This is a genomic window from Phyllobacterium trifolii, from assembly GCF_014192095.1.
Classification (GTDB): domain Bacteria; phylum Pseudomonadota; class Alphaproteobacteria; order Rhizobiales; family Rhizobiaceae; genus Phyllobacterium; species Phyllobacterium trifolii.
In genome coordinates this window covers 115344-228099 of sequence record NZ_JACHXN010000011.1, presented here as the reverse complement: position 1 = coordinate 228099, position 112756 = coordinate 115344, and the positions used below count along the sequence as shown (strand labels likewise).

Below are 112756 nucleotides of genomic sequence, written 5' to 3'. Positions count from 1 at the left end.
CGACCAGATGATGCTTAGCCAGGTCGCAGGATCTGACGGTGAGGTCATCGACTATCTCGACGAGTTCTGGCGCTGAAAAATATGGCAAAGAATGGCGACAGCCTGCACTACTACTTGAGGACGAAGCAGGAGGCGTCTAGGGCGTTCTCTGAGACAAATTCGCCGCGCGAGGAAAAGATTGTTGTTCCCGGGACGGCGACACCGTGACGCCGCGCACCGAGCATAAACCATAAGAAGTTCGATGGGGTGGAATCCTAAAAGCCATTGTGCTGCAATGACCGCATGGAAGACTACAGAGCATTCGCCCCGCCCCAGGTGCGATCGCTCTCATTGGCGAAATTGACACCGGCGAGGTCAACCTCCCAACCACCTCCAGGTGATGTAGTCATATTCCGCCTTCGTAGTAGAGCGGTCAAATCGACCCGCGAATGCGCCCGTTCTTGGAACACAATTGCTGAAATCGATGTTGTAGCTACGTCGTTCCGCGAGGAACGGCAGAGGCACTGACACCGGTCATTCCGAGCCCAAGGAAGGCGTTGGTGCCTCACCTAATTCAAAAGAGTTTATACCGGAACGATCCGTCTACGGAGCTGGTTTGATCTTGGTCGGAGCTCACGAACCTCCGGCACGGGGCCGGGCATGTCACCACCCATTGAACCCCGCGTCGGGGCTCACCGACCAATGGAACGTTCATCTGGTTGGTTGGTTACTGATATGCTGGTTAGTCCTTCTGACCAGCGGAGACTCGGCGTCAACGATCTCTTCAGTTCTATGGTGCCGGGTCTCACATTTCCAGAATTCGATGCGGGTGCGGTTTCATAAACGCAGCGCATGATTAGCGCCGACTGGAGGCATCTCCTGCTTGATCATCCTTCTCGCACTTGGCGTGATAGCGCCACCTGGTTGTCAATCGGCTGCGAAACAATAAAAGAGTCCGTCGCCTCCGGTGCCTTTGAAAGCCTCCCGTGTGCAGCCGCCTCGGGTAAGGTGTGAAGTATTCCAGGACTTCGCCTCGGCTGAGTCATCCAAACCCGTGCGGTCGCTATGGCCGACCATCGCTGCACCCTCCGAACCGCCCATCGTCCAGTTGCCGCACGTTTCCGGGGCAGCGGTGCCATCGGCATTCGACCCGGTCAGGATGTCGTGGCGGTTCGGCTTGTCACCGCGACCATTGACGACTTCGCCATTTTCCGTGAGAGCCGTCTGCTTTGTCAGGTTGTTCTTGTCGCTGTGCAGAGAGGCGACATCGTCGGCGATTTTTTCGCCTTTGGCGTTGTGCCATGGACCCGCGCCGATGCGATCTTTCGCATGCTCCGTATCCGTGGAAAGATAAGCCTTCCACGTCTTACCCGTCGATCCACTGGATGCCGCGAGCGTAGTACAATAGGCATCTGCACCAGCGAGGCCACCGAGATCGCCGCCCTTCCCAGGATTCACGCTGGTGACAAAGAAGCTCATGACGGGGTCTTGCGCGTGCAACTCTACGACCGAAAACGCTAAAGTCGCCACAACGAATGCAAACTTGAGTTTCATAGCGCTCCTCCCTGGTACGCGTTTTGAATCCGGATCCAAACTATCGCGCAGGTGGGTGGGTGTAAAATCGAAATCCCGTGATGAAATTCAGCGAGCCGTCAGTTTCAGGTTCGAAGTATGCTGTTCTTTCAAATCGCAGACGCTCGAAAGTCCCCATCCTGCTCCATCAGCGTGGAGTAGCCAACGACATCGACCGCAAATGCTATTGGCGGCCGACAAAGATCAGCCAAGCTTCAGCTTTTAAGTAGTTAAATCCACTAAAGGCCGTCCACATCACTAAGTGCGGGGCCCGCTTACCATGAAATGGAATGGCGTTATCGCGGCCCGTGTCCCGTTGGCGTTTCCTGTGCGGCACAGTTATTTTGCGGATTTACCGAGCGTGTCCGCGACCACCGCCCCGCGCTTTCCCATCTCCACTGGGTCACCCGTGGTCGTGTCAGTAGCGGTCTGATGCTCGAGCTCAGCGTTCAGTTCCGCGCCGAGAATGAGGATAATGACCGATATCCATATCCAGATCATCAACCCAGCGACGGCCCCGAGCGCGCCATAGGTGGCATTGTAGTCGGCGAAGTTGGAAAGGTAGAACGTAAAGCCTGCTGAGGTGACCATCCAGACGAAAGTTGACAATATTGCCCCCCAAGAAAGCCAACGCCACTGAGCGTGTTCGCGATCAGGTCCGAAACGGTATATGACTGAAATAGCTGTTCCCACGATGACAGCAATGAGCGGCCAGCGCACCAAGCGAAATAGCAAGGCAGCCCATCCGTCAACTCCCAACACATTCAGTAAAGTTGGCACGACACCCAAGGAAACAATGAAAATCATTCCAAAAAAAATCGATGCAAATGTGAAAACAAATGAGATGACGTTTAACCTGACAAAGCTCCGGCTTTCGTCTTCGCTGTAAGCGACATTCAATGCCTCGAAAATCGCTTTAAAACCATTATTCGCACTCCAGAGTGCGACCGATAGACCAACAAGAAATCCGAGGCTCAACACCTTGTTTTCCTGCGCAGCAAGCGCTTCCAATTGTCCGCGGATAAGATTGATAGAATCGATCGGCAAGAGGCCCACAAGGAGTGAAACATTCTCCGCCACCGCATTGCGATCAGCCAGAAAGCCATAGACGGACACGAATGCGGTTAGGGCCGGGAACAGCGCCAAAAGCAGATAGAAGGTCGATCCGGCCGCGATCAGCAAAATTCGGTCTTTTTGCAGGGAATGGTAAATTCGGAACAGTATATCCTTCCAGCCGCGCACAGGTATCTCTGACGGTGTGCGAGCATGACGGCCGCGCCCGCGCTGCTGCATCCGGTTTTTGTTTTTGGCGGCTCTTGTGAGCTTGCTCATCCCTGTCTCGTCTTTGGAAGAATATGGGTTCGAATATCCTCTACCCGCGTCCGTTTATACTCTTCGCAGAACCACTCCAGTCCGCAACACTTGTCAAAGCTGAACGAGGATAGATGAGCTTCTCGGGTGTCTTAGACATCCTCCACGGCTTGACGTCCCGCATTCAAATGCACCTCGATCAACCGCATGATGGCTTTGCGCGCTTCTGCATCGGGCCAACCCATCGACTTGGCATCGTCCAACAGCTGCAATAATGCCACTCCCGCATGCGCCTGGAATTCCACTTCCAATGCTTCCTGGCAATCCAAGTCGTCCCGGTCATCCTGTGGCGGCATTATGGGCATGGCGGTTTTCCGATGCTGTTCGCGGTGGTGATTAAGGGTATCCGGCTCAATCCACCGCCGTCACTCCCAGCGGTCTCAAGGTAACGCTGATAGGCCCGTGCGACTTGCTGAGTGGCGTGATGCCTTGAGCGTTGCACACCACTGACATCGCTCATGCGAAATTGCGAATGACCGAGGAGAAAAGTCCAGAACCAAAGGCCAAGGTCTGGACCGTTCTCAATGCGATAAACGCGGCCGATATCGATGCCGCTGCGGTTTGTTGCAGTAAAGTCCTGCAATTGCACGTCCGGTCGAAAAGATGTTTTGTGCCATTTGATTTCCATAGCTTCCAAACTCTGCAGTCGCCGTTTTGTTGCAGACTATCAATGGCCCCAAACGTCTTTTCGTTTTGTTTGCTTGCCGAGGCACGACAAGAAAGGCGGGACCATGATCCCGCCTTGTTGGGTTCAGGGAAGTTTTCCTGCGCATGGGTTCAGATTGACTCGGCCAGTGCCACGGCGTCCAGCCCGCAGGTATCGGTCATGCATCGCCAGTATGAACTTTAAAAGCGAAAACCTGGACGATCAGACTTGGTCCCTTTCGAAGTCACGACAGCCCTACGCTGATGGGTCGAAACGCGTCCCTGATCATCGTGGCCATACCATCAATAGCGGCGCTTTTTATGCGAGGATTGCGTCTGAGAACCACATTCGAGCAATCAATCTGGGGGAAGCCGTCTGCTTCCGTCAGGGCGCGGCAACCTGCCGGGATATTGCTGCTGGCAAGTGGTGCGATCGCCAGACCCGATACGGCTGCAATCTTGAGTCCGCCGCTCGTGTCGCAACTATAGGCCACGCGATAGTTGATTTTAGCTTTGTCCAAGGATCCGACAGCAAATTTCTTGCACCAGTTGGAGCGCTCATAGATCGCAACCGGGACGACGTCATTTTCATGAACGCAGTGGACTTCCGACGTCACCCAAACCGTCGGATCAATAAAAAGCACCTCCCCGGTCGTCGGCTGCTCCTGATCGAAAATCACTGCAAGGTCGAGTTCGTCTGCGTCGATGGCCGCCAACTGTGCGGCCGAATATCCACATTTCACAGTCACTTCGACATGCGGATGCTGGCTCGCGAAGGCTGCCAACGCGCGCGGCAGTACAGTGTAGCCATACTCTTCCGGAATACCGATCCGGACAGGACCGCCGAGCGGTTTCGCCCGTATCGCGGTGGCCGCCTCGTCCAGCAACCCGATGATCCTGTTCGCGCTGACGAGCAGGAGCTTTCCTTGTGGAGTCAATGCCACGCCGCGTGAACCTCGCTCGAAAAGGCTCTCACCCAAGGTCTCTTCTAGCTTCTTGATCTGAATGCTGACCGCGGATTGTGTTCTGCCGACTTGTTCTGCAGCGCGGGTGACATTCCCGGCCGCAGCCACGGCCACAAACGTACGCAGCAGTTCACTGTCCAATGGCGGATTCACAATGATGCTTTCGATAAAAATTTCAGATGGCTGCCATGATTTCTATTCGTTTGTTAAATGTCAAGCTGTGGCGAATCCTGTGTCTTGATCCAGGAGCGCCAAATGCACAACGTCCGACATCGCGTGATACAATTCTTCAGAGTGTGGCGGGCCGCCAGACATGAACGGCGGTTGTTGCTGGAAATCTTGAGCAAGCCAAGCGATCGACTGCTCATCGATGCCGGCATCACCAGGGAGGATGCACTTCGGCTCGTCCGCAGCGATTTGAGGATGCCGCTCTGGTGGCATTCGTCAGTCCCGCAGTGTATCTCCCAATACGCGCACCGCAGTTGGTTTGATTTTCGATACCATTGAGCGGCATAACACACTGATAAGTCCCGGAGGCCGATCATGGCAGCACAACACGTTCACGAAATCGATGCGGCGATAAAGGAACTCATTTCGTCCCGCCGGCAGGAAATTCTGCAGATTGCCCAAAACGGGGCAAACCCCGGTCCCTTGAAGAACGTGGTGGAGATACAAACGGCGATTGAAGCCTTGTATCGCGCACGCGAGCAGGAGAGCACGTCATCATAATCACTGCTATGCGGCTCTCGGCTTAATTCGACCGAACATTTAAAGGTAACGCGCGAGCGAGGGTGGTTAGGGAGGTAAAGGGTATGGCTGAGCTAAATGGTGCAGCGGCAGCAGGTTCCGAGCGGCTGGCGCGGCTGGCTCTGGACGTGCTTATGGCGATGGCAGTACCAGAACGGTTCCTGAATGATTGGCCCCTTCTGAAGGCAACGCGTCGCGTTACCGCTCAGCAGTTGCCAGTACTCGCCTGGCTCGATGAACTCACCGACGGGTCTTCGCCTATTCTGGCACCCTTGCTGAATCAGATCAGCCGTGCGGCCCCAAAATTGGAATGGCGGCAAACCTACAAAGCTGAGGATTTGGGTCCCGAATTTCTCACCCGTTACGGTTGGACGGAGTTGATTGGGCAACGAGGACCCATCGCAAGTACCACGATTGCGTGTGGTATTCTTCTACTCGGCCCGGAGCTGCTTTATCCGGCCCATGCCCATGAGGCAGAAGAAGTATACGTGTGCCTTGGTGGCACTGCAGCTTGGATGCGCGGCAATGAACCGTTTACAAGCAAGCCCGCCGGGACCGTCATCTACCATCCCTCATGGATGCCTCATGCCATGCGCACCAGTTCCACACCTTTGATGGCGTTGTATGTGTGGCGCGGAGGCGATTTGACCGCCAAGGCGACGATCATCGCGCCGTCTTAGCAGGATACGGCGTCGGTAATCCTGCCGCGAGCCAAGACGCAGGTGCGTTTGGCGATTTCCCGTTGACCGAAACTGGCCAGATGATCCTAAAAAACCTCAGTTTTATCGAAATAGGGCCAATCCCAACCCGGTCCGAACGTGCGCTTTGGGCCAGAAGCGGACATCGCTGCGGTTGCGAAAGTCTCTATTATGCGGCTGCAAAATCAGGATAAGAGGTTTCGCAATAATCGGGAAATTGCGTGAAGAAGGGATAGCTAACTGATCTTCTCAGGAATAAAGCCGCCTGTCTGGCGTTTCCAAAGGCGGTAAAACAAACCGCCCTTTTCGAGCAGTTCGTTCGGGCCGCCCTCCTCCACGATGCGGCCCTGATCGAGCACGACTATCCGGTCCATCATGGCAATAGTTGAAAGGCGGTGTGCGATGGCAATCACCGTCTTTCCCTCCATCACGAGGTTTAGCTTTTCTTGGATTGCAGCCTCAGATTCGCTGTCGAGGGCGGAGGTCGCCTCGTCCAGCACCAGGATTGGCGCGTCCTTTAACAGGACGCGCGCAATGGCAATACGCTGGCGCTGGCCGCCGGAGAGCTTTATCCCGCGATCTCCAACGAAGGCATTAAAGCCCTTGCGGCCTTCAACGTCCGTAAGATCATTGATAAACGCATCTGCCCTTGCCGTCTTCGCCGCCCATTCGATTTCGTCCTGTGTCGCATCCGGCCGGCCGTAGCGGATATTGTCACCGACCGAGCGGTGCAGCAGTGCAACGTCCTGTGCGATTACCCCGATGTTGCGGCGAAGACTTGCCTGCGTGACCGTGCGGATGTCCTGCCCGTCGATCAGGATAGCGCCGTCCCGTATATCGTAGAAGCGCAGCAGCAGGCTTACCAGTGTTGTTTTGCCAGCCCCAGAGAGGCCGACCAGACCCACCTTCTCGCCTGCTCGGACCGCCAGCGACAGCTCATCGATCACCGGCTTGCCGGACTTGTATGCGAACCGGACAGATTCAAACCGGATCTCTCCACGGCTGACTGTCAATTCGGCCGCGTCCGGCCGGTCGGTGATGGTAGGCGGCGTCGTCATCACTGGCATGGCGTCCTTGATTGTCCCTATCGCCTGGAAGATCTGCTGGCCCATCTGCAGGAAGGTGAAGGTGTGCCCGGACAGCCGGGTGAGGATGTAGACGGCTCCAACGAACTCGCCGACCGTCAGAAAGCTGTTGACGAGGCCCGAAAAACCAATCGAAAGCATAGCCAGCCAGAGCGCCATGTTGAGCACCACGACAGTCAGTTCCGATGTGCGGTAGATACGTTGTTCCCGGTGCTGTGTCTGAACGGACTTCTGAATAATGCGCCGTATGGCACCTGCCTCGCTGTCTTCGGCGGCGAACTGCTTGATCATCTGCATGTTGGTGTAAAGGTCGGTGATAGCGCCGGCCACCAGGCTACGCTGCTTGGCAGTGTTGCGTGAGCGTTCGACGAAGATCGGAGCCATCCGGATGGCGAGCGCCACGTTGAGCCCGATCCAGATGACGACCGGTAGGGCGAGTTGCCAAGAAAGGCTGGTGAGCAGGATCACGGAGCCGACCATTTGCAGCACGAAACGCGGAATAGATTGGAAGGCAGCAATAATCTGCTGCTGCACGGCGGAAGCTACCTGCGAGAGGCGCGAGGCGACCTGACCGGCAAAGAGGTCATGGAAAAAGGCGAGATCCTGCCGCTCGACTGCCTTGTGACCCTGCCACTGGATGGCGGCCGGCATCCCCACGCCGAGCGTATGCGAGTTGAGAGTGTTTAGAAGGAACGAGGCGACCGGCATGGCCGGAAAGATCAGGAGCCCGAGAAAAGTCAGGAGCGGCCATTCGTTCCGGAGAAAGGCGGAAGCGCCCTGTTGTGTCACACCATCGACGATGACCGAAAGCCCCCAGACAATCGTCAGATTGATGGCCTCGATCGCCATGGAGGAAAGCGCCAAGGCGATCAAAACGCCGCGGAACATTGAAATGAAGTGCAGGAGGACAGCCACGGGTCCCTTACAAGGTAGCGGCCGGTACGGGATGTCGAGCGGCTGAATCAGCGTTTCGAACGGGCGGTAGATCGCATCTAAAATCGACATGATTCGCTCGGGCTCTAAATGAGAAAGGAGGTCGAGGACTCAGCTAGCCGGAATAGGATCACCTTCCGGTTGCATCTCAATTAGAACATCACGCTTTATGTTCGCGCTATTTGCGGCACTGTCCTTTTAACGTGGGATGACCCCTCAGGGCCAACCCGGAAGAACTAAACCACTGGATCAATCCGGCATTGAAGGCAATTAGACGATGTCATTGGCCAGCGCGATCCACCGGGCCGTACGCTTCACACCATAGTCACAACAAACTGAATTGCACACAGTGCTTTGCGTGCCCATTTGCGGTAAGGCGCACGATCGTGCCCGATCTTTGGTGCAGAGTGATTTCCCGATGAGGTTATGAGCCTTCACGCTGGGTCGAGGTCTGGATGAAATGCGCTGCCACTACCGGAATACTTCGCCAAGCGCTGCACAAGAACTTTGTCCAGGAGATGCGAGATGTCTATCAAACCATTGGTTTTTATCACTGTGATAGGGCTGTCAAGCCTGCCGTTGACCGCATACGCGGAGGGATACTTTTACGAGTATGATCCATCTGGCGGCATTCCGTTTACCGATCGCGCGCCAGACCACCTCGATATTCATGACAACGGCGGCTATGGTGACCACAATTTCCTTAGCTTCGGTCAACAGGGGAAAACACCCAGCGCAACCGCAGTTATCAAAACGTCAGCGCGGCATCGCGTCAGCACATCCCCGAAACAGAAATAGCGCCCGAAAAATTGCGCCACGGCCTGTCGACCAGACGAGCGGCAACCGGTGTCCGCACGTTCACTTCGCCAAGTTCCGGACATTCCAGATCTCGTTTTGATGCTCACTCGTCGTTAGGTTCGGCGACGTGAACGATCCCCTGTCCTCGTGCTATGGTGGCGGCTTCCAGGACAGCGTGGCCAAAGGCAGCGACCGCTCCAGGATAATCGCCAATCTGGGAGGGTTCGAGTGGGTGCAACCAATAATGATGATGGCAACGCATTCTACTAAGGGGGTCTCAAGACGATGAAACCAACACGTCGATCAGTCCTCGCTGCATTTCTGGCGGTACCGTCGACCAAAGCGGCAGGTATTTTCGAAGCGAATGCCGTCAGCACACAATCTGCTCTCGAGTTGACGCCGGCATGCCAGGATGTGGATGAGCTGACTATCGCGCAGACTGAAGGACCGTATTACAAGCCTAGCTCGCCACTCAAACAGGATTTTGCCGCCGACGCACCTCACGGGATCAGGATCACCATAGCCGGTTTCGTACTCGCGACGGACTGCAAATCCATCAACAGGGCACTTGTCGAGCTTTGGCACGCCGATGAACATGGCTCGTATGACCGCGTCGGCTACAGGTTGCGTGGTCATCAGTTCACCGATGAGAGTGGCCGCTGGTGGTTTTCGACCATCATTCCATCGCTCTATCCGGGACGCACGCGCCACTACCATGTGAAAGTCCAAAAGCCAGGTGGGAGCGTCTTGACGACCCAGCTGTATTTTCCGGGCGAGCCCCTGAACGAACGCGACCAGATCTTTGATGAGCGGCTCTTGCTCCATATCCGCGACACGGGTGACGGAAAATTCGGTCGCTTCGACTTCATTGTGTAAGGCGTGTCGTTCCCAGCCGGAATCAGCATCTACTTGATGAATAAGGGAATCCCTTCGCGTAAGGCCAACAACAGTATTTACAATTGCCGCTGTGCGCCTACCGAAAGTTATCCTTGGAGTTCTGCTGCAGACCACAGAAAGGGCCACGCAGCAATTGGGAAATAAACCTAGCGTCAGCTATTGACGCTTGTGTCACCCTATGCTGCACTGCAAAATTCGATCAATTACGCCTTCGCACTGCAGCAAGGATAGCCATGTCGACCTCAGCATCCTTGAATGCCAAACATTTACCATACCTTGATGCGGTCCGGGGCTTGGCTGCGTTTTGGGTTCTTGCCTCGCACGCGGCGGTGTTAAACGCGGTTCATTGGCCCATCATCTCCGAAGGCGGTTTGGCGGTCGATCTCTTTATGATGATGTCTGGTTTCCTGATGACCCACCATTATATCCAGCGCTCTGTTGTTGAGCCTTGGGGAGCGCCGATGACGTGGCGAATGTTTTGGTTGAGACGCTTTTTCAGGATCGCTCCTCTGTTCTACCTTCTTCTGCTCGTTTCGTTCATCGTCGGCAACTCAGTCGGCGGCTGGCGTGAACAGATTGCTACAGTTTGGCCTTCAACGGCAACCACGATGCTTCGGTACACTGACCAGTCACCGGTGAACGCACTTGTTCACGGATCATTTTTGTTTGGTCTGCTTCCCGAATACAGTTTTCGCACCCCTTTGCCCGACTGGAGTATTGGTCTGGAAATGCAGTTCTATGTGGCCTTTCCGATCATAATGCTTCTTTGGGGGAGGGTTGGGGCAACCACGGCTGCACTGGCGAGCCTTGCCGGTGCTTTTGCCCTTCAGACTATCGCACCGGCCTATTTTGACGCCTATCCAATGCCAGCAAATTTGGCTTTGAAAATCGATGTCTTCGTGACAGGCATGCTCTTTGCTGCAGCGGCGTCTTATGCAGATAGGCGATCCGCTCTCCTTGGCTCGTTGGCGATGTTGGTGCTTGTGCCGGGTATAATCTTCGGGTCGAAGTCGGCGACGTATGCCGCCACACAGGGCGCTATGGCGCTTGGATTTGGCTTCCTTGTGCTTCACAAGTGGATTGCCATACGTTTCGGCCAACCGTGGATCGAAGACGTCGTTGGTAGGCTTGACTGGCGACCATTTCGTTTCCTTGGTGATACATCGTACAGCGTCTACCTCGTTCACCTGCTTTTGATGATTCCGATTATAGGCATTCTTTCTGAGCTTCCCGCTTATGTCGGGATGACGGAAAAATATCGCGTGCTGATAGCGGTCGTACTCACAGCTCCACCCGTCTATATCATCAGCTGGGGGCTGCACAGAACAATCGAGACCTACGGTATCAGATTGGGAAAGACACTCCTCAAGCGCTTTCGCCCTTCGTTCAAGCCAAGCCCTCGGTCCGCGTAGGTTCCTATCTTATTAGACACGCATGTCGGATCGACGTGAGCTCTTGAACGGTCGATGGCCTGCCAGGCTCGCGTTCGGCGGATCGTCGAGGAAGCTACGACAGCGGGCAGAATTATCGCATTGATCGAGCTGTTCGGACGCATGACTCCGGTTGAGTTCGAGGCGCGACGGCTGACCCCTGCGGTATAATATCGAGGCAATGTCCGCTGCGCACCATCAAAGGCACATAGTCTGCTTAGGCTGCGTGTCAGCATAGCATCTCCAGCATCCACGTGATACCATCTCAGGTTGGGAGATGCTGCATGGAGCGACGCCTCGTTACCATCATGGCGGCCGATGTGGTCGGTTATTCTGCCCGGATGGAGCTGTCAGAAAGCGAGACGATCCGGCAACTATCCGCGCTTACGCGAATGTTGGGCGAACAGGTCGGACGGTACAGTGACCGTGTGTTCTCCAGGGCCGGCGATGGCTTCCTGTCCGAGTTTTCAAGTCCAGTGATGGCGGTTCAATCTGGATTTCAAATCCAGCGTATTCTTGGCTCTTCGGGCAAGGAGGGAGGCATTCAGCTTCGCATTGGCATCCACTTGGCGGACGCGGTAGTCGATGGGAAAGATCTTCTTGGTGACGGAGTCAATATTGCCGCCCGGGTGGAAGGTCTTGCCGAGCCGGGTTCAGTCCTCATTACCCAGACGGTATTCGATCATGTCAAACGAATGGCGACGCTTCAATTTGAAGATTTGGGCGAACGACCTCTCAAGAATATTTCCGAGCCCATCCGGCTTTATCGAGTTGTTGGAGAACTCGAAGATCATGGCACTCGGGACGTTCAGGCATTTACAGATGGCATCTCCAATGTGAATTCCGGACCGCCGATCATCGCTGTTTTGCCGTTCGAGAATCTGGGGAGCGACAAACGCTGGGTACGCTTGGCGAACGGTCTTTCGGCTGACATCATCGTTGATCTCGCACGCTATCCGGATCTTGCAGTGGTCGCCAGACAAACGATGCTGGCGTTCAAGGGACAACGCGATGACCTGCGGTCCATCGGGCGAGAATTGAACGCTGACTACCTGCTCGAAGGAAGTCTGCAGGCGACCCGAAACCAAGTGCGCATCTCAGTACAACTCGTTGATGCGCGAAGCGGTGCTGACCTCTGGGCAGCACGCTATGAAAAACCAATAGGCGACCTGTTTGCCATACAGGATTCGGTAACCGAAAACGTTGTCAATGTCCTCGCCAGCTGTTGCGGCAAGCTCGCGCACCTCCGGTGGGACGCAGCTCGGCGCAAGCCCCCCGCCAGTCTGGGGGCCTATGACTATTATCTGCTGGGTGTCGAGCAACTTAATATGTACTCCCCCGGCTCCAATGCCGAAGCGATCCGTTTGCTGTCCAACGCTGTCGCGCTGGACCCGGCGCTTGCAACTGCCTGGTCAGCGTTGGGGTTCGCATATGCGGTACAGGGCGGCAATGCATATGATGATGACCCGACTGTGTCGTTGGAACGCTATCGTTTCTGTGCGGAGAAAGCCCTAACCCTCGATCCTGCAGACAATATCACACGTCAATGTGTAGGTGACCTTCGCGCCTGCAAAGGTGATTTTGACGGCGCGATCAATGAAAATACGCGCGCCCTTGCGGCTGCTCCAAACGACGGCGACCTACTGGCGCTCGTTGCGGGTAGCCGTGCGCTCGCAGCGGGGAATCCCGACGAAGGCTATCTGCTGATACATCGAGCACTCAACATCAATGCACTCGCGCCATCCTGGTATTTCAGCATGCTTGGCCGGGTGACTTTTGTAACTGGGCGTTATCAGGAATGTATTGCGGCGGCTCGTCGTGCGCCGGAAATGCCGTCGACATTGATGTTTCTTGCCATGTCTCATGCCATGCTCGACGAAATGGATGAAGCAGCAACGCTCGGTGATAAGCTCGCGCGGGAGTATCCTGGCTTTACTACCGAGAAGTTTGTCGCTGGCTACCCTGTGACCAATCCGCCCGCCATAGCAGCAATCCGGCAAGGCGCACAGCGTGCAGGACTGGCTTAGGAGGAAGTCGCTCAGCGATCGAAATGCACTGCCATGACAATGCAATTCAATCTCCGGAACGAACGAGAACGTGAAGCGATTGTTGGCGACATCAACTAGATTAAATACGGTGGAGGGTCGTGCTGGGAGGCGGATATGAACGAAGCTCAGGAACAACTGCCGGTCAGCGACGCCACAGCTCGATGGTCAGTCCCGCCGTTTCCAGCCACATCAGCCGAGTACATCACGATATTGGCGCATTATCACCGCGCCGAGATGGGCCGCATGGCGGGGTGGCGCGACAGGATCGACCGCACAACCAACTGGGCCATTACCGGCGTTGCAGCAATGCTGTCTCTGTCGTTGTCATCGCCGACGTCGCATCACGGAGTGCTCTTGTTCGCCATGGTGCTGGTGCAACTTCTTCTGATCATCGAGGCGCGACGCTATCGATTCTTCGACGTCTACCGTGGACGAGTACGCCGACTGGAGAAACACTATTTTGCTCAGGTCTTTGAACCCCTGCCGGAGTTGGATAGCGACTGGGCGCGCCTGCTCGGCCAAGATTTGCGCAAGCCGCAATTCCTGATCTCCATCCGAGCGGCGATGTCGCGGCGGCTGCGTCGTAATTATTTATGGATGTTCCTCGTCCTGCTTCTGGCTTGGGTATTGAAAATCTCGACGCCTAAATTGCAGGATGACGGGGTGGCGCTGGATGTTGCGCGATCACTCCATGAGATCGTCGTAAACGCCGCATTCGGGCCGTTACCGGGCTGGGCCATATTGCTCGGGGTAATTGCATTCTACTGCTGGCTCGCCTACGCCGCCCTGCTCGCCGGCGACTCTGACAAGAAGGAGCACGGCGAGGTTCATGTCTGATGGGAGAAAGCAGGGCGGCGACCGATCAAGACCTCCGCCGATCATATTGAGACGATCTATTCGGCATATAGACATGGCTATTAATACCAGAGCCGCTCGGAAGCGACCTTGGCGGTTGCCGGATTGCCGCTGGGCAGACAGCCGAAGCCTCGCGATCGCCACCGGCGTAGCGAACTCTATGGGTGGCGGTGGATTCAAGAGGCTTGCTGCGAGATATGGCTGGCGACCTGAGCAGGTTTTATCAGGCTACGTCGGGAATAATGCTCGTCGAAAGAGGCGCCGGGATGCCATCAATGTCGCATTTCCTCGTTGAAGGGAACGATCCAGCCGACCCAAATTTCTTCAAGGTTCACGAGTCCATTTTCCACTTTTGGTGCGGTTGTGGATCAGGTTACGAAGACCGGTCGCGTTGTGACCCTTATTGACCTACTGGGCGAATGACGCCTGGTGAATTCGAACCCAGACAGCTCACACCCGCAGCATGAAACCAACGCAATGTCCGCTTTGCGCCAAGACTGGACCCTCAATGATTGCCCGCCGTACGCCAACGCCGGGGTTTCGTTCCACGGAAAATGGCGCTTCTTTCAGAAGAGAACGTTGAAATAGATAGGCGATTTCATGTGGGTGCTATAAAATCGACCTGATGGCCCGGTCCGGAAGAAGGCACAACTTTTTATCATTATGTTGGCAAATCAATGGAACAGAGACTAGCCGCAATCCTAGCAGCCGATATGGCAGGCTATAGCCGGCTAATGGAGGCCGACGAGGTAGGCACGATCGCCCGCCTCAAAACGCACCGGATAGAATTGATCGATCCCTCCATCGCAAAGAACAAGGGCCGGATCATCAAGACCACGGGCGACGGCATGCTCGTGGAGTTCCAGAGCGTAACTGATGCAGTAAAGTGCGCCGTGGAAATCCAGCAGCGCATGCAGCGGCGAAATTCGGACGTGCCGCAGGATCGGCGGATCGAATTCAGGATCGGCATCAATCTTGGCGATATCATTTTCGAAGACGGCGACATTTTCGGCGACGGTGTGAATATTGCTTCTCGGATTGAACAACTTGCCGATGTGGGCGGTATCTGCGTCACCGGCGCGGTGGCAACACAAATCGCCGATCGTCTCGAAGTCTCCATCGAGGATCTGGGTGAGAAGACGCTTAAAAATATAAGTCGCCCCGTTCGTCTTTTTCGTATTGGACTTGAGAATTCTGCCTTGCCCGCTCAGCCGGGGGACTTCGATGCGAAGCGATCTATCTCCAAACCCTCGATAGTGGTTCTGCCCTTCAACAATATGAGCGGCGACCCCGATCAAGAGTTTTTCGCGGACGGTCTTACCGAAGACATCCTCACGGAATTGTCTCGCCGCCACGAGCTGTTCGTCATCTCACGCAACTCCAGTTTCGTTTACAAGAACCGAGCCGTAAATGTGCGCGAAGTCGCGGAGAAACTCGGAGCTCAATACTTGGTGGAGGGAAGCGTCCGGAAGATCGGCGATAGGGTGCGCGTAACGGTCCAGCTCATTGACGCAGCCAATGCTGCTCATATCTGGGCAGATAAATACGACCGTAGGCTGGACGACATATTTGCGATCCAGGATGAAATAACGGCGGCGATAGCAGCAACCTTACCCGGGCGCGTTGAAGCCGCCCAGCGCGACCAGCTAGGGCGGACGAAACCTGCAAACATGGCCGCATACGAGTGCGCGCTCGCCGCCAAGGTCCTGCATCACAGAGGCACAGTTGCCGACAATACGCAGGCGCAGTCCCTGATAGACCGGGCAGTTGCTCTCGACCCAGGTTATGCGCATGCCCATGCTTGGCGGGCGTGTATTCTCGGCCAGGCCTGGGTCCACAGCTGGTGCGAAGACAGGGATGCCGTCTGGAGCGAAATCGTTGCTGCGCTGGATCGGGCTTTGGCATTGGACGACAACGATGCCGACGTGCATCGCATTCTGGCCGCCGTGAGTGTGAACAATAACGCGCTGACCACAGCCCGTTATCACCAGGAGCGTGCCCTTTCCCTCAATCCCAACTACGACCTTGTGGTGGTTCAGCAAGGGGAACTGTTGACGTGGTTGGGACGACCTGAAGAGGGAATCGAATGGATCCGCAAGGCAATGCGGCTGAATCCACATCACCCCGAAAGATTTTGGAGTCATCTTGGAAAAGCACACTTCGCTGCGCATCAGTATGGCGAAGCGATCGAAGCATTCATGCACCTGTCTGTCCTGGATGAGGTCCAGCACGCATTCGTCGCGGCATGTTACGGCTGGCTTGGCGATAAGATCGCTGCTACGGCTCACATGAAGGAGGTCAGAACGCTCCTCCCCGAATTCGCCGTCGAATCCTTCCTCGCCACATTGCATTACGCTCAGCAATCCGACGTGGATCACCTCCGCGAGGGACTTGTCAAAGCGAGAGGGGACGACGGTTTTCCTGCAGCGAACGATTTTTGAAAGGGTACCATTTGAGCCTCCAGTTTTTGACGGGAAGCATTTTCTCTCTGCGTTGCCGATCAATCGCCCCACCGCTGTGTTGCCCGTGTCGGAAAAGGCATGACTTGGTGTGGTTGGCCCAAGTCCTTTCGGAAATGGAGCTCTGTTCCTTGCCTCGTACATGAGTTCTCCACGACGAACAGCGGATGCTGCTCAACCGTCCCATTGTTCGTCCGTGTGGTTCTGACAAACGATGAACCGCTCCGGTGAAAGCGAGCGTCCGCAAAATCGCAGACCGAAATTCTAACCGCGCTGATAACGGATGATGCGGTACGAGACCTCATGACTGAAATGAATGATGAAAGCCGTAACTGGAGGCCCGGTTTCAAAGAGGAGAAGATGAGGGAGTTCGCTACAGACGAGATGCCGGCACTGGCAGCCAAGTACAACATACCGCCAGACAGTCTTCGAATTGTCGCGAGGACATTTGAAGCCGGAGGCGCCAATGCTCGATCCGTTACATTGGCACCAGGTATCGACGTCGGCGCGAATGATAAAGCCGCTATTTGCGTCTCAATCGGAGCAGGCGTTGGTGTTACGGGTTGCATTTCTATAGGGACTTAAATGGAAAGCAATTTCAATACTGAAGTGAAGCTTGGGCTGCAGGAAATCGCGGACTTCGCGACGTTCGAACCTTTTCATACACTCTTAAATGAGTTGTATGAGTTGCCTGAGCACCTGAGACACGAATTTGTTGAGTTAGCGTTATTGGACCCATCGGGATATATCACAAAGAACCGTCGTGTGAATTAGGGAACCATCGACCAAACCGGGAACAAGGGGCACAAAATCCGCTACCAATATGCTATCAAGGGGAAAATCAGCAACTAGAGCAAAACGCCCTAAGTTGCTGATTTTAAATGGTGGGCACAGTAGGGATCGAACCTACGACCCGCTGATTAAGAGTCAGCTGCTCTACCAACTGAGCTATGTGCCCGTCAGCCGTTTGGCGGCGACAAGTGAGGGCTCTATAACGGGGCAAATCTTGCCTGTCCAGCCCTTCTTGAAAACTTTATGACGGCTTTGCACCGGAACAACGTCCGGTTGAGGACTATACAAACAGCCGGCCTTCCGCGACCCTGATTGCCGAACCTCCAATGCGCCCCCCGGTCAGCTTCTGGTCGACGATATCCAGCTCGAGCTGCAGGCGCGATGGCCTTCCCATTTCATATCCCTGTTCGATCGACAGGCGCAGGACGCCGTCCAGCGGTTCGTCGAAGGCATGAATTGCACCGGCAAACGCCGCCGTTGCAGAACCCGTCGCCGGATCTTCATAGGTGCCCTCATCGCTCACGAACATGCGTGAGTGAAAATGGCTGTCGTGCAGCATCGTTTCGCGGCAATAGGCATAGACCGGCAGTTGGCGATGGCCGATCGTCGGCGCCACGTCCTTCATCGCGATCTGGTTGATAACGATGCGCCCTGCCGCCTCGAGTCCGTGCACCGGTACCAGCATGAAAGGTACACCCGCATCCCAGATGCTCGGAACATGATTCTCGAAGCCGATTTCCTTTGGCTCGAGCCGCAACGCATTGGCGATGGCGATCTTGTCGTATTTATAAGGAACCTCCTGCGGCAGCTTCGGCAGATCAAACTCGGCAAACGCGCCGTTTTCACTTAGTTTGACGCCGCAGCGGACAGGTCCGACCTGTTCCTCCAGGATGATAAGTGCATCTTGGGTACCCCTGACTTCGCCAAATCGATTCTGAGCCAGGGCGACTGCGGTCCCGACGGTCGGGTGTCCTGCAAACGGCATTTCATAATCGGGCGTAAAAATACGCGCCCACGCCGTATGCGCCGGGTTCTTTGCAGGCAGGACGAAAACAGTTTCGGAAAGATTGAACTCGCGCGCGATCCGCTGCATGGCAATATCGTCGAGGCCGTCGGCATCGTGCACGATCGCCAGCGGATTCCCGGCCAGCACCTCGTCGGTGAAGACATCATAGACCTCGTAGTGGCGACCGGCCATTTGCTCTCTCCCTATTAGCGTCCGGAAAAAATAGAGTAAGGTAGCCTCCGTACAAGTCAAACCTTGTGACGGTGACATTCAGTACGGACTTCAGCCCTGGCGAAAGTGCCAGTCGGCAAATGTGCGAAACGTCCAAGGCGTCGCCTCGCCCATTTCCCCCGCAGCGGAAATCGCGGTGATGTCGTCGAGCTCGGAATCCTCTTCAGCAGCAACGTGGCCGCGAATATGCTTCAGCAGCTCCTCTCCACTGGCATCGAAATAGTGACGCCGGAACAAAGCGATGCTGCGACTGGCAGTGACAAGGTATAGCTGATCGTCACGCCTTCCGGCCCCTGAAAGCTTGACGCCGGTTTCCTCTTCGACTTCCCGGTGCATGTTGCCGTCAATATCGATGAAGTCGCCCGCCACATCCTCTTCGTCGAACGAACCCGCCGGAAAATAGATGCGGCCGGCTGCCGATGTCGAAGCGGCCATACGCCCGGCGATCAGCTTGTTATCCCCTGAAACGATCACACCGACGGCGAAAATATGCCAAGGCTTCGCGTTTCTTGCATCGGCCTTCCAGTGCATCATCGTCGCAAATCGCGTGCGATGATAACGCGCCTGAAACGCATCGTCCGCCACTCCCGCCTCTTCAGCCATGAAGAACGGTCCATTGAAGATGGCAGGATTGGCTGCCACGGATCTCGTCCAGTTGGCAGCAATTGCCGTCTCATTTGAAATTCCATATTCGAGTGGCGCACTGTCGATGCGGATCACCGCGTTATTAAGCGAGATGACGGTCTTCTCTGGAATTTCGTGCATTACTCAAACCATACTCAAAGTTACGGAAACCGGGCAATGATCGCTGGCCTTCGGGCGGTCCCAGCCAATGCGCGGAAAAAGCTCCACCTTCTGATCGGGCGGAAAGATCGTCCGGTAAGGCTGACCACGGCGAATAATGTCGGGTACCACGGCGGCATTGCTGCGCACGAGTGCCGGTGAGGCGAGAATATAGTCGAGCTGGCACAGATGCCGCTCTTCTGGTCCGCGCGTGTGATAAAGCGTCCAGCGATCCATCACCGGCCGCCGTTCCACCAAATTCTCGCAAAATCCATCGTTCAGCAAAATGTCGAGACTGCTGAGTGGCTCGCTTGTTGGCGCGAAAGTATACCCAACGAGCGAATCCCCGCCGATAACCACTCTCTCGCGATAATCGTTGAAGTCGCCGCAGATCACCCAGCGCTTGCTCGCCGCGCCGCCACTTGTCGCAAACTTGTCCTCGATGATCCGGCGGACCGCTGTCGCTTCCGCCACCCGTACAGGCATGGTGGATGCGCGCCCGTCCATGCCATTGCGCGGTGAGCCCATCGACTTGAAATGACTAACGAAAAGCGTCAGCGGCTTGCCGCCGATGCGCACATCGATTTCCAGGCAATCACGCTTGAAGATACGCTCATGCGGCTCGATGCCAAGTAAGGCAAGTTCAGGATTGTGAATACCGAGATCGTTGTAGGTGAGATGCGCGTGACTGGTCATGCCGATAAATTCGATGGGCTCGCCGTAACGGGTCTGATCGCGCATCAGCACAGCCACGTCGATGCCACGGCTGTCATTGCCTTCGACCATATATTTGTGGCGGTAGCCCTCGCCGACCATCTTGAACAGATAGCCAAACTCGAAGGCGTTCAACGCGCCGATATTATCTACCTCCTGCAGGCAGAGAATATCCGCATGGGTTTCGGCGATCGCCAGCGCGGTCAATTGCCGCGTGTCGTCGGCGTAGGCAATCGCCCGCCCCTGTTCAAGCTGCCGGTATTGTTCCTCATCCTCTATCTGGAACAGCTGCAACGTGCGGTCCTTGTTGAGATTGTTCTTGAATCCCGAAAAATCGAAACGATTCATGAGGTTTTCGACATTGAAAGTGGCGATGCGAACGGACATGCGGAAACTCAAGCGTTTGAACCATGTGACGGGAACGACAACCTAGCCGCATTGACCGGCTCCCACCAGTGGCGATCCACGCGACAGTCCTTATATGTATGTATTCGGGATCAGGACAGAACGATGATGAAAGCCTTGACGATTATACTCGCAGCCCTCGGCTTTATGCTGACAACCCAACTTGTCAGCGTATCCGCGCAGGAAATTCAGGGCTATCGCCCGGCACCGCGCGGGCTCGATACAATCCCGAGAAAACCCTATATTCCGGGCAGCGGTACCCCATCCAATCCTGCTTTGCGCAACTGCACCGGATCGGCGGCCTGCTATGATTTTCGCGTGCATCGCCCCATCGGCCCATCCGGTCGAACACAGGTTCAACGTTGCCGCGATCAATACCAATCCTATCGGGCTTTCGACAACACGTACCAGCCTTTCACTGGCCCGCGCCGCCGCTGCGATTTGTAGCGGACGGGCAGGCTAGCCAAAACTAAAGGCCGGTGTGCGGGAGTTTCGCGACAGTCGCTTTAGCCCATACTTCGTTCCGCCTCATCTCGGAGAGAGGCCATCAAGCAGGGAGTCTAGGCCTTTTCGGAAGGCGCCATCCCAATCATTATCCAACAGCAGACGAGTGCGTTCGATCGTCGGGTAACGTTCGCTGAGGCGTGTAAGTCGCTGCTGCGCGGCGGCCATGTCGTCGTCCGAGAGGTTGAAGTTCGCCCGGGTGATGGTAGCGCCCATGACATAGTTCCAAAGCGACCATATCGCGACATTTAGATCTGCGTCCGCTACACCGCCTCTGGTCAAGGTATTGCTCAGCAGTTCAAGGCGACTGAGGATATTCGGGCCGAGCCTCCGGCGCGGCAACAGCGATGCCGACCAGGGATGGCGCAGCATGCTGGCACGCCAGTCTTCGAGCATATGAACGACTTCCCCGCGCCAGTCTTGAGACTCAACTGTTTGCGGCGGTCCGCGATATTCGAGCACCGAGTCGAGCGCCAGATCAAAGACCGCCTCTTTGTTGTCGACGTGCCAATATAGGCTCATCGCGCCCGAGCCGAGGCGATCAGCCAGCTGACGCATCTTCAATCCGTCTACTCCTTGGCCGTCTAGCAGTTCTACCGCGGTTGCCACGATACGTTCTAGAGAGAGTGGCTGTTCACTGTGCGGCTCCTGCGCGGACTGGAGTGACCCGCCTATCCGTTGAGACCGTTTGCTCTGCGCGCCGCTGCGTTTGGCTGCCATTCATCTTCCTTGTCCATCAGAACGTCAATTTAGGCCGACAATGCTTCAAATGTCGATCCTGATCAGTTGACTCGTACGCTGTACGATGCCTTAAATCGTACAGCGTACGAGTCGGTCATATGGGCGATGAGTAAATGTTCAATCCTGTCGGTCGCGGGGCTAATTTGCAGCAGTCCGCAGAGCCAAGAGAAAATCATGTCACACGCAAACCAGCATCTGCTGATCGGAGGGCTAATCATTATGACCATGACCATGGGAATTCCCAAAGCGACAGCAAATGAGCGGGATCTCAAGCTCACTATCGTCAATCCACAAAACCTTTACGACCCGACGCCGAATGGCTACAGCACGGCGGTGATTGCCCCCCGCGAAGCCCGAGTGGCCTACATTTCCGGACAGGGCGGGCAGGACAGCACGGGAGCTTTGTCGCCCGAATTCGCTGTCCAGGTTAAGCAGGCTTACGCTAATCTGCGCACCGCCCTCGATGCGCTCGGAGCACGGCCCGATCAAGTCGCCAAGCTCACGGTCTTCGTGGTCGATCACGATATTTCCAAGCTTGATGTGTTGACCAAAAACGTCAAGGCAATGTTCGGCGAGGCGCTGCCGGCGCAGACTCTGATTCCCGTTCCCAAGCTTGCAATTGACCCCATGCTCTTCGAGGTGGAGGCCATCGTCTTTCTCGAATAGCGGGCGCTTTCGCGTCAAGGCCGCTCCTCTGCTTGCCGTCGTCGCTGCGACTTGTGAGCAACGAGCAGGCTCGCCAAAACAAAAGGCCGGTGAATCGCTCCACCGGCCTTTACTATTCAACCAAAGTCAAATCTCAGTTCTTTGCCTTGTCGACCAGTTTGTTGCTGCCGATCCATGGCATCATGCCGCGCAGCTTCTCGCCTACTTCTTCGATCTGGTGCTTGTCGTTATTGCGACGGATTGCCTTGAAGCGCGATGCACCTGCCTTGTATTCCTGCATCCAGTCGGAAGTGAACTTTCCGGTCTGGATGTCGGTCAGGATGCGCTTCATCTCGGCCTTGGTTTCTGATGTGATGATGCGTGGACCGGAAACATATTCGCCCCACTCCGCAGTGTTGGAGATCGAGTAGTTCATGTTGGCGATGCCGCCTTCATAAATCAGATCGACGATCAGCTTCACTTCATGCAGGCATTCGAAATAGGCCATTTCCGGCGCGTAGCCAGCTTCAACGAGCGTCTCGAAACCAGCGCGGATCAGCTCGACCAGACCGCCGCAGAGAACAACCTGTTCGCCGAAAAGATCGGTTTCGCATTCTTCGCGGAAATTGGTTTCGATCACGCCCGAACGGCCGCCACCAACGCCGCATGCGTAGGACAGAGCGAGGTCATGTGCATTGCCTGACGCATCCTGATGGATAGCGATCAGGCAAGGAACGCCGCCGCCCTTCTGGTATTCGCCGCGAACCGTATGACCCGGGCCCTTCGGCGCGATCATGACCACGTCGACTGACTTCTTCGGCTCGATAAGACCGAAATGCACATTGAGACCGTGGGCGAAAGCGATCGCTGCGCCATCGCGGATATTGTCGGCAATGTGATCCTTGTAGATGTCTGCCTGCAATTCGTCCGGGGTCGCCATCATCATGAGGTCTGCCCATTTGGCCGCCTCGGCAACGTTGACGACCTGAAAGCCGTCGGCTTCTGCTTTCTTGGCAGTCGCCGAACCTTGGCGAAGCGCGATGCGCACGTCCTTGGCGCCGCTGTCCTTCAGGTTGAGTGCGTGGGCACGGCCCTGCGAGCCATAGCCGATGATTGCAACCTTCTTCGATTTGATCAGGTTGATGTCCGCATCGCGGTCATAATATACGCGCATCGATTTATTCCTTCCAATGTGAGGACCTAGTGGCCACCTTCGGCCGCTTCCGTTTGAGCTCCGTAAAGAGCCAGAAACTGTTGTGTCGCTCGAAGCGAATCCCGTTCGATCGACGCATCAGTCAATTCCAGCCGGTCGCCAAGCAGCAACCGGATTTGCACGTCCCGGACAACCAGTCCGAAAAAGGTGCGAAACGCTTCATCTGTTTCGTTAAAATGCAGGAGACCAGTATCGCGACCAAGTTGCAGCAATGGCTTGAGCCGGCGAGCCATGGCGAAGGGTCCGTTCTCTAGAACGATCACGCCGAGGTCGTGCTTGTCGCTGCCGGCATGACCAACTGCCACACGGTTAAGCGCCACGGAGATAGTTCCGGAAAGGACATGCAGCCAATCTGAAGCAAAACGCTGAAGACCAGCGGTCAGCGAAGCAAGGTTGAATGCCTCAGGGTTAACAGGGACAGCCCTTACCTTCGAAGCCTGCCATTGGACAGTCGCCGTGAGCAATCCATCCCGGTCGCCGAACCACTTGTAGAGGCTTTCCTTGGAACAGCTGGCGCGGCGCGCGACACTGGTCATTGTCAGCGCGTCGCCCGCTTCGACCAGAAGGGCAAGCGCAGCATCAAGAACGTCCTTCTGACGCTCAGTCAATGCGTTCTCGCCAACGTCGACCGCTAACTGCACCTTCAACTCCCTTGCCGTACCGTACCGTACGTTACGGCAGTGGTTCTAATACGGCACAGGATATTTGACAAGGCCAAACGGGACAATTTCTCGCCCTGCCCGATCAATTCTTGCACAGGAAAGTTCGAAACCCACGCAAGAATACCTGAAAATGGGACAAGAAAGTGCGAATCCGGAACAAGAATCTCAACCATCAATTGATATTTTGGTGTGCCGGGTAGAATTGCACCCTGCTAGATATTTACCTGCGTTCCGATCTCGACAACGCGGCCGGTCGGAATCTGGAAGTATTCGGTCGCATCGCTGGCTGTCCTGGCGAGCGCGATGAACAGCCGATCCTGCCAGCGCGGCATTTCCGACCGCGCCGAAGCTTTCAAGGATCGACGCGACAGGAAGAAAGAAGTCGTCATGATATCGAACTTCCAACCCTGCTTCCGGCAGATCGCAAGTGTACGCGGAATATTCGGGCGTTCCATGTAACCAAAGGTGAGAGTAACGCGCATAAAGAGGTCATTTATGGGCTCGATACGCACCCGTTCGCTCTTTTTTACCAAAGGGGTCGGTGCGGTAATCACCGTTAGAATAACGTTATTCTGATGCAACACTTTGTAATGTTTGAGACTGTGCATCAGCGCGGTTGGCGTACTCTTTGGGTCACCGGTCAGAAAAACAGCAGTACCTGGTACAAGCGTTGGCGGGTTCTCGGCCATTTTCCTCGAAATGAGATCAAGCGGCACTTCGCCCTTGCGGGTTTTCTCGAAGAGCTGACGGCTGCCCCGCACCCATGTGAACATGATCAGGACGACGAGCAATGCGACCACCAGCGACGCCCAACCGCCATCTACGACCTTGATAAGATTGGCGCTGACAAAGGTTAGATCGATGATGAGGAAGCAAAGGGTCACCGATATTGCCACCCACAGGCGCCACTTCCAAATTCTGCTCATGACGATGAAAAGCAATATCGTCGTGACAAGCATGTTTCCGGTTACGGCTATACCATATGCGGACGCGAGATTGGACGACCGTTCAAATCCAAGCACCAAAAGGACCACGACCAGACCAAGCAGAACATTGATGCGCGGCAGATAGACTTGGCCGGATAATTTCTCTGACGTGTGCTCGATGTTGAGACGCGGCAAAAGATTGAGTTGCACAGCCTGCCGCGACAGCGAGTAGGCACCGGAAATAACCGCCTGACTGGCAATGACAGTTGCCATCGTAGCGAGCAGCACCATTGGCAAAAGCGCCCAGTGCGGAAACATTTCGAAGAATGGATTCTTCGCTGAGTCACCGTTTGCCAGAATAAATGCGCCTTGCCCAAAATAGTTCAGCAGAAGACAAGGGAAGACAATCCACATCCAGGCCGTCGCGATCGGTTTGCGTCCGAAATGGCCAAGATCGGCATAGAGGGCCTCTGCCCCCGTAACAGCAAGAAACACCGTGCCGATAGTGGGGAATGCCGTAACTGGATTATCTATAATGTATTCAACGGCATAGACGGGATTGACGGCAGCAAAAACACTCCAGTCGTCGGCAAGGTGCCATAACCCAAAGAACCCGATAGCGACAAACCATAGCAGCGTGATCGGGCCAAAAATGGTCGCGACACGCGCAGTACCAAAGCGCTGAACGGAAAAAAGGGTTAGAAGGATCACCAGAGTGATCGGCACGATGAACGGCGTCAGCCTCGGTGTGACGATCTCAAGGCCTTCAACGGCCGAAAGCACCGAAATTGCTGGCGTAATCACCGCATCGCCATAAAACAGCGATGCGCCAACGATTCCAAGGGCTAGAATAAGCTGCGGGCGAGTCTTGAAGCTCGCCCGTGCCAAAGCCATCAGAGACAGGATACCGCCCTCGCCGTCATTGTCGGCGCGCAGAACAAATAGAATATACTTGACGGTTACTATGAGGGCCAGCGCCCAGAAGATCATCGAAACAACGCCAAGAACGTCAGTGCGGCTCAAGGTTCCATCGAGCGAAGCAGCATGGAGCGCTTCGCGAAAGGCGTAGATCGGACTTGTGCCGATATCGCCATAGACGACGCCGAGGGCACCAAGAACAAGAACCGGAAAGGCCTCTTTGTGATGCGGTTCCGATTCATGAACGACGGGACCGTTATCACAGTTCTCGTCATCCAATTGTTGTTCACTCATACAGGTTTTCCCTCGCTCTGACAGCGTGGGCGGACGAGTTAGTCGTGTTGCAGCGCAATATCAATCGCCATTTTTTCATAGCTTCTCGCCCGCGATATGCAAAAATGCATAGCAAAGCAAATCCTGCACCCGAATCAAAGGGCTAGGCTTGCAGCGCATTGAGAAATCTTTCCACAGCACCAGACATCCCGTGCACCAAAGCGTCCGCTGTAAGCCCATGACCGATAGAAACCTCAACAAGATTTGGCATTTTTTTGACCAAAGCCGGTAGATTGACGACCGTCAGATCATGCCCTGCATTCACTGCAATTCCTGCTTTTGCCGCCGCCACAGCGGTCGATTCCAGCTTTGAGAGTTCGCTGGCCTCAAGGCGCGGATCATTGTGCGCACCCCCATAGGGGCCAGTATAAAGCTCAACCCGGTCAGCGCCAAGCGCCTTGGCCACGGCAGGCATATCGGGGTCGGGATCGATGAACAGTGAAACGCGAATACCTTGTGCTTTGAGGCCAGAGATGATCGACCGGAGGAATTCTGCATCGCGTTGCAAATTCCAGCCATGATCGGATGTCGCCTGTGCCGGATCATCAGGCACCAGCGTCACCTGCTCTGGTTCATTTGCAGCGACGAGGCCCAGGAACTCCGGCGTCGGATACCCTTCGATATTGAATTCGGCCTGCGGGAATTCATCGTCGATAAGCGCTCGTATTGCGGGCAAATCGGAAAAACGGATATGTCGCTCGTCGGGGCGCGGGTGCACCGTTAAACCGGATGCGCCCGCCGCCAAGGCGATGCGTCCAAGACTAATGACGTTGGGCCAGGGCAGATCGCGTCTGTTGCGCAGCATCGCGATCGCATTGAGGTTGACGGAGAGTGATGCGGTCATGATTTAACCCGTACGCGGAAGCACTGGCATCTTCTTTACAGCAGAAACGCGACATAAAATAATGCTATTTCATCTAAACTCAAAGATTGAGTCCTTTGGGTCATCGCACGACGGTCAAGCGTTCTGCAGCCCGGGTAATTGCGGTATAGAGCCAGCGTTCACGTGTATCACGAAAAGCATAGCTTTCGTCGAAGAGCACGACCTCATCCCATTGCGATCCTTGCGCTTTGTGGGTCGTCAGAGCATAACCGTAGTCGAAATCGTCAAACCGCTTCTTGGTCTGCCATGGTATTTCGGCGTCCGGATCATCGAATTGAGATTTCAGCAGTTTTATCTTGGCGACGCCCCTCCCCGGCTCCTCATCTTCTGGAGCAACCAAAAGATTGATCCCGGGTTTCACCGTTTCACGCGACGAGGTCATGACCTTCCAAAGCGAACCGTTGAGGAGGCCCTTTGCGGGGTCGTTGCGTAGACACACCAGTTTGTCACCAGCCTGTGGAAAAGACGCGGAAAAACCCTTCAACTCTCGCAGGCGCTGATTGTAGCGCCGGCGCGTGCGGTTGGTACCGACGAGCACCTGGTCGGCACCGAGAACCAGTTCCTGTGTGACATCCGTCTTCGAAATCACCTTTGCGGCACCAAAATCGCCGAACGTGAACTCACGGCCCTCGCGTACATCGAGCGCCAGACGAATGATGGGATTGTCACGCGCTTGCCGATGAATTTCGCTCAGGAGATAATCTGGCTCGTGTTCGGTGAAAAAACCGCCACCGGAAATTGGCGGCAACTGACCGGGGTCGCCCAACACAAGGATTGGCGTGCCAAAGCTCATGAGATCCCGTCCCAGTTGCTCATCGACCATGGAGCATTCGTCGACGACGATCAGCTTGGCCTTGGACACCGGACTTTGGCGATTCAAGGAAAATGTCGGAGCAATGCTTGTTTTGCCAGTGGCCTCATTCTCGACCGCCTCCTCACCCCGCGGTCGGTAGATCAACGAATGCAGCGTGCGAGCATTGGCGGCGCCTTTCGAGCGGAGCACCTGTGCTGCCTTGCCAGTAAAAGCTGCAAACTGAACGTCACCCTCAATATGCTCGGCAAAATAGCGGGCAAGCGTCGTTTTGCCAGTACCGGCATAACCGAAAAGCCGAAAAATCGGGCTGCGCCCGTCTTTCAACCATTTTGAAACGGCCCGGAGCGCTTCATCCTGTTGTGGTGATAATTGCATAGTCCTGAGTGACAGGATTCGCCGTCAAAGGGCAAGGAAAATGGACGCGAGGAGTATTAGACTTATAGATTATCGGGATTTCCCGGCCGTATCTGTCCCTCGCCAATACGGCCGAATTGTTGATTCGTCATACGAAAACGATCGCCATTGACCTGCAACGTCCAGCAAATCTTTTGGTCCTCGCCCTCATAGGTCAAGCAAAGATTGTCATTCTCAAGGGCCCACTCGCCGGCGTAGGGCATGCCCTTCGTCGCAACCTCTTCTGGTTTGCAGCATTGGATCATCTTGCCGCGAGACTTGCCATCCGGGCCGAGGAATTCAGTGAAGTTGAAGGGCGGCTCAGCTTTAACTTCGCCCGTAAGAGTCGCTCCGGTGATGACTTTGCGTAGATCGTCTTCGTTCGGCGTCGACCACGAAGTGTCTTGTGCCGAGGCGTGGCTGGTAAACAATATGAAAGTGGAGACCAGCAGTGTAGCGAATGAGCGTATATTCATCTTAGGATCGGTCCGGATCATTTTCGAGGCGGATGGGTTGACCATGCGGTGTCGCATGAGCAGCGCGCTGCCAAGCCGCAGCCAATTGATCGATATCGTGGCTATCCGCAACATTCTTGGAGGCGATCAGCGATTCCAACGCCTCAAGCCAGCAACTATAGTAGTCACTAGCATCATCCAGCGCGCCAGGGTGTTTCAGTTTGCCGGAAAGCGTGGCCGCCCACTCCTCCCAGGTGAACAACCCGCGGTCGTGGAGGGCAACCGCCATTGCAAAGGCTTCCGCCTGCCAAGGTTCGGCAAATACCGGACCGTCACCGCTCGCGGGTAGTCCGCGCGAGTGAGTGATCAGCTCACGCAGGCTCAAGATAACTCTCCCAGGCATCAATACTGATGGTCAAAGTAGGATCGGCTCCATCGCCCCATATCTCAGGCGCGGTGAATACCACTGTATAAACATATTGGGGGTTCTCACCCTTGCCGTGAGCATTGGAATCCGGAAAGACAAAGCCACCACGGACAGCTTCGATTACCCCCAACTTGCCACGCGCATAGCGCGGCAGTCGCGTATGCGTTTCCGGATTGAAATTATGGGTACGGATGCGATCGCCTGGCTGGAAGCGCGGCTCACCTGCCACAGGGCGATCGCAAGGACCGCCTTTTGCAAGGGCTGCCGCGACATTTTCCGCTTTCAAAACACGTTTTGGCTGAGTTCCTTTACCAAGTGAGCGGCCTTCATCGAGTTCCTGTGGCTGGACAAATCCATGGCGCTTCAGCAGGACCTCCAGCGCCTTGGTCCATATTTCATAGTAGGAGGAAGCATAATAATCCGCGGGATGCAGACTTTCGCGGGCGTGACGGCTTTCGTCGATATTCCATTGCCCCATCGCGCCTGCGGCGATTGTCATGCCCATAGCCCATTTTTCCCAACCGGCGTGAAACAACGGCTCATTGTTTTCCGGCGCAACAGGGCCAAAACCCATCTGTCCGCCAAGATCCTGCGGCCCGTTCATGCTGCCTCCGGTGCCAGTGCCAGCCCCGTCCCGATCATGGAGTCGCGTGTGACGAGCCGGGCAAGCTGTTCTTCACTCAGGCCTTCGCTACCTTCGGGGCGCATTGGTACAACAAGATAGCGGAGTTCGGCAGTCGAATCCCAGACACGAATTCTAGTCGTGTCGGGAAGGAACAAATCAAACTCGACCAGTACGCCACGCGGATCAATAACGGCCTTCGACCGATAGGGCGGCGATTTATACCAGACGGGAGGCAAGCCAAGCACCGACCACGGGTAGCATGAGCACAGCGTGCATACGACGAGATTGTGCGTGTCCGGCGTATTGAATACTGCCTGCATATGCTCGCCCTGCCGCCCGGTATAACTCAGGGATTCAATTGCTGCTGTTGCGTCGCGCTTCAGCCAATCGGCATATTCTGGATCCGACCAAGCTTTTGCGACAACTTTCGCTCCGTTGCGTGGACCAACCTTCGTTTCGTACGTATCGACGATCACATCAATCGCCTGCGGGTCGATGAGGCCCTTCTCCGTCAAAATCGTTTCCAAGGCGCGCACGCGCGCAGCCATGGGATCAAGTTCATTATCGTGATGGTGGTCGTCATGATCGTGTGGCATGGAGAAAATCCTATGCGCCAACAGCGGTCAGCGCAAGCTTACTTCAACATCGGCCATAAGGTGGCCACGAGCAGAACCGCCATTGTGATGTTGAACCATTTCAGCCGCACCGGATCAGCAAGCCAACCGCGCATGATTTGCCCAAAGGCTGCCCAGCTCGAAACGGATGGAATATTCACGATCGCAAACGCGATCCCCACGAGTAAAACCGTCGTAAAATAAGCTTGCGGCGACGTATAAGTTGCCATGGCGGTCACAGCCATCACCCATGCTTTCGGGTTGATCCACTGGAACGCGGCAGCTTCGAGGAACGTCATCGGTCGCGCCTTGCTGTCAACGGCGTTCAGAGAGCGGGACATGGCGATCTTGTAGGCGAGATAGATCAGATAGGCACCACCCGCAAATTTCAGGGCCATATAAAGAAGCGGAAAGGTCTGGAGCAGAGCTCCAAGTCCCAAACCTACGCCAATAAGCAGAGTAAAGAAACCCGAGCCAATACCGAACATGTGGGGAACCGTGCGTTTAAAGCCGAAATTGACGCCCGACGTCAGCAGCATAAAATTATTTGGTCCCGGCGTTATCGACGTGACGAAAGCGAACACCAGCAGGGTCAGAAAAATCTCGAGTGTCATTGTTATCCCCACCCCTGTAAAAAGGGGCACTCATAGGGCCGGGCGATATCTTGCTCAAGGCGGGACTTGTCAGGGATACAATTAAGCCCCTGACAAGAGTACTAAAGCTTGGCTACATTCCCATCGGGCCGCGGTTCATGGCGGCAACGCCTGTCCGGCAAATCTCGACAAGGCCAAGCGGCTTCATGATCGCGATAAACTGGTCAATCTTCGAACCTTTGCCAGTGATCTCGAAGATGAAATGCTCCGTCGTTGCGTCCGTCACCTTGGCGTGGAACGCATCGGCCAGACGCAATGCTTCATTGCGGTGCTCGCCAAGACCAGCGACTTTGACCAGCGCCAATTCGCGCTGGATTGGCCCGCTCTGACCAAGTTCATCTGCACGCACAGACAAATCTACCACACGGTGCACCGGCACAATGCGTTCCAGCTGGTGGCGGATCTGGTCCAGAATATGCGGCGTGCCGCGCGTCACGATTGTGATGCGCGACAGATGCTGTTCGTGCTCGGTCTCGGAAACCGTAAGGCTTTCAATGTTATAGCCCCGTCCGGAGAATAGGCCAATCACGCGTGCAAGGACGCCCGGCTCGTTATCGACCAGGACCGATAGAACTGTCGTGACTGGTAGTTCAGTCTCCTTGGCAATGAAATATGCCGAACCGGAGGCTAGGTTTTGAGCGTTCATTTGTTATTTTCTCCGGTTTTCCTAAACGAGCTGTCTGCCCTTGGCATCAATGGCGTTGGCGACTGCATCATCCGTAGCCTCATCCGGCAAAAGCATCTCATTGTGAGCCTTGCCGGAAGGGATCATCGGGAAGCAGTTCGCGAGATTAGCCACGCGGCAATCGAAAAGAACCGGCTTTTTGACGTCGATCATTTCCTGAATGGCATCGTCGAGATCGCCAGGCTTTTCGCAGCGAATACCATGACCGCCATAGGCTTCCGCGAGCTTGACGAAATCGGGCAAGGCTTCCGTATAGGAGTGCGACAGTCGATTGCCATGCAGCAGTTGCTGCCATTGGCGAACCATACCCATATACTGGTTGTTCAGGATAAAGATCTTGATCGGCGCTTCATACTGAACAGCAGCACTCATCTCCTGCATAGTCATCTGCACCGAAGCGTCCCCAGCGATGTCGATAACCAGTGAGTCAGGATGCGCGATCTGCACACCCAGCGCTGCCGGTAGGCCATAGCCCATCGTTCCGAGACCGCCTGATGTCATCCAGCGATTGGGCTTTTCGAAATGATAGAACTGCGCCGCCCACATCTGGTGCTGGCCGACTTCGGTCGTGATATAGGTGTCGCGATCCTTGGTCAGTGCATACAGCCGCTCCAGCGCATATTGCGGCATGATCACGTCCTTGTTGCGCGTATAGGACAGAGATTTCCGTGCGCGCCACCTGTCGATCTGCGACCACCATTGATCGATCGCCTTTTCGTCAGGCTTTGTCGACGACGCGCGCAGCAGGCGAATCATATCTTCGAGCACATGGGCAACATCACCGATGACCGGAACATCAACCCGAACCGCCTTGTTGATCGACGACGGATCAATATCGATGTGAATTTTTTTGGAATTTGGCGAGAAACCGCTGATGCGGCCGGTAATACGGTCATCGAAGCGCGCACCGATGTTCAACATGACATCGCAATCATGCATCGTCATGTTGGCTTCATAGGTTCCGTGCATTCCGAGCATGCCAAGCCAATTCTTGCCAGATGCCGGATAAGCACCAAGCCCCATCAATGTCGAGGTAATCGGGAAATTGGTGAGCTCAACGAGTTCCCGCAGCAATTTACTTGCCTCGTTGCCGGAGTTGATGACACCGCCCCCCGAGTAGATAACAGGGCGTTTTGCCGTCAACATCAGAGCAACAGCCTGCTTGATCGCCTCGATATCACCCTGGATCTTGGGATGATAGCTGGTGCGCGGCGAGACTTCCGGCGGTGTATACATGCCGGTTGCAAACTGAACATCCTTCGGAACGTCAACGAGAACCGGACCGGGACGCCCTGTCTTGGCGACGTGGAAAGCTTCGTGCAGAACACGCGCCAGATCGTTGACATCCTTCACCAGCCAATTGTGCTTGGTGCAAGGACGCGTAATACCGACCGTATCGCACTCTTGGAAGGCATCCGAACCGATCAGGCTCGTCGGGACCTGTCCACTGATACAGACCAACGGAATGGAATCCATCAACGCATCCTGCAGCGGCGTAACCGCATTGGTTGCACCGGGCCCTGATGTGACCAGCATAACGCCGACTTTGCCGGTGGAGCGGGCATAACCCTCCGCGGCATGACCCGCACCCTGTTCGTGCCGAACGAGAATGTGGTTGATCTTGTCCTGTTGGAAGAGTTCATCATAAATCGGAAGCACTGCGCCACCCGGATATCCGAAAATATCGGTTACCCCTTGATCAATGAGTGCCTGGACGACCATCTCGGCACCAGTCATTTCACGTCGTTGCGATGGTCGGCTGTCACTATCCTGCTTGTCTGCTTTCATCGGTCTCTTCCCGTCTATTCTGCGGCTCTTGGCCCTTCAGAAGGTGTCTGCTCTAACTGAAATGTTGGAAATAAAAAAGGCCCCCGAAGGAGCCTGTGTATCGCGCATGGGAGCTTTCGCCGGGTGCTTACTACACCCTGCCCATGCGCGATCCCACGACGATAAGAACTGTTTTCATGGTCGCGGACGATAGTTAAGCAAATTCCATACGTCAACGGCAAAAATGCAAATCAAATCGAATGACCAGCACTGAGCCTGAAACCGGTCGAAACAATTGTCATAATCACGCTAAGATAATCTCAATGCCTTCGAATTAGGGTGACCCGACAAGTCTTGTCAACACACTGCTATCAGTTCACGGAATGGTCACCAATGATGAACGCTGAAGCCTTGCCGGCTGAACAACCCAGACCCTTCGTTCGCAATCGAACCGATGGGCACGTCATCGAATGCAACGGCGAAAAAGCCGTCATTTACGCGTTGACCGGGCCCTCTATCGCAGCATCGGATGACTATTGGACAGTCGGCCAGTTGATTTCCATTCAAGTCGGAAACAGCCGCGTGGTTGGGCTCGTCTATGAAGTCAACGCCCATGAAGCGCAATGGGTCGTCGAAGCCGACCAGAGCATTCGCATCCATGTCGAGCTTATCGGACAGGTCAATGAGCATGATGATGGTTCGTTGACCTTTTCATCCGGCATCGCGAATTATCCGCACATGGGCGCCGTAGCGCATCGGATTCGCGCGACAGATCTGGCAACTATCTACACGGCAAGCCTGAAAAACACCGTATCGGTCGGGCATCTGTCGCAAAATGCGTCGATCCCGGCATTGATATCCATCGATAGTCTGGTTTCGCGACACTTTGCCGTCCTTGGCAGCACCGGCGTGGGTAAATCAAGCGCCGTTTCCCTGCTCTTGCGCAAGATCATCGCGCAGCGACCCGATTTACGCGTGCTCATCCTCGATCCGCACAACGAATTCGCAAGCGCCTTTCCTGATCATGCAATCTCGATCGATTACAACACGTTGGAGTTGCCCTATTGGCTGTTCAGGCTGGAAGAATTTGCTGAAGCTGTCTTCCGCGGGAGGCCGACGGTGCCAGCCGAAGTTGATGCCTTGCGCGATCTGATTCCGATTGCGCGGGAGCGCTTTGCCAGTTCCGAAGCAACGACCGCCACATCGCTCCTGAAAAAAGATCGCGACTATTCGTCGTTGACCGCGGATACGCCGACACCATACCGGATGGCTGATCTCATCAAGCTGATCGATGAACGCATCGGCCAATTGGAAGGCAAGACGGATCGGCCGATCATGAAGGCGCTTCGGCAGCGTTTGCAGGCGCTGGTTGCCGACCCCCGCTACCGTTTCATGTTTTCGGCCCCGACGACGATGGACACGATGCGCCAGACGATTGGCCACATTTTCCGCATACCCAAGAACGATCGTCCAATTTGCGTCTTTCAATTGGCTGGATTGCCATCGGAAGTGGTGAATTCCGTTGCCTCGGTACTCTGCCGCATGGCTTTCGACCTCGTGGTGTCGAGCGACGGCCGCGCACAGACGCTCGTCGTCTGCGAAGAAGCGCATCGTTACATTCCCGCGGATGCCAATGCGGGTTTCTGGCCAACCCGTCAGGCAATTGCCCGTATTGCCAAGGAAGGCCGCAAATATGGCGTCTATCTGGCGGTCATTACGCAGCGTCCCGGCGAGCTCGATGCAACCATTCTTTCCCAATGCAGCACCGTGTTTGCCATGCGCCTTGGAAATGAGCGTGACCAGGAGATCATTCGGGGCGCCATTACCGGCGCATCGCAAAGCACGATTGGATTCCTGTCATCGATTGCCAATCGAGAAGCGATCGCGTTTGGTGAGGCCGTTCCGACGCCGATGCGCATGATGTTCGAGACAATTGCGCCTGACCAACTGCCGGCCGCACATATGACCAAAAGTCAGCAATCCATGCGGCTGGGCGATTCTTACCTCTCTCTCGATACGATCTTGATGCGAATGCGGCAGCTCAATGCGGCAGAAAGCACAGGTAATCAGGATGATGCATTCGACATGGTCGACAGTATTAACCCGCCTGTCGCGAGCCAGAGGCATACGGTTCCGCTGGCTCAGGAGCCGGTAAGAACCCAGTGGCGCAATATCGATGCTGCGATCCGCAAAGAGGAACCGCCCAAGTCGCAACCGGAAAATACCGACCGGTTCCGTGCCAGCGACCTGATCCGTACGTTCCGCAACGACAAGACCTGAGTCACGGATAAGGCAACCTTTCCCAGTCATCGCCGAGCTGGTTGCGGAACCATGTCATCTGGCGCTTTGCATATTGACGGGTAGCGATCGTCGCGAGTTCTGCGGCTTCCTCTGGACCCAGCCGATCGGCAAGAACCTCGGCAATTTCGCGCACTCCGATCGCTCTCATGGCAGGGAGTTCACTCGAAAGCCCCAATGATAACAATGCCTTGACCTCGTCGAGGCCACCCGTTTTCATCATGGTTTCAAAGCGCGATGCTATGCGGTCGCCAAGCCATTTCCTATCGGGCTCGATAACAATCTTGCGCGCAGCTCCAGAGTGAATCAGCGATCTGCCGGTTGCCTTTTGCCATTCGACGATGGACCGACCCGACGTATCGATGACTTCGAGCGCTCTTACAATCCGCTGGCTATCGGTCGGACGCAAGGTAGACGCCGCCAACGGGTCTTTCTCGGTGAGAATCGCGTGCAATTCCTCAGAGCCCAGCTCCGCATCCTGCTGACGCCAATGCGCCCGGATATCGGCCGGAATATCAGGCATTGCCGATAGCCCTCCGAGAAGAGCACGAAAATACAGCCCGGTACCGCCAACGAAAATCATAGTCTTTTCAGTTAGTTCTGGCCTATTCAGAACTTCTTCGGCGTCCGTGAGCCAGCGTCCGGTCGAGTAGGCGATGCTCGGTGAAACATGTCCGTAGAGATAATGGGGCGCGGCTTTGAGATCGTCCGGACCTGGCCGCGCGGTCAAGAGATTGAGGACATCATAGACCTGCATTGAATCGGTATTGACGATCACACCGCCTGTTTCGTCCGCCAAACGAAGCGCAAGCGCCGACTTGCCGCTTGCCGTCGGTCCAGCTATCAGGATTATCTGTCTTTTCGCCACGTCAACGCCCAATCGGAAATTGCCCTATGCCCTTGATGGCCACGCTCATCGCCAATCCCGCCACTTCGGACCTTGTACCATCGCTCGGGATTAAAGCCTCGGCGGCGGTTAATGCAACAGGTCTTTATTGGCTCGCCGATGGGATTGCCTGTGATCTGCCTCTAAGGGACGGCACCGATGCCACTGAAGCGCATCTTGAACTGGTACGGGCTATCGACGGCGCGCCAATAGATATTATCGTGCGAAATCAAGATACTAGACGCAAAAAGATTTTGATCGCCGACATGGATTCGACCATGATCCAGCAAGAATGTATCGATGAACTGGCCGAAGAAGCTGGCCTGCGCGAAAAAGTTGCGGCGATCACTGCGCGGGCGATGAATGGCGAAATCGCGTTCGAACCTGCGCTGCGTGAACGTGTCGCGCTGCTCAAGGGCCTGCCCTACACAGTGATCGACAAGGTGATCGCCGGCCGCATCACGCTCATGCCAGGCGGACCGGAACTGGTGCGCACAATGAAAAAACACGGGGCCTATACTTCGCTTGTTTCAGGCGGGTTTACCGTGTTCACCCAGCGTATCGCCGAGATGATCGGCTTCAATGAAAACAGTGCCAACACCTTGATAGATAATGGAAAAGTCTTGACGGGAGAGGTCAAGGAGCCGATCCTCGGCCGCGAGGCGAAGGTTGCGGCGCTGACCTCCATCTGCCAGCGTTTCGGCCTTTCAGCGCAAGATGCGATCGCGGTCGGAGACGGCGCCAATGACCTCGGCATGCTGCAACTGGCCGGCACAGGCGTGGCGCTCCACGCCAAACCGATCGTTGCAGAACAGGCAAACGTGCGGATCGACCATGGTGATCTGACCGCCCTTCTCTATATCCAGGGCTATCGAAAAACCGATTTTGTGGTCTGAACTCGCGTCCACAACCATTTTTCGCGCTATGGTTGAAAATCTTGCGCCAGAATCGACACTTCTTGCATCAGATTCGCGAGTTCTTCCGTAAGATCAGGTAGTTCTTGCACAAACTTGCGTACGATCCTCAATCCTCTGAACGAAAAAATGCCGCGGTTGAATCCAGCCGTCCAAATCAGTCCATTTGAAGCGTGACGAACCGCAGTTCGCCGGTTTTCGACGCCAGCATCAGCAGCGCATTCTTGCGGCCCTCGTCGCGAAGTTTTTCGATCCGCGCCGCCACATCCTCAGGCGTCGAGACGGTCTCCTGCGCAATATCGACAATGACATCACCTGCCGCGATCCGCTTGTTGGCGGCAATCGAGCCGTTCTGCACTTCAGTCACCAGCACGCCCTCGACCTCCTTGGCGATGCCGAAGGTCTTGCGGGTGGCATCGTCGAGTTTTCCAAGGCTCATGCCGAGCACGTCCACGTTCTGGGCGGCTCCGTCCTCGCCGGTTGTCTGATCGTCCTTCTTGGCGTCCGCCTGATCACCGTCTTCCAGACGGCCGAGCGTGACCTTGACAGTCTGCTCCTTGCCCTTGCGGACAACGACGACATCGACTTCCTTGCCGATTGGGCTTTCCGCCACAACGCGCGGAAGATCCTTGACGTTGTTCACATCCCTGCCATCGAAACGCGTGATCACATCACCGGGCAGAATCGCACCATTGGCGACCGGGCCGCCTTCGATGATCCCGGCGACCAGCGCGCCCTTGCTGGATGTCATGCCGAGACTTTCGGCGATATCGTCAGTCACAGGCTGGATGCGCACACCAAGCCAGCCGCGACGCGCCTCGCCAAACTGGCGCAGCTGAGCGATGACGCCGGACGCAAGCTCGGCCGGAATGGCGAAACCGATACCGATCGATCCGCCTGTCGGCGAAATGATCGCGGTATTGATGCCGATAACCTGTCCATACATATCGAACAGCGGCCCGCCGGAATTACCGCGATTGATCGCAGCGTCGGTCTGGATGAAATTGTCGTAAGGACCGGAATTGATATCGCGGTTGCGCGCCGAAACGATACCGACGGTCACGGTGCCACCGAGACCAAAGGGATTGCCGATGGCCATCACCCAATCGCCGATACGCGTCTTCGATGAATCGCCGAACTTGACGGCAATGAGCTTGTGCTTTTTCGGATCGACCTTGAGCACGGCAAGATCGGTCTTGGTATCCTTGCCGACAAGGGTCGCCTTCAGCTTGGAACCGTCATTGAAATTGACTTCGATCTCGTCGGCATCGGCAATCACGTGATTATTCGTGACGACAATGCCCTCAGCCGCATCGACGACGAAACCCGAACCGAGCGACTGGACCTTGTGCGAAGGATTGCTCTCACCGGGATTCTGCTTGCCGAAATATTCGTCGAAGAATTCCTGAAAGGGCGAGCCATCAGGCACCTTCGGCATTGGCACCGGTCCCGATTCCCCATCCTGTCCTTTTACGGTCTGCGAGGTCGAGATATTGACCACGGCATCGAGCAGGCCCGCAGCAAGGTCGGCAACCGAGGCCGGCCCCTGTGCTCGCGGCTGCTGACTGTTCGGCACAATCGGAGCTTGCACCTGCGCCCGCGCGACACCGACATAGGCCGGGTTGAGGCTTGTCGCGGTCAGCGCAATCAGCGCGGTAGCCGCGGTTGCGGAACGGAGAACGAGGCGACCAGTCTTGAAAAACATACGTTCGAGCCCTTATCGGAAACAGAATGATACAACAGAACGGCGAGAGGCGACATAAATATGACCGAGGGGCTATTGCAGCATTTATTTCAGATCAGTCAATTCAAGAGTTGATGAATTGTCTCCCGCCTATTCTCGCATCGCCCCCACGCCGAGTACTCCAGACCCGTATCTGCCGAGTTGGTTACTGTAACGTACTTGGCCACCCCTCCATTCAATGGTCAGATGAGGCAATCAAACAAGGCCGTCCTGACAGCACCGGTTAGCCAAAGGCTGTGGTGCGTTCTTTTCAGTTCTGACAGGGGGAAACCATGATCGACACGAAGGATAAGGCGAAGGAATGCGCCGTCAATCCGACTCGAGGCATCATCGCCGGACTGGCGATGCTCGTCACGGCAAGCGGCTTACCGGTTGCCAGCTTCGCACAGACCGCCGAAATACCGCCATCGCTCGTTACTCCCGACAAGGTGGAGTCCCGGCTAGGCACGATGGAGTTTAAGGACGGCGTACCGAGCAAGGCGGCCGCTGAGAAACTCTACGACAACCTCGACTTCACCTACGCCTACCGCGCGTTCATGGACAACTTGCGTGGCGTCAGCATCCACGCGCTGCGAAAGGGCATGATGAGCATAGGGATGAAGGACAACGAGGTCATCGTTTTCGAACAGTTGATGGATGCCAAGTCGCTGTTCCTGACCGCGAACGCCGACACGATCTACGTCATGGGCTTCCTCGATCTTAGCAAGGGGCCCGTTGTGGTGGAGACTCCGCCCAAGTTTCTTGGCGCTGTGCAGGACGCCTGGTTCCGCTGGGTGATCGACCTTGGCGCGCCTGGGCCCGACCGCGGAGAGGGTGGCAAATATCTGATTGTGGGACCGGACTACACCGGGCCGCTGCCGGAAGGAGGATTCTTCGTCGCGCGTGCCCGCACCAATTCCATCGTGTGGTTCGGCCGGTCGTTCCTGGAGAATCACAACGATCCCAAACCAGTGGTCGAAGGGATCAAGAAATTCACCAAGGTCTATCCTTTCGAAGTCGGCGGTGTCGGCACTCCCGTCGCCGACTTCCTGGCCGGCAAGACCAAGCTCGGCAAGATCACCCCACCGCCGCCGACCGTGTTCCATGACGGAAGCGGCAAGGTAATGAACACCCTTCCGCCCAACGACTGGAGCTTCTACGAGATGCTCAACGAGGTCGTGCAGAAGGAACCGGCCACGTCGCTCGACCCGGAACTGATGGGCCCGATCGCGGCGATCGGCATCGTCAAGGGCAAGCCTTTCGCGCCCGACGAGCGCATGAAGAAGATCATGACCGAAGCGCTGGCGGTCGCCAATGCAAGCTCGCGCAACCTGTTCATGAGCCCACGCGATCCGAGCTGGTTCTATTATCCCAACTCAGCTTGGATGAATTACTTGTTCCAGACCGGTTACGAGTTCGAAACGCCGATCCCTGAAATAACGCCCGAGGGTGTCAAGCCATATCCGGCCACCGGCTACCGCACCATGGATGCGCGGACCAACTTTTTCTACGGCGTCACCGGCATCACGCCAGGCATGGCTATGCGCCTCACGGGTATCGGCTCCCAATATCTGTTTGCCATGACGGACGCGGACAAGAACTACTTTGACGGCGCAAAGACCTACAAGGTGATGCTGCCGCAGGGCATTCCGGAAGAAAACTTCTGGTCGTTCACGCTCTACGACAACATGACCCGTTCCATGCTCGACACACCACAACGCTATCCGCGCGCCGGCAGCCAGAGCTTTCCGTCGCCTGCAGCCGAGGCCGCAGCGGACGGCTCCACGACCATCTACTTCGGCCCGACCCAGCCCGACGGCGTGAAGCGCGGCAACTGGATCCAGACCGATCCCAAGAAGGGCTGGTTCACGCTCCTGCGCCTCTACAGCCCGCTGGAGCCGTTCTTCACCAAGAAGTGGCGGCCAAGCGAGATCGAGCTGGTCCAATAGGACCGCCCGAATTGCAATAGGGTGGGCGACCAGTCGACGGCCGCCCGCCGCGCTTCAGGAGTGTCGAGACGAGGCTGGCCTACGCGGCGGCGCTTCCAGCCGCACTGCGCAACGGAGAACGAGGCGACCCTATTCTCGCTTCGTGATGCGACCCCAACTCATGTATTTCCCTTCGGTTGCGGAGGGTTGGGAGCAACGACTGGGCCGTAATTGTCGTGAAGGCGCCACCAGGTGTAGGGATTCCCCTGAGGACGGCCGGGCGGCACCTCCTGCCAATTCTCCTGCCGACCCAACGGCGTCATGTCGAGAAATGACCAGACGGGGCCGATTTCCTCAATGCCGCGTCCATTCAGAAAGTAGGTGCGGAAAATACGCTCACCGTGCCGGATGAAGACATTGATGCCGAACATTTCTTCAACACCGAAATCTCGAGAGAATCGCTCGTCGGGCAGCGAAAAGAAAGGGATGTGGTTCCATCCCATCCGTTCGCGCAGGCTCTCGATCTTGTCGATGGGAGCAGCAGTCACGAAGGCAAGGGTCGTATCGCGTGCCGCAAGATGGGCAGGATGAACAACGGTGTCCGCAACCAGCGAGCAACCGCCGCACGCCCCATCCGGCCAATTCTCGACATCGGGCGCATAGAAGAAACGATAGACGATTAGCTGTCGTCGGCCTTCGAACAGCCCCGGCAGATCCCTATCACCGTTCGTGCCTATGAATTTGTAGTTGCGGTCAACTTCGGTCACCGGTAGCAGCCTGCGCTTGGCGGCCAGGCGATCCTTGGCCTTCATCAGGGCCTTTTCCTCCACGAGCAGCTTCTCGCGGGCAGCGTTCCATTCATCTTCCGAGACCACATCGAAGTCGCCCACAGGTTCGCGCATAGACGGAGCCGGGACTCCGGGACCTTCTTGTCGAGCCATATTCTCCTCCGCTGAAAGTGTTGCATGTTCACATGCAACGGCTCAACAACACGCGGGTTCCAAGGGATGATTTGTCTGCGGTGCGAAGCTTTACCATGCCTGAGCACAACCGCCTGCTTTCCACCCCGAAACCAACCCTTGACGGGGTCGAACCGCAAGGTAGGCGGTGGATCAATGATGACACTACGCATCAGATTGGCTCAAACTCGCGACGCTACCCCCGCGCGAGCCACACCACCCCAACGCCGATGGCGACGGAAGCGACGCCGGCTATGCGCAGGAAACCATCCGGTTGTTCGCTGACATCGCGGGCAACACGTTTGGCTACGAGCGGGAAAAGGCCATAGAGCAGCCCCTCGAATACGAGGAACAGCCCTACGGCATCAATGAAATCGATCATGATCTGAACCCGCCCCTATTGAGGGGCGGGAGCGGGTGGAGCAGGCGGCGTAGCACCGGCTGGCGGTGTAGCGCTGCTGACCGGAGGCAGACCGCCATTCGAATCCTGGAAATACCGGAAAAACTCGGAATTCGGTGAAAGCACCATCGTCGTTCCCGTATTATCCAGCGCCGTGCCATAGGCCGTCATCGAGCGGTAGAACGCGAAGAAATCCGGATCCTTCGAGAAGACGTCGGCGAAGATACGGCTGCGCTCGCCTTCACCCTGACCTCTGGCAATTTCCGATTCCTTGCGGGCTTCCGCGATGATTTCGACAACCTGGCGATCGGCGATGGCCTTGATGCGCTGTGCTGCTTCACGGCCGCGGGCACGCAGGCGCTCGGCTTCCGCCAGACGTTCTGCCTTCATGCGGTCGAATGTCTGTTGCGACACTTCCTGCGTCAGGTCCGTCCGGCGAATGCGTACGTCGGTGATCTGCAGGCCGAGCGACTCCGCATCGGGACGCAGTTGCTGGCGCACTTCGTTCATCATGCCAGCGCGCTCGTCCGACAGGGCAGCCTCAAAGCCACGCAAGCCATAGACACCACGCAACGCCGCATCGAGACGCGTACGCAACCGTGCTTCGGCCAAGGTTATGTCGCCCGATACGGTCTGGCGGAACTTGCGCGGATCGGTGATCTGGTAGACGAGGAAAGCATCGACCTCGTAGAACTTGCCGCCCGAAACCTGAACACGGATGTTGTCGAGTTCAAAGCTCAGGAGACGATCTTCGATCATCTGCACATTGTCGGCCTCAAGAAAGCCGAAAGGCAGCTTGAAATAAATGCCGGGATCGGCCTTCACATCGACGATCTGACCAAACCTCAGGACGATGGCCTGCTGGCCGGCCCTGACGACGAAGAGCGACGAATAGGCCAACAAGGCGATGAACGCGATAAGGCCAACGAGAAGCGGAACACGATTCTGGTTCATGGCTTTGTCCCCTCTGTGGTGGTGGCGGGGGCAGGCTTACCGGTCAAACCCGGCAGCGGCAGATAAGGTATGACGCCTTGTCCGCTTTGATCGACGATCACCTTGTTCGAATCCTTCAGTACACGCTCCATCGTTTCAAGGAAGAGACGCTTGCGCGTGACTTCCGGCGCTTTGACATACTGGTCATAGACAGAGGTAAAGCGTTGCGCCTCACCTTCTGCTTCCTGGACGATACGGTTTTTATAGGCAGCCGCATCTTCACGGATCTGCGCGCCTTCACCGCGGGCCTGACCCAGCTTCTGGTTGGAATACTGGTTCGATTCCTCGACGAAACGGTCTTCGTCCTGTTCAGCACGCTGAACTTCATCGAACGCGTCGGCCACTTCGCGTGGCGGCGCGGCATCTTCGATTGATAGAGCATTGATCGCAATGCCCGCGCCATAATCGTCGAGCGTCTTCTGGATAATGGCGCGCACATCATTGGCGATGCCAGCACGGTTATCACGGAAGATATCCTGTGCCGGACTGCGGCCGACGATCTCGCGCATGGCGCTTTCCGAAACCTGCTGCACGAGGTTTTCCGGGTTTTCGACATGGAACAGATAGGCGACGGGATCAGAAACACGATACAGCACCGAGAACTGAACATCGACGATGTTCTGGTCGCCGGAGAGCATCAGGCCTTCCTTGGCGCCGCGAGCGCCCTGCCCGCCAATGTTCTTCTGCTTTTCGACGATCTCGACCTTCTCATAGGATTCGATTGGCCACAAATGGAAATGCAGGCCCGGCTCGGCGATATCAGGCTTGGGCTTGCCGAAACGCAGCTCGACGGCGCGTTCGTCCGGCTGGACTGTGTATATCGACTGGAAAAGCCAGAACGCCACCAGCGCAAGTGCGGCCAGGCCCCAGATCGCCGGACTGCCGCCCGAACCACCCGGAAGCGCCTGACGCAAACGATCCTGACCACGGCGGAATATATCTTCGAGATCGGGAGGGGTCTTGCCTCCGCCACCTTGCGGCTTTTGACCCCAAGGGCCACCGCCGCCACTATTATTACCGCCGCCACCCCATGGGCCGCCGCCGCCGTTCTGATTACTCCAGGGCATTCCTACCTCTTAATTTGAACGAAAGCGCCACCCCGTGGCCTCCTCCCGCTAATCCAACTTCCCGTTTATAGGGATGGCGAGGCGCGCTTTCAACGCGTGGCGACGCTTATTCACGTCATAGCGGTCTGCAAACGGCGTTTTTCTGCGCTTCCGGTGCTCACGTACCAAATGTACGCTGCGCTCCGTTGCTCGAAACCCGCCGTTTTCGCCTCGCTATGGCGTGAATATCGACAGACGCCAAAATTAACCGCGTTCGTAGATGGCAAACCGCGTTGCATAATTGTCTTTTTCACCCGCCGGGAAATCCTCGCTGGAAACCTCGGTCCATACCTTCGGATCGATCGGAGGGAAAACGACATCGCCTTCGACTTCGGCGAGAACCCAGGTGACATACAGCCTGTCGGCGCGGTTCAACGATTGGCGAAAAATATCGCCGCCGCCTATAATGCAAATCTCGTTGACCTTGTCGGCACCGGCATGGCTTCCCGCAATCATCAGCGCCTGATCGATGGACCGGGCGGCGATAACACCTTCAACGGAAAAGGCAGGATCGCGGGTGATGACAATGTTGGTCCGGCCCGGCAATGGCCGCCCTAGCGAATCCCATGTCTTGCGCCCCATGATGATGGGCTTGCCCATGGTGGTTGCCTTGAAACGCTTCAGATCCGAGGACAACCGCCACGGCAAACCATTCTCACGGCCGATCACGCCATTTTCGGCAATCGCAACAACAAAACTGATCATGTGGCATCCATCCGTTTCAAACAAACATTTCGCCCGCAAACCTGAACGCGGATTCTATACCGCGATCGGCGCCCTGATGCTCGGCTCGGCGACATAATCTATCAGATGGAAATCGTCATATTTGAAGGCAAAGAGATCGGTAACGTCCGGATTGATCTGCATGATCGGCAATGGCCCGGGCTTGCGCATCAATTGCTGCTTCGCCTGTTCGAAATGATTGGCATAGAGATGGGCATCGCCGAGCGTGTGAACGAAATCGCCGGGCTTCAACCCGGTGACTTGCGCCACCATCATCGTCAGCAGCGCGTAGGAGGCGATGTTGAAGGGTTTTCCGACATCATCACTTTTTGTTGTCATTGGTACCAGCCTCTAAAATGGAAATCACTGATCGGTTTGTTGTTACAATCATTATGGATTGGTACCCATGAAGCTTTGATCAAAACGTCATGGTGCGGTCTTTTAGCTTGTTCCCTGTTCGATCCCCCGGAGGGATCGAACCCGCCCATAGGGCGGCCTTTGATGTTCCCCGTCCCGATAGCTACGAGCCGACATGTAAGGAAGCTGATGTCACCCGAAGGGCCGTAACGCAGTGAAGGACGGCTTGCCGTTGACCTCAGCTTCTGTCATGTCAGCCTGCTCGGAAGGACGGACCATGCCAGGATACCTGATTCCATGGTTGAGACGACGTTAGTTCGCGCTGATGAGGTCCTTCAGTTTAGACTTTACACAGTATTTAATCGAGTGGGTGCCCTCGTTGATGAGCCCTTTGTGGACCCGGCCGCAGGTCGCGCCTCTCGCGCCGATAAACGGCAACCAACGGAACGGTGGGAAAGCGACGGGCGAGCGCGCTCGTTTAGAAGCGCCGAAGCGAGCCCGTCGCGATTCGCGAACGCTTTCGGTTGCGCTCCCTTGACCCGACCGTCAGGTCGGGCTTGTAGGGCGGAAGCAAAGCAGCCAACGCATCAAGGACTCAAACGGCGGTGGATTTAGAAGTTTAATCGGAAGGTAGCTCCTGCCATACTTCGGGAACTAGCGCGGGTGGCTTGGTCCAAAGTTCCACCAAGGCCGCTTGAAACCAGTCATTTCGAAGGTTTGCGTGCTCGTACGATTATCTGAAACGCTGAGGTAAAGTCACGCAAGAGTACGAATAGGCGACGAACCGCAGCAAGGTCAGCATCGCTGCCGTCTTTTCAATGAATCCCGCAGCCTCTTTGTAGACTGTCTCAGACGGAAAATAGACCTGTGTTGGCTGGTCAATGAGCAAGGAACATGGGTATCCGTTGGCCAGTATTCGCGGCAAACCGATGCAACGCGAGGAGAGCGGCAAGGTGATAAGCCAGATGGTTCTCGCCGCCACCAGTTCGCTACATGTAAATCGACCGACCGGGTCGGCGACCGTGTCGTCGATCCGTGCATCGCAGCAGATCGTCATCTCTCTGTCACATCCCGGCCCTACTTAAGCATCTGTAATTCTCGATATATGGGGACCAGCGGTGCTTATACTTGACGACGTCATCCGGAAGTTCAGCCCTGACGTCTCGATAGGGACTGTGTCATTGGAGGTTCCGTCAGGGCAGATGGTTGGGGTGATCGGGCGATCCGGGGCGGGCAAATCCACCTTGCTGCGGATGATCAACCGTATGGTCGACCCAACGAGCGGACGCATTTTATTCGAAGGCAAGGATGTCACCGGATTGAAAGGCGCGGACCTGCGGGCCTGGCGCAGGCGCTGTGCCATGATCTTCCAACAGTTCAATCTCATCGACCGTCTGGATGTCATCACCAATGTTCTGACCGGCCGACTGAATGAAGTTTCCTTGGGTCGCGCGATTTTCAAGGCCTTCAGTCCTCCAGAGCGGGCTCTTGCAATCCGCGCCCTTGACCGTTTGGGAATGACGAAAGCCGCATTGCAAAAAGCCGACACTCTTTCGGGCGGCCAACAACAACGCGTCGCGATTGCTCGCGCCTTGATGCAAGAACCCGAAATCATACTTGCCGACGAACCGATCGCCTCTCTCGACCCGCACAACGCGAAGGTGGTCATGGATGCGCTGCGCCAAATCAATCGCCAAGACGGGATCACGGTATTCTGCAATCTGCACACCCTCGCGACAGCAAAGAATTATTGCGATCGGATCGTCGGAATGGCCAAGGGCAAGGTGGTCTTCGACGGCCGCCCGGACGAACTCTCCGATGTGATGGTTCACCGGATATACGGTCCCGAGGGCCTGGAGACGAACCACCCGTTCGGCCCCGATAGCGTTCCTGTACCGCAAAAGACCGTCCATCCAGCGACCGTTTGAAAACGTCTGAGGTCTCACGGCCTAGAACAGAGAACTACCATCAGAACACAACAGGAGAGAACTAATGATCAGGAAACTATTTCTAACGACTGCGGCCATAATCTTGGGAGCGGTGGCCTCGGGTGGCGCTGCCTGGGCAGACTACAAGGATACGGTCAAGGAATTCCGTGTCGGTCTCATCGGCGGTGAAAACGCTCAGGATCTGATGACCCGGAACGAGAAATTCAGGTCGCTGCTCGAAGCCGAACTGGGGATTCCAGTCAAGCTTTATCCGGCAACCGACTACGGCGGCATCATGCAGGCGATGGGTGCCAATCAGGTAGAAATGGCCGGGCTCGGACCATCAGCTTTCGCGGGAGCATGGCTCGACTGCAAATGCATCGAACCTCTCGTCGTACCGCAAGAAGCGGACGGCTCGACTTATTATTACTCTGTCATGGTGACGGGTGCCGGTTCCGGCATCGACAGCGTCGAGAAGATGAAGGGCAAATCTCTTGCCTTCGCCGATCCCAACTCCGCTTCGGGATATCTCATTCCGAACGCCTCGCTCAAGGCCGAGGGAATCGATCCTCAGACTTATTTCTCGCGGACGGGTTTCTCCGGCGGCCACGAACAGGGCGTGATAGCAGTTCTGCAGAAGCAATATGATGGTGCTGTTACTTGGGTTTCCGGCCAAGGCGAGAAATCAGAGGGTTATACCCGAGGAAATCTGCGAAGCATGGTCGACAAGGGCCTGCTCAAGATGTCCGACATCAACATCATTTGGCAGTCGGGCAAGATTCCCAACGGTCCGACCGCGATTCGCACGAACCTTCCCGACGATCTGAAGGCGAAGCTTCTGGAAATAATGATGGCGTTGCCGACTGATCATCCCGACATCTACAAGCAAGTCGAACGCGGCACGGGTAAAGGTTACGTCCGTGGCAGCATGGACCTCTTCTCAGACATCATCAAACTCCGCGAAGCCGAAGCAACCGGCGGACGCAAGTCCTAAGCACGGCTTGGCTGGGCGGCCACGCGCCGCCCAGCCAAGGCAATTCCCAAGGAAATTTTCATGGTTATGACATTGCCGCGCACCGGAGCAGGCAGGGAAGCAGATTCCCTCTCGTTGTTGATGGCGAGGATTGAGGAACATCGGCGTGCAAAGCGACGGATCACTACCGTCTACATCGCCATTTTCGCATTTCTGTTTGTCTGCTCGGTCTGGCTGACAGACTTCAGCCTACCGGACCTGGTAGCCGGTTTTCCTGCATTGGGTTTATACATAACGAAGCTGTTCACGACTGCATTGGCCGGCGGATCCTCGGAACGAATTCCGATCGTATCGTTGTCCCACTTCTTCGGAGACGCCGATACCAAACAGTCCCTCGCCTATTGGTTTTTCAATCTAAACACGTTCGTTTCGCTGATTGTTGAAACGCTACTGATGGCGGTTCTGGCGACCCTTATGGGATTTACCATCGCCTTCGCGTTCAGTTTTTTTGCATCCCGCAACCTCGTCGACAATCCCTTCATTGTATGGATCGCGCGTCGTCTCATGGAGGTGCTGCGCTCGATACCCGATCTCGTATTCGCGCTGTTCTTTGTCTTTTGCTACGGCATCGGGCCCATCGCCGGCATCCTCGCCATGGGACTTCATACGGCAGGGGCACTCGGCAAACTCTTTTCCGAGCTCAACGAAAACATCAGCATGCGGCCCGTTGAAGGCATGCGTGCCGTGGGCGCTGATTGGCCCAAGACCCTCCGTTACGCCGTGGTTCCTCAGGTCCTTCCCGGGTTCATCAGCTACGCACTGCTGCGCTTTGAGATTAACATACGGTCCTCTGCCATCATCGGCGTCGTGGGCGCAGGCGGTATCGGGGCGGAAATAAAGAAGGTGATCAATTTCAACCAGTACGAAGACGTCAGCGCAGTCATCATCCTCGTCGTTGCCCTCGTAATGCTCATCGACGTGATCTCAGGGCAAATCAGGCACCGTTTCATCACGACGCAGCTGCAGCACTAGGACCGCATCCTCATGGTTTCAAATCCAACGATTCGACTCCAAGCCGTCACAAGCGAAGACATCAACTCGATGCGGCAGCAATACCCGCGTGCCTTTGCTAAAACGATGCCCGAACGAGTGGGAATTTACTGCGCGTGGGCGCTGTTCGTCGGCATTATTATCTGGCTGCACATACATTTTGACCTGACCCCGCTCCGGCTAGTGCAACCCGATCCGCGGGCCGGCGCACTTATTTCCCATTTTTTCGACTGGTCTAAGTTTGCAGAGTGGGATCACACGGCAATCCTGTCGTCAATGTTGGAAACGGTCGCCATGGCGCTGTTGGGCACGACGCTGGCGACGCTTGTCGCGGTTCCTCTCGCCTTCATAACCGCACGCAACGTGATGCCCGTCTTTCTGGTGCGGTTTGCGGGCAAGCGTCTCTTCGACGTCGCGCGCGGCGTCGACCAGGTCATTTGGGCGCTTATCTTCATTTCCGCCGTGGGGCTTGGACCGATGGCCGGGATTCTGGCGATCTTCGTCAGCGACACGGGAACGCTGGCCAAACTGTTCTCTGAAGCCCTGGAAAACGCCGAACGCCAGCCAATCGAAGGCGTGCAGTCTACCGGAGCGGGACCACTTCTGGTTCAGCGATGGGGAATGTTGCCCCAAGTGCTCCCGGTGCTCATTTCGCAAGCCCTCTACTTCTTCGAGTCGAATACCCGTTCTGCTGCCATCCTGGGGCTGGTCGGAGCCGGTGGCATCGGCTTTGAGCTGATTTCACGATGGAATGTTCTCCGCTATGACGAGGTCGCATATATTGTCGTGCTCATCATCGTTACCGTGAGCATCATCGACTACGTCTCGAAGTTCGTGCGGTACCAGTTTATTGGCGGTCCAAACGGCTGACATTCTCCAGCGCCATGCAGGCTGATTTAAGGACGCGCTTCTCAATAAATTCTCGCATAAAGGCTGTTTGTACAGCCATTGACGCATCAATCTGTGTGGCGCATTCTCATCGCCAACGGAGGAAAATCTTGGTCCCTACAACACTGGTTGACGGCTTGATCCATCAGGCATCCATGATTGATCCTTTCGGGCGAACGATCAGCTATTTGCGCGTATCGGTGACGGATCGCTGCGATTTCCGCTGCACCTATTGCATGTCGGAACACATGACATTCCTGCCGAAGAAGGATCTGCTGACGCTAGAGGAACTGGATCGGCTTTGCACGGCATTCATAGAGAAGGGCGTGAAAAAACTGCGTCTTACCGGCGGGGAGCCGCTGGTTCGCAAAAATATCATGCATCTGATCGGAGAGCTTTCGCGTCATCTTCAGTCCGGTGCGCTCGAAGAGTTGACACTCACCACGAACGGCTCGCAGCTCGCACGCTTTGCGCCTGAGTTGGCCGGCCACGGCGTCAAGCGTATAAACGTATCACTGGATACGCTGGATCCTGGTAAATTCCGTGCCATTACTCGCTGGGGTGACTTCAGCCGGGTTATGGAAGGCATCGACGCTGCGCAAGAAGCCGGCATCAAAGTCAAGCTGAACGCAGTCGCCCTTAAGGGCTTCAACGATCACGAGATTCCAGGGATGATTCGCTGGGCTCATGGGCGCGGTATGGACCTGACGCTGATCGAAACCATGCCAATGGGTGAAATCGAACTCGATCGTACAGACCAGTACCTGCCGCTGTCGCTGCTTCGGGCCAAACTCAGTGAAGAGTTCACCCTGAACGACATTGCCTACAAGACCGGCGGGCCTGCCCGCTATGTCGAGATCGAGGAAACCGGCGGGCGTGTCGGCTTCATCACACCGATGACGCATAATTTCTGCGAGAGTTGCAACCGTGTGCGTCTGACTTGCACCGGCACGCTTTACATGTGCCTCGGCCAGGAAGACGCTGCTGACCTGCGCGAGCCATTGCGTGCGTCAGAAGGTAACGAACTTCTGAATGATACCATTGACGAAGCAATTGGCCGAAAGCCGAAGGGCCATGATTTTATTATCGACCGCCGTCACAATCGCCCGGCAGTCTCCCGCCACATGAGCGTTACCGGCGGCTAAACAGTTTCCAATGATCGCGTCTAAGACGTTGAACTTCTTTCTTAAACGGCACTTTTGAGATTGACGCGTTTCTCCAGTTCCGCCGCACTCTCTTTGCGTTCGCTGTACCTGTCGGTGAGATATCCGGAGACATCCCGCGTCAGCAAGGTGAACTTGACCAATTCCTCCATCACGTCGACGACGCGGTCGTAGTAGGCCGACGGCTTCATACGGCCGTGCTCGTCGAATTCCTGATAAGCTTTCGCCACCGAGGACTGATTTGGGATGGTGATCATACGCATCCAGCGCCCGAGCACCCGCATCTGGTTGACCGCGTTGAAAGATTGCGAACCGCCAGACACCTGCATGACGGCAAGCGTACGCCCCTGTGTGGGCCGGATCGAGCCCATCGCGAGCGGTATCCAATCGATTTGGGATTTCATGACGCCAGTCATCGCCCCATGCCGTTCAGGACTGGTCCAGACCTGACCCTCCGACCACAGCGACAGTTCGCGCAGCTCCTGCACCTTCGGATGATCGATCGGTGCGTCATCCGGGAGCGGCAATCCGGATGGATCGTAGATTCGGGTTTCCGCGCCGAAATGCTCCAGCAGCCGCGCCGCCTCTAGGGTCAGCAGCCGGCTATAGGAGACTTTCCGCAACGAGCCGCAGAGCAGAAGGATCCGCGGACGATGCGTGGAACGTGGTCCGGAAAGCTTCGTATGCTCCGGTACTTCCAGCGCGTCGGGGATTGCATTGGGTAGATCAGACAACACGCTTTCCTTCAGCGTCGATGACGAGCTCGCCGTCTTCCTTGGCGAACGCTCCTTGTTGCGGCTTCGGCAAAATATCCAAAACGAGTTCAGATGGCCGGCTCAAACGGACGCCTTTCTCGGTTACGACGAAGGGACGGTTGATGAGGATCGGATGTGCCTCCATGGCGTCAAGCAACTGCTCGTCAGTCAACGAGGGGTTATCCAGGCCAAGCTCAGCGTAAGGCGTGCCTTTCTCGCGGATTGCCTCGCGCACCGTCAACCCTGCCCGGCGGATCAAGTCTTTGAGTTCCTGACGCGCGGGCGGCGACTTCAAATATTCGATGATCGTCGGCTCGATGCCCGTATTGCGGATGAGGGCAAGTGTGTTGCGCGAGGTGCCGCATGCCGGGTTGTGATAGATGGTGACGGTCATCAGACTGTCCTTTCTGCTTTCTGGAGATTCTGAACGGCCGCGCCGCGCTCGTACCAATTCTTGCTGCGGTTGACGATCCACACGACCGACAGCATGACAGGGACTTCGATCAGCACGCCAACCACGGTGGCCAAGGCCGCGCCGGAATTGAAGCCAAACAGACTGATGGCGGCGGCGACGGCAAGCTCGAAGAAGTTGCTGGCACCGATCAACGCCGACGGTCCGGCGACGCAGTGCTGCTCGCCACTGATGCGGTTGAGCATATAGGCAAGACCCGAGTTGAAATAGACCTGGATCAGGATCGGCACCGCAAGAAGCGCGATAACCAGCGGCTGCGCGATGATTTGCTCGCCTTGAAAGCCGAAAAGCATGACGAGGGTTGCCAGCAGAGCCACAAGCGACAGCGGTTGGAGAATATGGAGGAGCCGTTCAAGTCCTGCCTTGCCGGCGCTTGCCAAGAGTTGGCGACGGATGACTTGGGCGATGATGACAGGAATGACAATGTAGAGGACGACGGAAAGCACGAGCGTATCCCAAGGGACCGTGATCGCCGACAGCCCGAGCAATAAGCCGACAATGGGCGCGAAGGCCACTACCATGATCGCATCATTCAGCGCCACCTGCGACAGCGTGAAGTGCGGTTCGCCTTTGGTCAGGTTCGACCAGACAAACACCATGGCAGTGCAGGGTGCAGCGGCAAGAATGATCAGACCCGCGATGTAGGAATCTATCTGCGTTTCCGGTAGGTACGGCCGGAACAGCCAACCGATAAACAGCCAACCAAGCAGCGCCATGGAAAACGGTTTGACCGCCCAGTTTATGAACAGCGTGACACCTATGCCGCGCCAGAACGAACCGACTTCTTTCAGAGCTGCGAAATCAATGCGCAAGAGCATCGGAATGATCATCAGCCAGATCAGCACTGCCACCGGAATGTTGACCTTGGCGACCTCGGCGGAGCCGATGGCTTGAAACACGCCGGGGATCACGTGCCCGAGCGCGATGCCGACGACAATGCACAACGCCACCCAGAGGGTGAGATAACGTTCAAAAACGGACATGGTTTTTCCTTAGATGGAAACGGACCGCGTCAAGATTGACGCTGTCGAGGGACAGAGGCCCGATGCTTGTGGAGTAGAAAGGATCGCCTCCGGTACTGACGTCCGTTCGACCGGGCGAAAGCCCAGCTTACCGAAGAACGGGGCAGCGTCGGTCGTCAGAAGATATCCTGCCTCCGCACCCTGAATGTCGGCGTAGCGGAGCAACAGCCGCGTGATTGCGCTGCCGTGTCCGTGCTTTTGCGCCTCGGCCGGCACTGCGATCGAGCGCAGAAGCGCGTCCTTTCCGTAGAACTCGACGCCGCCGTATCCGACGGGATTGCCTTGGCGGTCTGAAAAACGGAAGAACTTGCCGCTCGACTGACCGAGATCCTCCGTTGGAAGATCGACAGACCGCAAAGCTGATTCAAGTCCGATATCGACATTGTCAATTTCCTCAGCCTCCAATCCCTCACGCCGCCCGATCGCTTGGAGCTTTGTGGTCAACCACAGTCGGTCCACGGCATCATGGCGAAGGTTGAGGAAGGCCACGATTCTGTTTTTCATGTAGCGGGCAGCAAGCGAGAAGGCCCTTTCCTTCTCGATGTCCGTGCCCTCGACGGCTGCGGGGTCTTCGATACCCCAATGAGCGGTCATGGGATGTCCAGGCCAAACTGGGCACGCTTCACCTGCCGCGCTATCACAGACAGTAAAGATGAAATCCATCTGCGGCGCGCCTTCAACCGCAAACTCGTCCCAGCTCTTGGAGCGGAAACCTTCTGTCGGGTATCCCAGCGCCCCAAGGACTTTAAGCGCGAAAGGATTGACCTCACCTTTCGGCTGACTTCCTGCGGAAAATGCTTGGAAGCGATCCTTACCTTCGGCATTGAGGATGGATTCAGCCAGAATAGACCGGGCTGAATTCCCGGTGCAAAGAAAGAGGACGTTATAGACGCGGTCAGACATTGATATTCTCCTTGGGAGGACAGCAAGGGACGATGTCGGCAATGAGGGGTGCACAGATGTCGGGATGCCCGGCGCAGCAATCCTTCAGGAGGAAATTGATCGCCTCGCGCAAGTTCTCGAAGTTGGCGCGATAGATGATGGAACGGCTCTGTCGCTCCGAAGAGATCAGCCCGGCCCTTGTCATGATCGCGAGATGGGTTGACATGGTGTTCTGCGGAACGTCGAGTATCCGGGACACCTCACCTGCGGCGATGCCGTCGGGTTCGTGCATGACGATGAGCTTGAACGCGTCCATACGCGTCGGCTGCGCAAGAGCCGAAAAGGCTTCGATTGTTTCATTTTTGTCCATATATCGGGATTTATAGATGTTTCCAGATTCTGTCAACGTTGATTGCTTCAATCAGATCAACTTTGTGGGAGCATTCCAGGTAGTTTTTAATCGGACCTACCCTAGAGCAATTTCCGATCACCGTGTCGTCCTTGCCTTGGCCTGGCGGCATCAGTCTTCAGGCTGGCTCACCAATAAGACCCTGTTATGATATCACGCATTGACATCGATCGTTTGCATCGATAAATCTCGATATATGGGAAGAGATATAATTTCGTATGGAGCTTGCAACGAGCACGCACTCCGAGAGGCAGCATCGCTCGTAGAAACTCCACAGGAGATGGAGGATCTTGCTGCGCGCCTCGAAGAGATTTGGCGCAACAGGCGAGGCCTTGTCCACAACCAAATATCGTTTACAAGAGCGAAGGATCTTGCGCACCGCATATTCGACGACGCCGACGTTCCCAGGCCTTTCGTCAAGTGCATTCCAGCGAATAAGCATCCCCGGGGATTTGCTACGGCCAAACATGAAATTTTCATACCGGAACTCCCATACGCTGGAGCACTGATCGAGGTTTGTGCCGAACTTCTTCTCGGTGTTTTGGACCCATCTTTGTCTTCAAGCCGCGTCAGCAACACTCCCTTATATTTCCGCAACTGCATGGCTTTGGCCGATCGTTACGTGGATCGGTTTGCCCACGCCGATGCCCGTCGCGAGATCTATGTCACAGTTGGCAAAGTCTACTCGTCTTGGGCAGCCATCAGACCCGGCGATTCGCTTTACGAAGCTGCAGTCGGCGACGGATGCCGTATGTTCAGGCGAAACGGAGAGCCCGAACCGCTGAGGGACCCGTAGGAGCCTGCGGCACCAACCAAATTCTCTCAGTCCTCGAAGAATTCACTTCTTGTCTTCGATCCAGATGTGCGCATTACTTCAGCGCTGGCCCCCTGCACGTATGTAACCTGCCTTGGGTGACCGGGAGTAGTGCCCTCCTGAAAATCTGCAACGTTTCTTTGCTGGAGCAGATTTCGAGATTCAATTGAGGGTACGAAAATGGAACAGAGCAAGAGTGCTGCCTTGGGTGGAGGTGCCTTGATTGGTGCGCTTGGGGGCCTTATTGGCCTTGGTGGAGCGGAGTTCCGCTTGCCACTACTGATCGGAATGTTTCGGTTTGGCGCTCTGGAAGCGGTAATCCTCAACAAGGCGATGAGCTTGGTCGTCGTTGCGACGGCACTGCCGTTCCGGGCCACGTCCGTCCCTATAACAGATGTCGCCGCACAATGGTCGATTGTCTTCAATCTCCTCGCAGGAAGCCTGCTCGGAGCTTGGTTCGGCGCGGGATGGGCAACCAAATTAAAGTCTGCGATCCTCTACCGTGTAATTGCCCTAATGCTGGTCGCAATTGCGGTGGTGTTGGTGCTTAGCCATGGTGCAGTCTCAGATGGACCGGCCTTGACCGGTATGTACCTCCTTGTCGCAGGGATGACAGCTGGCTTCATCATTGGCATAGTAGCAGCACTGTTGGGGGTAGCGGGTGGCGAGCTTCTCATCCCAACTTTAATACTACTCTTTGGAGCGGACATAAAACTAGCTGGAAGCCTATCCCTCGCGGTGAGCCTGCCGACCATGCTTGTGGGATTCACCCGGTACAGTCGAGACAAGAGTTTCACCGTCTTAGGCAAAAACAAAACGTTCGTCCTTATCATGGCCGCGGGATCCATTGTCGGAACGTTTATTGGCGGTCAATTGCTCGGCGTCGTTCCGGAGGCTCTCCTACTTCCTGCGCTTGCGGTGATTTTGGTCATCTCCGCCTACAAGGTTTGGCAACATGCCTAACGATCTTGTCGGATCGTCCTTGGTGGACAGCATGTTCCTCAAGCACAACATCCAGATTTTACTGGCGAGGCACAACAGGAGACCGCGTTGGCAACCTGAGCTGCCCGATGCCTCGGCTTGCAGATGGCGGGACGTGGAGCAAGGCGCAAGAGAGCACGTTCACCATCGATCTCGAGCGCGTGTACGTCGAACACCTGCATCGGCGTACCTGGGACCCCGACCTCAAAGGTTAACCGGGCTCCAGCTTCAAGTTCGATCTTGGTTGCCACTTGGGCGAGGATTTTGCGGAATTTTTCAACCTTCATGAACTCGCGGCCGTCCTGCGATGGGATGTCTTCAACCTGCAAAATCGTTTCGTGCCATTGGTCGGGATTGCCGCCGCAGTCGAGCGTCACGAAGGACCCCGCCTTGACTTCGGTGACGTGATAGCCGGATTGGATCGTGCGTCCGCCGTATTCGATGACAAGCGATTTGTCATCATGCGGCTCCAGTTCCGCAAGCACTCCTCCAAGGGAACCGTCGTCATTAAAATTGGTGACAGATGGGCTGGTCATGGCGTCCATGTTGGTCTATCCTTATTTCAACATCTTTTGAGAGATTGAGGTAATTATGAATGAATTGCAAGCCCTCGATGCATTTGCATCGCTCTCCCAGGAAACGCGGCTCCGCATTGTCCGCTTGCTTGTCATGGCCGGGCCCGACGGCATGCCGGCCGGCGCAGTCGGAGAAGCGATGGGAGCCTCGTCGTCGAAGATTTCCTTCCACCTCAGCCATCTCGAGCGGGCGGGGCTGATTCAGTCGCGCCGTGAAGCGCGTTCGATCATCTATAGCGCTGTCTATCCCGCCCTCTCCGGCTTGATCGAGTTCCTGATGAAGGACTGCTGTCAGGGACGCTGCGATCCGGCGGTCGACACCTGTTCCGAAACCTGCGAGGCGTAGGAAGGAATTGAGAATATTTCGAAATGCACCGCTGCTCACCCAAGGCCGCTTCATCGTAGCCACGCTGGGCGTCACGCAGATCATCGGTTATGGGACCCTCTATTACAGTTTTAGTCCGTTGGCGGCTTCGATGGGCCAAGAGTTCGGCTGGCCGTCAGACTGGGTGTTCGGAGCGTTTTCCGCATCGCTCCTTGCGAGCGGTTTGGCATCTCCGTGGGTAGGACGCTGGATTGACAGGTTTGGCGCAGGCCGCATTATGGCGATCGGTTCGATCGGCGCAGCCATTGCCCTCCTGGCATGCGCCCTTTCCCCCAATGCAATCGTCTTCGTCATCGGCCTTGTCGTCATCGAGCTCGCATCGACCTTTGTGCTCTACAACGCCGCATTCGCCTTGCTGGTACAGATCAAGCCGACCACTGCGAAAACCAGCATCACTCACCTGACTCTTATCGCCGGATTCGCTTCGACCATATTCTGGCCAGTCACGACGGCGCTTCATGAGCATCTGACATGGCGCGAGGTGTACTATGTGTTCGCGGCCGCCCATTTGCTCTTCTGCCTGCCGATCCACTTCTGGTTGGCAAGGCTTTCGCGCAACCACCTTGAGCTCGCGATAAAAGCGGCAATGCCGATTGTTGAGGGTACGCTTCCAACAGATCGGGTCCGTATGGGATTCGTCTTGATGGTATCGGGTTTCGCTCTTCTCGGTTTCATCAATGCTGCCATCCTGATCCATATGCTGCCGATCCTGGCGGCTTTAGGCTTGGGCAGCGTCAGCGTTCTCGTTGGCACCTTGTTCGGTCCAGCACAGGTCGCCAGCCGATTGTTCAGCCTCGTGAGCGGAAACAGACTGCAACCACTGAGTTTGGCGATCATTTCGACGGGCCTGATGTCGTCAGCGATAGCCATCCTGTTATGGAGCGGCAATTGGCTAACGGGGGCGTTGGCATTCGCTGTCATTTTTGGCCTTGGAAGCGGCCTTTCCAGCATCGCACAGGGAACGCTCCCACTGGCGCTGTTTGGAAGCATGGGTTACGGCGAGCGAGTTGGACAGTCCACGGCTGTCCGTCTGGTTGCATCGTCGGCCGCACCATTTGTATTTGCCTTCATCATGCATTGGCTGGGCATCGGACCGTCCCTGCTGGTCTGCGTCGCCGTCGGGTGTTTGGCCGCGGCGTCGTTTGCGCTTATTGGGCGGCAGCTGCGGATACGACCGGAGGAAACAGTTTCGGCAGCGGGATAACAGCGTCGGTGGGACTTCCGATCACATTGATTGCTCTCATGCCGAATGCTAGAAGTATTTTCGGCAGTTATTGCCACAACTAGGACCATGCGCATGCGCCGACCTCCTAGAAGACCCGGTTACGATCGCTGCGACGCGGATGCTTGCGCGGCCTGTTAAGGCTGCACGTCGCATTTCCCCCTTATCGTAATCTCTTCTGGAGTATCATTATGATGCGCTATTCTTCGCGCCGTTCTCCGGCCGTCCAACTCGTTCTTGCGTGCGCCCTATGGGGTGCCGCAACGGTACTGAACAAGGCTCTTCTCGCTTCCATTTCACCTGTTGCGCTGCTGGTCCTGCAGCTGATTCCCAGTGTGCTGGTGCTTTGGATGCTTGTCCTGAAGACAGGTAAGCCGCGTCCAGTGAAATCTGCTCTTTTGCCTATCCTGCTGTTGGGACTGCTCAATCCGGGAATTTCCTACACATTGAATCTGATGGGGCTTGCCCGGATCTCGGCAAGCGTCGCGACACTGCTTTGGGCTGCTGAGCCCGTCATGATCCTTGGCCTTGCGGCCATCGTTCTTCGGGAGCTCGTCACTCCACGGCTCCTGATCGTCATGCTGATCGGCGCGATTGGCGTTGCCCTAGTCACCAACGTCGGCACGGACTTTGGGAGCACGGGCAGTGATGTCTCAGGGATTCTATTGCTGTTGTCAGCCGTTCTGTGCTGTGCGTTCTACACCGTCTTTTCGAGGAAAGTCAGCGAGGCCACTGATCCCTTAGTGATTGTCACCCTGCAGCAGACGGCCGGACTTGGCTGGGCGATAGTTCTCCTCCTTGGAAACACTGTATACGGTTCTCCGGGCGAACTTGTGACCATTCCGTTTGGGATCATTGCAGCTGCGGCTTTGTCGGGTTTGCTGTACTATGCCGCGGCATACTGGCTCTACATCACCGCCTTGCGTTCGGTTCCGGCAGCGGTAGCGGGAAGCTACTTCAATCTCATACCTGTATTCGGCGTAGGACTTGCCTTCATTTTCCTCGGCGAAACGCTCACTCCTGTTCAATGGCTGGGTGGAGCAACGATTCTGTTGTCAGTCGTAGAGCTGGTCCGGCTCACGGCCCGGCGACCGGCTTCGAGTGTTTCTATGCCTTGAACTTCCGCTGCCAACGGAGTCCCCGACTTGCCGACAATTTTTGCGAATCTGGGGCTCACGCTTGGTGCATTTCGTCCAGTTTTCAAGGCCTTCTGCAAAACCGCATCATTGGGATCGAAGAACATCCTTACCATCTGAGAATTGCCCGCGGAGTTGGCCCCGGTTGAAATGACTATTGTCAATTGGAGCGTCTTTTAAGGAGGGATCGGCGTCGACTTTATGGTCGGCATCCTTTTGGCTATTCCGTGGCTGTGCGCTGTCGTTGCTACCCGGGCCTTCACGATCTATGCCGACAAAAACGACAATCATCGCCTTGTGTGCATTGCCATGATCACCGCTGGCACACTCGCTTGCAGCAATTGGCATGACCACCAGCCTGTTGGTTATCGTGATAACGAGCTGTATTGCTTTTCCGGGTCTGACGGCGTCACAACCCGTCTTTTGGAGCTTACCAACGCGATATCTATCTGGCACAGGTACCGCCAGCGGGATTGCATTCATTGTTTCTCTTGGCAATCTTGGCAGCTTCTTGTCCCCGCAGGTCAAAGCTTACGCGGATCGATTGACTGGTAATGGTGATGCCGGGTTCTATGTCTTGGCTTGTTTGTGCTTCGTTGGCGTTCTCTTACTGCTAAGCGTTCCGTCTTCCACAGAACGTCAGACGAACTAGCGCCGATACGTTGAATCGACACCTCCTGCGTCGATTCCAACTTTCAGCGGAGGAGAATAGACGTCTGGAACTCAACGCTACTGATTGGGACATTGGCACCAGTTCCTCGATCATTGCCGTTTCGAAGGAAGCGACCCCGACTCCGAAGCTGCCTTATAGGGCAGCTCTGATGTAAACAAATGGAACCTCGTTCTGTTCAGCCCAAACAAGCGACGCTGTAACTGCCCGAATCAAGCGTATCGAAGGGAGTGGGTTTGAAGAAGGAAGCCGTACGGGTTCCATCCGATCCGCTAGCGATAAATTTTTCTCCGTCCCGCTCAATCAGTACGTCGCCACCTTCAGGGGGTGTAGTAAAGTCATGGATGTCCCTAAGTTCTGTGATCGTTTACCCCCTAATCCTAATTGCCGGGGTGCTTTGCGGACGGAGTTCGTTCGCTGACAAAAATATCGGCTTCCTTCAAGGCCGCAACGAATGTGGATCGAGCGTGTCTAGCAGTGTCTGTTCCATTGAGCGCGTCAAGACAGGTTTGTCGAGCAGCTCTATATTTTTTGCCTTTATCGTCAGGCCAATTCGATAACAGGAAATCTGCCGCAGCGTTGACGGATGATATATGCTGCACCGTTCCGCCGGGCTGTTTTAGGACTGTCACGTGTTGAAATGGCAATTCGCGCATGGTTGGAAACGCGATAGAATACAGTGTGGTTCCAAAAACACTCCAATATTAGCTGCCTCGATTGTACTCCATCACAGCATCCTCGCGCACAAAATCCTGAAAGCTGGCACAGGTTGCGAAACTGTCTGCTAGCGGACCGAGCATTGACGAACGCCATCATTGGTATTCTTCTAATATACGGCCGCGGGATGTTTCAACGGCACACTAGCCATTGAGAAAGCGCTCTCTGCCAAACAGCGCGGGAGGACATATTGATGCGTGGTCTCAGAAAACTTTTTCTATTCATGCGAAGACTGGAACTTGATGCAGCGGGCGCATCTTAAGGCGTCGCAACAGTTGCGGCGTTGCCCGAAATCGCACGAAGATGCCGACCGTCTCGCCCGACGGGTCATGACCCTGTTTGATGAAGGCCTGCGCGACGAAGCTGCTATCGTTTCGGCAGCGGTGTTTCAGGAACGCCTTATCACCGAGATCATGACCAACAGACACGTGGGAAGCTATCATGTCGCGGCGGCTTGATAACAAGCTTGAATGTCCGCACTGCAGGACCATCTACCTGACGCTCACGAACGACGTTGGCATCAACACGCCCATCCATTGCAGCTCGTGCGGGCATTTTTTGGGGATGTGGGGCGATCTTGAAAGTGACTTTTACAAACAGGGCGGTAGCAATGGCGTGTTTTCCATGAGGAATGGCGAAATTACGCGCATCGACCAGCCCGCCAATGAAAATCAGATTTTAGGTGGGTCCAAAGGTCCTTCGGATTGTCCGTCGCGTTGATTGAATTCAGCTTCGGCGAATGTCCAGCCGCTTCAACAGCTGGGCGAAAGGATGAGTGTCCGCTTAGGAAATAGCGGTCATTCGCGTTGACCGCGCCGCCACGTTGGGCATTCTGGCGTCTTATCGTTGTTGTCGCGATAGCCGCTCTCCGAGCAGTTTTTCATATTCGCGCTCGGCTTCACCGTAAAATCCGTTTGCCTCAGCCATTAAACCCGCGCGATCGACAATGGCGACCTTGCCACGGGTAGCACGGATATAGCCCTCGGCCTCAAGCGAATGCAGGGTTTCTGTTACCCAGGGCCGCCGCATTCCCAGCATCACCGCCATGAACTCATGGGTCAGGTATAGATCATGACCCGAGGTACGGTCATGCACCATCAGCAGCCATCGGGCCAGTCTTGTCCGGGCTTCGGCCTGAGCGTTGACCAGAGCAGTCGTGGCGGTTTGAACAAACATCGTCTGTACGTAAAGAAGAAACACCCGCTGCAGCGACCGGCTTTGCTCTATCGCAGCCTGCAATTTGCCGGCAGCAATCCGGTGGCCGGCACCTGGAAGCTGGATATAGATGGAGAGCGGCGCGCTGGTGCTGCCGAGGACGAGCGAGGTTCCCGTCATTCCATCCAGGCCGACCAAAGCAATTTCGATATCGCCGCCGGAAGGGCTTTTTGCTACAATCGATGCTATGCCGTCCTCGATAAACAGCGCGGCATCAACAGGCTCCCCCGGACTCTCGATCGGATCCCGCAGGGAAAACGTTACGTATTCGAGATCCGCGACAAGCAGCTGGAAATCAGCCGGTGACAACAATCTAAGGAGTTTGTTTTGAACAGCGGATTGAACCAAGGTCATGTTGCTCCTTCCCGCGAGGAACAAGGTGACGATCCAGCGCTTTCAAAAAAACTATAAATATCAAGATAAAAACCGGGAACAATGGTATGTCCTCCAGAGGACAATCCGGGAATATAGGCCACTCGGAGAATGTCGGTAAAAACGGAGCTGCCGCGCCTGAGGTCAGGATGGATCGAAACGCCACATATCGCAGGCTCCTCAAGGAGGAGGATATACCCCTTGATGCGGTATGCATACGGGTAATCGAAGAAGCTGGGCGGCCGCTTGCCGAAGTCGAGTGGCCCGAAAATAGCCTTACCGACAAAGGCGACTATTTCTATGCCACACCCGTGCCACTGGCGCTTGAACGGGCCATTGACGTTAAAGACAATTACGGTTTTCACGAAATTGTCATCATTATCGACGATCTCGCGCTTTGGAACGAGGCGTGGGGAACTGTCATTTGATAGGATTGTTACAGGGCCCGGTATAGTCTCGATCCTATGCAACCCAGCAGCATCATCGGAACTTATCCATCATTGACCGCGTTGCGCACGACCATTCAACCCTCAAATTGGGTGCTCGACATTGATGCTCGCTTCAACGCTTTTGTTATTTGACTGGCAAATCGTTCTGGCTGCCGTCTTCGTCGTTATCGCGCTTCTATGGATTCATTTCGTTTTCACAGCCTAAGACCCTGCCTGGTCAATCTCTGCATGTTCCAATCGAGCAAGTAGCTTCTGAAATACCTTATCCGTCGCTATGGGAAAGTAGCCAGACCTCATGGCCGCCTGAAAATCGTGGTTCCTCATCCCCCGCTTCAACCAATTGGCGGTCGCCATTGAGTCTGATTTTCGTATTACCACTGATGATCCCACCACTGTTATGGTTCGAAACACGCCAAGAGCAAGTTCGTTCCAACGACTCCAATTGTCCGTTGGCAGACATAGCATTGACGCACCCCAAAAATGTGCTTTTTAATATCTCCGTCGCTGGATCTAGAGTGGCGCACCTGCGATTGAGAGATGTCAAATGCTCCCGCCGTAACAAAGCGCGGGAGGAATATTATGCCCCGTCAACTCAGGAAACTTATCTATTCCAGTGAAGACTGGAACCTGATGCAAAATGCGCTCCTCACTGCCACCAAAAAACTTCATCGGGCTTACGGCCACGAAGACACGGATCGTCTCGCGCGAAGAGTGATGACGTTGTTCGACCGAGGCCTCCGCGACGTGGAAGTCATCGCTTCGGCAGCAGCTTATCAGGAAGTGCTGGTGGCGCGCATTGCGGCCGTATCGGGCAAACATCGTGGGTAGCGCCATGCCGCAACGCCTGGATCATAGGCTGGATTGCAAGGCGTGCGGCACGATCTATCTGGATATCCCTGAAGATGTTCAGAGCCACACGCCGATTTATTGCAGCTCGTGCGGAAAGCTCCTCGGTCGTTGGGATGAGCTCGAACTCGATTTTAACCAGCAAGGCGGACAGCACGGCATTTTTGAAATGCATGACGGCCAAATCGTACGCAAGGAATAGTTTTTGCGAATTGATTTCGATGACGATCCAGATGGCCGACCAAGCGTCCTGTCGCTTTGCATCGGCGGCATCTTATTGGTTTTGATGCTTCTCATAGCCATGAGCTATGCTGGCTACCTATGGTGAATTCACAAGGAGTGGTCCTATGCCAATAAATTTTAAGGACGACCCGAACGATGGACGAAATGAGCTGCCGTACTATCTCTACGGTCTGGTTTTCTGCGTTGGACTTGCCATCGCTATCGCGATTGGATGGTTCTTGCAATTACAAAGCTTGGGAGCAAACGTTCCCTGAAACCACAACAATTGCTAGTCCACCTTGAATGTCGCAGCTTCGCAGATTCGCTAGTACTTGCCCTCAGGGCCAAGAGGATTGGCAAAATGACAGCGGATCAATTGAGCCGGCGGAATATCAAATTATACAGCTCCTTCTTCGATGCTGTTGGGTTCAAGCGACTGGCCGGCTTTTGCTCAAATCACTTGACATCCGGAGGCTGATTCATGACCGAACGGATTGAAACTGCTGGCTGTTTTTGCGGCGCTATACGCGCCGAATGTCGCGGCGACCCATTCTGGATCAACTATGACCACGACGACGATTGCAGGCGTGCAATAGGTGGGCCGTTGACCGTTTGGATAGGCTATCGGCCGGAACAGTTCAGCATCGTACAGGGCAAGGTGAAGACATATTCCAAAACTCCCGGTGTCGTCCGCAGCTTCTGCGGACGCTGTGGGAGTTCGATCGGATATACTGATGATGGAATTCCTGATGAACAGTATTTCACAATCGGATTTTTTGACCATCCGGAGCGGTTCAAACCAGCCGTCCATGGCTACCAGAAGTTCAGGCTTCCATGGATTGAATTTTCTGACGATTTGCCACGGGTTGACGAATATACGCGTCGTCGCGATCCAAAGCTCGGGAATCCAAACACAAGGTAGTACGGCTGGACATCTTCACGCTATTTCTGACGGGGTTGCTGCAGGTCTTTTCCGGCTGCAACGAATCGTCCGTTACGCTGGGCAAGCACTGCCTCCAATAGCGTTCGAGCGGCGTTGCGGACCTCACCTTGAATGGCGGTGTCGGCATCGAGCTCTTCGTGGTTTGTGGCATAAGGTTTCCAGTAACCTATATAGCGGTCAACTTCAGCAAGCGGACCCGCTGGCGACATCTGCATGAAGCGAAGCCAGTCCGAAATGCTGCGGCGAACATTCTCCACCCCTTCCACATCTCCATGCACGATCACCGAAAAGAGGCGGCCCGCGAGGTGTCTCGGGTAATCCCAGCCCTCCAATTCGATCTGCTTTGCCAGCTTGGCGTCTTTGCCCTGTGTCAGGGTCGGATCGGGATTGCCACCGTCGGCACAGACCAGACGGTCCATCATCAATTTGACCGGGGATGTAACTTGGTACCAATTCACTGGCGTGACGATCATCACCCCGTGTGCCGCGACCCACATTGGATAGATGTCGTTCATCCAGTCCTGCGTCTGGCCGAGAGAATAGTTTGGATAGCATGAGCATGGCCAGTGGCAGAGCGCCGGCGAGGTGGAAAAGCAGGCTTTGCAGGGGTGGATGTTGCGACCGTATTCAGAAGTAAGTTTGCCAAGCTCCAGAACCTCCACGTCCACCTCGCCCGATTGGTTGAACACTTCACGAGCGATTTCCACGAGCCGAAAGGATTTGGACATTTCACCGGGACACGTATGTTCGCTACGCGGTGATCCGCTGATCAGGAGTACCCGGCGACGAGCGGCGCTATCTTCGTATTGACGCTTTGCCGCATCAACCTTTGCCTTTGCATCGATCCAGTCGACCGCGAGGTCATACTCGGGATCGTGGTATCCTGGACCTGCCTTTGAAGTCAGGGGGCTCTTGCGCTGGTGCCTGTAAGCGTCCCATGCAGCCGCCACGATCAGATCAAGTTCAGTCTTCAGAGGATTGAATGCAGGATCCTTGAACTGGCTCAAAAAACGCTGACGGAACTCCGACGCATCTATCCTTGGGCTTGGCGTCCCCTTACGGGGCTCCGGCGTCGTGTGTTCAGTCATGAACGCGTCCTTTCGGTCACGGTGTAAGCCCTCGGTTCCGGTGGCGATCCCCGATCGAGGCCTGTGTCATGGAAGCAGCTCGTGAAACCTTCAGGAAAAGAACTCAGCCAATGCTGCAAATGTTCCAAGGTCGCGAGATGCATCCAATCCAATATGAAACAGATAAGCCGTCAGCACGCCATTCCCAAGCATTCGCTCTGGCATTTCTCAAATAGCGTGGAACAGAATGCCTCATCTGAGAGATAGTCTCACAGCCCAAGAGTTGGTTGAGCATGGCGAGTCAATTCGTCATCCTTGCTGTTGCTATCTTCAGTCCGGTATTTCGCAGAAAACGCATGGCATTGAACCCTCTAACAGGTTCGGTACTCCCGTCACCAGATCAATTGCGGAGCGTCGCTTCAAGGATTTCGGCCGTCTCGGCTGTCTCCACCTGTTGTGACAGTCTTTGGCTAAAAAACAATTGTATTGCGTCGTGGGCATCGTCCGAAGAGCTGCACACCGCGTCCGTTACGACGATCACGCGGTACCCGTGATCGACAGCCCCCAATATTGTGGTCAGCACACAAACGTCGGTTTCTCCTCCCGAGACGATAAGTGTATCGATTCCAGATTTCGTCAGAGCAGAGTGCAATTGGCCTGACACCCATGGAGAATAGGTATGTTTGTCGAACTGCCTCGCAGGCGGAATGTAACGGGCGAGTTCCGGGACCAGATCGACACGCGATTTGTCTACCCGATCGACGGTCATTTCAGGCCATCTCGAATAATAGCGCTTCCAAGTACCACCTGCGGTGTCGGGATCGTCGGCGGGAATGAACCTTGTGAAAATGGTTCGTGCGGCGTTGGCCTCTACGAGCTTGTGAACGTTCGGCAATACGCGATCAAACCAGGGAACCTCCCACGGACTTCCCCGCGCAAATAATCCTTGCATATCGACACATAAATGGACCGAGGTTTTTCCGATGGGTCCAAACCGTAAACCACTTGCCAATGGCGTCTATGACCCGTCTCTGCCGATGAATTTGTTGAAACGGCTCATTTTTCCGTCGGCAGTCTTGTCCTGGTAAAGAAAGGCGAGTTGACGTTCGTCGAATACCTTGAAGAAATCTTCCCAGGAAATTTTCTTCAAACCTTCTTCCGGTTTGCCGAAATCAATCCTCAGGATGCCGCCTTCGCCGCTTTCTGCCACTTTGGACGGAACACCTTTGCGCTCTTCAGACCACCGCTGAATTGTTTTGTGGTCGGTTGTTGTTTTGCTGTCTGTCATCCTCTTTTCTCCTCCATTTGCCGCAGATAGAGCGCTATGAAGCCTACCAAGTCTGAGTGTTGTACCAGTCGTCGACTTCGCGCCTGGCTTCGTCTTTCGCTTTGCCGTACCGTTCCTGGATCTTGCCTTCCAGCTGGTCACGCTTCCCGGCGATGACGTCAAGGTCATCGTCGGTCAACTTGCCCCATTGCTCCTTGATCTTGCCTTTCACCTGCATCCAATTACCTTCCACGCGATTCCAGTCCATGACACATCTCCTTGTTTGTGGGACTGAAACGCGCCAGCCAATTGCGTGTTCCAAAGCAATCGTCAGCAACGCCATGCAGACGCCAGCGAAAGAAATCCCAGGTTAGATGGAACGCCTTGTTCCCCGGAGGATTAGAGAGAGCTATCACCAAGCGCTGGGAGAACCCACATGACCTCTTTGGAGCACGCTATCTCAATTGCTACCAGCGCCCATGCTGGTTACCTCGCTGACGATAAAGAACCGTATATCTTCCACCCTTTGAGGGTGATGCTCGCCTTGGATACGGAGGATGAGAGAATCGTCGGTGTCCTGCATGATGTTGTCGAGAAAACTGCGTTGACGCTCGATAGCCTGCGTTCGGAAGGACTTCCCGGTCATATCCTGGAAGCAATCGATTCAGTCAGCCGTCGCCAAGGCGAACCGTATTTCGACTTTGTCCAACGCACGCGAGAAAACAGCCTTGGACGACGCGTTAAAATCGCTGACCTGAAAGACAATATCGAAAAGGTAGAGTCGCACTTGGAGGCTCCCAAAGCGCGGGAGAAGCTGGCCAAGTATGAAGAGGCATTGGCGCGACTTTCGTGAAATTGATGGATTCTCGCACCGGAGAAGCGATATGCGTATACTGCGTAACAACGGCCTGACGATTGCCCTTTTGACCGCGTTCCTCCTTAGCATGATCGGCATGACCGTCGCTGGCCATTACCATGAAAACGAACAGCTGGCGCAGCATGGCCTGCCTGCGATATCAATCACTCAATACTTGACCAACGAAAATTTCTTGTCGGCGCTCTTTGAAAACTGGGAGAGCGAATGGTTGCAAATGGCGACTTACGTAGTTCTCACCGCATATCTCTTCCAAAAGGGATCCGCTGAATCCCGCGACCCAGAGGAACCGCCCGAAGGGGATAAGCCCCGCTACCCGGCTAGGTGGCGTCATGGTCCTCTGTTACGCTGGCTCTACCACTACTCGCTTGGACTGGTCTTGTTGCTCTTGTTTATCCTTTCCTTCCTCGGGCATATGCTTGCCAGCCATTTAGCATCAAATGCCGAAGCCGCTATTCATGGCAACAGCGCGCAGTCACTGCTTGCTTATATTGGCGGCGCGCGGTTCTGGTTTGAGTCGTTTCAAAACTGGCAATCCGAATTCTTCTCCACGGCAATGCTCGTCGTTTTGTCAATCTTCCTTCGCTACAAGGGGTCGCCTGAATCGAAGTCGCTGAGCGCGAGCCACGACGACACCGGAGGATAATCGGACGCGGTCTGCCTTGCGTGCGCACTCATCCATCCCAAAGCTGTACAACCCCGGGGACGAATAGAACCAAAAGCCCGCCAGTCCGGGCTGGCCTTCGTACGAGGCAATTCTTAGTTATTCGATGGATGAAAAGCCCTCGTAACGGGGGTACGAGGGCTTTTCGGTGTAGGCTTCCAAAAGAAAGCACGGTCAGGATGACAGCGTTTCAAATCCCCGCAATAAAATAAGACATATGGTCCGCTCTTTAAGTGCCCTCGGAGCGCAGAATGGCAAGCTGACTGCCCCCCTCCATTTGGAACATTTGCGTTCGTTAAAAGTTTCCGACCTAAACAGCACGGCAGAGCTCCAGCTCTCGATTGACCGCGCTGACATCAGCCCGAACCGAAAGGAACAGCCATGCCTTCCATCAATGAAGCACGTATTCTAATTCTCGCAACCGATGGCTATGAGCGATCGGAGCTCCGGGTCCCCTACGATGAGTTGCGAAAGCGCGGTGCAGACGTCAAGATTGCATCCCCGAAAGCCGGTAGCATCAAGAGTTGGGACAAGAAAGACTGGGGCGATACCGTCGCCGTGGACCTACTTGCCTCGGAAGCCTCGGTTGACGACTTCGACGCGCTGGTTCTGCCAGGCGGACAGATCAACCCGGATGTTTTAAGACGGGACGACAACGCCATGCGCATCGTGAAAGACTTCCTGAACAGCGGCAAGACGGTTGCTGCGATCTGCCATGCGCCATGGCTTCTTATCGAAGCCGATGCCCTCCGGGGTCGCGATGCGACGTCATACTGGTCGATTAAAACAGACGTGACGAATGCCGGAGCGAACTGGAAGGATGAGGAAGTAGTGACTGACGAGGGTATTATCACCTCGCGCAGTCCGGACGACCTTCCGGCTTTTGTTTCAAAGATCGTAGAAGAGATCGAAGAAGGTGCGCACAAGCGCCGTGCAGCTTAATGCGGCGATCGCATTGATGGTGAAAAACAATGCCAAGCTGCGCTGATCTCGGCACGGCTACTTGGCGTGCTGCAGTGACGCGACGCTCTCTTCCGACCAGTTCTACTCGCTGATCAAGGGGACGAACATCACGGAGTCGAGATCCTCCGCCTCAAAGGCGGTTTCGCTCGCACGGGTTAGTTTGCGAAGCGTCTGAGTCCATTCGTCAAGGACGACTGGCATCACCAAGCGACCACCGATGGTCAACTGCTCCTTCAGCGCCGGGGGCACCTCTGGCCCGCCGGCCGCGACCAGAATGACGTCGAAGGGTGCGGCCTCGGGCCATCCCTTCGTGCCGTCACCAATACGTAGATCGATGTTGTCGTAGCCAAGATCCCGCAATCGCTTACTCGCAGATTCGCCAAGCGTGCGATGGCGTTCGATGGCAAACACACGCTTAGCGATCTGGCTGGCCACCGCCGCGGCAAAGCCGGATCCTGCCCCCACATCGAGGACCGTTTCACCGGGCCTCAGCCCAGCGGCCTCAATCATTCGCGCAACGATGTAGGGCTGCGAAATGGTCTGGCCCTCGCCTATGGATAAGGGGCTGTCTTCATAGGCAAACTCCTCAAGTCCCGGATCGACAAAAGCTTCGCGCGGCACGCGGCGCATGGCCTGCAGAACATGAGGGTCATTTATACCACGCCGGGCGATCTGGGTATCTACCATTCGGTTCCGCGCACGGGAGAAATCACGCATTCCAAGCACTCCGGTAGCGGTGCATCCATTGCCTTAACCTCGAATGAAGTCGGTTGTTCCGATTTCAGACGGGGTTTACAAACGCGGTAATGCCGATATTGGCAACTCGTAGTGGCCTTCGAACGTTGCATGCCCAGTGTAAATGTCGTTGAAGGTTATCATCTTGGTCGACCGTGGTTCCAGCAGCAAGAAACGGAAGCCGGGAACGCTGGCCGCCTTTCCCTACGACCGAATGTGCGAAGAACGCAGGAGAATTACGGGGTCACTGGAGACGACCGCTGCCTTCGGCGCTCGACGAACCGCGCCCCTCCCATCGCGGAAATACCGGGAACGGTTTGCTTGCCGAGACACGAGAAGAAAGGCGGGACCATGATCCCGCCTCGTTGCTGTTTGGTATTCGGCTGGGACGATTTAACCTGCGCTCAATTGATCGGCGGACATTTTGCCGGATCTGTTGTCGCGGACCATCTCGTAATTGATCTTTTGCCCGTCATTCAAGCTGCGCATTCCGGCGCGCTCAACGGCAGAAATATGGACGAAGACGTCAGCGCCACCGTCATCCGGCTGGATAAAACCGAAACCCTTGGTTGCATTGAACCATTTCACAGTACCTGTAGCCACGATTAATTCTCCCGATAGCAAATTCAACAGTATCATTATCGCTCGACGCATCCCGTATCAAGCCTTTGCGCCAGGTAAGTACGATCTTGCGATCCCCTCCTCTACTTGAAATCGCGTGTCTTCACTTTGATCGTATCAATGTGCCCGTAGGGATCAAAGAAGTCGCGCGCCTTCATGCCCTTTGGTACTGAGCGTGGGTCGGAAGCAGGACTGCCGTGATGGAATTCGTCGCCGCGTCCATGCGGCAACGGAAATTCTGCATCCCGATCGCCAACACTTGCGAGTTCCGACGACAGATCCGTCAACCTGTTGGCGACGAGGTGGACGACATCGCCTTCCCGCTGGATCTTGCCCTTGATGGCCATCATGCCTGCAGACAACACGATGTGACGATATTTTTCGAACACCTTGACCCAGACGACCAGATTGGCGATGCCCGTTTCGTCCTCGATTGTGATGAACATAACGCCCTTGGCCGATCCAGGGCGTTGTCGAACCAGAACCAGACCCGCCGTTTCAACCCATCGTCCATCGCGCGACTGCATGGCTTCGGCGCAAGATATGATGCGGCGATGACGCAGGCTCTCCCTCAGGAAGGCGATCGGGTGATCGCGCAGGGTCAGTCCGACATGGCGATAGTCCTCAACAACCTCGCCGCCGGCCTTCATCGGCTGAAGCTGGACGGTAGGTTCCTGCAGTTCCGGCACCGTTTGCGCTGCGCGAACTGACGCGCTCGCGAACAATGGCAGCGGTTCATCGCGCAGTGCCTTGATCGCCCAGAGTGCTTCCCGCCGTGTTAATCCCAAGAACGGCTGAAAAGCGTCGGCTTCCGCCAGCTCCACCAAAGATGACGTCGAGACCCCTGCCCGTCGCCAGAGGTCGTCAATGGAAACGAAGGGCTCGTCACTGCGAGTGCCGATGATCTTCGCAGCCTCCTTGTTGGCGAGTCCTCGAACCATTCGCATGCCAAGGCGTATGGCAAGCCTTTCCTCGACGTCTGTCGGCTCGAGTGTGCAGTCCCAGCGGGAGGCATTGATGCAGACGGGTCTGATCTCGACACCATGATTGCGGGCATCACGGACGATCTGCGCCGGAGCATAGAACCCCATAGGCTGTGCATTTAACAGCGCCGCACAGAAGACGTCGGGATGCCAGCATTTCAGCCACGAAGAGGCATAGGCGATAAGGGCGAACGATGCGGCGTGGCTTTCCGGAAAACCATAGGAACCGAAGCCTTCAAGCTGTTTGAAGGTGCGCTCGGCAAACTCGCGCTCATAGCCGTTGGCCACCATACCTTCGATGAGCTTGGTGCCAAATTTGGAAACGCCGCCCGTGTGCTTGAAAGTGGCCATTGCCCTTCGCAATTGATCAGCCTCGCCCGGCGTAAAACCCGCACATTCTATGGCAACCCGCATCGCCTGTTCCTGAAACAGCGGCACGCCAAGCGTCTTGCCCAGAACTTTTTCCAGTTCGGGCTTGGGATAAGCGACCTCTTGCTTGCCCTCACGCCGTCGCAGGTAAGGATGCACCATGTCACCCTGGATTGGGCCCGGGCGCACGATGGCGACTTCGATGACAAGGTCATAGAAGGTGCGTGGCTTGATCCGCGGCAGCATCGACATCTGCGCCCGGCTCTCGATCTGGAAAGTGCCGAGCGTGTCGGCCTTGCGGATCATCGCGTAAGTGCGCGGGTCCTCAGCGGGAATGGTTGCCAGATCGAGATTGATGCCCTTGTGCTCGGCAAGAAGATCGAAGCCGCGTTTCATGCAGGACAGCATGCCAAGCGCCAGGCAGTCGACCTTCATGAACTTGAGGATATCGATGTCGTCCTTGTCCCATTCGATGACCTGGCGGTCGGGCATGGCGGCCGGCTCGATCGGCACCAGCTCATCAAGCCTGTCATGGGTCAGCACAAACCCGCCGGGGTGCTGCGACAAGTGCCGCGGTGCTCCCGTCAGTTGCTGTGCAAGATCAAGTGCCAACCGCAAACGTCTATCACTCATATTCAAATTTAGGTTTTGGGCATGTTTGGCCCCGATGTCTTCGCCCCAACCCCAGACTTGTGATGACAGCATCTTGGTTACATCTTCAGGCAATCCCAATGCCTTGCCGACATCGCGCAGAGCGCCTTTGGCGCGGTAACGGATGACGGTCGAACAAAGGGCTGCATGATTGCGGCCATAGGTTTCGAACACCCATTGCATGACGATCTCACGGCGCTCGTGTTCGAAGTCGACGTCAATATCGGGCGGTTCCCGCCGTTCTTCCGAGACAAAGCGTTCGAACAAAAGATCATTGCGTTCTGGATCGATCGAGGTGATGCCGAGCACATAGCAGACGGCGCTGTTGGCAGCCGATCCCCTGCCCTGGCAAAGGATGTCACGCGAGCGGGCAAAGCGGACAATGGAATTGACCGTTAGGAAGTATGGCGCGTACCCGAGCGTCTCGATCAGTTTCAGCTCATGCTTCAATGTTGCAGTGACTTTGTCCGGCAATCCTTCCGGATAGCGCTCAGTGGCGCTTTCCCAAGTCATCTTCTCCAACGCCTGTTGAGCGGAGAGCCCCGGCAATGTACGCTCCTGAGGATATTGATAGGCAAGTTCGTCGAGGGAGAAATGGCAGCGGCAGGCAATCTCGTGCGTTCTCGCCAGCGCCTCCGGATAGCGGCCGAACAGCCGAGCCATTTCTTCCGGCGGTTTCAGATAGCGGTCCGCATGACGTTCGCGCCGGAAGCCCGCGTCGTCGATACTGACATTGTGGCGGATGCAGGTAACGACATCCTGCAGGATCCGGCGGTCGGGAGTATGGAAGAGCACGTCATTGGTGACGACAGTCGGAACCTGTGCGTGTGCCGCCAAATTGGACAGATCGTGCAGCCGCAACTGATCATTCGGCCGTCGTCTGAGCGTCAGGGCCATGTAAGCCCTGTCGGAGAAGAACTCCCGCAACTTGCGCAACTGAATCGCGCACAGATCGTCCGCCTGTTCCGGCAACAGAACGGCAATCAAGCCTTCGCCATAGGCCATCACGTCCGACCAGTCCAGAATGCACTTGGCCTTGCCGCCGCGTTTCTTGCCGAGCGACAGCAGGCGGCAGAGGCGCGAATAGGCTGGGCGGTCTGTTGGATAAACCAGGATCGACGTACCGTCCACAAGGTCGAGACGGCAACCGACAATCAAACTGATACCAGCATCCTTGGCGGCCTGATGTGCGCGAACGATCCCGGCAACACTGTTGCGATCGACGATTGCCAATGCCTCGATGCCGAGCAGTGCCGCCTGCCCGAACAATTCCTCGCAGGAACTGGCTCCCTGCAGAAACGAGAAGTGCGACGTCACCTGCAGTTCGGCGTAGCGCTGTTCGTTCATCCGAACAATCCGTGCATGAACCAATGATGCGACCCTGTCTCGGTATTCTCGCCGTCGCCTGACCGATAGATCCAGAACCGTTCGCCCGCCTGGTCCTCGACGATGAAATAGTCTCGAACGGCAACCATCTCGGCATCTCGATGCCACCACTCACCGAACACTCTTTCGGGTCCGTCGGCCCGCTTGACCCGGCGGCGAATGCCCCGCCATGTGAATGAGGCTGGAGGATGATCGGGCAGCAGCGCAACGGTCTCGATGTGTTCGGGAGATTTCAACAACCGCGTCGGCCGCGGCCAATCGGCGGGCCAGTTCTCTAGAGTCTCGGGCGACAGCGCAGCGATGCGTTTGACCGAGCGTTCGGGAACGTCGCTCGGTACGGCTGCAAAGCGATAGATCCGGGTTTCGCCGACACGGTTGGTGAGCGTGTCAATCAATCCTGAAACATCAGCCTCGGGTTCGTCGATCAACGATGATTTGGTCTGCTTCATGCCGAGCGGCTCGGCCACCGTTGCGACCAGACTCATGATCTCGATTCCGTAGCCTGGATCGATCGTGCCGATCTTGTCGCATAGCAGCCGTGCCAGACGCTTCACATCACGTACCGGAAGCGCTGTTCCAACACGGACCGCTTCGATGCGGTTGTCAACCCGGTGCAGCAGCAGATCGAGACGTCTGGCACCAAGCGCTTTGATCTCCAGCAAAACGCAGAGTTGTTCGACCAGTTTGCCGATGTAGCGGGCAATGGTTTCGGCGGCACCGATTGGTTCGGCAAAGGCGCGGCGCACCTCGATCAGGTCCGGCGTGCGGATTGGGTCGATTGGTTCAGCCACACGCCCAAATGCCTGATCCAGCCGACGCCCGATCTGGGGTCCAAAACGCAAGGCCAGCGGTGCTCGGGCTGTTGTGCCAAGTTCACCTATCGTGGAAAAGCCCAGGACCCGCAGTGCCTCGACGGTATCAACAGGCAAACGCAACGCATTGATCGGCAACTCCGCCAAGGCTGCTGCGTTGGCTCCCGATGGCACGATGAGTGTCGGTGAAGCACATATACGGGCAACCGCGTGTGCCGTACCCCATGTATCGGCAATCGCTGCGCATGCGGCGATATCTGAAGTGCGAAACCTCTGAACCATCTCGTCGAGCATTGCCTCCTCGCCTCCACGCAGGTGATCAGCGCCCGTGGTATCGAGAACGACGCCGTCAGGATGGTCGGCGGCAACGATCGGCGCGTACCTTTGCATCGCCCACAGCGCCAACCGTTCGAGCGCTTCGGCATCCGCTTTCGGATCGGCATCCATGGTAATGAGCCCGGTGACCAAGGCCTGGGCCTTGGTTGCCGCCATGCCGACACGCAAGCCCGCCCGGATGGCGGCTGTGTTGACGGCAGTCACCACCCGGCGGCGTGCATCGCGACCGATGAGAACGAGCGGAGCCTCAGGCGGAGGCGCGGCGTCGCCCAATTTCCTTCTGAGGCGATCCGTAGACCACGTCGGAAGGAAGAGCGAGACGACCCTTGTCATCGCAGGCCTCCACTTCGAAATCGGCAGATTCTCCGGCACGGCAGCGGATCAGTTCTAGCTGCCAGCGCGCACGCCCGACGCCGGGCACGGGCAGAGGTGATGATGGCAGCGCAGACACGCACCACCGCGTGACGGACGCCGTCGGCTGGCCAAAGTCTGCTGCCTCGGTCTGCCGCCGCCAGCGCCGCACCGCGATGCCAATGGTGCCGGACCCTTCTGCCGCGAGTTGCAGCCGCCGGGATGATGTCATTGACAGCCGCGCAATCTCGGCGACAACCGCACCAAGACCGCCATGGCGCAAGCCCTCTTCGAAACAGGCAAGCACGGACTTTTCGTCGCCGGCCTCCACGTAGATGACGCGGTTGCTTCCCAATCCGACATGGGCAATCGCCGGAGCAAAGAGGTCCTGCCGGGTGATGCACCACAGGACCTTGCCTTTGGTCCGCGCCGCGATGCCCGCCGCAAAAAGTGCCGCAGCAGCACCATCAATCGCTCCGTTGCCGCCGCCAGCCACTTCGTGCAGGCACCCGAGCGCCAGTCCCCCGCCCGGCAGAACTCGATCTATCGCCTTAAGGCCGAACGGGAGCACCTCGGCACCACGTGCCCGGCCCCCTTCGAGCCGCGCTATGCGATCACGAAGTTCGGCAATGACGGGTGTGGTAACGACGTCGTTCACGCATGGTCCTTTCAACGCAGCAAATGCGCAGGGGATTTCATTGTTCCTCTTTTGTTCTTATTTTCAAGATGGGAAGTCAATGGGAATTCCCATGGTCGTTTGCCGCAGGAGGATAAGCCACGGATTCGCAACAAACTTATATTTAGCGAGGTAGACGCTGTCTGAATGTCGGCACCGTCATTCTGGGATTCAGCATGGGAATATGCTAACAATCGAGCTCCTATGAATTGCAGTCATAATTACAGCTATCGCTCTCACGCCGGCAGTTTTGAAATGTACGATGAGGCATTGGCCAAGGGGGTTACATGCCACTCACGGGCCCGAGCCATCCAAGGAAACATGCTGATCGGTTCGCCGAGTGCCAACGAGCTATTGAAGATCGAATGCTTGAGTTGCTCGGCGACGCGCAGGTAGCGGGATGGACCAAGGAAGAGGTCTTGGCTGCAATGATCGAGGTTGCGGACAACACCGCACTGGCTATGCAGCAGAATGTGCTGCTGTCGGTGGAAACCGAGTTGCGCAAGTTGATGAAGAAAAAAGATGTCTGAGCTGCCCGTCGCAAAAGCTGCTCCCGCCCGCCTTGTCGTTGTCGTAGCATTCAGCCGCGCGGACAATGGCGAACTGGTGCCGGCTTATGATCCGATGCAGTTCGATACCCCGGAAGACGCCACGCGAATGGCACGTTATCTCGCGGCGAAATGTGCGGGCGTTTTGGCTTGGAGTCGGGAAGCTCAACCTGTTATCGGTGAATACGGGCCGCCGACGATTCTGTTTCAATCCGGCGACGTGCCGGAGCTGGAGTAATATTGACGCCTGAACGATTTAACGAATGCCTGAAGCTTCTACGATGGTCTCAACTTGATCTGGCAGCCGCCCTGGAATGCGATGTGTTTCTGGTCAACGCCTGGAGCAACGACATTGAGCTAGTGCCTGAAGACATTGCGGCGTGGCTCGACAAGCTGGCGAAAGTCCATGCCAAGGCAGGGATTCCCCAGAATTACAAGGGCGTCCACCTGAAAATGAAGATCGGTAAATGAGCGAAACCCCAAAACCTGCCTATCCCGATCATATGGAGAAAGCCCCGGCCGGGCTTTTTGAACACTACTGCATGCACGAAGGCTGCAATGCGTGGGGATCGTTCGGATTTGAGAAGCGCTACGGACTTGAATGGTATTGCGGCGAACATAAAGGTGATGCTGACAATTAACTCGCCTCGCGGACTAAAATCCGGGCTTCTTTAGTACCCGCAAGCATGGCGCGGGCTCGAAAGAAAGTAGCCACCATGGGCGCGAGCTTCATTGTGTATCTTCAAACTCCGTGCGTTCGATAGCGCATCGACGGTCCTCTAAGATGACATCTCGCTCGAGCATGACGCAGTGTCGCCACCAGCCACGTTCTAGACCTGCCAGAACTGGAGAAAAGATCTCCTAACTTTAGACCCGATCTGGCTACAAGCGGGACGCCAAGACTTTATCGACGCGGCGGTGATCAAGGTCGACGACCTCGAATCGCCAATTCTCAACTTCTATGGCCTCTCCCGTTACGGGAATCCTTTCTAAGTGATCGATCACAAAGCCCGCTACCGTCTCGTAGTGGCGGTGTTCAGGTAGGTCGAGACCCAGCAGCTCCGCCATTTCATCGACCGGCATCCAACCCGCAAGAAGCCATGATCCGTCCTCCCGCCGCACCGCCTCATTTTCTGACTGATCCTCATCCGAGCGGAACGCGCCCGCAATGGCATCAAGGATGTCGCCGGGTGTCAAAAGTCCTTCAAAGTGACCATATTCGTCATGAACGAGTGCCATTGGCACGTCGGCATTTCGCAGGACCTTGAGCGCCGCCAACGCATCCATCGTGTCAGGAATGATCGGAGCGTGGCGCACGTGGTCGCGGATGACTACCGCCGAAGACGCAAGCATCGGCTCGATCATATCCCGAAGCATTATGACGCCGACGACATTGTCGCGATTACCATCAAACGCCGGGAGACAGGAGTGGTTGGCTGCGATGAGTTTGCGTTTCAATGACACCGCATCTTCGCCGATGTCGACCATCTCGACTTCGGTCCGCGGCGTCATCACAGCGCGAACGCTGCGATCACCGAGCCTGATGACACCGGATATCATCGAGCGCTCTGCCTCCTCAATTACGCCTGTGCTGCCGGCCTCTGCAACAATCGTCAGGATTTCCTCATCGGTTATGGCGCTTTCAGAAGCAGTCGATATACCAAGGAGCCTGAACACACCGCGCGTCGACGCATCCAAGGCCCAGACGGCCGGCGCAGCGACAAGCGATAGGACATTCATCGGGCGGGCGATGAAGCAGGCTATGCGCTCCGGGTTCTTCAATGCCAGATGTTTGGGAACGAGTTCGCCGATGATTACCGATAGATAAGTGATGATACCGATAACGAGAGTATAACCTGCCACATCGGCGATATCGGCGCGCACGCCTATACCGGCAAGGAATACGCTCATGCGCGATCCAAGTGTTGCACCGGAAAACGCACCCGCGATGATACCGACGAGTGTGATGCCGATTTGAACTGTTGATAGAAACTTGCCGGGATTCGCCGAAAGCGCAATGGCATCGCTTGCTCCCGCGACACCGCGATCGAGCAACATCTCCAGTCGAGCCTTACGTGCCGAGACCACCGCAAGTTCAGAAAGTGCGAAAACTCCGTTCAGGAGAATAAGAAAACCGACGATCAGCAATTCAAACATAAGATTTTGGATTAACCCTAAGACGAAACTTTTGCAGCCGAATTCGTCAAATGCCCAGCTGCTGCAACCAAGTAGGTAATTACGTCGTTTCAGCCAAGCATGGAAGCTAGTCAAGTGGCAACCGAACTAATGGAGGTGGGATATGATTCGGTCAAGAAATCGCGAACTCTATCTTCTTGGCTATCGATTCTCGGGACAAATGGCGACGGGAGGCACGTTTTTTTAGGAACTGCGATGGCTGAAGCTTTGGTGGCAGTCGACAAGGCGGCGTCAGGCTCGGCCTATATCTTAGTATAAAGCGTCAACTACCGCGCAGTGAGCCGTTACCAAAGCACCATTTATTGCAGACCATCGGTTCGCCAGGTATGCAGACAATCGCCATTATGTAGCAAAAACCACCAGATTTGAAATCTGCCCTGTCTGAAAGGGGCATGTAATTCTTCGGAATTATGTAGCAAAGACCACCAAACAGCATTTATATAGTTGAAATATAACTACATAGTGGTGATGCTTTTAGAATCTTCCGGCGGTCGTGGTATTGCTGCTGACAGGCAATGTCGGCTTAGCGCCGCCAGAACGGGACGTCTTTTGCGGCTCAGCCGGAGGTGTAATGGCTGCAAGCGAAATGCTCCAATATGCACGGACCCGATCACCCTCCTTAGCGATTCCTGACGAATGTGTCGCTCTGTTCGAAGAACATGCAGCTCCAGCTCTCCCAGGAAGAGAGCTACCGAAGCGCCGCGTTAGGTCCCAGATCAGTCAGTTGAATCGAGCGGGGGGCGAGGGAGGACGAAGTGAAGTGGCGCGTCAAGCGCCGTTAACAGCGGGGATGACTTCAAGCCGAATTCGATCCCAATCGCCTCGACAAACGAAGCCAAGAACGCGTCAGTAGCGGTAATAGTCGTAGACTGGACGCCGCCTGCCGCCCTTGCACTTGATCTCTTCCTTGTACTCGTCGTCGTCCCACTTCCGCTCGACTTTGCATCGGCCGCGTCGGTATTCTTCCTTGTAAGCGCGACGTTCATAGCGACGCTCGCGATAGTAGCGGCGTGGCCGCCAATCGTCTCCGCGCTGTTCATAGCGGCCTATCCAACGCCCATGGCCGCTTTCATCCTTCCACGGATCGGCCGCGGCTACTCCCATGCCGGATGTGAGGGCGATGCCAAGGGCGGTCACGAAGCCGAGAATTTTCATGGTACAAGTCCTCCTGTCGCGTCGACGGGGCGCATATGGCGGATTTTCGCAATTTTAACCTGAATATCAGGTGAACAGCACTCTAACATCCGAATTTGACGCCTTCAGGTCCGTGCGTTCCCCTTTACGGGCAACCTATCTAGGGCGGGCTTGGCGAATGATATATCGCTCTGAAGATTCTGCGCCATGTCGCACATGCCAGCACCCAACCTGGATCTGAATTGGGCTTATTCGGTGCAAGAGAGCCGATTAGCCTCTCCCACCTTTCGGCAAACCCCTTACGATGCCGCTGTGGGCCGCTAGCCTGACAAACTTCGAGAATTCAGGCGCGAAAAATCATGATGACGTGCAGCGACTCTAACGAATGACTGGCATTCTTACGGTCAAGTACGATCCGGCATCCAGCGTCGGCCAAATATAATTCAAAACATGAAATAATCTGTCTGCAATACTTCTGTATAAATTAATTACCGTTGCCGAAAATACAAATTACTTGTTCAGTATATGTTGCAGAAAGCCCCCCCTGTTTCTGTTTATTACTATTTAATGTTGCATTTATATTCTTGGCGTATATCGTATTTCGACTGATGTCGTGCACAGTCATCAGGGAGGCATTAATCGCCGGACAAATCCGGCAGTTTTAGAACAGAGGAGAAATATATGGCCACTTTAGAAGGCGGCGCTTACGACGACGTGTTATTTGGCTCGCGTTTTGACGACTTCATCCACGCCAATGGCGGTGATGATGTCGTTCTTGGCGGACAGGGTGATGACTCGATCTTCGGGGATGATGGGAATGACCTATTGTTCGGCGACAAGGGCGATGATGCCCTCTTCGGCGGCAATGGCTCCGACATTCTCTTTGGGGACAATGGCTCAGATGTGCTGAGCGGTGGTGATGGAAGTGACATCCTGTTCGGCGGCAATGGAGACGATGTTCTCCAGGGCGGTGCCGGGTCTGACATTTTGTTCGGTGACGCTGGAAGCGACGTGCTTCTCGGTGGTGCCGGCAACGACTTCCTCTCAGGCGGTGCAGGCGACGACGTTCTCGTCGGCGGTGCCGGCAATGACGTATTCTCGTTCAGTGGCGGCGGCGGTAACGACGTTGTACTGGATTTTACCCCTGGTGAAGACATCCTCCAGATATCCAGCGGTATCAACGGTCAGGACATTCAATCTGCTGATGACCTGGCATCACGTGTCACACAGGTTGGCGACAATGTTGTTGTCGATCTCGGACATGGCGATTCCGTCACACTCGTGGGCGTCAGCGCCGACGAGGTCACCAGCCATCCGGGCGACTATTTCGTCGTTCATTGATAGCGAAAAAGGCGTGCCCTGCCTCCAAGCCGGGCACGCCTTTTTCAAAGGGCAACGTCGGCTTGCGTCGGTGTATCAACGATTGTGGCAACCGCGTTCAGCGAAGCCAATATCCCCATTATGGCTGTGGTGTTTTCGAAAAATTAAATACCATATGACGTCAGAGATGACATATGATTCGTCCCGCCCCAACCTCTTCGTCAATCCAGAGTTCTCATGAAGCCTGCAAAATCATTTGAAGTTGAAATCAAACGCAAGGGCCGCCGGCAGGCCGTTCGGGATCAAGAACCTCTGTGGGATCCAAAGGTGCTTAAATCAGCAACAGACGCGGCTGAGGAACCCCAAAAGGCTACTCGAACAGACGCTCAAACAAAGTAGGTCGCCCCCCAAGTTCAAGCTTGCTTGGGCTATACAAGTAACGGCTCGCGCTGAAACTGACCAGAATTGACGCCTGTGGCCGACGCCTGCTGGGAGTCCTGAACATGGGCTGGCGATAGCGGTCAAGCACCTACGCATTGAGCGGTCGCGGGTACCGCCCTCCAAAAAATCAGACATTGTAGAAAACCGAAGGGTCGCTTCCTCAATCTGAGCGTGATGCAATTGGATTTAGCATGTTCGTAAAACTTTGGTGGCAGTTGCTACCTAATTCCGCAAGAATCTGTGGCGATAGAGGCGGAGATCGAGGCTTTGTACCGAGCACGCGAGCAAGAAAACGGTGCGGCAACGACCGATACTGCAACGTTTATGGGCACGAAGTGGTCGGTCAGCCGAACGAATATCCCGCGCCACGAACAGTGCGAATGAGATCGATGGATCGGCCGATATTGATGGCTTTACGCAAACGTCCGACATGCACGTCGACCGTGCGGTCATCGACATAGATATCCGGTCCCCATACGTTATCGAGAAGCTGACCGCGCGAGAACACACGACCTGGCGACTGCATCAAAAACTCCAGCAGACGGAATTCCATCGGTCCGAGCTTTAGTTCGCGCTCCTTGCGATAAACCCGGTGCTGCTCGCGATCAAGTTTCAGATCACTGAAGCTGAGAACGTTCAGCAAAAGGCTGGGGTTTACCCTGCGCAGCATCGCCCTGATGCGAGCAAGCAGCTCGGGTGTCGAGAAGGGCTTGATCATGTAGTCATCCGCGCCCGTCGCCAGCCCGCGCACCCGTTCGCTCTCCTCACCCCGCGCCGTCAGCATGATGATCGGCAGGATACCGGTCTCCCGCCGGGCCCTCAGTCTGCGGCACAATTCAATACCGGAAAGTCCGGGAAGCATCCAGTCGAGAACGAGAAGGTCCGGTACGGTTTCGCGCAAGGCGATTTCCGCTTCGTCGCCGCGCGTGATCGTCTCGACCAAATAACCTTCCGCTTCGAGATTGTAACGGAGAAGAAGGCACAAGGCTTCTTCGTCCTCCACAACAGTGATTCTGGGAGCTCTTGCCATAATGATCTCTACTCGATTCTGAAAGATACCGTCAGACAGCCGGCCTCACCCAAAACGACCCGTAATATACTCGAGGGTCCTCTGGTCCTGTGGCTGGTTGAAAATGTCAGTCGTCGGACCGAACTCGATCAGTTTTCCCAGGTACATGAACGCTGTATTACTCGATATGCGTGCCGCCTGCTGCATGTTGTGGGTGACGATGACGATTGTGAACTGTCTCTTCAGCGTATCGATCAGCTCCTCGATGCGGGCAGTCGATATGGGATCCAGTGCGGATGTGGGCTCGTCGAGCAGAAGAACCTCAGGTCGCAGGGCAATTCCCCGCGCGATGCAAAGACGTTGTTGCTGGCCACCCGAGAGGCTCAGGCCGCTCGCAAGCAGCTTGTCCTTGACTTCGTCCCATAGTGCCGCCTGACGCAAGGCTCCTTCCACGCGGTCGTTCATTTCGCTACGTGACAGACGTTCATAGTGGCGTATGGCGTAGGCGACATTCTCATAGATCGACATGGGAAACGGCACCGGCTTTTGAAACACCATGCCCACACGCGCCCGCAGGCGACCCAACGGATACCGGCTATCAAGGATATCTTCCCCATCGAGCAGGACTTTGCCCGTCGCACGCTGCTTCGGGTAAATCATGTAGATGCGGTTGAGAACTCTTAGCAGTGTTGACTTACCGCAACCAGAAGGCCCGATCAGTGCGGATACCTGCCCCGAGGGAAATTCGATGTTCACATCATGCACAGCATGATTTTGGCCGTAGAAGAAATTGACATTGTCGAGCACAAGCTTCGGCTCGGATGTACTGGGATTGATCGCCTCTCCTCCAACCGGACTTCTCTCAAGCATTGTCGGACTTCCTTCGATTGAGAAACATGCGGGAAACGATGCTGAGCAGCAGCACGAACAGCGTCATGACGAATGCGCCAGCCCATGCGAGCGTATGCCATTCGTCGTAGGGGCTCATGGCATATTGGAAGATGACGACCGGGATATTGGCCATCGGTTCGGACAGATCGCTGGTCCAATACTGGTTATTCAGGGCAGTGAACAAAAGTGGTGCCGTCTCACCGGAAATTCGGGCAACTGCAAGAAGCACGCCCGTAAGTATCCCGGCTTTGGCAGCTCGATAAACCACGTGACCGACCATTTTCCAGCGCGGTATCCCTAGCGAAAGCGCAGCCTCGCGCATGACGTCAGGAACGAGACGCAGCATTTCGTCCGTTGTGCGCACGACGACAGGCAGGAGGATGAAAGCGAGCGCCAGCCCGCCGGCATAGGCGGAAAAATGTCCCATTTGCCTTACGACGAGCTCGTAGACGAACAAGCCGATGATGATCGACGGCGCGCTCAGCAGGATATCGTTGACGAAGCGTATGATCTCGCCGATACGGCTGTCCCGCGCATATTCCGCAAGGAACGTTCCGGCGGCGATACCGATCGGACTGCCGATCGCCACCGCCATCACCACCATCACCAGGCTGCCAAAAAATGCGTTGAGCAAGCCACCTGCTTCACCGGGCGGAGGCGTCATCTCGGTGAAGAGTTTGAGATTTAACGCCCCTAACCCTTCGAAAAAAGTCGTGGCCAGGATCCAGACAAGACAGACAAGACCGAGCACCGTGGCGAGTGTCGCCAAGGTCAGAGCAACGTAGCTGACCATTTGCCTGCGGCGATGAAGGGAGTCGGCCGTGGTCATTCTACTCACCTTTTTGCCGGGCAATGCGCTGGAGCATGAGCTTGGCAATTGCAAGGACGATGAACGTCACGACGAAGAGCACGAAACCGAGGGCGATGAGCGACGACAGATAGATATCGGAATCCGCTTCCGTGAATTCATTCGCAATGGCTGCCGCAATCGAGTTTCCGGGCTCCATCAGCGAAACGCTGAGGTTGTGTGCATTGCCGAGAACGAACGTGACAGCCATGGTCTCGCCAAGGGCCCTGCCGAGACCGAGAAATATGCCGCCGACAACGGCGGTGCGCGTATAGGGGATCACGACATCCTTTACGACTTCCCATTTGGTGCTGCCAAGCGCATAGGCGGATTCCTTGAGTGTCGCGGGCACGACCATAAAAACATCTCGTGTCACCGCCGTGATGAACGGGATCACCATGATGCCAAGGATTATGCCCGCGGTCAGCATGCCGATTCCCATGGGTGCGCCATCGAAGAGCGCGCCGATGATCGGCAACGGGCCAAGATGGTCTATCATCCAGGGCTGCACATGGTCCGACATGAAAGGGACGAAGATGAACAAGCCCCACATGCCGTAGATAATGCTTGGTATTCCGGCGAGCAGTTCGATAGCGGTGCCGACAGGTCCGCGCAGCCAGCGAGGCGAAACTTCCGTGAGGAAGATCGCAATGCCGAGACTAACGGGCACTGCGATAATCATCGCGATGGCTGATGTAACGAGTGTCCCGTAGATCGGGACAAACGCCGCGAACTGACGGGACACCGGATCCCATTCGGTACCGTAGAAAAATCGCCAGCCAAACGTCGCGAATGCCAGACGTCCACCCCAGGCCATGGACAGCGCCGCGGCCCCAAGTGCGATCAGCACGAAGAAGCCAGCACCCGCAACCAGCCAATAGAACAGCCTGTCGCCCAAGGCGTCAGAGATCACGCGTCGGCGGGTCGTGTCTCTCGATGATGTCGGAATGCGAAGGCCAGCTGTTGCGCGGTCAGTCATGAAATGGGTACAATTCTCTTCAAACTGGAACTCGTGCTTCAGGAAGTGCGAACTGCGCGCCTCCTGAAGCGGTAGCAAGTGGTTAGCTCTTGAATTCAGACGACCAGTAGCCTTCGATTTGTTTGACCAGCGGATCCGGTAACGGAACGTAATCGAGTGCCTTGGCTTCCTTCTGGCCGTTCTCAATAGCCCACTTGAAGAACTTGAAGCCTTCCTTGGATCGGGCGGCGTCCTTGGGGTCCTTATACATGATGATGAAAGTGGTCGCGGTGATCGGGTAAGCGTTTTCTCCGGGCGCGTCGGTCATGACGAGGTAGAAGTCCTTGGCGTTTGCCCAGTCCGCACTGGCAGCGGCGGCCTGGAAACTCTCGACGCTCGGTTCGATGAATTTCCCGCTCCTGTTCTGGACAACGCCGTAAGTCATCTTGTTCTGGAGAACGTAGGCATACTCGACATAGCCGATCGAATCCTTGATGCGATCGACATAGGCCGCGACGCCTTCATTGCCCTTGCCGCCGACGCCAGTCGGCCAGGAAACGGAAGTGCCCTCGCCGACCTTTGTCTTCCAATCGCCACTCACCTTCGCAAGATAATTGACCCAGTTGAATGTCGTGCCCGAGCCGTCGGAACGGTGAACAACTGTGATCTTCGCGTCGGGCAGCTTTAGATCGGGATTGACCATGGCTATGGCCGGATCGTTCCAGTTTGAAATCTTGCCGAGATAGATATCGGCGAGCAGTTCGCCGGTGAACTTAATCGCACCGGGCTTGACACCTTCGATGTTCACAACCGGAACGACACCGCCCATGACGAGTGGGAATTGACCCATGCCGAGGCTCTTGAGCTCGTCGGATTGCATCGGCATATCGGAAGCGCCGAAGTCAACGGTTGCAGCCTTGATCTGGGCAATACCACCACCGGAGCCGATGGACTGGTAGTTGAGCTTGTCGCCGGTTTTCTGGTTGTAGTCAGCCGACCACTTTGAAAGGACCGGATAGACGAAGGTCGATCCAGCGCCGGTGATGTCTGCGGCAAAGCTCGCTGTCGTTGCACTGGCAAGTACAACCAAACCGACGCTTATGCTCTTGATATTCTGAAGAATTCCCACGATCCCTGTCTCCTGGCGTTTTCGATACGGTCGCTGGCCCGACCGGGCCAAGTGAGAAGGCAACCGTCTCGTACGTGGGTGGATTAAGTTAGCTGGATGACAGTTACATGACAGCAAAAACCGCCTCTACCGCAGTCTTTGAGAACCGAATCGACGTTAAAATATGAGAGATAGAGAATGCTTTTAGCATTAAACCAAGTGACAGCTCACGATATTTCAAAGTGAAACAACGGTTTGCATGAACAGCTTCATCCTATTGCAAACCGGCGGAGCTGCTCCATTGGCATGTACAATTCCATACGGCGAAGCGCGACATCGCCGACAGCGAACAGGCTCAATTTACCGTGATGTGCAGTGGCGCTCCGACATCGCGCTCCGCATCAGTTCGCGAGTTCGTTAAATCTGACTCTAAATGGCGTGCGTTACGATCGCGGATAAGCTTGGCGTGTGAGACGCGGCCCCCGGCTTCGGACCCATTAATCCTGCAGAGTGAAGGACCGCTGTGGCCCTAAGCTGCCGTTTGGCAATCGTGGCGCGGCTTGCCGCTTTGCGCCCTCGTTCCGGCCATCCAAAGGGTCTCCCCTAGCTCCGAAAGTCGACGTTTCGCTGGGGTCCAGCAGAGGCCCCAGTTGGAACATTCTACTAATAGAAGCTAACTCTCAAAGATCGTGCCGGCTCCGCAGACCCTCGGCGATCGCCCGGAGAGTTACTTCCTGCCTCCCCAAGAATTCGGATACTATGAAGGGGAGTCGCCGATTGATCTTATCCTCTCGACCATAGAAAAGATTGCGATTGCGAAATTTGTCAAAGTGGCCATCAGTCATGTTTGGCATCAGAATGTACTTTTCCGCTGCAACGCCGTCCTTAATCTCCTCATAGGCCTTCGGCATGTCATCGAGCAGCCCATTGTGAATGATGTGGTTGCGCAAGGTCTCTATTGTGACAAGGAATGTACAGTCCTCGAAGAGCGTACCCGCTTCCTTGTTTAGTCCAACACGCTTGCGGTCGCCGTACTGCGCGTTGAGGCTCGACATTTTAGGGTAGTTGTTGAGGTTGGTCGGGAGCTTTTCAGCTTCCATTGCCACCTTCACGGTGTAGTCGAGCAGACTATGCATCCTGATGAATAAAAAGCTAAGGAATGCGAACAGCTTGGTGACTACCGGTGACGTCGAATACCGCAGTCCATCCTCGTGCTTCATAGGTGGATAGAAGAAGGATTCGAGGTTAAACGTGCTATAGAAGTCGCCCTGGATCTGAATGATCTCCTTAGCGCACTCCTGAATGGCACTGACGAGGCGTTGACAGTCATATAAGTAAAGGAACCGGTGCAACTCTGGGATGCGATTTGCAAGCCCAAGCACCTCTTCGAAATCCGATTTAGAACCTGCCGCTTCGGAATTGTGACCCAATGTCGCGATGAAAGGGGGTACGAGCGGCAATAGTTCGTTGTAACGGAGCCCTTTGAAGATCGCTCTCGCGAACATCCGATGCATTTCGACCGCCGCAGCCTCGACCGCGTACCAGCCATCGTCGCTCGAGAACCGCCACATACCCTGTGGGTCGAACGCGAATGATGGTTCGTCGGCCCGGCCGGGCGCGTCAGCGGGAATGCCGTCAAGATAAAGATAGATCGGCACAGTCATCATACTCTTTGGCTTTCGCAGGAAGTTTGGGTGGGCGCACAATACAGGGTAGTCTTTGGTGCAGCTCGATATCGCCCTGCGAAAATGAATTCAAGGTTACCGAATTTGGCGATTAATTTTTTGATGACCACAATGGCGTGTTGAACTGCCATACCGTTAAGCGCCCGCACTTCGGTCGCTCTTGCCCATCCCAGGCGTTCGTAGAAGCGGATGGACCGCTTAGTTTTTCGAAACGTCAGCCACGGGGTGGAAAACGCTCAGTCCGCTTTCGGGCCGTTATCCGTGGGAAAATGAAGATGCGGCCGCAAATTCCGCGATCGCTTCTGCCTTGTTCAATTCCAGCACTCAGCGGCGCATTATGGGCGAGGCCAGCCCGATTCGTGATCCAGAATGAACAGGTTCAGGACGACTGAACGCCTGGGGCGGGATTGTGCATCCTGGACCCTGTCGAGAGCTTCCAGAAGTTGTGGGATGCGGCAATACGGATGGCTCACGGTCTGAGTGGCTAGTCGCCTTCGGAAAAAAGGACACAGACGTTGTCCTTAGGCGTCAAAATCGTAGTTCGCTGTTTTGCGCGCGTGACGCTCACCCGAAAGTTTTGTCTGGCTTCTGTTCCTACGTTTGCGAGGTCATTCTGCTGAACAATGCGGTTTGAATTGCTGACGATCTGTCCCTTCGCTCTGATAGGCCAGCCTTCAAATATGATTACCTCGTCAAATTGCTTACCTTTGGCCTTGTGCATGTTCATCACAAACACACCTCTTTCAGCCTTCAAACGGCTTGAGAAATGTTCTTGAACAAAAGCCGCCCGAACGATTGCGACGGCGTTGCGGAATTCACCGAATGTACGCCAATCCTGACTGAGTGCCTGCCGGAGTTGCGTGCCACGATCAAGCAGACGGACGTTGCGAGTTTCCAGCCCAATCTCGGACAGATGCTTGCAGTCACCGTTTTCCATCAGCAACCGAACTGCAGTCCAATCCGCGTCAGGATCGCCAGACAGTTTTAGCGCCAATGCACGTTCGTAAACGTCCATCATCGCGACCATGATGCTGGTGGCGGGTAAGGGTCTGCCTCGTGCAGCAAAGTCTGTCATTCGGCCGTAAGCCTTTAATATCGATGCGCCTTTTTCGATGTTGGTCTTAGACGCCTCGTTGCCGTTCTTGCCTCGGTGGTAGTCGGCCACAAGTTGGACGAAGATGTGCCTGTCGGCAGTCGACTTCGGCTGCATTAACCACGCAACAATGTTGGCTCCGAGGATCGCAGCCTCCATATCGATGGCTGCGTCATGGATAATTGCTGGCAGTTTGCCGGTTGGTCCGCGAAACGCGTCTGAAACGACCCTGGTCAGTTTTTTGGTTGGGACTAATATCGCCATCGACCAGTCAGATCGGCCAGTCTCAATAAGCCTGGTCCGCGCCGCAAGGGTCTCTGATTTTAGTTTGGCGAGCGCCAAAGCTTCGACGGACGCAAATGTGCCAAAGGTCACGCCTTCATAGGCGTTCTTTGAAAATTTTCCTCGAAGAATATCGTTGCCGAAGATAGAGATCTCGGTGCCCTTACTCCGGTGGTTATCCCCGGCAAGGTCAAACTCCTTAGGTTCAAATGCCTCGACAAAATGATTGAGCCGTTCGGGGTCTGCCCCGATAAAGTCGAAAATCCTTTGCTCTGGGTCTGCAAGTGCCAGCAACGTAGAGTGGGCACCCAATGCCTTCACCACGCGCCATTGATCCCAGTTTGTATCTTGGAATTCGTCGAGCACGATCACCGGATAGTGTGCGGCGATGAGAGAACAGAGCCGTGTACTGGCTTCCAAAAGGTCGGCAACGGCTGGTGCGAATTGATTAAAGCAGATGCTGCCTTTCGTTTGCGCCAGCACTGAGAGTTCGGCGTTTATGCGAGCTGTTCGTTCAGCCTTCTCGTCATCGCTGAGCTTTGAAACCGCTTTGTAATCAGCGGTGATGTGGGAGACTGCTACGGCCTCAGCTGGTGGCGTTAGCAGGGCAAGTTTGCGCGGTAGCCCGCTCAAGTAGCCATGTGTCTTCAGGGTCTTCCAAAAAAACGAATGGTAGGTGTCAACTTCGATTGAGGCGCGTGCCTGAGGTGTTAGGCTTTTTTCTTCGGCAATGGCCTCAAGCACGCGAGACACTGTCGCGCGTGCGAAACTAAGAAAAAGTACGCGCTGCGTGGGTCTGATATCCGCTGCATATTGGCCCGTCTTGAGGATCGAAACGGTGGTCTTGCCTGAGCCTGGACCGCCGCGCACCAAAATATGCCCAGCCGCTGCGAGCACGTCTTTTTGGCCTTTTGAAAGGTCAAGCGGCATCGGCCTCCACCCCGCCCTCCTCGCCTTCGGCTTCGGCCTTAACCTCTGGTAGACACAGCTCTTTCAAGGTGGCGCAGGCGTCACGGAGAAATCCCGGAATTTCGTCTTCCGTGCATTGCGCGAGGAAGTCTGGAAGGCTCCAACCTCCCTTGTTCCAGTTGAATAGCGCTGAGAGCGCCTCGGCTGGTTTTGCCGCCGGGTCGCCGAACTTGTGAATGAGGTGTGGAGGCCACTCAATGCTGTCGGAAAACCGCTTGAGAGCCGCTGGTGTGGTGTTCTTTAGCACCAGATCTTCGATGCCATGCTCGTCGTGCATGAAAAGTTGTTCGACCTGCGCCTCTATCGTAGCATTGATCTCATCCGTTTGCTTGTCGCATGCGGCGAACACGCGCTTCCCAAGGTCGCCGTACATTTTCGCAAATGGCGCGACTTGGGAGTCAGTGCCTGCGTCGATGACGCATATTCCCATTGCTTCCAGAGAAGAGTATTTGGCCGCATCTAGCTCGGACAGGCGACGAGCGACCGCAGAAAAGCATGACATCTCTGTCGCGCCCTCTGCGATAAGCACTCGGCTAGCAAGTAGCCCTTCGCAGAACCTCTGTCTAAATTCACTTCGATAGCGCTTCAGCTTTACGCCGTCGGGTAGCTCGACGGTCGATTGTGTCATCACGCCCTGTTTTGAACGTGAAACAATAACCGTCTCTTCGATTGCGTATTCTTCCAGCACGTATGGCGAATGTGTTGTCACGATAGACTGCGCAGAAAGTTTACGAAGCTCATGAACGATGCGCTTTTGCGCATAGGGAGGAATGGCGGTCTCGACTTCCTCCATCGCAAAAATGACGTTCTGCTTGTCCTCGGCAATCTGCGACAGCAGGGCCAGCACGAGCATGTTTATCGTGCCAGTCCCTTGGCGGTAGAACGGCGCTGCGTGATCCCCGTCACCTGTTGCCATGAAGGCGGTGATAACCTTGCGCAAATGCTCGCGCGTCAGGTTTGAGACCCGCAGTTGTGGCTTGGCCCCCCATTCCTTTGGCACGTACTTGTTGAGCGCTTTGTTGACGCTCTCCAAAATACCGCTAACACCTAGTGCGGGGTCTGCAGCAACATCGACAGCCTTCAGCTCGTCGATAGTGTCCTCCCACATACCTCCCCGCAGCTCTTTGAGGCGAAGGATAATATCCAGCAGGCTGCCATGCTCCAGGCTTAGTGCGCGCGATCCGGTGCGCAGCGTCCGAAGATACAAGAATCCGCAAAGGTGCTTGTCCTTTTTGCGGAATGGCGTTGGCTTCTCCTCCTCTGTCAGGCTTCGCGTGAACATTGTCTCGCCGACAAAATCGTCCTCGTCCTCGTCGTAATATCCGCGAAAGCTCACTCGGATCGCAGCGGATACGTCTGCCGCATCAAGGTCTGCCGCTTTTCCAGCGTAGAGTGCATTTGTGGCGTTATCCCACCATTCGATCTGCTCGCCGAAATGGTCCTTCTGAGCGTCCGATAGGTTTGTGATTGTCACATCGATCTCGATGCATGGATTTGCGGGGGCTACGAGATCATTCGCTGGAGCACCAGCTTCTGGCGCAAACGCAGGAGCTTCCACCGCCGGAGCCTTTGCAAGGTACAGCCCCTTGTAAAAGTCATGCTCGTCCACGGGTGGCCGCCTGCTCGTACGGTCTGGCCCCAAGCATAGATCAATAGCTTCAAGCACAGTGGATTTGCCGACATTGTTATCGCCGATCAAAACGGCATGCTTTGGCATAAGCAATGCGCATGACAAAATGCCTCGAAAATTCCGAATCTCTATATTTGCTATTCTCATGGTACCCCCTCGCATAAGCGATTAGGCCCCGCCGCGCACAGAACTGCAAGGACATTCCCCCAGGCGCATATTCTATGCAAACTATGGTCGTGTGCCCCTGAACGCCTGCCTCGTGGCGAACAGCGGGTTTCATACGGGGCGGCTCGGGCGCGCTTTGCGCGGAAAACGTTAATGAACGCGGAGCAGCGCCCTAATCTAAGGTCTTGAGGCTTCCTGAGCGGCTGCACGGGAGGCACGCGCGCCAGCGAGGCAACGCTTTTGCAAAGTGCGACGGCCGCTACACCCAAGCAGACGCCCACCGTCAGTGCTTGCGTTATGCCGAGCGTTGCGGTCCCAGACGCCGGGCCGAAAGGGGCGCTGGCGGCAGGGGAGAGCGAAGTCTAACCTGGTCGTGTCCAGGCGCGAAAGCTTGGTGCCGGTCGAGGGGCGGCAGATGCTGCTTCGTTGCAGTCTAGCGGCAGTGAGTTGGTCTCGGTGGGTCTAGGCCGCACTTCACAAGCGCAGTAGCACGGTGGACAATTCATGGTGCCGGAAAGCTCGATTCCCGAACGCCCCATGACTTGGGGATGCGATGGCGTGCAGCGGCGGTCCACTTGTAAGATTGCGGCATTACACTGTAAATCGTGCACTGCCTAAATCGACATCTTTCATAACTTTTAGCGAAGTTCAATCTGACCTTGGGCGAACCGGCGTTCTCTGCCATAGGTCTTCGTAAGGGGGATGTATGTATAACCAGCCACAAAAGAAAACCGCGCGGACCGCTGCTCTGAAACACGCTGTTGAGGTACTTACTATTAAGCGCAAAGGTGGCGCGATAGTAAGTCAGGGCTACGTTCGGCAGGTCAGGGATGATCTTGCGAAGCGGACAGGTTACGACAAACACGCAGCTGAAAAATGCTACACCAAGTCTATACAGGATTGGGAGAGCTTCTGGCTGGGCAAGGTCGGGACTAGAGCAGCGGGCGACCTTGTCGTGGCCTATCTGGCTGGTCCGGAGCCAATGAATGACTTTCACGAGCTCGTTGGGCTGGGCGTCCACCCACACAGCATCTATGCATTCGAGTCCGAAAATAAGACCTTCAACGAAGCACTCGCAAGTGCCAAAGCTTCCAGCTTTCCCCTGATCAAGATCATCAAGATGCCCATGGATCGGTACTTACAAGCCGTTCCGATGACGTTTGATATTATCTATTTCGATGCCTGTGGCCCGCTTCCTAGTACGTCTCAGGCGACGCTGAGGACCGTAGCGAATATATTCCGATACCAGCGGCTGACTCCTTTAGGCGTCTTGATCACAAATTTTGCCAAACCGGACGTCAGCGATGTCGGCCAGCTTCACGCATATTCCGATATTGTAAGCGCCTATCTGTACCCCAAGGGCATGCTTGAATCCGGGAAGCCGGAATGGAACATGACCGATGGCGCAGTTGCATACGGAATGATCCCGAAAGGGCAGCCTGCAGGGGAATCATTCTTCCATAAGGTCAAATCTGATTTTTCAAATTTTTACGGCCAGTACATTACGAGGCAGCTGTTCGATCTGGCGTCGTTCATAGTGCCCATGGCGCGCCTGTCGGCGTCCGGACTGTGGCCGCACTTTTTTGCCAAGACTCCGGTCGAACTGGCTCCGCACGCCGCAGAGCAAATATCGTTCGACGAGACCCTAGAATTCGGTGGAGGTGACTACATAGTCGACGCCGACATGAACACCCTCGGCTGGACGCTGGCGTCGCTGAAAAAACATCAGGACGAAAACTATCTCACGCCCGACGCTTCATCGTTCAAATTGATCGACACTTGGCGCAGGGAACTAGGGGGCTTTCCCAACATCCCCGTGGATGATGTCATACATGCCTATTTGCTGCTCAGAAATGACAGGGATGGTCAGTGGCTGAAACCAGCAATGAAGGAACTTCTGGCGGGGTACGCCTACATGCAAAATATGTACATGTTCTGCGACGTCCCAACATCCGAACTGGCCCTTTTTCCGGTCCTCGCTCAGTACGCGATGCCTTACCACTACAATGTTGAGCAAACGCGGCGATACACATATGTGGCGGAGGGCAAGAGCACCGAGATGTTCCTTGATGTCATCCCATTTGACACCTGCCGGTATCTCTATGACTGGCTGCCGTCTGAAGAATTGGTGCAAACTTCCTTCGACACCGAAGCTCACCAGCTTGTGTATCGCTTCGCCTTGGATGGGCTGATGAAGCATACGATCCGCTATAACAATGAGTATGTGTTCGGCGGACATGTGATGGGTGCGAATGACGACGGCTATACGGAACGCCTTCTCAGCGTTCGACAACAAATAGGTTAGTTCGGAGAATATTCCGTGACCGTTCCCGCAGTGACGTTGGATAATCCAGCGCCGACATGCAGGTGATGTTTTCGCAATATGAGGATGTGATGGCGCTGCAGGTGCAAATATACGTGCTCTTTGAGACTATGGGCGCTTATTGCGACGCGGATCGTCCGAATTTCCAGCAACTTTACAACCGTTAGCAGAGCGGGAGGCGTGGCGCTGTACGCAGCATCCTGGGCATCAGCTTTCGCTTCCTATACGACAAAAGCTGCCGGTCCGCTGTCGGCCCATTGCGGACTTCAAGTCAGCGTACATGAATATTATGTCACGCCGATTTCGTAGGCGACGTATTAAGCGCGTGCTCCCCTTCCATATCAGCGGATAATTTCGAGCAGATATTCGCGCGTCTCTTTGAATGAAACTTCACATTTGTCCCTAGTCGGCCCAGAATGTCGGCCTGGGCCGAACATGCCGAAACCACGGCGGGACCAGCCCGAGAGGAGGATCTCATGGGTGAGGACCATGTTTACAAGAAAATCGAACTCGTTGGCAGTTCAACCGACTCGGTCGATTCAGCTATAAAGAACGCCATCGCTCGCGCATCCCAGAGCGTGAGACAACTCGACTGGTTCGAGGTCGATCAGATCAGAGGGCACATTCAAGATGGTAAGGTGGCCCGATTCCAAGTCGTCCTCAAAGCCGGCTTCCGCTTGGACTAAAGAGCGGATGGGTGCCCTGACAGCGGTCTGACTTCGATGTCATTGCGATTATGAATACGCAACCGTTGAGATCCTGCCGTTGGTGGTCAATTCTCCCGGGCGACGGCTGATGGCAATTGCTACCGAATACTCAATGCTAAATCAGTAGCTCCTGCTCCTAGATTGGTGCTAGCCGAATGAATAGCCCGCACCGCGTACCGTACGGATGGGATCAATTGAGCGGCCAATGTTGATGGCCTTGCGGAGACGTCCGACATGCACGTCGACCGTGCGGTCATCAACATAAATATCTGCGCCCCAGACATTGTCGAGCAGCTGACCGCGCGAAAAGACACGGCCGGGAGACTGCATCAGGAATTCCAGGAGGCGGAATTCCGTCGGGCCGAGCTTGAGTTCGCGTTCCTTGCGGTAGACACGGTGTTGCTCGCGGTCGAGCTTGAGGTCGCCAAAGCTCAGCACATGTGACAGAAGGCTCGGATTGACCCGGCGCAGCATGGATTTGATGCGTGCAAGCAGCTCCGGTGTAGAGAACGGCTTGACCATGTAATCGTCCGCGCCGGTCGCAAGGCCACGCACCCGCTCGCTTTCCTCGCCGCGTGCCGTCAGCATGATGATCGGCAGGATTTCCGTTTCGCGCCTGGCTCTCAGCCGCCGGCAGAGTTCGATGCCGGAAAGGCCAGGCAGCATCCAGTCCAGGATCAGCAGATCCGGCACCTTCTCCCGCAAGGCTATTTCCGCTTCGTCGCCGCGCGCAATAGTCTCGACCACATAGCCTTCAGCTTCAAGATTGTACCGGAGAAGGACGCTCAAGGCTTCCTCGTCCTCCACAACGGTGATTTTGGGAGCTATCGCCATTTTCTGCCTTTATTTAGGATGCGAGAGGTTCATCCATCACGATGGTGTGGGATTGATCTTCCTTCGGGCGCTCTGCAGGAAGCTGCGTTCCCGTCACAATATAATAAACTGTCTCTGCTATATTCGTCGCATGATCGCCGATGCGTTCGATATTCTTTGCACAGAAAAGTAGATGCGTGCAGGCAGAGATATTGCGCGGATCTTCCATCATGTAGGTCAGAAGTTCGCGGAACAATGACGTATAGAGCGCATCGATCTCATCGTCGCGCTCGCGCACGATATTGACCTGCGCGACCGAACGTGTGGCGTAGGCGTCGAGAACGTCCTTGAGCTGCGTCAAAGCCAGTTCGGCGATCGTCTGCAGCCCGCGATAGACCGAAAGGGTCTGCCTGGTGTCGGTGACCGCAACCACCCGCTTGGCAATGTTCTTGCCAAGATCACCGATGCGTTCCAGATCCGATGATATGCGGATCGTACCGATGACTTCACGCAGGTCGATCGCCATGGGCTGGCGCTTGCCGATGATGGTAATCGCCTTTTCGTCGATCTCGCGTTGACCAGCATCGAGGATCAAATCATCCGAGATCACTCGCTGTGCGAGCGCATTGTCCGAATTGACCATGGCAGCGACGGCCTGCTCGACCATGCGCTCCGCATGTCCGCCCATCTCGGCGATCTTGTGCGTCAGGAATTTCAGTTCTTCGTCGTAGGAACGGACGGTGTGCTGTGCTGTCTGTTCGGTCATGATATCAACCTCTTTCCCGTGATCAGCCGAAGCGTCCGGTGATGTAGTCTTGCGTGCGCTTTTCCGTCGGGCTAGTGAACATCATTTCCGTATCGCCTACCTCAACAATATTGCCCAGATGGAACATCGCGGTGCGCTGCGATACGCGTGCCGCCTGCTGCATCGAGTGCGTCACGATGACAATCGTATAATTCTCGCGCAATTCGTCGATCAGCTCCTCCACCTTGGCGGTGGCGATAGGATCGAGTGCCGAGCACGGCTCATCCATCAGGATGACTTCCGGGCTGACCGCGATGGCGCGCGCAATGCACAGGCGTTGCTGCTGGCCGCCGGAAAGGCCTGTACCCGACTCATGCAAGCGGTCTTTCACCTCAGTGAAGAGCCCTGCCCTTTGGAGGCTTTTTTCCACGATCTCATCCAGATGGTGCTTATCCTTCACCAAACCATGAATACGCGGGCCATACGCCACATTCTCGAAAATCGACTTCGGGAAGGGATTGGGCTTCTGGAACACCATCCCGATTCGTGCACGGAGTTGGACGACGTCGATCTTGGGATCGTAGATGTCACGGTTGTCGAGCGTAATGTTGCCGGTGACACGGCATATGGAAATGGTATCATTCATGCGGTTGAGGCAACGCAGGAAGGTGGACTTGCCGCAACCGGACGGCCCGATCAACGCAGTTACCATTTTTTCCGGAACGTCGAGGCTGACACCGAACAAAGCTTGCTTCGCGCCGTAGAAAACCGAGACGTTGTCGCCCTTCATTTTTGCCTTGGGTTGATCAGGAGCGGGGTACAATTTCTTTTCCACATCGACTTCAGAGAGCATATTCATATTCCTTATACCTCATTTACCAGCGACGTTCGAAGCGTCGACGCAGCATAATCGCCGCAGCATTCATGACAAAAAGGAACACCAGCAACACCAGGATGGCGGCCGCTGTTTTGGCTTGGAAGGCAACCTCGGGAAGATCGGACCAAAGATAGATCTGCACCGGCAGAACGGTCGATGCGTCCGTTATGCCTCCGGGTATATCGACGATGAAGGCGACCATGCCGATCATCAGCAAGGGTGCCGTCTCGCCAAGTGCGTGCGCCATGCCGATGATGGTGCCGGTCATGATGCCTGGCATGGCCAAGGGAAGGACGTGATGGAAGATCGCCTGCTGGTGAGAAGCCCCGACACCCAGCGCCGCCTCCTTGATCGACGGCGGCACTGACCGCAGCGCCGCGCGTGATGCGATGATGATCGTCGGCATTACCAAAAGGGCCAATACAAGACCACCGACCAATGGTGCTGACCGCGGAAGGTCGAAGAAGTTCAGGAACATCGCCAAGCCAAGCAGACCGAACACAATAGACGGTACAGCGGCAAGATTGTTGATGTTGATTTCGATGACCTCAGTCAGACGGTTCTTCGGAGCAAATTCCTCAAGGTAGATGGCTGCGCCAACCCCGAGCGGCAGACATAAAATCAGCGTAACAGCCAGTGTCCAAAGTGTCCCGATGAGAGCTCCGCGAATTCCCGCCAATTCCGGCTCGCGTGAATCTCCGGAGGTAAAGAAACGTGTAGCAAAGCCCCGCTCAATCGTTCCTGAGGCCTTCAACTGTTCAAGCCACGTCGCTGCCTGATCCTGAACACGGCGATTGGATTCAGGAGTGACCAGGGTCAAGATCGACCACGAACCGGGGCTCGCGGGTTCGGCGCTCTTTGGCGTGATCAATTTTGTTCCATCGACGCCAGCGGGGCTGATCTGTGTCGCCTTGATGGTTCCACCATTCACATTGACCAGCAGGCTCGGCAGTTTGTCGTCCAACTCGATCGCCGTATTGGCGTCGCTGATGCGGGCGTTCAGCGTCTCAGCTTCGGCCTTGTAGGTGTCGACCTGACCGCGCAGCGATTCGGCGGCGTCGCCCTCCATCCCCTGCAGAGTCTTCTCGAGGCGGGCAATTTCGGTGTGAAGCCGGTCGAGACGCTGGAACAAGAACGCCTGTATCTCCTGGAATGCCTTCCCGAAGTCATCCCCGGACGAACGAAGCGCGTAGGCATCGCCATTCAGTGTCTGGGTGAGTGTACCTGTTCCTTTAAGGACAATCTCGTTCGTCTGATAACCCTTCAAGAATTGGTCTGCATCGTCCGAAAGCAAGACGGGAACAGTGAGTTCCTGACCTACCAATGATGGGTTGTTTGAAACCATGCGCCTGAAATCATCCGCGGCACCTGAACTCAACAATCCGTTGAGGGCCCTCCGGTCGGCCCGGGTGGTTACATCCGGAAACTGGGCCGCCAATGCATCACGGATTATCTTGTCGTAGTTGCCGGCCAACAAGGTGGTCCGGTCGCCGGTTTTTTGTGGGTCCAGAAGCGCCTGATCGGCAACAACCTTCAAATCAAGTCGGTATTCGGAGAACGCAGGTATCCCCTTGAACAAAACGTCGAGAAGCACGACGGAAAGGAACAGGGCCGTAAGGACGATCGCCGCGATGCCATAGAACTTGAAGCGGCGCTCCGCGCGGTAGCGCTTCTTGACCAAAGCATCGCGCGGTGTGTCGGTGACAGGGATGTCGTTGGTGGAGGCGATGTCAGTCATATTGTTCCCGATATCTCTTGACGATCTGTAGCGCGATGAAATTGAGCACGAGGGTGAAGAAGAAGAGGACGAAGCCGAGGGCAAAGGCAGAAAGCGTCTTGGCGCTGTCGAATTCCTGGTCGCCCACAAGGATGGTCTTGATCTGGACGGTGAAGGTTGTAACAGCTTCAAGTGGGTTGAACGTGAGGTTGGCAGCCAAGCCCGCGGCCATGACGACGATCATTGTCTCCCCGACCGCTCGCGAGATGGCGAGCATGAAGGCGGAAACGATCCCCGGCAATGCCGCCGGCAGGATGACCTTCTTGATGGTCTCGGACTTGGTGGCCCCCATGGCATAGGAACCGTCGCGCAAGCTTTGCGGAACGGCATTGATGACGTCGTCCGAGAGAGACGATACGAACGGGATGATCATCATGCCCATGACCAAGCCGGCAGCGAGCGCGGACTCGGACGACACAGACAAACCTATGGACTCGCCTGAGCCTCGAATGAACGGGGCTACTGTCAGCGCGGCGAAGAAGCCCAGGACCACGGTAGGTATGCCGGCGAGAATTTCGAGAATTGGCTTAACGATGCTGCGGGTCCTGGGGCTCGCATACTCCGCCATATAAATTGCCGCGAACAACCCGAGGGGCCCCGCGACGGCAATGGCGATGACGGTAATCAACAGCGTCCCCGTCACGAGAGGAACAATGCCGAATGCGCCCGAGGATCCAACCTGATCGGCGCGTATCGCCGTCTGGGGCGACCATTGAAGACCGAACAGAAAGTCGATTGGATTTACTTTGCTGAAGAATTGGATGGTTTCAAACACGACCGAGAACACGATGCCAACCGTGGTCAAAACGGCGATCGCCGAGCAGGCAAGAAGGATGTACTTCACCAGGCGTTCGACGCTGTTTCGCGCACGGAATTCCGGACCGATCAGGCGGAAGCCGAACATGGCGGCAACGAGGGCAGCAGCTATGCCAGCTATCAGCAAAAGCCAACTCGTGATGCTTGCAGCACTTGAATAGGCGGACGCGGCTGTGGTCAGTTCCGGAGTTGCGGTGCCGGCGTAGTTACCTGCAAGCACCGATTGGATATCCCGCAGGACGGCGCTGCGGCCGAGTTCGTCTGAGATCGTCGCAGGATCCAGGCCCGAAAAGGCCCTCGCCTCGATGTACCTTTCGGCCAGAGGAGCTCCTACAATAAAAATAAGGATCATGGGCAGGCAGATCAGAGCCGCCAGAAAAAGACCATGATACGAAGGAAGGGAGTGGAGAGAAGCTGGGTCAGCCCCAGCGATGGATGACGCTCTCTGTCGTCCTACAAGGAACCAAGAGACAGTCAGAAGAGCAAGAATGAGAAAATATGCTGTGGTCATCGGCCCACCAATCCCGGTCAGAAGCTTTTGGCTCGTGCGAAGATGGGGCGGCCAGAGATGATCTCTCCGAACGCCGCCCCAGACCCATGGATGGAGCTTATTTCAGCTCATCACCCTTCATCGGTTCCAAGGTTGCCATTGCCTTGGAAACTTCGGCGTGCCGTTCGGCCGGCAGAGGAACAAGGCCCTTTTCGGCAAGATAGCCGTCTTCGCCCGTCGCGCCATCGGAAACATACTCAGCCACAAACTTGTCGAGGCCAGGAACCACCCCAACATGGGCCTTCTTGACATAGACGAACATCTCACGGGAAGGCTTGTAGGAACCGTCAGCGATCGTCTCGAACGACGGTGCAACACCATCGATCGGCACGCCGGCCAACTTTGAGATGTTCTCTTCGAGGAAGGAATATCCGAACACACCGAAGGCCTTCGGGTTGGCTTCCAGCTTCTGCACGATGACGTTGTCGTTCTCGCCGGCTTCAACGTACGCGCCGTCTTCACGAACCGACTTCCAGGCGGCTTCGAATGCCTTGGCATCCTTTTCCTTGAGCGCTTTCATTGCGGGGATTTCAGCGGCACCTGGCTCCATGAAAAGTTCATGCATGGAATCGCGCGTACCGGATGTTGGAGGAGGACCGAGAACTTCGATCTTTTCGTTGGGAAGCGACGGATCGACTTCCGACCAGTTCTTGTATGGGTTGGGAACCAGCTTGCCATCGGCGTCCGGAACTTCCTTTGCGAGGGCAAGGAAGAAGTTCTTGCGCGAAAGCTTCATCGGCATGCCTGTCTTCGACTGGGCAAAGCTGAGACCGTCAAAACCGATCAGCACCTCGACGATGTCCTTGACACCGTTCTTGTTGCAATCGGCAAATTCGCCCTTCTTAATGCGACGCGAAGCATTCGTTGCGTCCGGGAACTTTTCGCCGACGCCTTCGCAGAACAGCTTCATGCCGCCGCCAGTGCCTGTCGATTCAACGACCGGGGTTTTCATGCCCGAGGTCTTGCCGAAGTTTTCAGCAACTGCCGTTGTGAACGGATAAACGGTGGATGATCCGACGATGCGGATCTGGTCGCGGGCTGACGCTGCGCCGAGTGATGCTGCGACTGCGATGGCAGCCACTGCTACTGTAGATAGAAGCTTTTTCATGTTAATACTCCCGTTGGAAACTGTTAGAGTAACCGCTATCTACAGAGCTTTTATAACAGTCGTGTGACACTTATATTACGGTTTGATCACAGCTCCCCGTGCGGGCCCTCGATGCCCGGATCAAATTGAAATCATTAAATAAAATGGATTACTGATGGGCGAAATTAGCTCAACGGGAAAAAGGGTATCGGCAAACCTTCAACGATTTCAATTACATCCTCTGGAAGATGCGCGACCCCGTCCGCAACCGATAGTGGGAAAAGTCGCCCGGCGGACCCTTTTTCGAGCATTTGGAGTCTGGGTCGCCCCAAAGAATCCGACCCTGCAACGCTTATAGGGATGAATTCAGAACGTCCCGCAGTCTTGCGGTATGTGAACGCTGCCACGCCTACCTGTGCTACCGAATGCACCGAAGCCAAGCCCGCCGTGCGTCTGATCGCCGGCATGACTATTTGGTTGAACGTAACGGCGGCGGCATACGGATTTCCGGGAAGTGCTCCGAAGATGCCGTTTCCAAGTCGGCCCATTTTGAGCGGCTTTCCCGGCCGCATAGCCACCTTCGCAATCTCGAACCGCCCGCCGTTCTCCTGTAGGGCCGCTGCAAGATGGTCCTCCCTTCCGGCAGAAGCGCCTCCGGTCGTAAGCAAAACGTCACATCGCGCCACTACAGCGGCGATCATGTCGCTGATCAATTTCCTGTCGTCCCTGACCTGTCCAAAATCAATCAGTTCCACCCACGGTTCGGTGAGGGAGGCGGCCAAAAAATACTTGTTCGAATTGAATATCTGCGCGTGGCCCAATTGTTGACCCGGCTCGACGAGCTCGCTGCCCGTCGTGAAAAAACCGACGCGTACGGGCGCATAGACTTCAACCTCGCCGATCCCCAGCGCCGCCAGAAGGGCAATCTTGTTTGGCGTTATGAGTTCGCCCTTGCGGACGACAAGCATGCCTGAGGCGACGTCCTCGCCTGAATGCCGAACGTTTGCGCTTCCACGGGGGCGGGAATGCACTGTCAGCCTCTCTCCGGCGACATCGCAGTCTTCCTGTCTTATGACGGTGTCAAATCCCTTCGGCATGGACGCGCCCGTGAAGATGCGCAAAGCGAGAGACATGTCGACGTGGTCGGGGGGCAGATCACCCGCGGCAACGGTGCCGGCGATGTCGAATACCCAAGGGCCCATGCCGGTGGCGATCATCGAGGAATGGATTGCGAAACCATCCATCGCCGAGTTGTCGAATGGGGGAATGGAAATCGGTGCGCGAATGTCGATTGCGCAGACTCTCGATCGGGCCCGGAGGAGCCGAACGACCTCGAAGCGGTAAAGCGGCTGCGACATTGCCACCGCAGCGGCGACCGCCGTTTCGATACTGACAGGCTTCTCGAATGAGCCAGCCTGACAACCGTCGTCCACCTGCCATCTGACCTTGAGCCCTTCGGGCGTGTGATCCATTTTGCTCCTACTGGGAAACGCTTTGAAGATAAGCGTACAAATCCTTGATGTCCTTCGGATTTTTCAATCCGACAAACGCCATCTTTGTGCCTTTGACCTTATCTTTGGGTGCAACAAGATAGTCTTCGATCGTCGCCTCGTCCCAAACCAATCCGCCAGCACCGGCTGCCTTCATGGCCTGCGAATATTGGTAGCCCGCGAGGGTTCCGGCAGTCCTGCCGATCACCTTGTGCAACGAAGGGCCGACTTTGTTCTGCCCTTCCTCGACGGAATGGCATGCCGCGCATTTCTTAAAGACCGTGGCCCCGGCCGTGATGTCTTGTGCATGAGAGGTGCTGTTGATCGCAAGGAGGGAAACGATGGCCAAGGCCAAACGGGCATTTACCATAAAGGAGCTCCGGTTGAATAAATGGGACGTGGTAGCATCCGCGCACCCAGCTAGTTGGCGGGTGCGCGGACATATCTCCTGATCAAGTCGCCGAATACTCCTTCGACTTGTACGTCATATGCTTCACATTCTCGGGCGCGTCCGAGATCTTCCGGATGTTCCCCCAAGTCTGCTTGTAGTTCGGAAGGATCAACTCGTTCGTACCCCCGTTGATCACGTTGCCTACAGCCCCTGTCGGGAACCCGAACAACATGAACGTCTCCCCCTTCCGGGCCGTCGGCGTCGGATAGACGATGGCCTGGGTCGAGCCGCTCTCGTTGTAGATTTCGACGAGGTCACCGTTGCCGAGGCTGAGCTCCTTCATGTCGTCGGGACTCATTTCGATGAACGGATACGGCCAGCGATCCATGATGAAGTCGTTTTCCTGATCTAGAAACGCACTCTGCCAAATCAGGTTGGCTCGTCCGTTGTTGATGAGGTACTTGTTGTTCTTTTTCTGCTCTTCCTTTCCCGGAGCCTGCAGGCCTCTCCACTTCGTTTCGAGGAAAGTTGCCTTGCCGTCTTTCGTCCCGAACTTCCCGTCGGTGTAGAGGCGCTTCGTACCGACGATCTTGTCCCCTTCGAACGCCGTCGCCGGTTCCTGGAAGCCGTTGTTGCCCATGGCGCGAAGACGGTCGTAGGTGACGAATTCGCCGCCCTTGGCGTTCTTGTTGTAGCCGTCCATGAACGCGTCTTCTTCCGTCTTCCAGTCGTAGCCCTTGAACTGGTCGGCGTATTTGGCGTCCCCCATCTCGCGAAGGACCCGCTCCAAGTTTTGGGCGATCCCGGCGGCGATCATGCAGTCGGGTTTGGCAACGCCGGGCGGGTCCATGTACCGCTCGACGAGACGCATGCGCCGTTCGCCGTTCATCGACGTCAGGTTCATCTCCCCCGATTCAGTCGCAGGGAGCCATACGTGACTTGCAGCGCCGATCTTCGTGGGAATAATGTCGACGTCGACCGAGAACAGGCCGCCTGCATCAATAGCCGCGACGATCGCGTTCACCAGAGCTTCTTTGTCGCCGTAAGGAACGCCGTTCATGGCATCTTTCACGAGATCGGTGCGTTTTTTGTAGACGCGGTTGAACTCATGTGCGTTGAGCGTTGTCTTGTAGTGATCGCACGCCCAAATGTGATGGACGCCGCCCTTGCCTTCGATCAGCAGCTTGTCGACGTACGGCGCTGGCTTCCCCACGTGCGCATCTGACGGACGAACATAGCCTTCCTGATGGCCACCCATACGCACGCAACCGCCGCCTTCGCGTCCGACATTGCCGGTAGCCAACGCAACATTCACGAGAGCGGCGTTGGTGCGGTAATTGTCGTTGCCCCAAATCAGACCCTTCTCGTAGGCAAACATCGTGCGCCGCCGCTTACCGCCGTCCTTCGGTTCGGCGATCCAGGCTGCGGACTGTTTAATCTGGTCGACGGTTAGGCCCGTTATTTCGGCAGCTTCTTCCAGAGTCGTCTTGTTCTTGGTTACGGCATCATCGAAGCCGCTCGTCGATTTGGCGATGAAATCCTTGTCCGTCCAGCCCTGCTCGGCAATATAGGTCAGCCATGCATTGAACAGCACCATGTCCGTTCCGGAGTTGATCGCCAGGTGCATGACCTTGTCCGAACCGGCTTCCGCTTCGGCTGCGTTTACGGAGACCGTGCGTCGCGGATCGACGAAAATGATCCGGGCGCTGTCATGGGGTTCGTCGGGCAACTGCTCCTTCTTCTTGTCCATCGAGGTGCCGCGCAGATTGGGGATCCAATGGTTGAGGAAATAGTTGGTTTGCGTTTCCAGCGGATTGTTGCCCACCGAGACGAGCGTGTCGGCTAATTCGGCGTCCTCGTAACAATTGTTCAGTTCGCCCACACCCATGTCGCGCGTCGCATGAACCTCTGAATTGTAGGCGGGGCGATTGTGAATCCGGATGTTCTTGATCTTCATGGATTCGAAATACAGCTTGCCGGTACCCCAGGTGTTTTCATATCCGCCGGCCGAGCCGCCATGATCGAAGACCGAGACGAAAAGACCGTCCTCACCCTGTTTCTTGATGACCGCGGCAGTGACTCGAGCGACGAGGTCGAGTGAATCCTCCCATGTGGTCGGCTGCATCTGGCCATAACGCCATACCATCGGTGTGGTTAGGCGCTGCTGTTGGGTTCCTCTAGCGCGGCTGAACCGGGTCTCGCCCATCCGTGCACCGCGCACAGACCCAAGTCCGGAGTTCACTTCGCACTCGTGGTCTGGCTTGATGACGATGTGTACGTCTTCGCCGTTCTGCTGGACGATGTTGTACATCGCGGGCGCGTACCAGACATCGGTTTCGGCGGCTTGCTGTTTTGCGAGATCAACGCCGAACACATTATTTGCCGGATCGGTACCCCCCTGTTTGTTTACCGGCCACGAATAGGCGTGATAACCGCATCCTACGATGCAATAGTGGCAGGTCACGTTGTGCTTCTTTGCATCGGCCGGAATAATCGGCAAACGGTCAGTTTGGCTCTTGAATGCCATGATTATGTCCTCCCTAAAGAACGTTGCTCAAACGGCCATAAAGCAGCTCGTCGAGACCTTCGGCGTAGATGTCGCCCTTGTCGTCGATGCGAAGCGAATATTGCGGTAAGTTGGAAGTGGCTTGGCCCCAGATTTCCTGTCCCCCCGCCTCCGCATCGAAGACCGAATAGTGTCCGGGGCAGTTGAAAGTCCGTTTGTCAGACGAATAGCTGAGGGGAAATCCTTTATGCGGGCACGTGACGGAGTATCCCACGATATCCCCGTCCGGGCCCATGCCACCTAGAACCTTCTTGCCGAGTTTCAAAAGAACGCCAGGCGCGTCAGCATCAGGATAAGTGACGTCCAGAGGTTCATTGACCTTCAGGTCTTTCACGTTCCCAAGCTTGTTCGACGGATAATCGACTCTGGCGGACCCACTGTTGGCGGGGGTGGCGGCGGTGGATTCGCCGGGCATTGAAACCGCAACAGCAGCACCCGCTACCGCGTATGTGCTGCCCCTTAGAAATTGACGTCGACCCATGTCGACCAGTTTGCTGCAACGAGACATCTGTTCCTCCCAAACCGTTGAACTACGGTATTAGGAGCAAGAGCCGTGCCAATTCGTCGGACGGCAGTATATTCAACGAATACAGAGTCTTCAGGCTTGCGGGGTCCAAAAAATGTCCGAAAAACCGAACATTACGGGATATGGAGTTCAGTTTTCCGAACCATTGGCCGTTCTCTAGCAAACGCGGACAACGCTTGGTATTTGCCCAGGACCGCGCGAAATCCCGATAATCCGAAAGGACAGCAGTGGAGGTGCAGCGCGTCAATGATGACCGGGTTTGGGAGAACTTATCTTAGCCGCTCTGGTAAGCAATGCAGCTAGAGATGGGTGCATGTTGCTCTTAATCTTTGCGGACGATTGCGGCCGTCAAGGCCGTCAGAATTCCATCAATTGCCTAACTTGGTAGAACGTGCAATTTTGAAGCGGGATCATTCAGCGATAGGAGCCGTCCATAACGAAGGGTGCGTTCATCAATTTTCCACTGATCTATCAGGATGGGTCAATTCGAGGAGGGCTGACCAACGATGAGCAAGCCGAACGGATCCTGACGAAGAGCAGGCAACTCCTCGATAACGGATTCCCTGGCGTCGCCATCACCTACTCGGCCAACGAGCAGCAAACGCGCGATTTGCTCAAGGCCTATTCCAACGGCATTTACAAGGGTAATATCGACGGTGCGAACCAGGCGCAGGTCATGAACTCGATGGAGGGGAAGCTGAGTGAGCCGATCTGGAAGGAGCTGCAAATGAAATTGCGGATCGCGCCGATCACGACGATCCCTTTTGCGTCGAGCGACGCGCTTCAGATTGTAAAGACCGACATCGAACGGATTGCTGGCCAGCTCAGCGGAGGATGGGCAATACTCGGCTGGCAGAACCAGACGACCATTGGACGACCAGAACATCCCTATGCGATCGGCGGTGGAGTTAAAAACTTGTCGCCCGATATAGACGAGGCGGTTCAGAACGGACTGAAGTCGCTGGCGGAAGTCTACCCCGCACCAACGTAACCACTTTTGAACAGCAGGCATGGCATCCGTGGAGGGAGCAAGGGCCGAAATCCCCCATCACAAAATAGGCCGTATTTTTTCGCGTATCCTTTCGTCGTTTTAATCGAAGATTTCAGATGGGGATCATGCCATGAGTGACGACGCTCTAAAGACGGGAGTAGAAATCGCGTCAACCATTTCGATGGCGATCCCTCCACCTGCTGGCCCCATAATTACGACTGCTTTTCAGATCTTCGGCATGTTTTTGCCAGGGCCGCCGCCATCGGACGACAACCAGAAACTGCTTGAGGCCATCAACGGCTTACCAGCGCTGATTGGAAACGCCGGCACACTGAAAGATGCGGTTAAAGCCACAGGCTCGGTAAGCACTGGGGTCAATCGTGTTCTGGAGGATTGGAAAAGCGCGAAAAACACAGATTACGAGCCCACCGCGATCGACGACCTCCGGAAGAATTTCACTGACATCTACGGTGTTGGCAACAATTTCGAGGGTGATCTCGGTGATCTGCTCCACGTGGACGTTGACGGTGTCGCGGGCTATCAGACAGGCCGCACAGCCATATCTGCATACTTTAGCCTTCTGCTCGAATACATCATAGCCAAGAAGGTATTTGTCGAACTTTCGGCCGCAAAAGTTGACCTCATACATCGTGCAAGGAAGGCAGGGGCGGATGGTAACGACTACCCCACGAGAAAGGCGATCGCTGACCTAAGGGCCGACTACGATGATCTCTGCAACACGGTCCGCGATTACACCGACCCTAAGGGCAAACTCTACCCGGACATGTGGGCCGATGCCAAGGTAGCGCCATTCGCAGCCGGATTTGTCGGCAAAGTGCGCAAAACACGCGAAGACATCGTAACGGTTAAGATGGAAGGGAAGAACTCCACTGATTTCGTCGGTGCCCCGAGCACCTACGAGTCCCACTACATCGACGATCCGGTTCTCGCTGACAGTAAGCAGAAACTCGTTAGGGACACCTTCATCGACACCACATCTTCGGCTGTAGATCCCGCTGGGGTGATCGGCTACTTCCAGTGCAACAAGAGCCAGGTCGAGGGTGCGCTCGACGGGTACAAGAAGGACGTCCTGGCGAAGTTCGATGACGATATGGCCGACGTCATGAAAGGTTACGCCAAACTGCTAGAACAGGTCGGCGAGGTAGGTGCCAATTTGACGCCGGAAGACCCAACCTCGGCAATCACCGTCGAATGGGTTGACGCTGGCGTGGAAGGCTACTGGGTCGTGCCGCAGGGGCAGTCGGTCTCTTGGGGCATCCAGTTTCAGAACGGCAGCAAAACGAGCCGGATCGTTTGGTCGGATTGGTATAGCTCTCCCGGGGGTACGAAGGTGGCGCAGCTGTCAGTGCCATGTGATGAGACGACATCGGCCCTGACAAACTCTCGGACCATTTTTCGTCTGGTTCTGCCGAAAGCGCCCGATTCACCTCGATCGTCGGAGGCCAGTCCACCTGACGAGGCGATTACTGCGGTGTTGCTCCCCGACAACACCACGCAGACGACCTGGGATTTTCAGTTGTCGAAGGATGCTCAACTAGCCCCGTTGCCGCAGGCTCCGGCCGTCCTCGGTCGTGGAATCCAGGTTGTCGAGGACGGGACAGCCGGGGCTCACAGATACGTCTATCGCTACCACTACCTGAAGGCCCCGGGCCCCTTGCTGGGATCCATGACCCTCCTGAGTCCGCCGACACCACCGCTTGTTCTAAAAGCGGCTGACACGCTATCGGTCCCCGGGGACGACAACTGGTGGCCAGAGATGCTCGTGCAAGAACCGGGCCAGAAGCACCCGAGATTTGCGCCAGGACATTGGGCCAAGGACGTCTCGGATGGCGAGATGTCCGTTTGGACTGCAAGCTGATGGAGGAACGACATGTCAGAAACCCGTAAACCCGAGCGGATCGAGGAAGAACCCAAGACCGAAGAGGAAACCGAAAACCAGATCGACGACGAGAAAGAGAAACTTGTCGAGATTCGCGAACGTCAGACCGAGGCCCTGACCCAGAAAATGAGCGCATTGACCAAGTCGGTCGAGAAGCTGAGCGGTCAGCTCCAGAAGGCCACATTCGTCTCGCCGGCGATGGACGAGGCCCGGAAAGTGCCGGTACGAGATCCCAACGAGAAGGCGAAGACCAACAAGCCCGATGCGACGAAGACCAAGGCCGAAAAGAAGGTCCAGGAAGTCCTCGACGCCAATGAGGACAAGTCATCCAATCCGAAGCCAGAGCCCGACGAAAAGAAGCCCGCTGATGCGAAGGAATGGTCGGCCTCGAAATTCACTTATTTGCTCACGGCGGCGGCGTTTTTCGGGCCAACATTGCTGCAGGTGTTCGAAGGGTTGTTCAAGGCAGCAGGCGGCAAAGGTCTTAACGGTCTTGGCCTCCCGGATGAGTTGACGGCCAAACTAATGGCCTTTGTCGCCGAGAAGAAGGCGGAGGACGCCACTGCCTACTGGAAGGACATTGGCGACTATATCGCGAAATCACCCGAAGCGACGAGCGCGGATCTGATTATGCTGCTGCAGTTCATCGTCAAGACGAACCCGCTGCCCTCCCCGTTCATGTGGCCGAGCTTCGAGGAGGCAGGGACGATGGCCGCAACTCTAGCGCCGCAGTATGCGGCGGCTCCGGCCAAATTCTTTGCCGGCCTTGCCGCATTGAAGACATCCGAGGGGAAAATCCTGCCGCGAGCCACTGCAGGGGCGGTGGCACAGAATGCCATTGCCCTGTCGATGTTACCGTCAGACGCTTGAGTCGCCGTCGGGCACACGCGGAGCAACGGTATGTTGCGAACATTTTTGTGCACTGTGTTAGGAGAGATATGATGACAGTGAATTTCAGCGGTCTAAGTGTTGCCAACAAGGGGCAGGTTATCGACTGCGGAGGCGATTTCACGAAAACACTGTTGACTTACGTCCGCGACAATCCCATCGGGTTGTCGCGTGGCATGAATTACCGTGGCAGGACCATTCGTGGAACCGTCACCGGCAACACAATCGTCA

Annotated in this window: 109 protein-coding genes, 1 tRNA gene and 5 pseudogenes (1 of these 115 running past the window's edge); 43 read left to right on the top strand and 72 right to left on the bottom strand. The window is 55.7% G+C overall.

From position 1 onward, the window contains the following. Window positions 1-906: 906 nt before the first annotated feature. The 5 genes from FHS21_RS18005 to FHS21_RS17985 all read right to left on the bottom strand — a co-directional run bounded on the left by FHS21_RS18005 (window position 907) and on the right by FHS21_RS17985 (window position 4685). Window positions 907-1533 (bottom strand): DUF1554 domain-containing protein, encoded by a 627-nt coding sequence (locus FHS21_RS18005; protein WP_183663505.1) that lies wholly within the window; start codon window positions 1531-1533, stop codon window positions 907-909. Between the two features lie 357 nt (window positions 1534-1890). After that, the gene (locus tag FHS21_RS18000; protein ID WP_112532608.1) at window positions 1891-2883 is read right to left on the bottom strand and encodes a YihY/virulence factor BrkB family protein; all 993 of its coding nucleotides are present in this window, start codon (window positions 2881-2883) and stop codon (window positions 1891-1893) included. Between the two features lie 131 nt (window positions 2884-3014). Further along, window positions 3015-3227, bottom strand: a complete 213-nt coding sequence (locus FHS21_RS17995) for a hypothetical protein (protein ID WP_158482361.1) — start codon at window positions 3225-3227, stop codon at window positions 3015-3017. Beyond that, the gene (locus FHS21_RS17990; RefSeq protein WP_183663504.1) at window positions 3218-3550 is read right to left on the bottom strand and encodes a hypothetical protein; all 333 of its coding nucleotides are present in this window, start codon (window positions 3548-3550) and stop codon (window positions 3218-3220) included. Before FHS21_RS17990 ends, FHS21_RS17995 begins: the two co-directional genes overlap by 10 nt. Window positions 3551-3812: 262 nt before the next feature. Then, a complete protein-coding gene (locus tag FHS21_RS17985; protein ID WP_183663502.1) occupies window positions 3813-4685 on the bottom strand; it encodes a LysR family transcriptional regulator in 873 nt (290 codons plus the stop codon). A 390-nt stretch (window positions 4686-5075) separates the two neighbouring features. Here FHS21_RS17985 and FHS21_RS17980 point away from each other — a divergent pair, with 390 nt between their 5' ends. Together FHS21_RS17980 and FHS21_RS17975 are read left to right on the top strand one after the other, a co-directional pair. After that, the gene (locus FHS21_RS17980; protein ID WP_183663500.1) at window positions 5076-5261 is read left to right on the top strand and encodes a hypothetical protein; all 186 of its coding nucleotides are present in this window, start codon (window positions 5076-5078) and stop codon (window positions 5259-5261) included. 83 nt (window positions 5262-5344) lie between these two features. Further along, window positions 5345-5959 (top strand): dimethylsulfonioproprionate lyase family protein, encoded by a 615-nt coding sequence (locus tag FHS21_RS17975; protein WP_183663498.1) that lies wholly within the window; start codon window positions 5345-5347, stop codon window positions 5957-5959. Window positions 5960-6213: 254 nt separating this feature from the next. Here FHS21_RS17975 and FHS21_RS17970 read toward each other — a convergent pair whose 3' ends face one another. Then, window positions 6214-8067 (bottom strand): ABC transporter ATP-binding protein, encoded by a 1854-nt coding sequence (locus tag FHS21_RS17970; protein WP_183663496.1) that lies wholly within the window; start codon window positions 8065-8067, stop codon window positions 6214-6216. A 453-nt stretch (window positions 8068-8520) separates the two neighbouring features. Here FHS21_RS17970 and FHS21_RS17965 point away from each other — a divergent pair, with 453 nt between their 5' ends. The 6 genes from FHS21_RS17965 to FHS21_RS17940 all read left to right on the top strand — a co-directional run bounded on the left by FHS21_RS17965 (window position 8521) and on the right by FHS21_RS17940 (window position 16464). Beyond that, on the top strand, window positions 8521-8793 hold the full coding sequence (locus tag FHS21_RS17965) for a hypothetical protein (RefSeq protein WP_112529966.1): 273 nt from the start codon (window positions 8521-8523) through the stop codon (window positions 8791-8793). A 285-nt stretch (window positions 8794-9078) separates the two neighbouring features. Then, window positions 9079-9669 (top strand): dioxygenase family protein, encoded by a 591-nt coding sequence (locus FHS21_RS17960; RefSeq protein WP_183663494.1) that lies wholly within the window; start codon window positions 9079-9081, stop codon window positions 9667-9669. A gap of 254 nt (window positions 9670-9923) precedes the next feature. Then, a complete protein-coding gene (locus FHS21_RS17955) occupies window positions 9924-11102 on the top strand; it encodes an acyltransferase family protein (RefSeq protein WP_183663492.1) in 1179 nt (392 codons plus the stop codon). A gap of 302 nt (window positions 11103-11404) precedes the next feature. Continuing rightward, window positions 11405-13147: an adenylate/guanylate cyclase domain-containing protein gene (locus FHS21_RS17950; RefSeq protein WP_183663490.1), complete on the top strand. Its 1743-nt coding sequence runs from the start codon at window positions 11405-11407 to the stop codon at window positions 13145-13147. A 135-nt stretch (window positions 13148-13282) separates the two neighbouring features. After that, a complete protein-coding gene (locus tag FHS21_RS17945; RefSeq protein ID WP_183663488.1) occupies window positions 13283-14005 on the top strand; it encodes a DUF2270 domain-containing protein in 723 nt (240 codons plus the stop codon). A 695-nt stretch (window positions 14006-14700) separates the two neighbouring features. After that, window positions 14701-16464 (top strand): adenylate/guanylate cyclase domain-containing protein, encoded by a 1764-nt coding sequence (locus tag FHS21_RS17940; protein ID WP_112529977.1) that lies wholly within the window; start codon window positions 14701-14703, stop codon window positions 16462-16464. A gap of 900 nt (window positions 16465-17364) precedes the next feature. Here FHS21_RS17940 and FHS21_RS17935 read toward each other — a convergent pair. From FHS21_RS17935 to FHS21_RS17920, 4 genes are all read right to left on the bottom strand, one after another. Next, window positions 17365-17440, bottom strand: a tRNA-Lys gene (locus tag FHS21_RS17935). Between the two features lie 114 nt (window positions 17441-17554). Further along, window positions 17555-18487 carry a PhzF family protein gene (locus tag FHS21_RS17930; protein WP_183663526.1) on the bottom strand — a complete coding sequence of 311 codons (933 nt, stop codon included), beginning with the start codon at window positions 18485-18487 and terminating at the stop codon, window positions 17555-17557. A 75-nt stretch (window positions 18488-18562) separates the two neighbouring features. Next, entirely contained in the window at window positions 18563-19276 is a 714-nt protein-coding gene (locus tag FHS21_RS17925; protein ID WP_112529985.1) for an NUDIX hydrolase, read from the bottom strand. Between the two features lie 3 nt (window positions 19277-19279). Next, complete coding sequence (locus FHS21_RS17920) at window positions 19280-20395, bottom strand: endonuclease/exonuclease/phosphatase family protein (RefSeq protein WP_112529987.1); 1116 nt, start codon at window positions 20393-20395, stop codon at window positions 19280-19282. A gap of 123 nt (window positions 20396-20518) precedes the next feature. Here FHS21_RS17920 and FHS21_RS17915 point away from each other — a divergent pair, with 123 nt between their 5' ends. Next, entirely contained in the window at window positions 20519-20860 is a 342-nt protein-coding gene (locus FHS21_RS17915) for a BA14K family protein (RefSeq protein WP_112529989.1), read from the top strand. Between the two features lie 81 nt (window positions 20861-20941). On the opposite strand, the gene FHS21_RS17910 is transcribed toward FHS21_RS17915, so the two are convergent. Continuing rightward, entirely contained in the window at window positions 20942-21637 is a 696-nt protein-coding gene (locus FHS21_RS17910) for a TetR/AcrR family transcriptional regulator (RefSeq protein WP_112529991.1), read from the bottom strand. Window positions 21638-21832: 195 nt separating this feature from the next. On the opposite strand from FHS21_RS17910, the gene FHS21_RS17905 reads away from it, so the two are divergent. Next, window positions 21833-22324: a RidA family protein gene (locus FHS21_RS17905; protein WP_112529993.1), complete on the top strand. Its 492-nt coding sequence runs from the start codon at window positions 21833-21835 to the stop codon at window positions 22322-22324. Between the two features lie 133 nt (window positions 22325-22457). Here the strand turns inward: FHS21_RS17905 and ilvC are convergent, their stop codons facing one another. From ilvC to FHS21_RS17845, 12 genes are all read right to left on the bottom strand, one after another. Then, window positions 22458-23477, bottom strand: coding sequence for a ketol-acid reductoisomerase (ilvC, locus tag FHS21_RS17900; RefSeq protein WP_112529995.1), 1020 nt, complete (start codon window positions 23475-23477; stop codon window positions 22458-22460). Between the two features lie 26 nt (window positions 23478-23503). Further along, the gene (locus tag FHS21_RS17895) at window positions 23504-24157 is read right to left on the bottom strand and encodes a TetR/AcrR family transcriptional regulator (protein ID WP_183663486.1); all 654 of its coding nucleotides are present in this window, start codon (window positions 24155-24157) and stop codon (window positions 23504-23506) included. A gap of 233 nt (window positions 24158-24390) precedes the next feature. Next, window positions 24391-26316 (bottom strand): potassium transporter Kup, encoded by a 1926-nt coding sequence (locus FHS21_RS17890; RefSeq protein ID WP_183663484.1) that lies wholly within the window; start codon window positions 26314-26316, stop codon window positions 24391-24393. A 142-nt stretch (window positions 26317-26458) separates the two neighbouring features. Then, entirely contained in the window at window positions 26459-27199 is a 741-nt protein-coding gene (locus tag FHS21_RS17885; RefSeq protein WP_183663482.1) for a pyridoxine 5'-phosphate synthase, read from the bottom strand. Window positions 27200-27299: 100 nt separating this feature from the next. Then, window positions 27300-28427, bottom strand: coding sequence for an ATP-dependent DNA helicase (locus FHS21_RS17880; RefSeq protein WP_183663480.1), 1128 nt, complete (start codon window positions 28425-28427; stop codon window positions 27300-27302). 62 nt (window positions 28428-28489) lie between these two features. Beyond that, window positions 28490-28921, bottom strand: a complete 432-nt coding sequence (locus FHS21_RS17875) for a hypothetical protein (RefSeq protein ID WP_183663478.1) — start codon at window positions 28919-28921, stop codon at window positions 28490-28492. A 1-nt stretch (window position 28922) separates the two neighbouring features. Continuing rightward, window positions 28923-29285, bottom strand: a complete 363-nt coding sequence (locus FHS21_RS17870) for a nitrile hydratase accessory protein (protein WP_224508493.1) — start codon at window positions 29283-29285, stop codon at window positions 28923-28925. Beyond that, window positions 29272-29931, bottom strand: coding sequence for a nitrile hydratase subunit beta (gene nthB / locus FHS21_RS17865; protein WP_183663475.1), 660 nt, complete (start codon window positions 29929-29931; stop codon window positions 29272-29274). The genes FHS21_RS17870 and nthB overlap by 14 nt, the downstream gene beginning before the upstream one ends. Continuing rightward, on the bottom strand, window positions 29928-30548 hold the full coding sequence (gene nthA / locus FHS21_RS17860) for a nitrile hydratase subunit alpha (RefSeq protein ID WP_183663467.1): 621 nt from the start codon (window positions 30546-30548) through the stop codon (window positions 29928-29930). The genes nthB and nthA overlap by 4 nt, the downstream gene beginning before the upstream one ends. Before the next feature lie 38 nt (window positions 30549-30586). Continuing rightward, the gene (locus tag FHS21_RS17855) at window positions 30587-31180 is read right to left on the bottom strand and encodes a LysE family translocator (RefSeq protein WP_183663465.1); all 594 of its coding nucleotides are present in this window, start codon (window positions 31178-31180) and stop codon (window positions 30587-30589) included. Between the two features lie 112 nt (window positions 31181-31292). Then, window positions 31293-31865: an acetolactate synthase small subunit gene (gene ilvN / locus FHS21_RS17850; protein WP_112530013.1), complete on the bottom strand. Its 573-nt coding sequence runs from the start codon at window positions 31863-31865 to the stop codon at window positions 31293-31295. Window positions 31866-31886: 21 nt separating this feature from the next. Then, window positions 31887-33692 (bottom strand): acetolactate synthase 3 large subunit, encoded by a 1806-nt coding sequence (locus FHS21_RS17845; protein ID WP_281386113.1) that lies wholly within the window; start codon window positions 33690-33692, stop codon window positions 31887-31889. A gap of 372 nt (window positions 33693-34064) precedes the next feature. Between FHS21_RS17845 and FHS21_RS17840 the strand changes: the two genes are divergently transcribed. Beyond that, on the top strand, window positions 34065-35951 hold the full coding sequence (locus FHS21_RS17840; RefSeq protein ID WP_183663463.1) for an ATP-binding protein: 1887 nt from the start codon (window positions 34065-34067) through the stop codon (window positions 35949-35951). 1 nt (window position 35952) lies between these two features. On the opposite strand, the gene miaA is transcribed toward FHS21_RS17840, so the two are convergent. Then, on the bottom strand, window positions 35953-36837 hold the full coding sequence (gene miaA, locus FHS21_RS17835) for a tRNA (adenosine(37)-N6)-dimethylallyltransferase MiaA (protein WP_183663461.1): 885 nt from the start codon (window positions 36835-36837) through the stop codon (window positions 35953-35955). A 26-nt stretch (window positions 36838-36863) separates the two neighbouring features. On the opposite strand from miaA, the gene serB reads away from it, so the two are divergent. Further along, window positions 36864-37751 carry a phosphoserine phosphatase SerB gene (serB, locus tag FHS21_RS17830; protein ID WP_183663459.1) on the top strand — a complete coding sequence of 296 codons (888 nt, stop codon included), beginning with the start codon at window positions 36864-36866 and terminating at the stop codon, window positions 37749-37751. A gap of 175 nt (window positions 37752-37926) precedes the next feature. Here the strand turns inward: serB and FHS21_RS17825 are convergent, their stop codons facing one another. Then, complete coding sequence (locus FHS21_RS17825) at window positions 37927-39474, bottom strand: DegQ family serine endoprotease (protein ID WP_112530019.1); 1548 nt, start codon at window positions 39472-39474, stop codon at window positions 37927-37929. A 383-nt stretch (window positions 39475-39857) separates the two neighbouring features. Between FHS21_RS17825 and FHS21_RS17820 the strand changes: the two genes are divergently transcribed. Next, window positions 39858-41441: a DUF1254 domain-containing protein gene (locus tag FHS21_RS17820; RefSeq protein ID WP_183663524.1), complete on the top strand. Its 1584-nt coding sequence runs from the start codon at window positions 39858-39860 to the stop codon at window positions 41439-41441. A 158-nt stretch (window positions 41442-41599) separates the two neighbouring features. On the opposite strand, the gene FHS21_RS17815 is transcribed toward FHS21_RS17820, so the two are convergent. From FHS21_RS17815 to FHS21_RS30760, 7 genes and pseudogenes are all read right to left on the bottom strand, one after another. Next, a complete protein-coding gene (locus tag FHS21_RS17815; RefSeq protein WP_246411082.1) occupies window positions 41600-42361 on the bottom strand; it encodes a DUF899 domain-containing protein in 762 nt (253 codons plus the stop codon). A 214-nt stretch (window positions 42362-42575) separates the two neighbouring features. Then, a complete protein-coding gene (locus tag FHS21_RS17810; RefSeq protein ID WP_112530022.1) occupies window positions 42576-42761 on the bottom strand; it encodes a DUF2065 domain-containing protein in 186 nt (61 codons plus the stop codon). A 15-nt stretch (window positions 42762-42776) separates the two neighbouring features. After that, window positions 42777-43733, bottom strand: coding sequence for a protease modulator HflC (gene hflC, locus FHS21_RS17805; protein WP_183663457.1), 957 nt, complete (start codon window positions 43731-43733; stop codon window positions 42777-42779). After that, window positions 43730-44839 carry an FtsH protease activity modulator HflK gene (gene hflK / locus FHS21_RS17800; RefSeq protein ID WP_112530026.1) on the bottom strand — a complete coding sequence of 370 codons (1110 nt, stop codon included), beginning with the start codon at window positions 44837-44839 and terminating at the stop codon, window positions 43730-43732. Before hflK ends, hflC begins: the two co-directional genes overlap by 4 nt. 243 nt (window positions 44840-45082) lie before the next feature. Beyond that, entirely contained in the window at window positions 45083-45583 is a 501-nt protein-coding gene (locus tag FHS21_RS17795; protein ID WP_183663455.1) for a dihydrofolate reductase, read from the bottom strand. A gap of 54 nt (window positions 45584-45637) precedes the next feature. Beyond that, window positions 45638-45919 (bottom strand): annotated as a pseudogene (thyA, locus tag FHS21_RS17790) (thymidylate synthase); the annotation flags it as partial. Window positions 45920-46836: 917 nt separating this feature from the next. Next, entirely contained in the window at window positions 46837-46923 is an 87-nt protein-coding gene (locus tag FHS21_RS30760; RefSeq protein ID WP_246411090.1) for a hypothetical protein, read from the bottom strand. 153 nt (window positions 46924-47076) lie between these two features. Here FHS21_RS30760 and phnC point away from each other — a divergent pair, with 153 nt between their 5' ends. From phnC to moaA, 5 genes are all read left to right on the top strand, one after another. Next, window positions 47077-47886, top strand: coding sequence for a phosphonate ABC transporter ATP-binding protein (gene phnC / locus FHS21_RS17780; protein WP_183663454.1), 810 nt, complete (start codon window positions 47077-47079; stop codon window positions 47884-47886). A 64-nt stretch (window positions 47887-47950) separates the two neighbouring features. Beyond that, entirely contained in the window at window positions 47951-48880 is a 930-nt protein-coding gene (gene phnD / locus FHS21_RS17775; protein ID WP_183663452.1) for a phosphonate ABC transporter substrate-binding protein, read from the top strand. Window positions 48881-48940: 60 nt separating this feature from the next. Further along, on the top strand, window positions 48941-49891 hold the full coding sequence (gene phnE / locus FHS21_RS17770; RefSeq protein ID WP_183663450.1) for a phosphonate ABC transporter, permease protein PhnE: 951 nt from the start codon (window positions 48941-48943) through the stop codon (window positions 49889-49891). Between the two features lie 12 nt (window positions 49892-49903). After that, the gene (gene phnE, locus FHS21_RS17765; protein WP_183663448.1) at window positions 49904-50779 is read left to right on the top strand and encodes a phosphonate ABC transporter, permease protein PhnE; all 876 of its coding nucleotides are present in this window, start codon (window positions 49904-49906) and stop codon (window positions 50777-50779) included. A 173-nt stretch (window positions 50780-50952) separates the two neighbouring features. Further along, window positions 50953-51942, top strand: coding sequence for a GTP 3',8-cyclase MoaA (gene moaA / locus FHS21_RS17760; RefSeq protein ID WP_183663520.1), 990 nt, complete (start codon window positions 50953-50955; stop codon window positions 51940-51942). Window positions 51943-51983: 41 nt separating this feature from the next. Here the strand turns inward: moaA and arsH are convergent, their stop codons facing one another. The 6 genes and pseudogenes from arsH to FHS21_RS17735 form a co-directional block, all read right to left on the bottom strand. Further along, window positions 51984-52673 carry an arsenical resistance protein ArsH gene (arsH, locus tag FHS21_RS17755; RefSeq protein WP_183663518.1) on the bottom strand — a complete coding sequence of 230 codons (690 nt, stop codon included), beginning with the start codon at window positions 52671-52673 and terminating at the stop codon, window positions 51984-51986. Window positions 52674-52686: 13 nt separating this feature from the next. Then, the gene (gene arsC / locus FHS21_RS17750) at window positions 52687-53109 is read right to left on the bottom strand and encodes an arsenate reductase (glutaredoxin) (protein WP_183663446.1); all 423 of its coding nucleotides are present in this window, start codon (window positions 53107-53109) and stop codon (window positions 52687-52689) included. Then, window positions 53109-54170 (bottom strand): ACR3 family arsenite efflux transporter, encoded by a 1062-nt coding sequence (gene arsB / locus FHS21_RS17745; protein ID WP_183663444.1) that lies wholly within the window; start codon window positions 54168-54170, stop codon window positions 53109-53111. The genes arsC and arsB overlap by 1 nt, the downstream gene beginning before the upstream one ends. 9 nt (window positions 54171-54179) lie before the next feature. Further along, window positions 54180-54566, bottom strand: a pseudogene (gene arsN2 / locus FHS21_RS30755) (arsenic resistance N-acetyltransferase ArsN2); the annotation flags it as partial. Window positions 54567-54599: 33 nt separating this feature from the next. Then, a pseudogene (locus FHS21_RS30750) lies at window positions 54600-55112 on the bottom strand (arsenate reductase ArsC); the annotation flags it as partial. After that, window positions 55105-55461 (bottom strand): ArsR/SmtB family transcription factor, encoded by a 357-nt coding sequence (locus FHS21_RS17735; RefSeq protein WP_183663441.1) that lies wholly within the window; start codon window positions 55459-55461, stop codon window positions 55105-55107. The pseudogene FHS21_RS30750 and the gene FHS21_RS17735, both read right to left, overlap by 8 nt. Window positions 55462-56494: 1033 nt before the next feature. Between FHS21_RS17735 and FHS21_RS17730 the strand changes: the two genes are divergently transcribed. After that, entirely contained in the window at window positions 56495-57277 is a 783-nt protein-coding gene (locus tag FHS21_RS17730) for a sulfite exporter TauE/SafE family protein (RefSeq protein WP_183663439.1), read from the top strand. Between the two features lie 38 nt (window positions 57278-57315). Here FHS21_RS17730 and FHS21_RS17725 read toward each other — a convergent pair whose 3' ends face one another. Next, on the bottom strand, window positions 57316-57840 hold the full coding sequence (locus tag FHS21_RS17725; RefSeq protein WP_183663437.1) for a DUF6428 family protein: 525 nt from the start codon (window positions 57838-57840) through the stop codon (window positions 57316-57318). A 46-nt stretch (window positions 57841-57886) separates the two neighbouring features. Between FHS21_RS17725 and FHS21_RS17720 the strand changes: the two genes are divergently transcribed. The 3 genes from FHS21_RS17720 to FHS21_RS17710 all read left to right on the top strand — a co-directional run bounded on the left by FHS21_RS17720 (window position 57887) and on the right by FHS21_RS17710 (window position 60595). Continuing rightward, window positions 57887-58216 (top strand): ArsR/SmtB family transcription factor, encoded by a 330-nt coding sequence (locus tag FHS21_RS17720; protein ID WP_183663435.1) that lies wholly within the window; start codon window positions 57887-57889, stop codon window positions 58214-58216. A gap of 7 nt (window positions 58217-58223) precedes the next feature. Continuing rightward, window positions 58224-59459 carry an arsenite efflux MFS transporter ArsK gene (arsK, locus tag FHS21_RS17715; protein WP_246411081.1) on the top strand — a complete coding sequence of 412 codons (1236 nt, stop codon included), beginning with the start codon at window positions 58224-58226 and terminating at the stop codon, window positions 59457-59459. A gap of 209 nt (window positions 59460-59668) precedes the next feature. After that, window positions 59669-60595, top strand: a complete 927-nt coding sequence (locus FHS21_RS17710; RefSeq protein WP_183663433.1) for a DMT family transporter — start codon at window positions 59669-59671, stop codon at window positions 60593-60595. Between the two features lie 105 nt (window positions 60596-60700). Here FHS21_RS17710 and FHS21_RS17705 read toward each other — a convergent pair whose 3' ends face one another. Together FHS21_RS17705 and FHS21_RS31555 are read right to left on the bottom strand one after the other, a co-directional pair. Continuing rightward, window positions 60701-61096: a hypothetical protein gene (locus tag FHS21_RS17705; protein ID WP_183663431.1), complete on the bottom strand. Its 396-nt coding sequence runs from the start codon at window positions 61094-61096 to the stop codon at window positions 60701-60703. A 567-nt stretch (window positions 61097-61663) separates the two neighbouring features. Continuing rightward, a complete protein-coding gene (locus FHS21_RS31555) occupies window positions 61664-61939 on the bottom strand; it encodes a DUF982 domain-containing protein (protein WP_376772141.1) in 276 nt (91 codons plus the stop codon). Between the two features lie 303 nt (window positions 61940-62242). On the opposite strand from FHS21_RS31555, the gene FHS21_RS17695 reads away from it, so the two are divergent. Next, window positions 62243-62458, top strand: coding sequence for a hypothetical protein (locus tag FHS21_RS17695; RefSeq protein WP_183663427.1), 216 nt, complete (start codon window positions 62243-62245; stop codon window positions 62456-62458). Further along, on the top strand, window positions 62442-62720 hold the full coding sequence (locus FHS21_RS17690; protein WP_183663425.1) for an MJ0042-type zinc finger domain-containing protein: 279 nt from the start codon (window positions 62442-62444) through the stop codon (window positions 62718-62720). The genes FHS21_RS17695 and FHS21_RS17690 overlap by 17 nt, the downstream gene beginning before the upstream one ends. 120 nt (window positions 62721-62840) lie before the next feature. Here FHS21_RS17690 and FHS21_RS17685 read toward each other — a convergent pair whose 3' ends face one another. Further along, window positions 62841-63569 (bottom strand): Crp/Fnr family transcriptional regulator, encoded by a 729-nt coding sequence (locus FHS21_RS17685; protein WP_183663423.1) that lies wholly within the window; start codon window positions 63567-63569, stop codon window positions 62841-62843. A gap of 167 nt (window positions 63570-63736) precedes the next feature. Here FHS21_RS17685 and FHS21_RS17680 point away from each other — a divergent pair, with 167 nt between their 5' ends. The 5 genes from FHS21_RS17680 to FHS21_RS17660 all read left to right on the top strand — a co-directional run bounded on the left by FHS21_RS17680 (window position 63737) and on the right by FHS21_RS17660 (window position 66026). Then, window positions 63737-64015 (top strand): hypothetical protein, encoded by a 279-nt coding sequence (locus FHS21_RS17680; RefSeq protein ID WP_183663421.1) that lies wholly within the window; start codon window positions 63737-63739, stop codon window positions 64013-64015. 600 nt (window positions 64016-64615) lie between these two features. After that, window positions 64616-64864 carry a hypothetical protein gene (locus tag FHS21_RS17675; RefSeq protein WP_183663419.1) on the top strand — a complete coding sequence of 83 codons (249 nt, stop codon included), beginning with the start codon at window positions 64616-64618 and terminating at the stop codon, window positions 64862-64864. A gap of 4 nt (window positions 64865-64868) precedes the next feature. Next, on the top strand, window positions 64869-65084 hold the full coding sequence (locus tag FHS21_RS17670) for a hypothetical protein (RefSeq protein WP_183663417.1): 216 nt from the start codon (window positions 64869-64871) through the stop codon (window positions 65082-65084). Between the two features lie 145 nt (window positions 65085-65229). After that, window positions 65230-65379: a hypothetical protein gene (locus tag FHS21_RS17665; RefSeq protein WP_183663415.1), complete on the top strand. Its 150-nt coding sequence runs from the start codon at window positions 65230-65232 to the stop codon at window positions 65377-65379. A 206-nt stretch (window positions 65380-65585) separates the two neighbouring features. Next, window positions 65586-66026, top strand: a complete 441-nt coding sequence (locus FHS21_RS17660) for a GFA family protein (RefSeq protein WP_183663413.1) — start codon at window positions 65586-65588, stop codon at window positions 66024-66026. A gap of 20 nt (window positions 66027-66046) precedes the next feature. Here the strand turns inward: FHS21_RS17660 and FHS21_RS17655 are convergent, their stop codons facing one another. The 4 genes from FHS21_RS17655 to FHS21_RS17640 form a co-directional block, all read right to left on the bottom strand. After that, the gene (locus tag FHS21_RS17655; protein WP_183663411.1) at window positions 66047-67135 is read right to left on the bottom strand and encodes a flavodoxin family protein; all 1089 of its coding nucleotides are present in this window, start codon (window positions 67133-67135) and stop codon (window positions 66047-66049) included. Window positions 67136-67514: 379 nt separating this feature from the next. Further along, entirely contained in the window at window positions 67515-68126 is a 612-nt protein-coding gene (locus FHS21_RS17650) for a cysteine hydrolase family protein (RefSeq protein WP_183663409.1), read from the bottom strand. 6 nt (window positions 68127-68132) lie between these two features. Then, window positions 68133-68402, bottom strand: a complete 270-nt coding sequence (locus FHS21_RS17645; RefSeq protein ID WP_183663407.1) for a hypothetical protein — start codon at window positions 68400-68402, stop codon at window positions 68133-68135. Window positions 68403-68445: 43 nt separating this feature from the next. Further along, a complete protein-coding gene (locus FHS21_RS17640) occupies window positions 68446-68649 on the bottom strand; it encodes a CsbD family protein (RefSeq protein WP_183663405.1) in 204 nt (67 codons plus the stop codon). A 168-nt stretch (window positions 68650-68817) separates the two neighbouring features. Here FHS21_RS17640 and FHS21_RS17635 point away from each other — a divergent pair, with 168 nt between their 5' ends. The 3 genes from FHS21_RS17635 to FHS21_RS17625 all read left to right on the top strand — a co-directional run bounded on the left by FHS21_RS17635 (window position 68818) and on the right by FHS21_RS17625 (window position 70861). Continuing rightward, entirely contained in the window at window positions 68818-69234 is a 417-nt protein-coding gene (locus FHS21_RS17635) for a GTP pyrophosphokinase (RefSeq protein ID WP_183663403.1), read from the top strand. Window positions 69235-69265: 31 nt separating this feature from the next. After that, window positions 69266-69901, top strand: coding sequence for a DUF6766 family protein (locus FHS21_RS17630; RefSeq protein WP_183663401.1), 636 nt, complete (start codon window positions 69266-69268; stop codon window positions 69899-69901). A 399-nt stretch (window positions 69902-70300) separates the two neighbouring features. Continuing rightward, a complete protein-coding gene (locus FHS21_RS17625; RefSeq protein WP_183663399.1) occupies window positions 70301-70861 on the top strand; it encodes a type 1 glutamine amidotransferase domain-containing protein in 561 nt (186 codons plus the stop codon). A 105-nt stretch (window positions 70862-70966) separates the two neighbouring features. On the opposite strand, the pseudogene FHS21_RS17620 reads toward FHS21_RS17625, so the two are convergent. The 5 genes and pseudogenes from FHS21_RS17620 to FHS21_RS17600 all read right to left on the bottom strand — a co-directional run. Further along, window positions 70967-71599, bottom strand: a pseudogene (locus FHS21_RS17620) (protein-L-isoaspartate(D-aspartate) O-methyltransferase); the annotation flags it as partial. Window positions 71600-72010: 411 nt separating this feature from the next. Then, window positions 72011-72220 carry a cold-shock protein gene (locus FHS21_RS17615; protein ID WP_183663394.1) on the bottom strand — a complete coding sequence of 70 codons (210 nt, stop codon included), beginning with the start codon at window positions 72218-72220 and terminating at the stop codon, window positions 72011-72013. A 101-nt stretch (window positions 72221-72321) separates the two neighbouring features. Continuing rightward, window positions 72322-75588 carry an error-prone DNA polymerase gene (locus FHS21_RS17610; protein ID WP_183663392.1) on the bottom strand — a complete coding sequence of 1089 codons (3267 nt, stop codon included), beginning with the start codon at window positions 75586-75588 and terminating at the stop codon, window positions 72322-72324. Then, the gene (locus tag FHS21_RS17605) at window positions 75585-77108 is read right to left on the bottom strand and encodes a DUF6504 family protein (protein WP_183663390.1); all 1524 of its coding nucleotides are present in this window, start codon (window positions 77106-77108) and stop codon (window positions 75585-75587) included. The genes FHS21_RS17610 and FHS21_RS17605 overlap by 4 nt, the downstream gene beginning before the upstream one ends. Further along, on the bottom strand, window positions 77023-77784 hold the full coding sequence (locus tag FHS21_RS17600; RefSeq protein WP_183663388.1) for an ImuA family protein: 762 nt from the start codon (window positions 77782-77784) through the stop codon (window positions 77023-77025). Before FHS21_RS17600 ends, FHS21_RS17605 begins: the two co-directional genes overlap by 86 nt. A gap of 383 nt (window positions 77785-78167) precedes the next feature. Between FHS21_RS17600 and FHS21_RS17595 the strand changes: the two genes are divergently transcribed. From FHS21_RS17595 to FHS21_RS17580, 4 genes are read left to right on the top strand one after another with little or no spacing between them, the layout of a single operon-like run. Further along, window positions 78168-78332, top strand: a complete 165-nt coding sequence (locus FHS21_RS17595) for a hypothetical protein (protein WP_183663386.1) — start codon at window positions 78168-78170, stop codon at window positions 78330-78332. Beyond that, a complete protein-coding gene (locus FHS21_RS17590; RefSeq protein WP_183663384.1) occupies window positions 78325-78588 on the top strand; it encodes a hypothetical protein in 264 nt (87 codons plus the stop codon). The genes FHS21_RS17595 and FHS21_RS17590 overlap by 8 nt, the downstream gene beginning before the upstream one ends. A gap of 2 nt (window positions 78589-78590) precedes the next feature. After that, window positions 78591-78821 carry a hypothetical protein gene (locus FHS21_RS17585; protein ID WP_183663382.1) on the top strand — a complete coding sequence of 77 codons (231 nt, stop codon included), beginning with the start codon at window positions 78591-78593 and terminating at the stop codon, window positions 78819-78821. Next, window positions 78818-78991, top strand: coding sequence for a hypothetical protein (locus FHS21_RS17580; protein WP_183663379.1), 174 nt, complete (start codon window positions 78818-78820; stop codon window positions 78989-78991). Before FHS21_RS17585 ends, FHS21_RS17580 begins: the two co-directional genes overlap by 4 nt. 241 nt (window positions 78992-79232) lie before the next feature. Here the strand turns inward: FHS21_RS17580 and FHS21_RS17575 are convergent, their stop codons facing one another. Continuing rightward, window positions 79233-80507, bottom strand: a complete 1275-nt coding sequence (locus tag FHS21_RS17575) for a hemolysin family protein (RefSeq protein WP_183663377.1) — start codon at window positions 80505-80507, stop codon at window positions 79233-79235. Window positions 80508-81392: 885 nt separating this feature from the next. Then, window positions 81393-81701, bottom strand: a complete 309-nt coding sequence (locus FHS21_RS17570; protein WP_183663376.1) for a hypothetical protein — start codon at window positions 81699-81701, stop codon at window positions 81393-81395. Window positions 81702-82361: 660 nt separating this feature from the next. Here FHS21_RS17570 and FHS21_RS17565 point away from each other — a divergent pair. Then, window positions 82362-83021 carry a calcium-binding protein gene (locus tag FHS21_RS17565; protein ID WP_183663373.1) on the top strand — a complete coding sequence of 220 codons (660 nt, stop codon included), beginning with the start codon at window positions 82362-82364 and terminating at the stop codon, window positions 83019-83021. A gap of 763 nt (window positions 83022-83784) precedes the next feature. Here the strand turns inward: FHS21_RS17565 and phoB (FHS21_RS17560) are convergent. The 9 genes and pseudogenes from phoB (FHS21_RS17560) to FHS21_RS31380 form a co-directional block, all read right to left on the bottom strand. Beyond that, window positions 83785-84471 (bottom strand): phosphate regulon transcriptional regulator PhoB, encoded by a 687-nt coding sequence (phoB, locus tag FHS21_RS17560; RefSeq protein WP_183663371.1) that lies wholly within the window; start codon window positions 84469-84471, stop codon window positions 83785-83787. Between the two features lie 45 nt (window positions 84472-84516). Further along, window positions 84517-85320 carry a phosphate ABC transporter ATP-binding protein PstB gene (pstB, locus tag FHS21_RS17555; protein ID WP_183663369.1) on the bottom strand — a complete coding sequence of 268 codons (804 nt, stop codon included), beginning with the start codon at window positions 85318-85320 and terminating at the stop codon, window positions 84517-84519. After that, window positions 85313-86170 (bottom strand): phosphate ABC transporter permease PstA, encoded by an 858-nt coding sequence (pstA, locus tag FHS21_RS17550; protein WP_183663367.1) that lies wholly within the window; start codon window positions 86168-86170, stop codon window positions 85313-85315. The genes pstB (FHS21_RS17555) and pstA (FHS21_RS17550) overlap by 8 nt, the downstream gene beginning before the upstream one ends. A gap of 1 nt (window position 86171) precedes the next feature. Continuing rightward, window positions 86172-87167: a phosphate ABC transporter permease subunit PstC gene (gene pstC / locus FHS21_RS17545; protein WP_183663365.1), complete on the bottom strand. Its 996-nt coding sequence runs from the start codon at window positions 87165-87167 to the stop codon at window positions 86172-86174. A gap of 82 nt (window positions 87168-87249) precedes the next feature. Continuing rightward, window positions 87250-88257, bottom strand: a complete 1008-nt coding sequence (pstS, locus tag FHS21_RS17540; protein WP_376772144.1) for a phosphate ABC transporter substrate-binding protein PstS — start codon at window positions 88255-88257, stop codon at window positions 87250-87252. A 677-nt stretch (window positions 88258-88934) separates the two neighbouring features. Beyond that, the gene (locus tag FHS21_RS17535) at window positions 88935-89921 is read right to left on the bottom strand and encodes a hypothetical protein (protein WP_183663363.1); all 987 of its coding nucleotides are present in this window, start codon (window positions 89919-89921) and stop codon (window positions 88935-88937) included. 502 nt (window positions 89922-90423) lie between these two features. Beyond that, on the bottom strand, window positions 90424-92244 hold the full coding sequence (locus FHS21_RS17530; RefSeq protein WP_183663361.1) for a UvrD-helicase domain-containing protein: 1821 nt from the start codon (window positions 92242-92244) through the stop codon (window positions 90424-90426). Further along, window positions 92234-93619 carry an ATP-dependent nuclease gene (locus tag FHS21_RS17525; protein ID WP_312879895.1) on the bottom strand — a complete coding sequence of 462 codons (1386 nt, stop codon included), beginning with the start codon at window positions 93617-93619 and terminating at the stop codon, window positions 92234-92236. Before FHS21_RS17525 ends, FHS21_RS17530 begins: the two co-directional genes overlap by 11 nt. Before the next feature lie 264 nt (window positions 93620-93883). After that, window positions 93884-94060, bottom strand: a pseudogene (locus tag FHS21_RS31380) (AAA family ATPase); the annotation flags it as partial. Between the two features lie 724 nt (window positions 94061-94784). On the opposite strand from FHS21_RS31380, the gene FHS21_RS17520 reads away from it, so the two are divergent. Together FHS21_RS17520 and FHS21_RS17515 are read left to right on the top strand one after the other, a co-directional pair. Further along, a complete protein-coding gene (locus tag FHS21_RS17520) occupies window positions 94785-96383 on the top strand; it encodes an SEN1985 family protein (RefSeq protein WP_183663357.1) in 1599 nt (532 codons plus the stop codon). A 494-nt stretch (window positions 96384-96877) separates the two neighbouring features. Next, complete coding sequence (locus FHS21_RS17515; RefSeq protein ID WP_106666108.1) at window positions 96878-97087, top strand: dodecin; 210 nt, start codon at window positions 96878-96880, stop codon at window positions 97085-97087. A 168-nt stretch (window positions 97088-97255) separates the two neighbouring features. Here FHS21_RS17515 and phoB (FHS21_RS17510) read toward each other — a convergent pair whose 3' ends face one another. The 10 genes from phoB (FHS21_RS17510) to FHS21_RS17465 all read right to left on the bottom strand — a co-directional run bounded on the left by phoB (FHS21_RS17510) (window position 97256) and on the right by FHS21_RS17465 (window position 108728). Then, window positions 97256-97942 carry a phosphate regulon transcriptional regulator PhoB gene (gene phoB, locus FHS21_RS17510; RefSeq protein ID WP_183663355.1) on the bottom strand — a complete coding sequence of 229 codons (687 nt, stop codon included), beginning with the start codon at window positions 97940-97942 and terminating at the stop codon, window positions 97256-97258. Between the two features lie 13 nt (window positions 97943-97955). Further along, complete coding sequence (phoU, locus tag FHS21_RS17505) at window positions 97956-98687, bottom strand: phosphate signaling complex protein PhoU (RefSeq protein ID WP_183663353.1); 732 nt, start codon at window positions 98685-98687, stop codon at window positions 97956-97958. A gap of 22 nt (window positions 98688-98709) precedes the next feature. After that, window positions 98710-99519, bottom strand: a complete 810-nt coding sequence (pstB, locus tag FHS21_RS17500) for a phosphate ABC transporter ATP-binding protein PstB (RefSeq protein ID WP_376772137.1) — start codon at window positions 99517-99519, stop codon at window positions 98710-98712. A gap of 22 nt (window positions 99520-99541) precedes the next feature. Further along, window positions 99542-101281: a phosphate ABC transporter permease PstA gene (gene pstA, locus FHS21_RS17495; protein ID WP_183663349.1), complete on the bottom strand. Its 1740-nt coding sequence runs from the start codon at window positions 101279-101281 to the stop codon at window positions 99542-99544. Further along, complete coding sequence (pstC, locus tag FHS21_RS17490) at window positions 101274-102647, bottom strand: phosphate ABC transporter permease subunit PstC (protein ID WP_183663347.1); 1374 nt, start codon at window positions 102645-102647, stop codon at window positions 101274-101276. Before pstC (FHS21_RS17490) ends, pstA (FHS21_RS17495) begins: the two co-directional genes overlap by 8 nt. 97 nt (window positions 102648-102744) lie before the next feature. Continuing rightward, window positions 102745-103794: a substrate-binding domain-containing protein gene (locus tag FHS21_RS17485; RefSeq protein ID WP_183663345.1), complete on the bottom strand. Its 1050-nt coding sequence runs from the start codon at window positions 103792-103794 to the stop codon at window positions 102745-102747. A gap of 164 nt (window positions 103795-103958) precedes the next feature. Further along, entirely contained in the window at window positions 103959-105245 is a 1287-nt protein-coding gene (locus FHS21_RS17480) for a molybdopterin molybdotransferase MoeA (protein WP_183663343.1), read from the bottom strand. Window positions 105246-105252: 7 nt separating this feature from the next. Continuing rightward, window positions 105253-105633 (bottom strand): c-type cytochrome, encoded by a 381-nt coding sequence (locus FHS21_RS17475; RefSeq protein WP_183663341.1) that lies wholly within the window; start codon window positions 105631-105633, stop codon window positions 105253-105255. 82 nt (window positions 105634-105715) lie between these two features. Next, window positions 105716-108181 (bottom strand): arsenate reductase (azurin) large subunit, encoded by a 2466-nt coding sequence (locus FHS21_RS17470; protein WP_183663339.1) that lies wholly within the window; start codon window positions 108179-108181, stop codon window positions 105716-105718. 13 nt (window positions 108182-108194) lie between these two features. Next, entirely contained in the window at window positions 108195-108728 is a 534-nt protein-coding gene (locus FHS21_RS17465; protein ID WP_183663337.1) for an arsenate reductase (azurin) small subunit, read from the bottom strand. A gap of 628 nt (window positions 108729-109356) precedes the next feature. Here FHS21_RS17465 and FHS21_RS17460 point away from each other — a divergent pair. The 4 genes from FHS21_RS17460 to FHS21_RS17445 all read left to right on the top strand — a co-directional run. Further along, on the top strand, window positions 109357-109737 hold the full coding sequence (locus tag FHS21_RS17460) for a hypothetical protein (protein WP_183663335.1): 381 nt from the start codon (window positions 109357-109359) through the stop codon (window positions 109735-109737). A gap of 130 nt (window positions 109738-109867) precedes the next feature. After that, window positions 109868-111616 (top strand): hypothetical protein, encoded by a 1749-nt coding sequence (locus FHS21_RS17455; RefSeq protein WP_183663333.1) that lies wholly within the window; start codon window positions 109868-109870, stop codon window positions 111614-111616. Window positions 111617-111628: 12 nt separating this feature from the next. Further along, entirely contained in the window at window positions 111629-112507 is an 879-nt protein-coding gene (locus tag FHS21_RS17450) for a hypothetical protein (RefSeq protein WP_183663331.1), read from the top strand. 68 nt (window positions 112508-112575) lie between these two features. Next, window positions 112576-112756, top strand: the 5' portion of a protein-coding gene (locus FHS21_RS17445) for a hypothetical protein (protein ID WP_183663329.1). It continues 14 nt past the right edge of the window; the window shows 181 of its 195 coding nt (coding positions 1-181); the start codon lies at window positions 112576-112578; its stop codon lies off the right edge, out of view.

What these genes read in the sequence shown, in the direction of transcription:
- FHS21_RS17910 (WP_112529991.1), bottom strand. Translation starts at nt 21,637, where the DNA reads ATGGCAGCCAAACGCAGCGGCGCGCAGAGCAAACGGTCTCAACGGATA.
- FHS21_RS17710 (WP_183663433.1), top strand. Translation starts at nt 59,669, where the DNA reads ATGATGCGCTATTCTTCGCGCCGTTCTCCGGCCGTCCAACTCGTTCTT.
- FHS21_RS17820 (WP_183663524.1), top strand. Translation starts at nt 39,858, where the DNA reads ATGCTCGTCACGGCAAGCGGCTTACCGGTTGCCAGCTTCGCACAGACC.
- FHS21_RS17605 (WP_183663390.1), bottom strand. Translation starts at nt 77,108, where the DNA reads ATGACAAGGGTCGTCTCGCTCTTCCTTCCGACGTGGTCTACGGATCGC.
- pstC (WP_183663365.1), bottom strand. Translation starts at nt 87,167, where the DNA reads ATGACTGACCGCGCAACAGCTGGCCTTCGCATTCCGACATCATCGAGA.
- FHS21_RS17685 (WP_183663423.1), bottom strand. Translation starts at nt 63,569, where the DNA reads ATGACCTTGGTTCAATCCGCTGTTCAAAACAAACTCCTTAGATTGTTG.
- FHS21_RS17875 (WP_183663478.1), bottom strand. Translation starts at nt 28,921, where the DNA reads ATGAATATACGCTCATTCGCTACACTGCTGGTCTCCACTTTCATATTG.
- FHS21_RS17810 (WP_112530022.1), bottom strand. Translation starts at nt 42,761, where the DNA reads ATGATCGATTTCATTGATGCCGTAGGGCTGTTCCTCGTATTCGAGGGG.
- FHS21_RS17795 (WP_183663455.1), bottom strand. Translation starts at nt 45,583, where the DNA reads ATGATCAGTTTTGTTGTTGCGATTGCCGAAAATGGCGTGATCGGCCGT.
- FHS21_RS17680 (WP_183663421.1), top strand. Translation starts at nt 63,737, where the DNA reads ATGGATCGAAACGCCACATATCGCAGGCTCCTCAAGGAGGAGGATATA.
- FHS21_RS17925 (WP_112529985.1), bottom strand. Translation starts at nt 19,276, where the DNA reads ATGCACGAAATTCCAGAGAAGACCGTCATCTCGCTTAATAACGCGGTG.
- FHS21_RS17855 (WP_183663465.1), bottom strand. Translation starts at nt 31,180, where the DNA reads ATGACACTCGAGATTTTTCTGACCCTGCTGGTGTTCGCTTTCGTCACG.
- FHS21_RS18000 (WP_112532608.1), bottom strand. Translation starts at nt 2,883, where the DNA reads ATGAGCAAGCTCACAAGAGCCGCCAAAAACAAAAACCGGATGCAGCAG.
- FHS21_RS17530 (WP_183663361.1), bottom strand. Translation starts at nt 92,244, where the DNA reads ATGCCGCTTGACCTTTCAAAAGGCCAAAAAGACGTGCTCGCAGCGGCT.
- phnD (WP_183663452.1), top strand. Translation starts at nt 47,951, where the DNA reads ATGATCAGGAAACTATTTCTAACGACTGCGGCCATAATCTTGGGAGCG.
- FHS21_RS17455 (WP_183663333.1), top strand. Translation starts at nt 109,868, where the DNA reads ATGAGTGACGACGCTCTAAAGACGGGAGTAGAAATCGCGTCAACCATT.
- pstB (WP_376772137.1), bottom strand. Translation starts at nt 99,519, where the DNA reads ATGCTCTCTGAAGTCGATGTGGAAAAGAAATTGTACCCCGCTCCTGAT.
- FHS21_RS17640 (WP_183663405.1), bottom strand. Translation starts at nt 68,649, where the DNA reads ATGGACTGGAATCGCGTGGAAGGTAATTGGATGCAGGTGAAAGGCAAG.
- FHS21_RS17470 (WP_183663339.1), bottom strand. Translation starts at nt 108,181, where the DNA reads ATGGCATTCAAGAGCCAAACTGACCGTTTGCCGATTATTCCGGCCGAT.
- phoB (WP_183663355.1), bottom strand. Translation starts at nt 97,942, where the DNA reads ATGGCGATAGCTCCCAAAATCACCGTTGTGGAGGACGAGGAAGCCTTG.
- FHS21_RS17840 (WP_183663463.1), top strand. Translation starts at nt 34,065, where the DNA reads ATGATGAACGCTGAAGCCTTGCCGGCTGAACAACCCAGACCCTTCGTT.
- FHS21_RS17450 (WP_183663331.1), top strand. Translation starts at nt 111,629, where the DNA reads ATGTCAGAAACCCGTAAACCCGAGCGGATCGAGGAAGAACCCAAGACC.
- FHS21_RS17945 (WP_183663488.1), top strand. Translation starts at nt 13,283, where the DNA reads ATGAACGAAGCTCAGGAACAACTGCCGGTCAGCGACGCCACAGCTCGA.
- nthB (WP_183663475.1), bottom strand. Translation starts at nt 29,931, where the DNA reads ATGAACGGGCCGCAGGATCTTGGCGGACAGATGGGTTTTGGCCCTGTT.
- FHS21_RS17965 (WP_112529966.1), top strand. Translation starts at nt 8,521, where the DNA reads ATGTCTATCAAACCATTGGTTTTTATCACTGTGATAGGGCTGTCAAGC.
- FHS21_RS17825 (WP_112530019.1), bottom strand. Translation starts at nt 39,474, where the DNA reads ATGTTTTTCAAGACTGGTCGCCTCGTTCTCCGTTCCGCAACCGCGGCT.
- FHS21_RS17845 (WP_281386113.1), bottom strand. Translation starts at nt 33,692, where the DNA reads ATGAAAGCAGACAAGCAGGATAGTGACAGCCGACCATCGCAACGACGT.
- FHS21_RS17610 (WP_183663392.1), bottom strand. Translation starts at nt 75,588, where the DNA reads ATGAACGAACAGCGCTACGCCGAACTGCAGGTGACGTCGCACTTCTCG.
- FHS21_RS17515 (WP_106666108.1), top strand. Translation starts at nt 96,878, where the DNA reads ATGGGTGAGGACCATGTTTACAAGAAAATCGAACTCGTTGGCAGTTCA.
- FHS21_RS17655 (WP_183663411.1), bottom strand. Translation starts at nt 67,135, where the DNA reads ATGACTGAACACACGACGCCGGAGCCCCGTAAGGGGACGCCAAGCCCA.
- ilvC (WP_112529995.1), bottom strand. Translation starts at nt 23,477, where the DNA reads ATGCGCGTATATTATGACCGCGATGCGGACATCAACCTGATCAAATCG.
- FHS21_RS17535 (WP_183663363.1), bottom strand. Translation starts at nt 89,921, where the DNA reads ATGATGACTGTGCCGATCTATCTTTATCTTGACGGCATTCCCGCTGAC.
- phoU (WP_183663353.1), bottom strand. Translation starts at nt 98,687, where the DNA reads ATGACCGAACAGACAGCACAGCACACCGTCCGTTCCTACGACGAAGAA.
- arsB (WP_183663444.1), bottom strand. Translation starts at nt 54,170, where the DNA reads ATGTCCGTTTTTGAACGTTATCTCACCCTCTGGGTGGCGTTGTGCATT.
- FHS21_RS17885 (WP_183663482.1), bottom strand. Translation starts at nt 27,199, where the DNA reads ATGACCGCATCACTCTCCGTCAACCTCAATGCGATCGCGATGCTGCGC.
- FHS21_RS17815 (WP_246411082.1), bottom strand. Translation starts at nt 42,361, where the DNA reads ATGGCTCGACAAGAAGGTCCCGGAGTCCCGGCTCCGTCTATGCGCGAA.
- FHS21_RS17905 (WP_112529993.1), top strand. Translation starts at nt 21,833, where the DNA reads ATGTCACACGCAAACCAGCATCTGCTGATCGGAGGGCTAATCATTATG.
- serB (WP_183663459.1), top strand. Translation starts at nt 36,864, where the DNA reads ATGCCCTTGATGGCCACGCTCATCGCCAATCCCGCCACTTCGGACCTT.
- pstC (WP_183663347.1), bottom strand. Translation starts at nt 102,647, where the DNA reads ATGACCACAGCATATTTTCTCATTCTTGCTCTTCTGACTGTCTCTTGG.
- FHS21_RS17465 (WP_183663337.1), bottom strand. Translation starts at nt 108,728, where the DNA reads ATGTCTCGTTGCAGCAAACTGGTCGACATGGGTCGACGTCAATTTCTA.
- FHS21_RS17915 (WP_112529989.1), top strand. Translation starts at nt 20,519, where the DNA reads ATGATGAAAGCCTTGACGATTATACTCGCAGCCCTCGGCTTTATGCTG.
- FHS21_RS17660 (WP_183663413.1), top strand. Translation starts at nt 65,586, where the DNA reads ATGACCGAACGGATTGAAACTGCTGGCTGTTTTTGCGGCGCTATACGC.
- FHS21_RS17575 (WP_183663377.1), bottom strand. Translation starts at nt 80,507, where the DNA reads ATGTTTGAATTGCTGATCGTCGGTTTTCTTATTCTCCTGAACGGAGTT.
- FHS21_RS17955 (WP_183663492.1), top strand. Translation starts at nt 9,924, where the DNA reads ATGTCGACCTCAGCATCCTTGAATGCCAAACATTTACCATACCTTGAT.
- FHS21_RS17970 (WP_183663496.1), bottom strand. Translation starts at nt 8,067, where the DNA reads ATGTCGATTTTAGATGCGATCTACCGCCCGTTCGAAACGCTGATTCAG.
- FHS21_RS17735 (WP_183663441.1), bottom strand. Translation starts at nt 55,461, where the DNA reads ATGGACAAAAATGAAACAATCGAAGCCTTTTCGGCTCTTGCGCAGCCG.
- FHS21_RS17975 (WP_183663498.1), top strand. Translation starts at nt 5,345, where the DNA reads ATGGCTGAGCTAAATGGTGCAGCGGCAGCAGGTTCCGAGCGGCTGGCG.
- FHS21_RS17695 (WP_183663427.1), top strand. Translation starts at nt 62,243, where the DNA reads ATGCAGCGGGCGCATCTTAAGGCGTCGCAACAGTTGCGGCGTTGCCCG.
- FHS21_RS17940 (WP_112529977.1), top strand. Translation starts at nt 14,701, where the DNA reads ATGGAACAGAGACTAGCCGCAATCCTAGCAGCCGATATGGCAGGCTAT.
- FHS21_RS17960 (WP_183663494.1), top strand. Translation starts at nt 9,079, where the DNA reads ATGAAACCAACACGTCGATCAGTCCTCGCTGCATTTCTGGCGGTACCG.
- FHS21_RS17520 (WP_183663357.1), top strand. Translation starts at nt 94,785, where the DNA reads ATGTATAACCAGCCACAAAAGAAAACCGCGCGGACCGCTGCTCTGAAA.
- FHS21_RS17995 (WP_158482361.1), bottom strand. Translation starts at nt 3,227, where the DNA reads ATGCCCATAATGCCGCCACAGGATGACCGGGACGACTTGGATTGCCAG.
- FHS21_RS17645 (WP_183663407.1), bottom strand. Translation starts at nt 68,402, where the DNA reads ATGACAGACAGCAAAACAACAACCGACCACAAAACAATTCAGCGGTGG.
- FHS21_RS17990 (WP_183663504.1), bottom strand. Translation starts at nt 3,550, where the DNA reads ATGGAAATCAAATGGCACAAAACATCTTTTCGACCGGACGTGCAATTG.
- FHS21_RS17980 (WP_183663500.1), top strand. Translation starts at nt 5,076, where the DNA reads ATGGCAGCACAACACGTTCACGAAATCGATGCGGCGATAAAGGAACTC.
- ilvN (WP_112530013.1), bottom strand. Translation starts at nt 31,865, where the DNA reads ATGAACGCTCAAAACCTAGCCTCCGGTTCGGCATATTTCATTGCCAAG.
- FHS21_RS17480 (WP_183663343.1), bottom strand. Translation starts at nt 105,245, where the DNA reads ATGGATCACACGCCCGAAGGGCTCAAGGTCAGATGGCAGGTGGACGAC.
- hflK (WP_112530026.1), bottom strand. Translation starts at nt 44,839, where the DNA reads ATGCCCTGGAGTAATCAGAACGGCGGCGGCGGCCCATGGGGTGGCGGC.
- phnE (WP_183663448.1), top strand. Translation starts at nt 49,904, where the DNA reads ATGGTTTCAAATCCAACGATTCGACTCCAAGCCGTCACAAGCGAAGAC.
- FHS21_RS17625 (WP_183663399.1), top strand. Translation starts at nt 70,301, where the DNA reads ATGCCTTCCATCAATGAAGCACGTATTCTAATTCTCGCAACCGATGGC.
- FHS21_RS17590 (WP_183663384.1), top strand. Translation starts at nt 78,325, where the DNA reads ATGTCTGAGCTGCCCGTCGCAAAAGCTGCTCCCGCCCGCCTTGTCGTT.
- phnE (WP_183663450.1), top strand. Translation starts at nt 48,941, where the DNA reads ATGGTTATGACATTGCCGCGCACCGGAGCAGGCAGGGAAGCAGATTCC.
- FHS21_RS17635 (WP_183663403.1), top strand. Translation starts at nt 68,818, where the DNA reads ATGACCTCTTTGGAGCACGCTATCTCAATTGCTACCAGCGCCCATGCT.
- pstA (WP_183663367.1), bottom strand. Translation starts at nt 86,170, where the DNA reads ATGACCACGGCCGACTCCCTTCATCGCCGCAGGCAAATGGTCAGCTAC.
- arsC (WP_183663446.1), bottom strand. Translation starts at nt 53,109, where the DNA reads ATGACCGTCACCATCTATCACAACCCGGCATGCGGCACCTCGCGCAAC.
- FHS21_RS17920 (WP_112529987.1), bottom strand. Translation starts at nt 20,395, where the DNA reads ATGTCCGTTCGCATCGCCACTTTCAATGTCGAAAACCTCATGAATCGT.
- pstB (WP_183663369.1), bottom strand. Translation starts at nt 85,320, where the DNA reads ATGCTTGAGAGAAGTCCGGTTGGAGGAGAGGCGATCAATCCCAGTACA.
- FHS21_RS17890 (WP_183663484.1), bottom strand. Translation starts at nt 26,316, where the DNA reads ATGAGTGAACAACAATTGGATGACGAGAACTGTGATAACGGTCCCGTC.
- nthA (WP_183663467.1), bottom strand. Translation starts at nt 30,548, where the DNA reads ATGCCACACGATCATGACGACCACCATCACGATAATGAACTTGATCCC.
- FHS21_RS17705 (WP_183663431.1), bottom strand. Translation starts at nt 61,096, where the DNA reads ATGAATGCAATCCCGCTGGCGGTACCTGTGCCAGATAGATATCGCGTT.
- FHS21_RS17670 (WP_183663417.1), top strand. Translation starts at nt 64,869, where the DNA reads ATGCCGCAACGCCTGGATCATAGGCTGGATTGCAAGGCGTGCGGCACG.
- phoB (WP_183663371.1), bottom strand. Translation starts at nt 84,471, where the DNA reads ATGGCAAGAGCTCCCAGAATCACTGTTGTGGAGGACGAAGAAGCCTTG.
- FHS21_RS31555 (WP_376772141.1), bottom strand. Translation starts at nt 61,939, where the DNA reads ATGCGCGAATTGCCATTTCAACACGTGACAGTCCTAAAACAGCCCGGC.
- FHS21_RS17570 (WP_183663376.1), bottom strand. Translation starts at nt 81,701, where the DNA reads ATGAAAATTCTCGGCTTCGTGACCGCCCTTGGCATCGCCCTCACATCC.
- FHS21_RS17665 (WP_183663415.1), top strand. Translation starts at nt 65,230, where the DNA reads ATGCCAATAAATTTTAAGGACGACCCGAACGATGGACGAAATGAGCTG.
- FHS21_RS17565 (WP_183663373.1), top strand. Translation starts at nt 82,362, where the DNA reads ATGGCCACTTTAGAAGGCGGCGCTTACGACGACGTGTTATTTGGCTCG.
- FHS21_RS18005 (WP_183663505.1), bottom strand. Translation starts at nt 1,533, where the DNA reads ATGAAACTCAAGTTTGCATTCGTTGTGGCGACTTTAGCGTTTTCGGTC.
- FHS21_RS17630 (WP_183663401.1), top strand. Translation starts at nt 69,266, where the DNA reads ATGCGTATACTGCGTAACAACGGCCTGACGATTGCCCTTTTGACCGCG.
- moaA (WP_183663520.1), top strand. Translation starts at nt 50,953, where the DNA reads ATGATTGATCCTTTCGGGCGAACGATCAGCTATTTGCGCGTATCGGTG.
- FHS21_RS17675 (WP_183663419.1), top strand. Translation starts at nt 64,616, where the DNA reads ATGCCCCGTCAACTCAGGAAACTTATCTATTCCAGTGAAGACTGGAAC.
- pstA (WP_183663349.1), bottom strand. Translation starts at nt 101,281, where the DNA reads ATGACTGACATCGCCTCCACCAACGACATCCCTGTCACCGACACACCG.
- FHS21_RS17725 (WP_183663437.1), bottom strand. Translation starts at nt 57,840, where the DNA reads ATGGACGCCATGACCAGCCCATCTGTCACCAATTTTAATGACGACGGT.
- FHS21_RS17730 (WP_183663439.1), top strand. Translation starts at nt 56,495, where the DNA reads ATGGAACAGAGCAAGAGTGCTGCCTTGGGTGGAGGTGCCTTGATTGGT.
- FHS21_RS17690 (WP_183663425.1), top strand. Translation starts at nt 62,442, where the DNA reads ATGTCGCGGCGGCTTGATAACAAGCTTGAATGTCCGCACTGCAGGACC.
- FHS21_RS17580 (WP_183663379.1), top strand. Translation starts at nt 78,818, where the DNA reads ATGAGCGAAACCCCAAAACCTGCCTATCCCGATCATATGGAGAAAGCC.
- FHS21_RS17880 (WP_183663480.1), bottom strand. Translation starts at nt 28,427, where the DNA reads ATGCAATTATCACCACAACAGGATGAAGCGCTCCGGGCCGTTTCAAAA.
- hflC (WP_183663457.1), bottom strand. Translation starts at nt 43,733, where the DNA reads ATGAACCAGAATCGTGTTCCGCTTCTCGTTGGCCTTATCGCGTTCATC.
- FHS21_RS17485 (WP_183663345.1), bottom strand. Translation starts at nt 103,794, where the DNA reads ATGAAAAAGCTTCTATCTACAGTAGCAGTGGCTGCCATCGCAGTCGCA.
- FHS21_RS17720 (WP_183663435.1), top strand. Translation starts at nt 57,887, where the DNA reads ATGAATGAATTGCAAGCCCTCGATGCATTTGCATCGCTCTCCCAGGAA.
- FHS21_RS17475 (WP_183663341.1), bottom strand. Translation starts at nt 105,633, where the DNA reads ATGGTAAATGCCCGTTTGGCCTTGGCCATCGTTTCCCTCCTTGCGATC.
- FHS21_RS17950 (WP_183663490.1), top strand. Translation starts at nt 11,405, where the DNA reads ATGGAGCGACGCCTCGTTACCATCATGGCGGCCGATGTGGTCGGTTAT.
- FHS21_RS17595 (WP_183663386.1), top strand. Translation starts at nt 78,168, where the DNA reads ATGCTTGAGTTGCTCGGCGACGCGCAGGTAGCGGGATGGACCAAGGAA.